This window comes from Bacteroidota bacterium, assembly GCA_016720935.1.
GTDB lineage: Bacteria > Bacteroidota > Bacteroidia > AKYH767-A > 2013-40CM-41-45 > JADKJP01.
In genome coordinates, this window is the sequence record JADKJP010000006.1 from 346,028 (window position 1) to 461,370 (window position 115,343).

At 41.9% G+C, this 115,343-nt stretch carries 101 protein-coding genes, 3 tRNA genes and 1 pseudogene (2 of these 105 running past the window's edge); 71 read left to right on the forward strand and 34 right to left on the reverse strand.

Features of this window, described 5'->3' with window-relative positions:
• Window positions 1-946, forward strand: partial view of a S46 family peptidase gene (locus tag IPP86_09750; protein ID MBL0138799.1) — the 3' end only. Its footprint begins 1,217 nt before the window's first position; the window shows 946 of its 2,163 coding nt (coding positions 1,218-2,163); its start codon lies beyond the left edge, outside the window; its stop codon occupies window positions 944-946.
• A gap of 20 nt (window positions 947-966) precedes the next feature.
• Here IPP86_09750 and rfaD read toward each other — a convergent pair whose 3' ends face one another.
• From rfaD to mqnB, 3 genes are all read right to left on the reverse strand, one after another.
• Window positions 967-1,932, reverse strand: coding sequence for an ADP-glyceromanno-heptose 6-epimerase (gene rfaD / locus IPP86_09755; GenBank protein MBL0138800.1), 966 nt, complete (start codon window positions 1,930-1,932; stop codon window positions 967-969).
• Between the two features lie 74 nt (window positions 1,933-2,006).
• Window positions 2,007-2,903: a 1,4-dihydroxy-6-naphthoate synthase gene (locus tag IPP86_09760; protein ID MBL0138801.1), complete on the reverse strand. Its 897-nt coding sequence runs from the start codon at window positions 2,901-2,903 to the stop codon at window positions 2,007-2,009.
• The gene (gene mqnB, locus IPP86_09765; protein MBL0138802.1) at window positions 2,869-3,486 is read right to left on the reverse strand and encodes a futalosine hydrolase; all 618 of its coding nucleotides are present in this window, start codon (window positions 3,484-3,486) and stop codon (window positions 2,869-2,871) included. The genes IPP86_09760 and mqnB overlap by 35 nt, the downstream gene beginning before the upstream one ends.
• A 73-nt stretch (window positions 3,487-3,559) precedes the next feature.
• On the opposite strand from mqnB, the gene IPP86_09770 reads away from it, so the two are divergent.
• From IPP86_09770 to IPP86_09800, 7 genes are all read left to right on the forward strand, one after another.
• Window positions 3,560-3,973 carry a 6-carboxytetrahydropterin synthase gene (locus IPP86_09770; GenBank protein ID MBL0138803.1) on the forward strand — a complete coding sequence of 138 codons (414 nt, stop codon included), beginning with the start codon at window positions 3,560-3,562 and terminating at the stop codon, window positions 3,971-3,973.
• Between the two features lie 32 nt (window positions 3,974-4,005).
• Window positions 4,006-4,623, forward strand: coding sequence for a GTP cyclohydrolase I FolE (folE, locus tag IPP86_09775; protein ID MBL0138804.1), 618 nt, complete (start codon window positions 4,006-4,008; stop codon window positions 4,621-4,623).
• A gap of 126 nt (window positions 4,624-4,749) precedes the next feature.
• On the forward strand, window positions 4,750-5,490 hold the full coding sequence (locus tag IPP86_09780; GenBank protein MBL0138805.1) for a Bax inhibitor-1/YccA family protein: 741 nt from the start codon (window positions 4,750-4,752) through the stop codon (window positions 5,488-5,490).
• Between the two features lie 165 nt (window positions 5,491-5,655).
• The gene (fabD, locus tag IPP86_09785) at window positions 5,656-6,543 is read left to right on the forward strand and encodes an ACP S-malonyltransferase (protein MBL0138806.1); all 888 of its coding nucleotides are present in this window, start codon (window positions 5,656-5,658) and stop codon (window positions 6,541-6,543) included.
• Between the two features lie 45 nt (window positions 6,544-6,588).
• Window positions 6,589-8,124, forward strand: a complete 1,536-nt coding sequence (locus IPP86_09790; GenBank protein ID MBL0138807.1) for a GH3 auxin-responsive promoter family protein — start codon at window positions 6,589-6,591, stop codon at window positions 8,122-8,124.
• Window positions 8,121-8,909 (forward strand): hypothetical protein, encoded by a 789-nt coding sequence (locus IPP86_09795; GenBank protein MBL0138808.1) that lies wholly within the window; start codon window positions 8,121-8,123, stop codon window positions 8,907-8,909. Before IPP86_09790 ends, IPP86_09795 begins: the two co-directional genes overlap by 4 nt.
• 181 nt (window positions 8,910-9,090) lie before the next feature.
• Entirely contained in the window at window positions 9,091-9,705 is a 615-nt protein-coding gene (locus IPP86_09800; GenBank protein ID MBL0138809.1) for a deoxynucleoside kinase, read from the forward strand.
• 153 nt (window positions 9,706-9,858) lie between these two features.
• Here IPP86_09800 and IPP86_09805 read toward each other — a convergent pair whose 3' ends face one another.
• Both IPP86_09805 and IPP86_09810 read right to left on the reverse strand, forming a co-directional pair.
• Window positions 9,859-10,221 (reverse strand): hypothetical protein, encoded by a 363-nt coding sequence (locus tag IPP86_09805; protein MBL0138810.1) that lies wholly within the window; start codon window positions 10,219-10,221, stop codon window positions 9,859-9,861.
• 45 nt (window positions 10,222-10,266) lie between these two features.
• Window positions 10,267-11,169, reverse strand: coding sequence for a flavin reductase family protein (locus tag IPP86_09810; protein MBL0138811.1), 903 nt, complete (start codon window positions 11,167-11,169; stop codon window positions 10,267-10,269).
• Window positions 11,170-11,371: 202 nt separating this feature from the next.
• Here IPP86_09810 and IPP86_09815 point away from each other — a divergent pair, with 202 nt between their 5' ends.
• Window positions 11,372-14,437: a T9SS type A sorting domain-containing protein gene (locus IPP86_09815; protein MBL0138812.1), complete on the forward strand. Its 3,066-nt coding sequence runs from the start codon at window positions 11,372-11,374 to the stop codon at window positions 14,435-14,437.
• A gap of 38 nt (window positions 14,438-14,475) precedes the next feature.
• Here IPP86_09815 and IPP86_09820 read toward each other — a convergent pair whose 3' ends face one another.
• Window positions 14,476-14,817 (reverse strand): hypothetical protein, encoded by a 342-nt coding sequence (locus tag IPP86_09820; GenBank protein MBL0138813.1) that lies wholly within the window; start codon window positions 14,815-14,817, stop codon window positions 14,476-14,478.
• Complete coding sequence (locus IPP86_09825; GenBank protein ID MBL0138814.1) at window positions 14,804-15,379, reverse strand: sigma-70 family RNA polymerase sigma factor; 576 nt, start codon at window positions 15,377-15,379, stop codon at window positions 14,804-14,806. The genes IPP86_09820 and IPP86_09825 overlap by 14 nt, the downstream gene beginning before the upstream one ends.
• 176 nt (window positions 15,380-15,555) lie before the next feature.
• Between IPP86_09825 and IPP86_09830 the strand changes: the two genes are divergently transcribed.
• The 39 genes from IPP86_09830 to carA all read left to right on the forward strand — a co-directional run bounded on the left by IPP86_09830 (window position 15,556) and on the right by carA (window position 41,179).
• Window positions 15,556-15,637 (forward strand) — tRNA-Leu (locus IPP86_09830).
• A gap of 104 nt (window positions 15,638-15,741) precedes the next feature.
• On the forward strand, window positions 15,742-17,118 hold the full coding sequence (tig, locus tag IPP86_09835; GenBank protein ID MBL0138815.1) for a trigger factor: 1,377 nt from the start codon (window positions 15,742-15,744) through the stop codon (window positions 17,116-17,118).
• Window positions 17,119-17,415: 297 nt separating this feature from the next.
• On the forward strand, window positions 17,416-18,369 hold the full coding sequence (locus tag IPP86_09840; GenBank protein MBL0138816.1) for a hypothetical protein: 954 nt from the start codon (window positions 17,416-17,418) through the stop codon (window positions 18,367-18,369).
• A 232-nt stretch (window positions 18,370-18,601) separates the two neighbouring features.
• Window positions 18,602-19,279 (forward strand): ATP-dependent Clp endopeptidase proteolytic subunit ClpP, encoded by a 678-nt coding sequence (gene clpP, locus IPP86_09845; GenBank protein ID MBL0138817.1) that lies wholly within the window; start codon window positions 18,602-18,604, stop codon window positions 19,277-19,279.
• A gap of 117 nt (window positions 19,280-19,396) precedes the next feature.
• Window positions 19,397-20,638, forward strand: coding sequence for an ATP-dependent Clp protease ATP-binding subunit ClpX (gene clpX, locus IPP86_09850; GenBank protein ID MBL0138818.1), 1,242 nt, complete (start codon window positions 19,397-19,399; stop codon window positions 20,636-20,638).
• A gap of 345 nt (window positions 20,639-20,983) precedes the next feature.
• Window positions 20,984-21,379 (forward strand): 30S ribosomal protein S12, encoded by a 396-nt coding sequence (locus tag IPP86_09855; protein ID MBL0138819.1) that lies wholly within the window; start codon window positions 20,984-20,986, stop codon window positions 21,377-21,379.
• A gap of 47 nt (window positions 21,380-21,426) precedes the next feature.
• A complete protein-coding gene (rpsG, locus tag IPP86_09860; protein ID MBL0138820.1) occupies window positions 21,427-21,894 on the forward strand; it encodes a 30S ribosomal protein S7 in 468 nt (155 codons plus the stop codon).
• Window positions 21,895-22,148: 254 nt separating this feature from the next.
• Complete coding sequence (fusA, locus tag IPP86_09865) at window positions 22,149-24,275, forward strand: elongation factor G (GenBank protein ID MBL0138821.1); 2,127 nt, start codon at window positions 22,149-22,151, stop codon at window positions 24,273-24,275.
• 44 nt (window positions 24,276-24,319) lie between these two features.
• Entirely contained in the window at window positions 24,320-24,628 is a 309-nt protein-coding gene (gene rpsJ, locus IPP86_09870; GenBank protein MBL0138822.1) for a 30S ribosomal protein S10, read from the forward strand.
• A gap of 71 nt (window positions 24,629-24,699) precedes the next feature.
• Complete coding sequence (rplC, locus tag IPP86_09875) at window positions 24,700-25,317, forward strand: 50S ribosomal protein L3 (GenBank protein ID MBL0138823.1); 618 nt, start codon at window positions 24,700-24,702, stop codon at window positions 25,315-25,317.
• A 1-nt stretch (window position 25,318) separates the two neighbouring features.
• Window positions 25,319-25,951, forward strand: coding sequence for a 50S ribosomal protein L4 (gene rplD, locus IPP86_09880; GenBank protein MBL0138824.1), 633 nt, complete (start codon window positions 25,319-25,321; stop codon window positions 25,949-25,951).
• On the forward strand, window positions 25,948-26,238 hold the full coding sequence (rplW, locus tag IPP86_09885) for a 50S ribosomal protein L23 (GenBank protein MBL0138825.1): 291 nt from the start codon (window positions 25,948-25,950) through the stop codon (window positions 26,236-26,238). Before rplD ends, rplW begins: the two co-directional genes overlap by 4 nt.
• An 18-nt stretch (window positions 26,239-26,256) precedes the next feature.
• On the forward strand, window positions 26,257-27,078 hold the full coding sequence (gene rplB, locus IPP86_09890; protein MBL0138826.1) for a 50S ribosomal protein L2: 822 nt from the start codon (window positions 26,257-26,259) through the stop codon (window positions 27,076-27,078).
• Window positions 27,079-27,146: 68 nt separating this feature from the next.
• A complete protein-coding gene (gene rpsS / locus IPP86_09895; GenBank protein MBL0138827.1) occupies window positions 27,147-27,416 on the forward strand; it encodes a 30S ribosomal protein S19 in 270 nt (89 codons plus the stop codon).
• A gap of 29 nt (window positions 27,417-27,445) precedes the next feature.
• Complete coding sequence (gene rplV / locus IPP86_09900; protein ID MBL0138828.1) at window positions 27,446-27,889, forward strand: 50S ribosomal protein L22; 444 nt, start codon at window positions 27,446-27,448, stop codon at window positions 27,887-27,889.
• Between the two features lie 53 nt (window positions 27,890-27,942).
• Window positions 27,943-28,752: a 30S ribosomal protein S3 gene (rpsC, locus tag IPP86_09905; GenBank protein ID MBL0138829.1), complete on the forward strand. Its 810-nt coding sequence runs from the start codon at window positions 27,943-27,945 to the stop codon at window positions 28,750-28,752.
• 39 nt (window positions 28,753-28,791) lie between these two features.
• The gene (gene rplP, locus IPP86_09910; GenBank protein MBL0138830.1) at window positions 28,792-29,217 is read left to right on the forward strand and encodes a 50S ribosomal protein L16; all 426 of its coding nucleotides are present in this window, start codon (window positions 28,792-28,794) and stop codon (window positions 29,215-29,217) included.
• Between the two features lie 27 nt (window positions 29,218-29,244).
• Entirely contained in the window at window positions 29,245-29,451 is a 207-nt protein-coding gene (gene rpmC, locus IPP86_09915) for a 50S ribosomal protein L29 (GenBank protein MBL0138831.1), read from the forward strand.
• A 15-nt stretch (window positions 29,452-29,466) separates the two neighbouring features.
• Window positions 29,467-29,739, forward strand: a complete 273-nt coding sequence (rpsQ, locus tag IPP86_09920) for a 30S ribosomal protein S17 (GenBank protein ID MBL0138832.1) — start codon at window positions 29,467-29,469, stop codon at window positions 29,737-29,739.
• Between the two features lie 87 nt (window positions 29,740-29,826).
• Window positions 29,827-30,195 carry a 50S ribosomal protein L14 gene (gene rplN / locus IPP86_09925; protein ID MBL0138833.1) on the forward strand — a complete coding sequence of 123 codons (369 nt, stop codon included), beginning with the start codon at window positions 29,827-29,829 and terminating at the stop codon, window positions 30,193-30,195.
• Window positions 30,196-30,250: 55 nt separating this feature from the next.
• On the forward strand, window positions 30,251-30,556 hold the full coding sequence (rplX, locus tag IPP86_09930) for a 50S ribosomal protein L24 (GenBank protein MBL0138834.1): 306 nt from the start codon (window positions 30,251-30,253) through the stop codon (window positions 30,554-30,556).
• Window positions 30,556-31,107, forward strand: a complete 552-nt coding sequence (gene rplE / locus IPP86_09935) for a 50S ribosomal protein L5 (protein MBL0138835.1) — start codon at window positions 30,556-30,558, stop codon at window positions 31,105-31,107. Before rplX ends, rplE begins: the two co-directional genes overlap by 1 nt.
• 28 nt (window positions 31,108-31,135) lie before the next feature.
• Window positions 31,136-31,405, forward strand: coding sequence for a 30S ribosomal protein S14 (rpsN, locus tag IPP86_09940; protein ID MBL0138836.1), 270 nt, complete (start codon window positions 31,136-31,138; stop codon window positions 31,403-31,405).
• 40 nt (window positions 31,406-31,445) lie between these two features.
• Entirely contained in the window at window positions 31,446-31,841 is a 396-nt protein-coding gene (gene rpsH / locus IPP86_09945; GenBank protein ID MBL0138837.1) for a 30S ribosomal protein S8, read from the forward strand.
• A gap of 20 nt (window positions 31,842-31,861) precedes the next feature.
• A complete protein-coding gene (gene rplF / locus IPP86_09950; GenBank protein ID MBL0138838.1) occupies window positions 31,862-32,416 on the forward strand; it encodes a 50S ribosomal protein L6 in 555 nt (184 codons plus the stop codon).
• Window positions 32,417-32,423: 7 nt separating this feature from the next.
• Window positions 32,424-32,777 carry a 50S ribosomal protein L18 gene (rplR, locus tag IPP86_09955; GenBank protein MBL0138839.1) on the forward strand — a complete coding sequence of 118 codons (354 nt, stop codon included), beginning with the start codon at window positions 32,424-32,426 and terminating at the stop codon, window positions 32,775-32,777.
• A 31-nt stretch (window positions 32,778-32,808) separates the two neighbouring features.
• On the forward strand, window positions 32,809-33,327 hold the full coding sequence (gene rpsE / locus IPP86_09960; protein MBL0138840.1) for a 30S ribosomal protein S5: 519 nt from the start codon (window positions 32,809-32,811) through the stop codon (window positions 33,325-33,327).
• 35 nt (window positions 33,328-33,362) lie between these two features.
• Window positions 33,363-33,542 (forward strand): 50S ribosomal protein L30, encoded by a 180-nt coding sequence (gene rpmD / locus IPP86_09965; protein MBL0138841.1) that lies wholly within the window; start codon window positions 33,363-33,365, stop codon window positions 33,540-33,542.
• A 44-nt stretch (window positions 33,543-33,586) separates the two neighbouring features.
• On the forward strand, window positions 33,587-34,033 hold the full coding sequence (rplO, locus tag IPP86_09970) for a 50S ribosomal protein L15 (protein ID MBL0138842.1): 447 nt from the start codon (window positions 33,587-33,589) through the stop codon (window positions 34,031-34,033).
• 2 nt (window positions 34,034-34,035) lie between these two features.
• Complete coding sequence (secY, locus tag IPP86_09975) at window positions 34,036-35,397, forward strand: preprotein translocase subunit SecY (GenBank protein ID MBL0138843.1); 1,362 nt, start codon at window positions 34,036-34,038, stop codon at window positions 35,395-35,397.
• Between the two features lie 78 nt (window positions 35,398-35,475).
• Window positions 35,476-36,258 carry a type I methionyl aminopeptidase gene (map, locus tag IPP86_09980; GenBank protein MBL0138844.1) on the forward strand — a complete coding sequence of 261 codons (783 nt, stop codon included), beginning with the start codon at window positions 35,476-35,478 and terminating at the stop codon, window positions 36,256-36,258.
• 15 nt (window positions 36,259-36,273) lie between these two features.
• On the forward strand, window positions 36,274-36,492 hold the full coding sequence (gene infA, locus IPP86_09985) for a translation initiation factor IF-1 (protein ID MBL0138845.1): 219 nt from the start codon (window positions 36,274-36,276) through the stop codon (window positions 36,490-36,492).
• A gap of 71 nt (window positions 36,493-36,563) precedes the next feature.
• Window positions 36,564-36,680, forward strand: coding sequence for a 50S ribosomal protein L36 (gene rpmJ / locus IPP86_09990; protein MBL0138846.1), 117 nt, complete (start codon window positions 36,564-36,566; stop codon window positions 36,678-36,680).
• Between the two features lie 46 nt (window positions 36,681-36,726).
• On the forward strand, window positions 36,727-37,104 hold the full coding sequence (gene rpsM, locus IPP86_09995; GenBank protein MBL0138847.1) for a 30S ribosomal protein S13: 378 nt from the start codon (window positions 36,727-36,729) through the stop codon (window positions 37,102-37,104).
• A gap of 9 nt (window positions 37,105-37,113) precedes the next feature.
• Window positions 37,114-37,527 (forward strand): 30S ribosomal protein S11, encoded by a 414-nt coding sequence (gene rpsK, locus IPP86_10000; GenBank protein ID MBL0138848.1) that lies wholly within the window; start codon window positions 37,114-37,116, stop codon window positions 37,525-37,527.
• Between the two features lie 45 nt (window positions 37,528-37,572).
• Entirely contained in the window at window positions 37,573-38,178 is a 606-nt protein-coding gene (rpsD, locus tag IPP86_10005; GenBank protein MBL0138849.1) for a 30S ribosomal protein S4, read from the forward strand.
• 89 nt (window positions 38,179-38,267) lie between these two features.
• Window positions 38,268-39,257: a DNA-directed RNA polymerase subunit alpha gene (locus IPP86_10010; GenBank protein MBL0138850.1), complete on the forward strand. Its 990-nt coding sequence runs from the start codon at window positions 38,268-38,270 to the stop codon at window positions 39,255-39,257.
• Window positions 39,258-39,335: 78 nt separating this feature from the next.
• Window positions 39,336-39,920, forward strand: coding sequence for a 50S ribosomal protein L17 (gene rplQ / locus IPP86_10015; GenBank protein MBL0138851.1), 585 nt, complete (start codon window positions 39,336-39,338; stop codon window positions 39,918-39,920).
• A 140-nt stretch (window positions 39,921-40,060) separates the two neighbouring features.
• On the forward strand, window positions 40,061-41,179 hold the full coding sequence (carA, locus tag IPP86_10020) for a glutamine-hydrolyzing carbamoyl-phosphate synthase small subunit (GenBank protein MBL0138852.1): 1,119 nt from the start codon (window positions 40,061-40,063) through the stop codon (window positions 41,177-41,179).
• A 39-nt stretch (window positions 41,180-41,218) separates the two neighbouring features.
• Here carA and IPP86_10025 read toward each other — a convergent pair whose 3' ends face one another.
• From IPP86_10025 to IPP86_10070, 10 genes are all read right to left on the reverse strand, one after another.
• Entirely contained in the window at window positions 41,219-41,899 is a 681-nt protein-coding gene (locus IPP86_10025) for a capsular biosynthesis protein (GenBank protein ID MBL0138853.1), read from the reverse strand.
• A 74-nt stretch (window positions 41,900-41,973) separates the two neighbouring features.
• Complete coding sequence (locus IPP86_10030; GenBank protein ID MBL0138854.1) at window positions 41,974-42,975, reverse strand: SDR family oxidoreductase; 1,002 nt, start codon at window positions 42,973-42,975, stop codon at window positions 41,974-41,976.
• A 39-nt stretch (window positions 42,976-43,014) separates the two neighbouring features.
• Complete coding sequence (gene rfbB, locus IPP86_10035; GenBank protein MBL0138855.1) at window positions 43,015-44,097, reverse strand: dTDP-glucose 4,6-dehydratase; 1,083 nt, start codon at window positions 44,095-44,097, stop codon at window positions 43,015-43,017.
• Window positions 44,098-44,112: 15 nt separating this feature from the next.
• Window positions 44,113-45,141 (reverse strand): UDP-glucose 4-epimerase GalE, encoded by a 1,029-nt coding sequence (galE, locus tag IPP86_10040; protein ID MBL0138856.1) that lies wholly within the window; start codon window positions 45,139-45,141, stop codon window positions 44,113-44,115.
• A gap of 3 nt (window positions 45,142-45,144) precedes the next feature.
• Window positions 45,145-46,434, reverse strand: a complete 1,290-nt coding sequence (locus tag IPP86_10045) for a nucleotide sugar dehydrogenase (protein MBL0138857.1) — start codon at window positions 46,432-46,434, stop codon at window positions 45,145-45,147.
• 21 nt (window positions 46,435-46,455) lie between these two features.
• A complete protein-coding gene (locus IPP86_10050) occupies window positions 46,456-47,496 on the reverse strand; it encodes a Gfo/Idh/MocA family oxidoreductase (protein MBL0138858.1) in 1,041 nt (346 codons plus the stop codon).
• A 5-nt stretch (window positions 47,497-47,501) separates the two neighbouring features.
• On the reverse strand, window positions 47,502-48,080 hold the full coding sequence (locus tag IPP86_10055) for an N-acetyltransferase (GenBank protein MBL0138859.1): 579 nt from the start codon (window positions 48,078-48,080) through the stop codon (window positions 47,502-47,504).
• A gap of 96 nt (window positions 48,081-48,176) precedes the next feature.
• Window positions 48,177-49,145, reverse strand: a complete 969-nt coding sequence (locus IPP86_10060) for an SDR family oxidoreductase (protein MBL0138860.1) — start codon at window positions 49,143-49,145, stop codon at window positions 48,177-48,179.
• 40 nt (window positions 49,146-49,185) lie between these two features.
• Window positions 49,186-50,496, reverse strand: coding sequence for a UDP-glucose/GDP-mannose dehydrogenase family protein (locus tag IPP86_10065; GenBank protein ID MBL0138861.1), 1,311 nt, complete (start codon window positions 50,494-50,496; stop codon window positions 49,186-49,188).
• A 49-nt stretch (window positions 50,497-50,545) separates the two neighbouring features.
• Window positions 50,546-51,673, reverse strand: a complete 1,128-nt coding sequence (locus tag IPP86_10070; GenBank protein MBL0138862.1) for a DegT/DnrJ/EryC1/StrS family aminotransferase — start codon at window positions 51,671-51,673, stop codon at window positions 50,546-50,548.
• A gap of 204 nt (window positions 51,674-51,877) precedes the next feature.
• Here IPP86_10070 and pdhA point away from each other — a divergent pair, with 204 nt between their 5' ends.
• The gene (gene pdhA, locus IPP86_10075; protein ID MBL0138863.1) at window positions 51,878-52,873 is read left to right on the forward strand and encodes a pyruvate dehydrogenase (acetyl-transferring) E1 component subunit alpha; all 996 of its coding nucleotides are present in this window, start codon (window positions 51,878-51,880) and stop codon (window positions 52,871-52,873) included.
• A 54-nt stretch (window positions 52,874-52,927) separates the two neighbouring features.
• A complete protein-coding gene (locus IPP86_10080; GenBank protein ID MBL0138864.1) occupies window positions 52,928-54,211 on the forward strand; it encodes a pyruvate dehydrogenase complex dihydrolipoamide acetyltransferase in 1,284 nt (427 codons plus the stop codon).
• A 74-nt stretch (window positions 54,212-54,285) separates the two neighbouring features.
• On the opposite strand, the gene IPP86_10085 is transcribed toward IPP86_10080, so the two are convergent.
• From IPP86_10085 to IPP86_10095, 3 genes are all read right to left on the reverse strand, one after another.
• Window positions 54,286-55,683, reverse strand: coding sequence for a hypothetical protein (locus tag IPP86_10085; protein MBL0138865.1), 1,398 nt, complete (start codon window positions 55,681-55,683; stop codon window positions 54,286-54,288).
• A gap of 84 nt (window positions 55,684-55,767) precedes the next feature.
• Window positions 55,768-59,307, reverse strand: coding sequence for a T9SS type A sorting domain-containing protein (locus IPP86_10090; GenBank protein MBL0138866.1), 3,540 nt, complete (start codon window positions 59,305-59,307; stop codon window positions 55,768-55,770).
• 135 nt (window positions 59,308-59,442) lie between these two features.
• A complete protein-coding gene (locus IPP86_10095; protein ID MBL0138867.1) occupies window positions 59,443-60,225 on the reverse strand; it encodes a rhomboid family intramembrane serine protease in 783 nt (260 codons plus the stop codon).
• Between the two features lie 126 nt (window positions 60,226-60,351).
• Between IPP86_10095 and recG the strand changes: the two genes are divergently transcribed.
• Together recG and IPP86_10105 are read left to right on the forward strand one after the other, a co-directional pair.
• On the forward strand, window positions 60,352-62,457 hold the full coding sequence (gene recG, locus IPP86_10100) for an ATP-dependent DNA helicase RecG (protein MBL0138868.1): 2,106 nt from the start codon (window positions 60,352-60,354) through the stop codon (window positions 62,455-62,457).
• Between the two features lie 71 nt (window positions 62,458-62,528).
• The gene (locus tag IPP86_10105) at window positions 62,529-64,979 is read left to right on the forward strand and encodes a phenylalanine--tRNA ligase subunit beta (protein MBL0138869.1); all 2,451 of its coding nucleotides are present in this window, start codon (window positions 62,529-62,531) and stop codon (window positions 64,977-64,979) included.
• A gap of 47 nt (window positions 64,980-65,026) precedes the next feature.
• On the opposite strand, the gene IPP86_10110 is transcribed toward IPP86_10105, so the two are convergent.
• On the reverse strand, window positions 65,027-65,515 hold the full coding sequence (locus IPP86_10110; GenBank protein ID MBL0138870.1) for a YajQ family cyclic di-GMP-binding protein: 489 nt from the start codon (window positions 65,513-65,515) through the stop codon (window positions 65,027-65,029).
• A 195-nt stretch (window positions 65,516-65,710) separates the two neighbouring features.
• Between IPP86_10110 and IPP86_10115 the strand changes: the two genes are divergently transcribed.
• Window positions 65,711-67,975 carry a T9SS type A sorting domain-containing protein gene (locus IPP86_10115; protein MBL0138871.1) on the forward strand — a complete coding sequence of 755 codons (2,265 nt, stop codon included), beginning with the start codon at window positions 65,711-65,713 and terminating at the stop codon, window positions 67,973-67,975.
• A gap of 5 nt (window positions 67,976-67,980) precedes the next feature.
• Here IPP86_10115 and IPP86_10120 read toward each other — a convergent pair whose 3' ends face one another.
• Both IPP86_10120 and IPP86_10125 read right to left on the reverse strand, forming a co-directional pair.
• Window positions 67,981-69,396: an FAD/NAD(P)-binding protein gene (locus IPP86_10120; GenBank protein ID MBL0138872.1), complete on the reverse strand. Its 1,416-nt coding sequence runs from the start codon at window positions 69,394-69,396 to the stop codon at window positions 67,981-67,983.
• A gap of 283 nt (window positions 69,397-69,679) precedes the next feature.
• Window positions 69,680-71,947 (reverse strand): aconitate hydratase, encoded by a 2,268-nt coding sequence (locus IPP86_10125; GenBank protein ID MBL0138873.1) that lies wholly within the window; start codon window positions 71,945-71,947, stop codon window positions 69,680-69,682.
• A 1,001-nt stretch (window positions 71,948-72,948) separates the two neighbouring features.
• Between IPP86_10125 and secDF the strand changes: the two genes are divergently transcribed.
• Window positions 72,949-75,960 carry a protein translocase subunit SecDF gene (secDF, locus tag IPP86_10130; GenBank protein MBL0138874.1) on the forward strand — a complete coding sequence of 1,004 codons (3,012 nt, stop codon included), beginning with the start codon at window positions 72,949-72,951 and terminating at the stop codon, window positions 75,958-75,960.
• 204 nt (window positions 75,961-76,164) lie between these two features.
• A complete protein-coding gene (locus IPP86_10135; GenBank protein MBL0138875.1) occupies window positions 76,165-76,422 on the forward strand; it encodes a twin-arginine translocase TatA/TatE family subunit in 258 nt (85 codons plus the stop codon).
• 49 nt (window positions 76,423-76,471) lie between these two features.
• On the opposite strand, the gene IPP86_10140 is transcribed toward IPP86_10135, so the two are convergent.
• Both IPP86_10140 and sppA read right to left on the reverse strand, forming a co-directional pair.
• Window positions 76,472-78,157 carry a DNA polymerase/3'-5' exonuclease PolX gene (locus IPP86_10140; GenBank protein ID MBL0138876.1) on the reverse strand — a complete coding sequence of 562 codons (1,686 nt, stop codon included), beginning with the start codon at window positions 78,155-78,157 and terminating at the stop codon, window positions 76,472-76,474.
• Between the two features lie 66 nt (window positions 78,158-78,223).
• The gene (gene sppA, locus IPP86_10145) at window positions 78,224-79,996 is read right to left on the reverse strand and encodes a signal peptide peptidase SppA (protein MBL0138877.1); all 1,773 of its coding nucleotides are present in this window, start codon (window positions 79,994-79,996) and stop codon (window positions 78,224-78,226) included.
• Window positions 79,997-80,362: 366 nt separating this feature from the next.
• Between sppA and folK the strand changes: the two genes are divergently transcribed.
• The 3 genes from folK to IPP86_10160 all read left to right on the forward strand — a co-directional run bounded on the left by folK (window position 80,363) and on the right by IPP86_10160 (window position 83,157).
• A complete protein-coding gene (folK, locus tag IPP86_10150) occupies window positions 80,363-80,842 on the forward strand; it encodes a 2-amino-4-hydroxy-6-hydroxymethyldihydropteridine diphosphokinase (GenBank protein ID MBL0138878.1) in 480 nt (159 codons plus the stop codon).
• Window positions 80,843-80,927: 85 nt separating this feature from the next.
• Entirely contained in the window at window positions 80,928-81,566 is a 639-nt protein-coding gene (locus tag IPP86_10155) for a deoxynucleoside kinase (protein ID MBL0138879.1), read from the forward strand.
• Window positions 81,567-81,687: 121 nt separating this feature from the next.
• Window positions 81,688-83,157: an OmpA family protein gene (locus IPP86_10160; GenBank protein MBL0138880.1), complete on the forward strand. Its 1,470-nt coding sequence runs from the start codon at window positions 81,688-81,690 to the stop codon at window positions 83,155-83,157.
• Window positions 83,158-83,294: 137 nt separating this feature from the next.
• On the opposite strand, the gene IPP86_10165 is transcribed toward IPP86_10160, so the two are convergent.
• On the reverse strand, window positions 83,295-83,819 hold the full coding sequence (locus IPP86_10165; GenBank protein MBL0138881.1) for an RNA methyltransferase: 525 nt from the start codon (window positions 83,817-83,819) through the stop codon (window positions 83,295-83,297).
• A gap of 82 nt (window positions 83,820-83,901) precedes the next feature.
• Here IPP86_10165 and mutS point away from each other — a divergent pair, with 82 nt between their 5' ends.
• The 4 genes from mutS to IPP86_10185 all read left to right on the forward strand — a co-directional run bounded on the left by mutS (window position 83,902) and on the right by IPP86_10185 (window position 88,685).
• Window positions 83,902-86,475, forward strand: a complete 2,574-nt coding sequence (gene mutS / locus IPP86_10170) for a DNA mismatch repair protein MutS (protein MBL0138882.1) — start codon at window positions 83,902-83,904, stop codon at window positions 86,473-86,475.
• Between the two features lie 154 nt (window positions 86,476-86,629).
• Window positions 86,630-88,129, forward strand: coding sequence for a DNRLRE domain-containing protein (locus IPP86_10175; protein MBL0138883.1), 1,500 nt, complete (start codon window positions 86,630-86,632; stop codon window positions 88,127-88,129).
• Between the two features lie 137 nt (window positions 88,130-88,266).
• A tRNA-Gly gene (locus tag IPP86_10180) sits at window positions 88,267-88,339 on the forward strand.
• Window positions 88,340-88,600: 261 nt separating this feature from the next.
• A tRNA-Leu gene (locus tag IPP86_10185) sits at window positions 88,601-88,685 on the forward strand.
• 534 nt (window positions 88,686-89,219) lie between these two features.
• Here IPP86_10185 and IPP86_10190 read toward each other — a convergent pair.
• The 6 genes from IPP86_10190 to IPP86_10215 form a co-directional block, all read right to left on the reverse strand.
• The gene (locus IPP86_10190) at window positions 89,220-89,651 is read right to left on the reverse strand and encodes a response regulator (GenBank protein MBL0138884.1); all 432 of its coding nucleotides are present in this window, start codon (window positions 89,649-89,651) and stop codon (window positions 89,220-89,222) included.
• Complete coding sequence (locus IPP86_10195; protein ID MBL0138885.1) at window positions 89,648-91,996, reverse strand: PAS domain S-box protein; 2,349 nt, start codon at window positions 91,994-91,996, stop codon at window positions 89,648-89,650. The genes IPP86_10190 and IPP86_10195 overlap by 4 nt, the downstream gene beginning before the upstream one ends.
• A gap of 7 nt (window positions 91,997-92,003) precedes the next feature.
• On the reverse strand, window positions 92,004-92,597 hold the full coding sequence (locus IPP86_10200; GenBank protein ID MBL0138886.1) for a helix-turn-helix transcriptional regulator: 594 nt from the start codon (window positions 92,595-92,597) through the stop codon (window positions 92,004-92,006).
• A gap of 432 nt (window positions 92,598-93,029) precedes the next feature.
• The gene (locus tag IPP86_10205; GenBank protein ID MBL0138887.1) at window positions 93,030-94,880 is read right to left on the reverse strand and encodes a T9SS type A sorting domain-containing protein; all 1,851 of its coding nucleotides are present in this window, start codon (window positions 94,878-94,880) and stop codon (window positions 93,030-93,032) included.
• Window positions 94,881-95,085: 205 nt separating this feature from the next.
• On the reverse strand, window positions 95,086-98,313 hold the full coding sequence (locus tag IPP86_10210) for a PKD domain-containing protein (protein MBL0138888.1): 3,228 nt from the start codon (window positions 98,311-98,313) through the stop codon (window positions 95,086-95,088).
• A 277-nt stretch (window positions 98,314-98,590) separates the two neighbouring features.
• The gene (locus tag IPP86_10215; protein MBL0138889.1) at window positions 98,591-100,984 is read right to left on the reverse strand and encodes a PQQ-dependent sugar dehydrogenase; all 2,394 of its coding nucleotides are present in this window, start codon (window positions 100,982-100,984) and stop codon (window positions 98,591-98,593) included.
• Window positions 100,985-101,318: 334 nt separating this feature from the next.
• Here IPP86_10215 and IPP86_10220 point away from each other — a divergent pair, with 334 nt between their 5' ends.
• The 3 genes from IPP86_10220 (at window position 101,319) to IPP86_10230 (ending at window position 105,598) form a co-directional block, all read left to right on the forward strand.
• The gene (locus tag IPP86_10220) at window positions 101,319-102,443 is read left to right on the forward strand and encodes a hypothetical protein (protein MBL0138890.1); all 1,125 of its coding nucleotides are present in this window, start codon (window positions 101,319-101,321) and stop codon (window positions 102,441-102,443) included.
• 131 nt (window positions 102,444-102,574) lie between these two features.
• Window positions 102,575-103,738, forward strand: a complete 1,164-nt coding sequence (locus IPP86_10225; GenBank protein ID MBL0138891.1) for a 2-oxoacid:acceptor oxidoreductase family protein — start codon at window positions 102,575-102,577, stop codon at window positions 103,736-103,738.
• 255 nt (window positions 103,739-103,993) lie between these two features.
• Window positions 103,994-105,598 carry a T9SS type A sorting domain-containing protein gene (locus IPP86_10230; GenBank protein ID MBL0138892.1) on the forward strand — a complete coding sequence of 535 codons (1,605 nt, stop codon included), beginning with the start codon at window positions 103,994-103,996 and terminating at the stop codon, window positions 105,596-105,598.
• 82 nt (window positions 105,599-105,680) lie between these two features.
• On the opposite strand, the gene IPP86_10235 is transcribed toward IPP86_10230, so the two are convergent.
• Both IPP86_10235 and IPP86_10240 read right to left on the reverse strand, forming a co-directional pair.
• Window positions 105,681-109,178 (reverse strand): hypothetical protein, encoded by a 3,498-nt coding sequence (locus IPP86_10235; protein MBL0138893.1) that lies wholly within the window; start codon window positions 109,176-109,178, stop codon window positions 105,681-105,683.
• Window positions 109,178-109,456: a hypothetical protein gene (locus IPP86_10240; GenBank protein ID MBL0138894.1), complete on the reverse strand. Its 279-nt coding sequence runs from the start codon at window positions 109,454-109,456 to the stop codon at window positions 109,178-109,180. Before IPP86_10240 ends, IPP86_10235 begins: the two co-directional genes overlap by 1 nt.
• A gap of 631 nt (window positions 109,457-110,087) precedes the next feature.
• Between IPP86_10240 and IPP86_10245 the strand changes: the two genes are divergently transcribed.
• The 6 genes and pseudogenes from IPP86_10245 to IPP86_10270 all read left to right on the forward strand — a co-directional run.
• Window positions 110,088-112,169, forward strand: coding sequence for a hypothetical protein (locus tag IPP86_10245; protein ID MBL0138895.1), 2,082 nt, complete (start codon window positions 110,088-110,090; stop codon window positions 112,167-112,169).
• A gap of 195 nt (window positions 112,170-112,364) precedes the next feature.
• Window positions 112,365-112,478, forward strand: coding sequence for a histidine kinase (locus IPP86_10250; protein MBL0138896.1), 114 nt, complete (start codon window positions 112,365-112,367; stop codon window positions 112,476-112,478).
• A pseudogene (locus tag IPP86_10255) lies at window positions 112,442-112,987 on the forward strand (histidine kinase). The gene IPP86_10250 and the pseudogene IPP86_10255 overlap by 37 nt, the downstream one beginning before the upstream one ends.
• Window positions 112,988-113,061: 74 nt before the next feature.
• Window positions 113,062-113,811 carry a response regulator transcription factor gene (locus tag IPP86_10260; GenBank protein ID MBL0138897.1) on the forward strand — a complete coding sequence of 250 codons (750 nt, stop codon included), beginning with the start codon at window positions 113,062-113,064 and terminating at the stop codon, window positions 113,809-113,811.
• A 263-nt stretch (window positions 113,812-114,074) separates the two neighbouring features.
• A complete protein-coding gene (locus IPP86_10265; GenBank protein MBL0138898.1) occupies window positions 114,075-114,260 on the forward strand; it encodes a transposase in 186 nt (61 codons plus the stop codon).
• Between the two features lie 83 nt (window positions 114,261-114,343).
• On the forward strand, window positions 114,344-115,343 hold the 5' portion of the coding sequence (locus tag IPP86_10270; GenBank protein ID MBL0138899.1) for a PKD domain-containing protein. The gene runs 10,373 nt beyond the window's last position; 1,000 of the gene's 11,373 nt are visible here — the first part of the coding sequence; its start codon is at window positions 114,344-114,346; its stop codon lies off the right edge, out of view.

Here is a 115,343-nt window from a genome sequence, read left to right on the forward strand (position 1 = left end):
TGTAAATACTTTTCGCGGGCTTATTGAAGGCAATTTCAGAGACAGTTTGGGTCTTCAAAAAGTAAATATGCTGGCGGAAAAATTGAAAAAAGGAATTTCTGGCTCCTTTAAAAATTATGCTCCCGCCCTTGATGAAAAGATGTGTGCGGCAATGCTTGAATTGTGCTGGAAAAATCTGCCGGACACATCTCGTCCCGCAATTTTTGATAAAATCAAGCAAGAGTATTCTCTGGATTTTAAGCGCTATGCTCATGATGTATATTCAACATCAATTTTTCTACAGCGGAGTAAGCTGGCGGATGTGCTCGAAAATTTTGATTCCACAAAAGCCATTTTACTCAGCAAAGATCCAGCGTGGATACTTTCCGCTGATATTTTGAGTTATCAGAAAATGAAAGTTCAGCCGGGCTATGACTTATACATGGAAGAGTCTTCTGCTATCCAACGGAAATTTATGAAAGGAATTCTGGAGATGAAAAAGGGAGAGAAATTATCTCCGGATGCAAATTCCACATTGAGGCTTTCCTACGGAACAGTGCAGGGTTTTACAAAATCAAAGAAGTATAAAACATACCTGACGACCCTTGATGATATACTTAAAAATGAAGGGAAGAATGCTACGGAATATCATGTTTCAGATCAATTGAAAGCGCTCATTTCAAAAAAAGATTTCGGACGATATGCCTTTCATGGAACTGTACCGGTGAATTTTCTTTCATCCAATCATACTACCAATGGAAACTCTGGGAGTCCGGTATTGAATGCAAAAGGAGAATTAATTGGTGTCAATTTTGACCGGGCATCAGAAGGAATGGTTAGTGACCTGATGTATGATGAAAATTCCGGGAGAAATATCTCTGTGGATATCCGTTATGTTTTATTTCTGATAGAAAAAGTTGGCAAACTTGATCGCCTGATTTCAGAAATGAAAATTGTCAACGATTGAGGGTCGGAAAGAACGATTTTCTAGAGATAACGATTCGGTTCCAGATAATTCACAACGTAGTCACGAATTCCTTCTTCAAGAGTGTAAAATGGTTTTTCGTACCCAATGCTGATTAATTTTCGCATATCGGCTTCAGTGTAATATTGGTATTTATCACGGATGTCGGCTGGCGTATCGATGAATTCAATATTCTCCTCTTTTCCCATCGCGGCAAATGTGTTTTTGGCAAGGGAAAGAAATGTTCTGGCCTTTCCTGAACCCAGATTATAAATGCCGGAATTTTTTCGGTGGTTGAGAAGAAAAAGGCAAACACTGCAAACATCTTTGACATACACGAAATCTCTGAGTTGTTCTCCATCCCGGTATTCAGATTTGTGAGAACGGAAGAGTTTCATTTTTCCATTTTTCAGAATTTGCTGAAAGGCATGAAAAATTACTGAAGCCATTCGGCCTTTGTGATATTCATTTGGTCCGTATACATTGAAAAATTTCAGTCCGGCCCAGAAAAATGGTTTCTTTTCCTGCTTCAGCGCCCATTTGTCAAAATCGTTTTTAGAATCTCCATAGGGATTCAAGGGCACGAGTTTTTCTATGATGTCGTGATCGTCTTTGTAACCAAATTCTCCGTTTCCATATGTTGCGGCAGACGAAGCATACACCAATGGCAATCCGAATTCCACACAGGCATTCCAGACTTCTTTTGAATAATTAAGATTGAGCTCATCGAAAATTGCTTTGTTGAACTCGGTTGTATCCGTTCTGGCGCCGATGTGAAAAATCATTTGAACAAAGCGGTGATTGTTTTTTAGCCAGGAATGAAATTCCGACCGTTCAACTATAGCAGAAACTTTTTTATTGGAAAGATTGGCGTCCTTTTCGTGTTTGCTGAAATCGTCAACAATGACAATGTCATTATAACCTTCTTCTAAAAGACGTCCTACAAGACAACTGCCGATAAAACCTGCTGCTCCGGTAACGATGATCATAACTGAATTTTATTATTCGTTCGCAAGGTAAGCACAATGTAGTATTTCCCCAATAAAGCGTGCTGCTAAATCGATCAGCTTACAAAGAGGTCCTTCAATTCAGCTTTCAGCATTCCTGTTTCTTTCCCTTTGCTGAAGAGAAGACGGATAGCATCTTTTCCTTTTTCACCCAGGTCGATGGAATATTGATTTACATACAAGTCAATGTGTTTTTGTCTCACCGAAGGATCCATTTCCTGCGCATGGGCGCAAACGTAATCCACGCTTTCGTCAGGATGTTTGAATGCGAATTCAACACTTTCTTTCACGAGTTGATTGATCTGAGATTTTATTTCTGAAGGAAAATTTCTTCTCACAGCTATTCCGCCAAGGGGAATTGCCTGTCCGGTTGATTTTTCCCAGAGCTCACCCAGATCCGCGATTTTCACCAGACCTTTTTGCTCATAGGTAAATCTGTTTTCGTGGATGATCACTCCCGCATCAGTTTCTCCGGAAATGACAGCATTTTCAATCGCGGAAAAAATCATCTCCTTCTTTACTTTAACATTAGGATAGAAGATACTAAAAAGAAAATTCGCTGTCGTATTTTTTCCCGGTATCGCGACTGATGTAAAATCCAATTCAGGATGTGAGCTGCTCTGTCTTGCAATGAACAAAGGACCGACACCATTTCCAAGAGCGCTACCGGCGGTGAGCAATTGATAGTCGCTGTTCACCTGTGCATAGGCATGGAAGCTAAGTTTGGTTACATCCAGTTCATTGCGGAAAGCCATCTGGTTGAGTTTTTCCACATCTTCAAGGACAGGTTCAAATTGAAAACCACGGGTATCAATCTTGTTATGTACAAGTGCATCGAAAATGAACGTGTCATTCGGGCAAGGGGAGTACCCGATTTTTATTATTTTTTCTTTGGACAAAATCCGGTTCCTTTTCAGTTTAAATTTTTTCCAGTAATTCCGCGACAGTGGCATTTAGTTTACCGAGAGCCAGCGGAATATCCCATGCATCTTTATTTCTCTTTTCAACATAATTCGAAATTGATCGAAGTTGCAGAGCCGGGATATTTTCTTTTCCGCAAACATAAAAGAATGCGGCACCTTCCATTGTTTCAATTTGTGGATGCAATCGTTTGCAGATGTTTGCAATAGAATTTTCATTCCCATGCACAGTATTTACTGTGATTGCCCTGACTTTCCGGAATGAGCTAAATAAGGGATTTTCATTTTCATCAAGATTTATGAAAATATCGATTCCTTCCAGGCCCATTTCTTTCAGGCTAAGAAAATGGTTGTCATCTTCAGCGCCAAGTTCTGAGAACAAGTCTTCTGTCACCCGAACGATTTCGCCAATCTGAATGCCGCGGTCAAAACTGCCGGCCAGGCCAATATTGATAGCAAGGTCGTAGGTTTTGTCCTGTAATTTTCGTGTTAATGCATGCGTGGTGGCAACCATTCCTACACCGGTGATAAGGGTATCCACCTGGTTTTTTCGAAACCAGGTCGTTTCCAGGGAGCCCATTTCATTTTCGGTGGCAGAAACCAGCAAAATTTTCATATTGCAAAGATAGGACACACTTTTCCGATCCTGTGTATTGAAAATGTATCTTTGTAAACATTTTACACATTCGATGGTTTATATAACTAGAAAAGAATCTTTTAGCGCGGCACATAAACTGGCGCGTCCCGACTGGAGTGTTGAGAAAAACGAAGACGTTTTTGGCAAATGTTCGAACCCAAACTGGCATGGTCACAATTATCAGTTATGGGTTACTGTTAAGGGTGAAGTGAATCCTGAAACAGGGTTTGTCGCCAATCTTGCAGAGATCAGTGTGCTTTTGAAAAAATATGTCCTTGACAAAGTGGATCATAAAAATCTGAATATTGATGTTGATTTCATGCAGGGAAAACTAAGTTCCACAGAGGTCCTTGCTATCGAAATCTGGAAACAGCTTGAACAACCCATCAATGCTCTGGGATGTGCTTTACATTGTATCAAGGTACAGGAGACGGATAAAAATTATGTGGAGTATTTTGGAAATTAAAACCCCTATCACTTATGGCAATAGACAAAAATATGCTTGAAGAAAATGAGATGGACGGTTACGCGAAGATTGATCAATACAATCCCCAGCTCGTTGAAAAAATTTCAAAAAATTACGCATCAACGATTGAGTTAATAGGGGAGGATGTTAGTCGTGATGGTTTGATGAAAACACCAGAGCGCGCCGCTAAAGCAATCCAGTTTCTCACTCACGGTTACGATCTGGATCCTGCCGGAATATTGAAATCCGCGCTTTTTCATGACGATTATAAGCAAATGGTCATTGTGAAAGATATCGAGATTTATTCCATGTGTGAACATCATCTTCTGCCATTTTTCGGCAAGGCTCATGTAGCTTATATACCGAATGGTTGCATAGTTGGTTTGAGCAAAATTCCCAGGATTGTTGACGCTTTTGCGCGTCGTTTACAGGTTCAGGAAAGGCTGACTACTGAAATCAGGGATTGCATTCAGGATACGCTGAAACCCCTCGGTGTTGCTGTCGTTATAGAGGCGAAACATTTGTGCATGTTGATGCGAGGGATTCAGAAGCAGAATTCTGTCGCAACGACCTCCGCTTTTACCGGTGAATTTGAAAATGAAAAGACCAGGGCAGAGTTTATCCGTCTGATTTCTGCCAATCTTTCATGAATTGACAAAAGGCAGGGTTTTTGAGTAAAAAGCCTGACAAAATCATTTAAAAATTGCATTAAAAACCGGAATGAAGTTTCCGGACTGAAATCAGTATATTTGTATTCTCAAAATCAAAATTGAAATATGGAAAACAACAATAGTAATTGGAATTTTAACACTGTACAGCAAACTCAGGTTGGACAACAACCGATTGCGAAAACCTTTATGGCCAGTGTATTTTCCTGGATGGGCATCGCGCTTGCGATTTCGGCGATTACATCTTATGTTTTTGGTACGAATGAAAGTTACATGAGCTACCTCATCAGCGCTGAAGGAAGAGGTCTTTCAGGTTTAGGTTATGTGGTTATGTTTGCGCCACTTGGTTTTGTGCTGTTGATGGGTCTTGGTTTTAACCGCATGTCATCCACTGCGCTCACAGGAGTGTTCCTGATTTATTCGGTAATCATGGGAATCAGTCTTAGCTTTATATTCCTTGCTTATACTCACGGAATGATATTCCAGGTCTTTTTTATTAGTGCCGCAATGTTTGGTACAATGGCAGTTCTGGGATATACTACCAAAACTGATCTCACCAAACTTGGAAACATTCTAATCATGGCTTTGATTGGAATTGTAATTGCCGGTCTGGTAAATATGTTCATGAGAAGTGATGCATTGGGATATGCGATTAGTTTTATCGCGGTGATTGTATTCACAGGACTGACAGCTTATGATGTTCAAAAGCTTAAGAATATCGGAGCGAATGTTGAAAGCGGATCAGAAAGTGCTGCGAAACTGAGCATTCTTGGAGCATTAACTTTGTATCTTGATTTCATCAACCTGTTTCTTGCTCTGCTCCGAATTTTCGGTGGTAGAAGAAATTAAAATAACATTTATCTGATTATCAGGCTCCGGATTATTCCGGAGCTTTTTTTTTCTCCTGCAATGGAATTTGGTTATTTTTGAAAAGGAACTTTTACTTATATTGGTGAAAAATAGATCAACATTAAGCATCCATAAATAATTCATTAAAAATTATCTTATACCTGTATGAAGCGCGCATATCTTTTTCCGGGCCAGGGCTCACAATTTGTGGGGATGGGCAAAGACTTATACGATTCCGGCAATGAAGCCATGGAGATGTTTGAGCAAGCCAACGAAATCCTCGGTTTTCGAATCACAGATTTAATGTTTTCCGGAACTGATGAGGACCTGAAGCAGACCCGTGTGACACAACCATCGATATTTTTACATTCTGTTATTCTTTCCCGGAGTATGGGAAATACATTTTTGCCTGACATGGTTGCCGGTCATTCCCTTGGAGAGTTTTCGTCACTTGTTGCAAACAGAGCATTAACATTTGAAGACGGACTTCGCCTTGTGAAGGCTCGTGCTTTCGCGATGCAGAAGGCTTGTGAGGTACAGCCATCCACTATGGCAGCGATCCTGAATCTTGATGATAAAGTTGTAGAAGATATTTGCGCTGAAATTTCCGCAGGAGGACATGTTGTTGTTGCCGCGAATTACAATTGTCCGGGGCAATTGGTCATTTCCGGTTCTATTGAAGGTGTCAACATTGCTTGTGAAAAGATGAAAGCTGCCGGAGCAAAACGAGCTTTGGTTTTACCTGTTGGGGGAGCTTTTCACTCGCCTCTGATGGAACCCGCGCGCGCCGAACTTGCGGAAGCAATTCGCAGCACACATTTTTCAAGTCCGATTTGTCCGGTTTATCAAAATGTGAATGCCATGCCTGTGACAAATCCGGATGAAATTCGCAGCAATCTTGTGGCGCAACTAACCGGTCCGGTTCGTTGGACTCAAACCATCCAGAATATGATTGTGGATGGTGCTACCCATTTTGTAGAGGTTGGGCCGGGAAAAGTTTTACAGGGACTCGTAAAGAAAATCAATAAGGATATGGATGCTGTTTCAGCCTGAAAAGTAAATTTCATTCCCTGTAAGAATTGACAAATAAACCATCGCATGCCCATTTTAAATTCCATACTTAGCTGGTTGATGAAACAACGGATCCATCAGATCGAGTTGTTCATGAAGTATCCTCACGAGGTACAGCAAGACTGGTTTAATAAACTAATCGAATCCGCCAGAAATACGGAATGGGGGCTTAGTTTTGATTACAAATCCATTCGTACTATATCCGATTTTAAAAATCGAGTACCTGTTCAGAACTACGAAACACTAAATCCTTTCATTCAACGTTTAATGAAAGGCGAGCAGAATATTCTCTGGCCCACGGATGTGAAATGGTTTGCGAAATCTTCAGGTACAACAGCCGGGAAGAGCAAATTTATTCCTGTAAGCCAGGAAGCGATGGAGGAATGTCATTTCAAGGGTGGAAAAGATTTACTCGCGATTTATTGCAACAATAATCCTGAGACATTGATGTTTTCAGGCAAGGGACTTGCATTGGGAGGAAGTCACCAATTAAACATTGACAGGAACGATTCCTTTCATGGTGATATTTCCGCCATCCTTTTGCAGAACCTTCCATTCTGGGTACAATGGATCAGAACTCCTGATTTATCCATTGCATTAATGGATAATTGGGAAGAAAAGATTGAAAAGATGGTGAAGGCAACCTTGCCTGAGAATGTGACCAATATCAGTGGAGTACCAACCTGGACTCTCGTTCTCGCCAGAAGGATTCTTGAAGTGACCGGTAAGAAAAATTTGCTGGAAGTGTGGCCCAATCTTGAATTGTTTGTTCATGGTGCCGTGAGTTTTACTCCTTACAAGGATCAGTTTCAGCAATTGATTCCATCCGGTACATTTAATTATTTGGAAACATATAATGCATCAGAAGGTTTTTTTGGAATTCAGGATCGATTGCGTTCTGATGAAATGCTCCTGATGCTGGATTATGGCGTATTCTATGAATTCATGCCTTTGTCGGAATATGGTAAGGAGGATCCAATTACAATTCAACTTGACGAAGTCGAATTGAACAAGAATTACGCTGTGGTAATTTCAACCAATGCAGGTTTGTGGAGATATATTATCGGTGACACGATTAAATTCACATGTAAAGATCCTTATCGAATAAAGATCACCGGTAGAACAAAATTATTCATCAATGCTTTTGGGGAAGAGGTGATTATTGAAAATTCTGACAATGCAATCCGTGTGGCTTGTGAAAAAACGGGAGCGCTTGTGAGAGATTATACTGTTGCACCGGTTTATTTTTCGGATGGTGAAAATGGCGCTCACGAATGGATGATTGAATTTGAAAAAGCTCCGCTGAGCCTGGAGTACTTTGTAGATGTTTTGGATACTGCATTGAAATCGCTGAATTCCGATTATGAAGCGAAGCGTTACAAGGATATGGCTTTGAGGTTCCCGATTGTTCATCAGGTACCTCAGGGGACATTTTACAATTGGCTAAAATTCAAAGGAAAGCTTGGTGGTCAGCATAAAGTTCCACGATTGTGCAATGACCGTGTGTTCATTGATGAAATCGCGGAAGTTATGCGACAGATGAAATCTGTACACAACTCATGAAGCAATTCATTCTCATTATTTATTTATTCTTTGCTGCTTCCCGGACTTCCGAAGATTATGTCCTGATACATCAGATTCCATTCGAGCATGTAAAATGCATTACTACGGATAATCTTGGGAATGCATTTGTAATTGTAGGCAATCAGTTGCTGCAATTTGATGGGGGAGGAAAGCCGAAAGCAAATTTCATGGAGAAAAATCTTGGAGAGTTGCGTTCAGTGGATGCTTCGAACCCAATGAAAATAGAACTTTTTTATCCTGATTTCGGACAAATTATTTTATTAAACTCCAATCTGGCTGTTCAATCTACGATCAATTTACGAAATCTGGGAATTATTCAGCCCGTACTTTCTTGTCATTCAATGGTTGATGGTTACTGGATTTTTGATTTGCAGGATTATCAATTGAAGAAAGTCAGCCTGGATCTGCAAGTATCGTTTCAGAGTGGAGATATCCGGAAATGGGGGCAAGGCAAGATGTCTCCAAACTTTATGCTGGAAGCGGAGGGATTTGTTTATTTGAACGATCCCTTGAATGGAATCTTAGTATTCGACCGATATGGAACGTTTTATAAAACCATCCCGATTCCCGGTTTAAAATCATTTCAGATAATTGAAAACGAACTGCTCTATCTGAAAGAAGGACGTTGTAACGCGTTTCATCTGAAAAAACTTGAAGATCGGCCGATACTATTGCCAGCAGCTGATTCGGTACTGAGCGTAAGAATTGAACAGCGGGAACTTTATTTATTAACAAGTGACTCTTTGAGTTTTTATTCTTTTTAGATTCGCATCAATTGTATCAACAAATAAAATTACATAAAAAGACATGGCTTCAAAACCCGTCACCCTTAAGAAAAGCGCTTCAAAATCTACTGTGAAAGCTACGGATAAAACTCCCGCACCAAAAACCACCACGGTGAAGTCCACTGAAAAATATTCGCCAACGAAAAAACAACTGGCACCGTTGCACATCGCGATTGCCGGAAACATTGGCGCAGGCAAAACTACACTGGCAACTTTGCTTGCAAAGAATTTGAAATGGGAACCCCATTATGAAGATGTGGATGACAATCCTTATCTGAACGATTTTTATGATGACATGCAACGCTGGTCATTCAACCTTCAGATTTACTTCCTCAATTCCCGTTTTGAACAAATCACAAAAATTCGTCAAAGCGGAAAAACAGTTATCCAGGATCGTACTATTTACGAGGATGCTAACATATTTGCACCAAACCTGCATGCTATGGGTTTGATGACAACAAGGGATTTCAATAACTATCAGAGTTTGTTCAATCTGATGAATAAGTTTGTTTCACCTCCGGATTTATTGATCTATCTGCGAGGCAGTGTTCCGACACTGGTTAATCAAATTGCCCGTCGCGGCCGTGATTATGAGAATTCTATCCGTATTGACTACTTGAAAAGACTCAACGAGCGTTACGAAGCATGGATTTCTACTTATGACCAGGGTAAGTTATTGGTGATTGATATTGATGATCTGAACTTTGCTGATAATCCGGAAGATCTGGGAAAAATCATCAACCGGATCAATGCAGAAATTAACGGTCTGTTTTAAACGATTATAAAAAATTAAAAAAATCCTCCGATACCGGGGGATTTTTTTTTGGATGATTGCCTGATGCGGAATTTCGGGGTCTTGAATATTGCTCTGAATTTACCTGCAGAAACAGATCCGTGGTAAGGGCTTGAGTTGTTCAGCAGGTGAAACTTAAATCGGAGGAAGCACTGCCCACAAGGCTACGGCAGAAAGCACATTTCCTAATGCCAGAGGGATGAATGATTTTTTTACTTCGATCCTGAAGATAGCGCTTGTCAGAAAAACCTCGGTAAGTGTAGAACCAATCAGAACAAACATCATTAAAAAGGATATGCTTACCGTTGTAAACGCGGAACTTAGAATGAGTGTTGATACAAGGGCGATGATATTTCCTACAAGCGAAATCAGGAATGCTTTAGAGAAGGAAAAGTGAAGGAAGAATCGGATCATGATCCATTCCAGTAAGAAAACGGTGAAAGGAATGTACCAGTGCTGCTGGAGAACGGTAGCGATAATTTTGGGCGCGAAACTCATTCGGAGGATTGGTTGTTTTCAGTGTTGGCCAAATATACAAATATATTATTCCAAATTAAGTCCGGCTAACAGCACCTTCCAGGCTTCTTCTACATGACCCTTGTCAAGTAAAGTTTTCGCAAGTTCATGAATCTTCAAAATGAATATTTCCGGATGGTGTCCAAATCTTTGTTTTAGTTCTTTCATGAAATCCCTGTGAGAGAATTCAATGATTGATTCTTTGTCAGGCAGTTGATGAACATTGCCAAGTTGCCCGAGATTGTTTCCGGTGAGAATTGTACTCAGTCGAATGGATTCCGGTATTTGATCTACGCCGATTCCCAGAGCACTGTTCGGTTTTGCCACTTCGAAAATGGAAGAGCCGGAAGCCCTGCAATAGTAGTCGCCACCCATTCGTGCAACCAGATCAATTTTATGGATATCGATTTTATTTTCCGGTGTAAGTACACTTTCGGAAATGTGCATTCTCAGAATTTCACAAATGATCAGGTTTGCCGCGCCACCTTCATTACCTGTTTCTTTTACTTCCAATACTTTGCATTCCATCTGCACAGGAGATTCTTTCACCCTGAAAGGACGTATCAACTCTGATGGGATCGGTGTAAATCCGGATTTAACGAATTCATTTACACCTTTCGGATATTCAGTACTGGAAAGAGACATTTGCTGGACCATGGCATAGTTGACCACATTGATCACCACCTCCATGGTCTCATAGATATTTTCAAGGGTGTGTTTGATGGTATTGTCACGAACCCGACGTGCAGGTGAAAAAACAATCACAGGTGGATTGCTTCCAAATGCATTGAAAAAACTAAAGGGGGATAAATTGGGGACTCCATTTTTATCTACTGTACTGGCAAAAGCAATTGGCCTTGGGGCAATTGCTCCCAGCATGTAACTATGAAAAATACTGGTCTTTATTTCTTTTGGATTGATCGTCAGCATGGCTCAGATTCTGTCCGGCAAATGTAACAATCTGTATTTGCATTACAGGAGCTTATATTCATCTATGCTTTTTTATGATTTGCCAAAAAAAATGAATAATTCCTTGTCCGGCTGATCTTTTCAGGTCGAAGCAATACATATTTATATAAATTTATACTCAGGTTGCAATTGCTTTCCTTGTTGTTCTTCTCAATATAAACCAATGAAAAAAGACTTCCTTTCCTTAGTGTTGATGATGTTCTGGATTTACTCGTCCGCTCAAATTAATCCTGCCTTATTATCCAGACAAGTATATCATCCACAGGTTTCCCAGGTTAGGTTACTGGGTTTGACAAAACCTTTACGTGACACAAAACCGGTTCTCAGCAATCCTTCCGGAAATAAATTGAAACAGGCGAAGGAGGTTTTTAATGAGAAAGAATACAATCCGACTTTAAATCCTCAGGCGCTGCCAAAAGGTGCGGATCCATTACTGGATCGAAGGGTACATCGTACAGCGTCGGATATAGATACTATTTTTACAATTGAAGGTCTCAGTGATCCTAATATCTATCCACCGGATCCTTGTGGTGAAATTGGTAAAAACGAATTCATACAAATGACCAATGGAGGGAATGGTACCCTTTTTCAAATCTTCGATAAACAAGGTGCTTCCATATATGGCCCTGCATTTTGCAATACATTCTGGACTCAGTTTGGAACAACCGGATTGGGAGATCCGATTGTTATGTATGATCAGGCAGCGGATCGATGGATGCTTTCGGAACTCTCGAATTCATTTTCTGATGTTTTGATTGCAATTTCTCAAACCAGTGATCCTCTGGGATCTTATTACGTGTATGATTTTCAAACACCGGGGCTGCCGGATTATCCTAAATATTTCATTTGGAATGATGGTTATTATTTTTGTTCAAATGAAGGAAGTGGCGGATCACCTATATATGCCTTGAATCGTAATGATATGATCAATGGAGTGCAGTCTACTCAATTGCTCAGATGGACAGTTCCCGGTTTTAGTGCAATAGGTTTCCAACTTGCATCCGGCGCTGATTGGGATGGTTCAAATCCACCACCTATCGGCAGTCCTGCTTATGTACTCAGAGTTTATGACGATGCATGGGGTGGGGGAACAGATCATCTTGAAGTTTGGGAACTTGCTGTGAACTGGAGCAGTCCCGGGAGTTCAACACTTACCGGACCGACTGATTTGAATGTTACTTCATTCGACAGTGAACTTTGTCCGGGATTTGGGTATTGTGTTACTCAACCTTCAGGAGGTAATCTGGATGTATTGCAACAAGTTTTAATGCATAGAGTTCAATACCGGAATTTCGGTTCCTATGAAAGCATGCTTTGCAATCATGTAGTCGATGTCGACGGAACAGGAAATACATCCGGTGTGAGATGGTATGAGTTGCGCAAGTCAGGTGCAAATCCATGGAGTTTGTACCAGGAAGGAACTGTTAGTCCTGATGCGGAACATCGGTTTATGGGTAGTATAGCTCAGGATGCTTTCGGGAACATAGCTCTGGGTTATAGTGTTTCGAGTACAACAACTAATCCATCACTGCGAATCATTGCACGAAGTGCGGGTGACCCTCCCGGTCAAATGACATTTAATGAAATGCAAATTGCAAGTGGTCAGGGAAGTTTCCAAGGCGGGCGTTGGGGAGATTATTCCGAAATGTCGGTTGATCCTATTGAGAATGGCACATTCTGGTTTACCGGTGAATACATGGGGAACAATGACTGGACAACCAGGATTGTAAAATTTGTTCTCGCAAAGGATTCAAATGATTTGGCGGTAACATCTTTGCTCACGCCTGTCACTGCCGGAGGACTTGGCAATTCTGAAATAGTAAAAATAAATGTTCGTAATACAGGTATTGTAGCACAATCCAATTTCCAGGTGCATTACCAGGTGGATCAGGGAACCATAGTAACCGAAACTTATACAGGAACATTGCTTCCGGATAGTTCTGTCGATTATTCCTTTGCAGCAAGCACTGATCTTTCTGTTATAGGTCAATCCTACAATTTTACTGTGTATACATCTTTGGCCAATGATGCAAACCGCAACAACGATACTCTTCGTGCTGAGGTAACGCATCTTGTAGATCTTGATGTTAATTTGCTTGGGCTCAGAGGCGTGTCCGGGCTGGCTTGTGGCAGTTCACGTGATGCAGGCTACATCATCAGAAATGACGGAGCGAGCCCATTAAGTTCTGTTGTATTAAATTATATTTTGAATGGCAATCCGGTTGTCAGTTCTGTTGCAAACGTTTCTTTGAGCGCCGGACAACAGGATACTTTATATGTAAGCATAACAGGATTGTTGAATGGATCCAATTCCGTGATGTGTTATGTTTCATCCCCCAATGGACAACCGGATCAAAATACAAGCAATGATACTCTGCAGGCTGTATTTACCAACGTCATGCCCGGAATCGATGTGACACTGGAATTGAAGACTGACGATTTTCCGGAAGAAACTTCATGGGATTTGTATGATTCACACGGAAACCTAATGTTTAGCGGCGGAAATTATACTCAGTCGCAAACTGTTACTACACAGGTTTTTTGCCTGGAGGATTCCTGTTATGAATTTGTGATTCGCGACAGTTATGGCGACGGATTTGATTTTGGTGTTCCCGGTTATTTCAGACTGGTACGATGGGATGGAGTAGTGCTCACTACTAATACACTAACAAACTTCGGTTATTCCGAGTCGCATACATTCTGCGCGGATTACCAATGTTCACTTGGATTGAGCTCAACAATTACTGACGCGACAAGCTCAGTTGCAACTAATGGTGTAATTCTCGTAAGTGTGAATGGAGGTTCCGGACCTTATACATTTAGTCTGAATGGAGGGCCTGTACAGAACAATGGATTGTTTACATCCTTGTCAGCCGGCAACTACACAATTGTGGTAACAGACATCAATCAATGCAGTGACACGATACTCGCAACAGTTGGTATTCAAGTGGGTCTCGCTGAAATTTCTTCGAATGACGTTCAGGTTTCTTTGCAGCCTAATCCCGTCAATGAATTTCTGCATCTTGAAATTAAAGGGTTAAAAGGGCCATCTTACCTGGAAATTCAAGTTTACAATGTTGCCGGGAAGGTTGTCCGTCATGCAAAAATTCCTGCTTACGGAGATGTATATACAGGTACCGTTATTTTTGCAGACCAACCTGCCGGTATATATTTTATCAGGGTTATAAACGCGAATTACAAAAAGCTGATCAGAGTTGTGAAAAGCTGATTTAAAATTCAACACAAGAAAATCTATTTGGTTTGAATCTATGGTTTGTTGAAGTAATACAAACCGATAAATACAATCAGCATCAGCATCATCAAAATCAGGATGATCGAAATTAACTGAACGTGAGGGATAATCCTTTTGCGTTCAGTTTTTTTTCTGAGGTTACTGGCTTGTAATTCGTGTGTAATTCTCACCAGTTTCAGAGGGTCATTCATTTGCGACACACCTTTCAGTGCATCCGCGCAAAGTTGGCAATGCGTAAGATGCAAATCGATCCTGTGCCTTTCCGCTAGGATCAATCTGCCGCTGGTGTAATCCTGCAGATCTTCGAGGCTCAGATGTTTGTCGGCCTCAGTGATATGGGAATTATATTTTCTCATTAGATCTTTTCTCCAGGTAAATTTTCAGGTTTCTTTTTCCGTTTTGAATAAAGGTTTTAACCTGATTGTAGTCGTATCCGGTAAGCTCACTGATTTCGCGATAACTTTTTTCTTCCAAAAAGAATAAATGTATGCAAGTTCTTTGTTCCGTGTTCAGATTCTTCAGGGCTTCCGGTAAGTATGTTAAATGTACTTCTGTTGAGTCGTCCTTTTCGTTTTCCGGCTCATCAGCCATGATTTTATCTTCTCCGGAAAGACGGATTTTTGTTTTTTTGATTTTTTCTTCCTTCAGACAATAATTGCGGGTCACCGTATGCAGCCATGCGGAGAATTTCCGTATGTGATAGTGTTGAAGATCTGACGCCAGTTTTTCAAAGATAGCCAGAACAGCATCTTTGCTTTCTTCTTCATTTTTCAAATAATTCATGCTTACAGCGAAAACAAGGTGGCTGTAACGTTCAAAAAGTATGGCGAGGAGGTCCGGATTAGCCTCATGTCGGTATGATTCGATGATTTCTTCATCCGACAGGTGGACTTTTCGATTCGACCTTAAAAAACGCATATCTTAACGGGAAACGTACATCCATGATCCTGAATTGTATGAAATTCCATAATCTGTCCTTTGGGCAGCAGGGAAATTTATACTATCTTCGCACTCCCAAAAATTGATTCGTTCTTTGATTTTTGGAAATTGAAGGGTATTTTCTGAAAATGAGCATATTCTTCATCCGTTAATAAGCGCATGTGGCGTAATTGGCAGCCGCGCCAGACTTAGGATCTGGTGCCGAAAGGCGTGGGGGTTCGAGTCCCTCCATGCGCACTTATTTTAACCCGGAAATTTCAGGTCAGCTGTATTTGCAGACCTGAAACATCACGAGTACTTCTTCCGGGCAATTCAATCAGAACTATTTTAGAGAAATTGCTATGAATATCACGAAACAACAGTTGGATGATTTGAATGCGGTTGTAAAGATCGAGTTACAGCCGGCGGATTATCAGGACCGCGTAAGCCAGGTAATACGTCAGTATCAAAAAACAGCGAGTGTACCGGGATTTCGTCCTGGTAAAGTCCCTGCCGGAATTATTAAAAAAATGTATGGTAAAGCGGTTCTGGTTGACGAGTTGAATAAACTTCTTTCGGAATCACTGGGCAAATACATCTATGAAAATAAACTCGATGTAATCGGAACACCATTGCCAAAGCAAAGTGAGAAAGAACAGGCTTTTGAAGAAGGAAAAGAATTCGAATTCATGTATGAATTGGGAATCGCTCCGGCAATTGAAGTAAGTATGCCGAAGAAAAAAGTTCCTTATTACCTGGTAAAGATTGACGAGAAGATGATTGAAGACGATATCGCGGATATTCGTCGTCGTTATGGTAAATTCTCGAATCCGGAAGTATCTGAAGAAACAAATATCCTCTACGGAGAATTTAACGAGTTGGATGAAGAAGGAAATCTTCGTGAAGGTGGAAATAAAACCACAACTACGCTTTCTATTGAGATGATTAAAGATGTTCAGGAAAGAAAGCAATTCGTGGGTTTGAAGAAAGCTGATATCGTTCGATTCAATCCCCGTAAAGTAATTTCCAGCGAAGCGGAACTCACTGCTCTTTTAAAACTGGAAAAAGGTTCACCTTCACTTGAATCGGATTATCAGTTCACAGTGATGACGATCAACCAGATTGAGAAAGCTGAAATGAACCAGGAGCTTTTTGATAAAGTTTATGGCGAAGGAATTGTAACTACTGAAGAAGAATTCCGAGCTAAAATTAAAGAGGGAATCGCGGGCTATTTTGAACGTGAAAGTGACCGTAAGCTGAAAAAAGATTTACGCAATGTATTTCTGGAAGAAATGAATATTCCATTGCCGGATGCTTTCCTGAAGCGTATGCTGAAAGCAAACCAGGAGAAGGCAATGGATGAACATTCATTTGAACATGAATATTTTCATGTTTCAGAAGATCTTCGCTGGAATCTTGTTCAAAGCAAGTTCGCCGCGATAAACAACATTGAAGTTACTGAAGATGAAGTTAAAGATTTGTCGCGCCAGGTTATCCGTCAGCAATTTGCTCAATATGGATATTATGAAATGGAACCGGAACGTCTGGAAGACATTGCAACAAGATATCTGAACGAAGAAGGAAATTATGATAAGCTCGAAAGATCCATTCGTGAAAATAAAGTGTTTGATGTTTTGAAAAAAGAAGTGAAGCTCGATATGATTGAGCTTCCTTATGCTGACTTTGTAACTAAGCTGAATGAGAAAACAACTCACGAGCTGGAGCATCATCACGACTAAAAACCACTCCGTACTAAGTCCGGAATTTTATGAAAATAATAATAAGCCAGTCAATCAGACTGGCTTTTTTATTTATAACGTTTCCTGGAATTTTAGACTAGACTTTACTGCTATTGAGTTGTTGTATGAATGAAGTCGGAGTGAGGGCATAAGTTAAAAGATCTTCCGATTTTTAATTACCTTGTTGTTGCTTTAGTAGATTTTTTACCAATGAATCATTCAAAAATTTTCATTTTAATATTGCTGATGATATTGCCCTGCCGCAGTTATTGTCAGGATATTTCACAGGATAATTCAGTGCCGTCCCTAAGATTACCGGGTTGCCATACACCGGCACCATTCTACCCTTACATTTCACCTCCGCTTGGTTGGCTTGGTGACATTGCATTCGTAGGTCAGGATATATGGGTTGGCGGGAGTACCGGATGGATTTATAAAATAAAATCCCAAACAGGTCAGTTGCTGGATTCCATGGATACTCATCTCAATGTAGCTATTGATGGAATTACCTATGGAAATAATTCTTTGTGGGTTGCACAAAGTTATAATGGCAATTCCATTCTCAAGATTGACCCGGTTACTAAAACCATCCTTCAAACATTAACAAACCCCGTTGCTTCCCAGTTTACCCATGGGATGTTGTTCCATAATAATCAGTTATGGATAAATATGTTTTGGTCCGGCACTACGGATACAACTTTTGTGCTCGATACACTCTGCCACATTGTAACCAGGTTTCCGAACCATGCATACTACAGTCATGGTATTGCCTTTGACGGAACCAATTTCTGGATCACGGTGAATCAACAGCCTCCCAACCAGGACGAATATTTATTCAAGTATGATCAAAATTTTCAATTGCTTGACTCAATGCCGATTCCGGGAGGAGAATTCCCCAATGGGCTGGCTTATTATGGAGGTTGTCTCTGGCTTGCAAATGCGGATTCTCTTAATATCTATATCATGTGCGAAATAACATCGGGTATTTCTCATTCAGCATCAACAAAGGAGACGGTGGATATTTTCCCGGTTCCTGTTAAAGGTGAAATGAATGTTCGTTTTTCAGATCCTGAGGAAGTAAAGAGAGTGGAATTTTTTAATCCGTCAGGATATTTATTGTTGTGTAAGGAAAATGATGGCAGGGATGTGATCACGATACCTGCCTCTAATTTCAATTGCTCTTTTCTATTGGTTCGAATAGTCAGAAGGGATGAAAGCTATGATATTCGGAAAGTTATCGTAATGCAATGAGTTGATGTTCCGGATTCCCCAAAAATTACCTGTACATAATTGAACCTTTCGACCATTAATTTCGTTGAGGTTGTGGAATTGCTTTAAATGGATTGGTTTTCGTTGTTGAAAACTATTTCCAGTGGAAGGAAGTCCGGTGCAGGAGGGGAGTAATTTTGGTATGCTGAAAATATTTTTCGGCATGATGCGTCTACTAGTACAATAATATACCTCATAAACTTTAAGGAGAACTATGAATTATTCAGATGAATTTAGAAAGTATGCTGTGAAACACCGTGGAATCAGCAGCTTATCGGTCGACTCATTTGTTTCGGCTGTAAGAGCTGATTACATATCACCAACAATTATTGAAGAACGTCAGCTCAATATCGCGACCATGGATGTGTTTTCCCGTCTGATGATGGACCGGATTATCTTCCTCGGCGTAGGTATTAATGACTATGTATCCAATATCATCCAGGCTCAATTGCTGTTTCTTGAATCGGTGGATGCAAAGAAGGATATTCAGATTTACATGAATAGTCCGGGCGGATCAGTGTATGCCGGTTTGGGCATTTACGATACGATGCAATTTGTTCAACCCGCGATCGCTACGATTTGTACAGGCATGGCGGCTTCCATGGCAGCTGTGCTGATGTGCGCGGGAACAAAAGGCAAGCGGGCAGCTTTGAAACATGCCCGTATCATGATACACCAGCCAATGGGTGGAGCAGAGGGACAAGCTTCCGATATTGAAATCACAGCTCGTGAAATTCAAAAATTGAAGAAAGAACTGTACGAAATCATTGCCACTCATTCCGGACAGGAATACGATAGGGTTTGGAAAGATTCAGATCGTGATTACTGGATGACTGCGGAGGAATCCAAGGCCTATGGAATGATCGATGAAATTCTTACCAGGAAGAAATAAGAAAGAGCATTTCTTACGATTTTGATTTAAAACGCAAGCTTGAAGACCAAATAGTTTAAGAATTTGAACTATTTTCTTTAGCTTGCGTTTAAATTTTCTAATCCTTCGCTGTTTTTTATGAAAAATCAGAAAGAAATCAAGTGTTCATTTTGCGGACGTGATAAAAGCGAGACTTACGTATTAATCGCCGGTATCACAGGTCATATCTGTGATCAGTGTATTCAGCAAGCACAAAACATTCTCAATGATGAGATGAACAGTAAGCTGAAAAACACCATAAACGGACACCTGACCCTTTTAAAACCTACAGAAATCAAGAAATTTCTGGATCAATATGTAATTGGTCAGGATGAAGCTAAGAAAGTACTCGCTGTTGCGGTTTACAATCATTACAAAAGGATTTCCTCGAAAATTAAGAAGCAGGATGAGGTTGAAATTGAAAAATCGAACATCATCCTTGTAGGTGAAACGGGTACAGGAAAAACGCTGCTGGCACGTACCATTGCGAAGATGCTGAATGTTCCATTTTGCATTGCTGATGCAACAGTTCTCACTGAGGCAGGATATGTTGGGGAAGATGTAGAAAGCATTCTTACCCGTTTGTTACAGTCGGCTGATTACGATGTAGCCTCTGCGGAAAGAGGTATCGTTTATATTGACGAAATTGATAAAATCGCCCGTAAGAGTGATAATCCATCTATCACGCGTGATGTTAGTGGAGAAGGCGTACAGCAAGCATTACTCAAATTGCTAGAGGGTTCCATGGTTAATGTTCCTCCTCAAGGGGGAAGGAAGCATCCGGAACAAAAGATGATCACCATGGATACTCAGAATATCCTGTTCATTTGTGGTGGGGCGTTTGACGGAATCGATAAAAAGATCGCGAAACGTCTACAGGCGAATGCGATTGGATTCAAAGCCGGCAAGGATAATGACCAGATTGATAAGGCGAATTATTTACAATACATCTCACCAGTTGATTTGAAAGCTTTTGGAATCATTCCCGAGCTGATAGGCAGATTGCCGGTCTTGGCACATTTGGATCCGCTTGACAAGGTAACTTTAAGGGCTATTTTGTCTGAGCCGAAGAATGCATTGATGAAACAATACGAGAAATTGTTCCAAATTGAGGGAATTACCCTGAATGTAGACAAGGCAGTATTGGATTTCATTGTAGAAAAGGCTTTTGAATTCAAACTTGGAGCCAGGGGATTGAGATCCATCTGTGAGGCTATTCTATTAGATGCCATGTTTGAACTCCCGACCAGTAAGCAGGGGATTAAGGACTTTCATGTTACGCTGAGTTATGCCAAAGAGAAATTCGCGAAATCGAATGTTAATAAACTGAAAGTAGCCTGATCGAGGCTTTTCAAAATAATCCGTGCTGCCATCTTTATTGATGGCAGCTTTTTTTGTGCCATTTTATGAATTGAACAGCCTGAAGGCAAATATTTTAGGATACTTCGATTTTAGAATAAAATTCAGGAATTCTGTTCATAAAATTTTAATTTACTAATTTTTAATAATCATTTATCCCTGCTTTCCGGCCTTTTCCTTCTTTCGTCCAGATTTTCAGTCGATTTGTTGAAAATATTTTATCAACAGGATTTGGTAAATAAAAAAGATCGTGTACCTTTGCATTCCCTAAAAATAGGGTAAAAACGCATAATTACCTGAATCTTAACCCGAAAGAAACGATTAAGAATGCCTACAATACAGCAGTTAGTTCGCAAGGGACGTGAAAAATTGATTGATAAGAGCAAATCACCGGCTCTTGCATCTTGTCCTCAGCGTCGTGGTGTTTGTACACGTGTGTACACGACAACTCCAAAGAAGCCGAATTCGGCGATGCGTAAGGTTGCCCGTGTACGTTTGACCAACAAATACGAGGTTACAGCATACATTCCGGGTGAAGGGCACAATCTTCAGGAGCACTCTATCGTGATGATTCGTGGAGGCCGGGTAAAAGATCTTCCGGGAGTACGTTACCACATCATTCGTGGAACACTCGATACAGCCGGAGTTGAGGGTCGTAAACAACAACGTAGTAAATACGGCACAAAGCGTCCAAAAGCGGGTGCTCCAGCTGCTAAGAAATAATTAAAAAATTAAGAACGAAAGTTCGCAATCAACAGGACTGAAATACGATGCGTAAGTCGAAACCAAAAAAGAGAATTCTGTTACCAGATCCGAAATTCAACGATACACTGGTTACCCGTTTTGTGAATAACCTGATGTACGGCGGAAACAAGAGTACCGCTTATGGTATTTTTTACGATGCTGTTACACGTGTTGAAGAAAAGACCAAAGAAAATGGTCTGGATATGTGGAAAAAAGCAATGACCAACGTGATGCCAACCGTAGAGGTAAAGAGCCGTCGTGTAGGTGGAGCGACTTTCCAGATTCCGAGTGAAATTCGTCCGGATCGCAGAATTGCATTGACAATAAAATGGTTGATTTCATATTCACGCAGTCGTAATGAGAAATCAATGGCAGAACGTCTGGCTGGTGAAATCATCGCAGCTTCAAAAGGTGAAGGTGCTGCAGTAAAGAAAAAAGAAGATACGCACAGGATGGCAGAGGCGAACAAAGCGTTCTCTCACTTCAAAGCATAAATAAAAGAGTGCAGCACGAGACTATAGAAAGGGTCGCTTGCTGAAAATTGAATAAACGACGAGCAATCGTCACCCATAATAAGTAGTTCTTTCTTTTCAGGATAACCACTGACTTGCCGCAGAAAACGAGCAAGGGAAACTACAGGATAACTGAGTCGGACGCTGGAAACAGCGGAAGAGAATACCGGTTCAAAGTGTCCCGTTATCGCGAAAAAAGAAATAACTATCGTTATGATTAACGGATAACTAATCAGATGAGCAAAGAATTATCACATACTCGCAACATTGGGATCTCTGCACACATTGATGCAGGAAAGACGACCACGACCGAACGTGTCCTTTACTATACTGGTAAGGTTCATAAAATCGGTGAAGTACACGAAGGTGCTGCTACCATGGACTGGATGGTTCAGGAGCAGGAGCGTGGAATCACCATTACATCGGCGGCTACAACTACTTATTGGAATTACCTCAACGAAGTTTATAAAATTAACATCATTGATACTCCGGGACACGTTGACTTCACTGTAGAAGTTGAGCGTTCACTGCGTGTACTCGATGGTGCTGTCGCGCTTTTCTGTGCGGTTGGTGGTGTTGAACCTCAATCTGAAACAGTATGGCGTCAGATGAACAAATATCACGTTCCGCGTATAGGTTTTGTCAACAAGATGGACCGTGCCGGAGCGAACTTTTTGAATGTTGTTCAGCAGGTAAAAGAGCGTCTTCACGGAAATCCGGTTCCACTTCAGCTTCCTATTGGTGCTGAGGATATGTTCAAAGGTGTTGTTGATTTGATTTCAAACAAAGCCATTATCTGGCATGATGAAACGAAAGGAGCAACCTTTGATGAAGTTCCTATTCCGATCGATATGCAGGCAGAAGTGAATCACTGGCGTGCAAACCTGGTGGAAGCTGTTGCTGAATTTGACGATCACCTGATGGAGAAATTTTTCGAGAACCCGAATTCCATCACTGAAGATGAATTGCGTATTGCTATCCGTAAGGCTACTATCGCGATGAAGATTACTCCTTTGATGTGTGGTTCAGCCTTCAAGAACAAAGGTGTTCAGGCGATGCTTGACGGAGTGATCCAGTATCTTCCTGCACCAACAGATGTTGCTGCAGTAAAAGGAATCAATCCTGAGACAGATAAAGAAGAAGAACGCAGACCTGATCCAAAAGATAAATTTGCTGCTCTTGCATTTAAAATCATGACGGATCCTTTCGTGGGTCGTCTGGCTTTCTTCCGTGTATATTCCGGAAGACTGGATGCAGGTAGTTATGTGCTCAATGCACGTTCCAATAAGAATGAGCGTATCTCACGTATCATCCGTATGCACGCGAACAAACAAAGTCCGATCGACTTTATTGAAGCGGGTGACATCGGTGCTGCAGTTGGTTTCAAAGAAATCAAAACAGGAGATACACTTTGTGATCCAAACAATCCAATTGTACTTGAGTCCATGAGCTTCCCGGTACCGGTTATCGGTCTTGCGGTTGAGCCAAAGACTCAGGCGGACATGGACAAAATGGGTATGGCTCTCGCGAAACTCGCGGAAGAGGATCCTACATTCCGTGTACATACTGATGAAGAAACAGGACAAACTGTAATCTCCGGAATGGGAGAGTTGCACCTTGAGATCATCGTGGATCGTCTGAAGCGTGAATTTAAAGTTGAATGTAACCAGGGTGCTCCTCAGGTTAACTATAAAGAAGCTCTTACAGCAGGCACCAATCACCGTGAAGTTTACAAAAAGCAAACCGGTGGTCGTGGTAAATTCGCTGACATTCAGTTCGAGATTTCTCCTGCTGATAAAGAGTGGCTGGAAAAAGGTCATACCGGTCTTCAGTTTGTGAATGAAATTACCGGTGGTAATATCCCACGTGAATTCGTTCCTTCTGTTCAGAAAGGTTTTGAGCAGGCAATGAACAATGGTCCATTGGCCGGTTATCACCTCGACAGTATGAAAGTTCGTCTGTTCGACGGTTCTTACCACAGTGTTGACTCTGATGCTTTGTCATTCGAAATCTGTGCCAAGATCGGTTTCCGTGAAGCGGCAAGCAAAGCGAAGCCGGTGTTGATGGAGCCTATCATGAAGGTAGAAGTAGTTACTCCTGATCTGTACATGGGAGACGTAATGGGTGATTTGAACAAACGTCGTGGTCACCTTGAAGGTATGGACACACGTGCGGGAGCTCAGGTTATCAAAGCAAAAGTTCCGCTGTCTGAAATGTTTGGTTATGTAACTTCTTTGCGTACCATCACTTCCGGTCGCGCTTCTTCTACAATGGAATTCTCTCACTACGCTGAATGCCCACGCAGCCTTGCTGAAGAAGTAATTGCAAAAGCAAAAGGTAAAGCGAAAGCTGAAAAAGTATAATTGTAAAAATATTAGTACCGAATCTATATAAACGTTCTTTCATCATGTCTCAGCGAATCCGCATCAAATTAAAATCCTACGATCACAACCTGGTTGACAAATCAGCAGAGAAGATCGTGAAAACTGTGAAGATCACAGGTGCTGTAGTGAACGGACCAATTCCGTTACCAACAGACAAAAAGATCTTTACTGTTCTCCGTTCCCCTCACGTGAACAAGAAGGCACGTGAACAATTCCAATTGTGTTCATACAAGCGTCTTCTCGACATCTACAATTCCTCAGCGAAAACAGTGGATGCCTTAATGAAACTGGAGTTGCCGAGTGGTGTGGAAGTAGAAATCAAAGCGAGTTAATCAATTACAATAAATAAAATGGCGAATGTTTGAAGCAAAACTTCAAACCGCTGGCCCAAAAACGAAAAACCATGTCTGGAATTATCGGAAAGAAAATCGGAATGACAAGTGTCTTCGGAGCTGAGGGGAAATACATCCCCTGCACCGTGATTCTTGCCGGACCGTGTGTTGTTACGCAAGTGCGGACAAAAGAAAACGACGGTTATGAAGCTGTGCAGCTTGCTTTCGAAGACAAGAAGGACAAGCACACAACCAATGCAATGAAAGGTCATTTCAAAAAGACCAACACAACTCCAAAACGCAAAGTCATCGAGTTTCGTGAATTTCCGGAGCAACCGGCTCTGGGTTCAGAAGTGAAAGTGGATTTGTTTGTTGAAGGAGAATATGTGAATGTAGTAGGTACAAGCAAGGGAAAAGGTTTCCAGGGTGTTGTTCGCCGTCACCACTTTAGTGGTGTGGGTGGTCAGACTCACGGACAGCACAACCGTTTGCGTGCGCCGGGTTCATTGGGTGCCTCCTCAGATCCTTCCCGTGTAATGAAGGGTATGCGTGCTGCCGGTCACATGGGCGCGGCTCGCATTAAAATTCAAAATCTTGAAGTATTAAAAGTAATCCCTGAGCAAAATTTGTTGATCATTAAAGGAGCGGTCCCGGGGCATAAAGGTTCATATGTAATCGTTGAGAAATAACATGGAATTAGCAGTTGTCAATACATCCGGTAAAGAGACCGGCAAAAAGGTAAAGCTCAGTGACCAGATTTTCGGTATCGAGCCAAACGACCACGCGATTTATCTTGACGTGAAGCAGTTTCTGGCTAACCAGCGCCAGGGTACGCACAAATCCAAGGAGCGTGCTGAAATTGCACGCACAACCAAGAAACTGAAGCGTCAGAAAGGTACAGGCGGAGCCCGTGCAGGTTCAATGAAATCTCCTTTGTTCGTTGGTGGTGGCCGTGTATTTGGTCCTCGTCCGCGTGATTATTCTTTTAAGCTGAACAAGAAACTCAAGCACCTTGCTTGTCTTTCAGCGCTCACTTATAAGGCAAAAGAAAACGGCATTGCTGTACTTGAAAATTTCAAGTTGGATGCACCAAAAACAAAGGGCTATACTGAGATCATGAAAAATCTCAATCTGTCTAAGAAAAAGACTCTTGTTGTATTGGCACAATACGACTCGAACATTTACCTGTCGTCAAGAAATTTACAAAGAAACAAAGTCACTACAGCGGCTGAATTGAATACATACGATGTGATGAATGCGCAAACTATCGTATTGGTTGAAGGTTCTGTTCCTGTATTGGAAAATAGATTTTTAGCAAAATGAGCATCCTGAAGAAGCCCCTCATCACTGAGAAGATGACCAAAGCAGGTGAAAAGCTGGGTCAATACGGATTTGTTGTGAATATTAAAGCAAACAAAATCCAGATTAAACAGGCCATCGAAAAGATGTATAACGTGACTGTTGAAGATGTCAACACGATGCGTTATGCAGGAAAACGTAAAACACGTTATTCCAAAACCGGTGTGCAGGTTGGAAATACAGGTTCATTCAAGAAAGCTGTGGTTACCCTGAAGAAGGGTGAGACCATTGACTTCTACAGCAACATTTAATTTTAGGAGAGAAGCAAAATGGCAGTTAGAAAACTTCGCCCCACAACACCGAGCAACCGTCATACAACGGTTGACTCCTATGACGATATCACCGCATCAAGTCCTGAACCAACTCTTGTTGTCCGCATCAAGAGTCATGGTGGCCGTAATGCTGATGGTAAAATGACGATGCGTTACATTGGTGGAGGACACCGTAAGATGTACCGTATGGTTGATTTCAAACGTGAGAAGCACGGTGTTGAAGGTCTTGTAAAAACAGTAGAATACGATCCAAACCGTACTGCACGAATTGCATTGGTGCATTACAAAGACGGAGAGAAGCGATACATCATTGCACCGAACGGGATAAAAGTCGGTCAAAAGATCATGTCTGGTCCTGAGGCAACTCCGGAAATCGGAAACGCGATGTTTTTGAAAGACATTCCACTGGGTACGTTGATTCACAACATTGAATTACGTCCTGGTCAGGGTGGTGAAATTGCCCGTAGCGCCGGTACCTATGCACAGCTTGCTGCGCGTGATGGTAAATACGCTGTATTGAAAATGCCTTCCGGTGAGACCCGCATGATTTTGACTGCATGTCTTGCTACTATTGGAACAGTATCCAATGCAGATCACATCCAGGAAAGTCTTGGTAAAGCCGGTCGTTCCCGTTGGATGGGCCGTCGCCCACGAGTTCGTGGTGTTGCGATGAACCCGGTTGATCACCCGATGGGTGGAGGTGAAGGTCGTGCATCCGGAGGACATCCGCGTTCACGTAAGGGATTACTTGCAAAAGGTTACAAGACCCGCAAGAATAAGACCACTGACAAATACATCATCGAGAAACGCAAAAAGTAATCAATGGATGAACTAAAGGATGAATGCTTAAAACAGTTCACCGGAAGTTCTAAAATCAAATAAGAAAAATGGCTCGTTCACTTAAAAAAGGTCCGTATATCGCCCATCATCTTGAGCAGAAAGTTGTGAAGATGAATGAAAGCAAAAAGAAGACCGTGATCAAAACATGGTCCCGTGCTTCGATGATCGCTCCGGAATTCGTTGGTCATACCTTTGCAGTTCATAACGGAAATAAATTCATCCCTGTATATATTACGGAAAACATGGTAGGTCACAAACTCGGAGAATTTGCACCGACACGTACGTTCCGTGGCCACAGTGGTAACCGTAATGCATAATTAAAATTCAATTAATCATTTAATCCATCATGGGAGTCAGAAAGAGATTAGCTGCTGAAAAGCGCAAAGAAGACTTGAAGTCGACCTCTATCGCAAAGTTGGTTAACGTACCCACATCACCACGTAAGATGCGTGTTGTTGCTGACCTGGTGCGCGGTAAGGAAGTGATGCAGGCACTCAATATTTTGAAATATAATGCCAAAGCACCTGCTGCTCGTCTGGAGAAGTTGTTGCAATCGGCTATCGTGAACTGGGAAACCAAGAGCGGTGATAAAATTGACGAAGGCAAAGTGTATGTAAAGCTGATCCAGGTGGACAGCGCGCGTATGTTAAAGCGTCTTCGTCCGGCACCACAAGGTCGTGGTTACCGTGTACGTAAGCGTTCCAATCACGTGACTATTGTGTTGGACAGCGTAGCCAACAAACCACAATCGGCGAAAGCAGAACCAGCAGCAACCGAAGAAGCAAAATAATTAATCAACCAGAAACCCGATTCAACCCTCAGGGGTGAAAATAAAAAGATACAATGGGACAAAAAGCAAACCCGATAGGTAACCGACTGGGAATTATCAGAGGATGGGATTCCAACTGGTATGGTGGCAAAAATTATGCTGACAAACTGGTGGAAGATGAGAAGATCCGCAAATACCTTCTTGCCCGTCTTGCAAAGGGCGGCGTAGCGAAGATTGTGATCGAGCGCACCATGAAACTGATTACTGTAACGATTCACACTGCTCGTCCGGGCATTGTTATCGGAAAAGGTGGTCAGGAAGTAGATAAACTGAAAGAGGAGTTGAAGAAACTCACCCACAAGGATGTTCAGATAAATATTTACGAAATCAAACGTCCGGAACTGGATGCTCAATTGGTGGCTGACGGTGTTGCCCGCCAGATTGAAGCTCGTATTTCTTTCCGTCGCGCAGCGAAGATGTCTATCGCTTCGACAATGAGAATGGGAGCTGAAGGAATTCGTATCAAAGTTGGTGGTCGTTTGGGCGGAGCAGAAATTGCACGTTCCGAGCAGTACAAAGAAGGACGTATTCCACTGCACACTTTGCGTGCGGATATTGATTTCGCGATTGCAGAAGCTCAAACCTCTTATGGTAAAATTGGAGTGAAAGTTTGGATTTGCAAAGGTGAGATTTACGGTAAGCGTGATTTGTCTCCGAACATTGGAGCGAGCGCAACCGGCACAGCAGCGAAGACAATGGGTGGCGGAGAACGTCGTGAGCGTGGAGATCGTGGTGGTGACCGTGGCGGCCGTGGTGGTCGTGGTGGAAACCGTGGCGGTGGAAACCGTGGTGGTGGCGGCGGACGCGGACCGAAAAAAGACTAATTATTGCGATTAATATAACTGATTAAACTTCTTTGAAGCATGTTACAGCCGAAGAAAACGAAATTTAGAAAGCAGCATAAAATGAAAGCAAAGGGTAATGCCACTCGTGGACATTCCCTGGCGTTTGGATCGTTCGGAATCAAATCTCTGGAGACCGGCTGGTTGCCCAGTAAGCAGATCGAAGCAGCCCGTGTGGCTGTGACACGTTATATGAAGCGTGAAGGACAAATCTGGTGCCGTATTTTCCCTGACAAGCCAATTACCCGCAAACCCGCGGAGGTGCGTATGGGTAAAGGAAAAGGTAACCCTGAATTCTGGGTTGCTGTTGTGAAGCCGGGTACCATCATTTTCGAAGCTGAAGGAGTTCCGGAAGCTACAGCACGTGAGGCTTTACGTCTTGCAGCACAGAAGTTGTCTGTGAACACCAAGTTTATTATGCGCCGTGATTACGATCAGGCTTCATAAAATAGAGAATTACAAACCTGAAGCGAAATGAAACAAGAGGATATCAAAGAATTAACAACAGACGAGCTTCGTCTTCGATTGGCAGAAGAGAAAGCGCTGTATACAAAAATGAAAATGAATCATGCCGTATCGCCCATCGAGAATCCGATGAAGATCCGTACGATCCGTCGCGGTATTGCCATGATCAACACGGAGCTGACCAAGCGCGTGATAGCTGAAAAAAACAACTCATAACCTGGAGTCCCAACCATGGAAAATACAACGATTGAAAAGCGAGGCTTACGGAAAGAACGGATTGGCGTTGTGGTAAGCAACAAAATGAACAAGAGTATTGTGGTCGCAGTAGAGCGTAAAGTAAAGCATGCGAAATACGGAAAGTTCATCAAGATGACGACCAAATTTATGGCGCATGATGAGAAGAACGAAAGTGGTGTTGGCGATCTTGTGAAGATCTCTGAAACACGTCCGATGAGCAAGAACAAATGCTGGCGCCTGACCCAGATCCTCGAGAAAGCAAAATAAATAAGCCGGCTGATTTCGAAATTCCGGGGTATCCCGGTCGAAGCTCAGTCAATAAAAATAGTGCAAACGTTTAATTACCGATAAACGATGATACAGCAAGAATCCAGATGTGTGGTAGCCGACAACAGCGGGGCGAAAGAAGTCCTTTGTATCCGCGTGTTGGGTGGAACCCGTAAGAAATATGCCAGCCTGGGCGACAAGATCGTTGTGACTGTGAAGCATGCATTGCCATCAGGGAACATCAAAAAAGGCACCGTGACGAAAGCCGTAGTGGTTCGTACGAAGAAAGAAGTGAAGCGTGCAGACGGTTCCTACATTCGCTTTGACGACAATGCCGTAGTATTACTGAATGCCCAGGATGAACTCCGTGGCACACGTATCTTCGGACCGGTTGCCCGTGAGCTTCGTGAGAAGCAGTTCATGAAAATTGTTTCACTGGCTCCTGAAGTTCTTTAATCAACAGTAAAAAGTTCCTATTCCCATGGAAAGAAAATATAATAAGCAGCCAAAACTGCACATCCGCAAGGGTGACATTGTGAAAGTGATTGCCGGAGATTCCAAAGGATCTCAGGGTCGTGTGCTGGAAGTGCTCAGCGCTACGCGGAAGGTATTGGTTGAAGGGGTGAACCTGGTGAGCAAGCACACCAAGCCGAACGCGAAGAACACCCAGGGCGGCATCATTAAAAAAGAAGCTCCGATTCATTTGTCCAATGTGATGTTGGTAGATGGCAAAGGCAACGCTACACGTGTTGGCCGTAAAGAGGAGAACGGAAAATTAGTTCGTTATTCTAAAAAATCAGGGGAGGTAATCAAGTAATGTCTTACGTACCACGTTTAAAAGAGAAGTACAAGAAAGAAATTGTACCGGCTCTCACAAAGAAATTTGAATACAAGAGCGTCATGCAGGTTCCACGCCTGACAAAAATCTGCGTGAACCAGGGTGTTGGCGATGCGGTGAGCGATAAAAAGCTGATCGAATACGCGATCACTGAAATGACCAATGTAACCGGTCAGAAAGCTGTTCCGACGAAATCGAAAAAGGATATTTCCAATTTCAAACTTCGTGTGAATGTCGCGATCGGTGTACGTGTCACGTTGCGTGATGTCAACATGTACGAATTTCTGGATCGTCTGGTATCGGTATCTCTGCCGCGTATCCGTGACTTCCGCGGAATCAATCCAAAGGGTTTTGACGGCAATGGTAACTTCACTCTTGGAGTTACTGAGCAGATCATTTTCCCTGAAATTGATATCGACAAAGTGAATAAAATCACCGGGATGGATATCACCTTCGTAACTACGGCTCAAACCGATGAAGAAGCGATGGAACTATTGAAAGAATTTGGAATTCCTTTCCGTACCAATTAATTCATTTCCGAAATCGAAAGAAAATATCATGGCAAAAGAATCAATGAAGGCAAGAGAAGTGAAGCGCGCAAGGCTTTCCGCACGTTACGCGGCGAAGCGTGAAGCGTTGAAAGCATCAGGCGATTACCTGGCACTCGATAAACTTCCGAAAAATGCCTCCCCCGTGCGCAAGCACAACCGCTGTAAACTCACCGGTCGTCCGCGTGGTTATATGCGGACCTTCGGAATCTCCCGGAACGTTTTCCGTAAGATGGCTCTTGAAGGAAAGATACCAGGTGTTACAAAAGCCAGCTGGTAATTAAGAAATAGTATTTAAGAAACGCAACAACGTTATACCAATGACAGATCCTATTGCAGACTTCATTACCCGGATTCGTAATGCAGTGAAAGCGAACCACCGCATTGTGCAGGTGCCTGCATCGAATCTCAAGAAAGAGATGACCAAGATCCTGAAGGAAAAAGGTTACATCCTTGATTACAAATTCGATGAAGACGATAAGCAAGGCCTTATCAAGATCGCGTTGAAATATCATCCGGTTACGAAAGCTCCGGCGATCCGCAACCTGACGCGTATTTCAAAACCTGGTCTTCGTAAGTACTCGGGTGTGGATACCATGCCGCGTGTATTGAACGGGCTTGGCATCGCTATCCTTTCTACTTCGAAAGGGGTAATGACCGATAAAGAAGCGAAGAAAGAAAAAGTAGGCGGAGAAGTTCTTTGCTATGTATATTAATCGATAAAGAAAAACGAACAATGTCACGTATTGGAAAATTGCCGATCACAATCCCTGCGAAAGTAGAGATCAAGATCTCCGATGATACAGTCCAGGTGAAAGGACCGAAAGGGGAACTCAAGCAAAAGCTTGCAGGAGGAATTTCAGTCAACATCGACGAAAGCACACTCACAGTAGTGCGTGCAACGGATGGAAAACAACACCGCGCATTGCACGGTTTGTACCGCTCCCTGATCAACAACATGATCATCGGAGTATCCCAGGGCTTCACAAAACAACAAGAACTGATTGGTGTCGGTTACAAAGCGAGTACACAAGGACAATTGCTTGACCTGGTACTTGGGTATTCCCACCACTTCATTTTTGAAATACCTGCAGAGGTAAAAGTTAGCGCGAAGCAGGACAAAGGTCAGCCGCCGATGATAATGCTTGAGAGTGCCGACAAGCAATTGCTTGGCGCGGTAGCCGCGAAGATTCGTTCGCTCCGTGTTCCTGAGCCATACAAAGGCAAGGGTATTAAATTCACCAATGAAGTACTGAGAAGAAAAGCTGGTAAATCAGCTGCTAAAAAATAATTAAGTCATGTTACGTAAACAGCTTAGAAGAAACAGCATTCGTACCCGTATCCGCAGAACGGTGAAAGGTACAGCAGAACGTCCGCGTCTTTCGGTGTTCCGCAGCAACAAGCAGATCTCTGCTCAGTTGATTGATGATATTGCAGGAGTGACGCTGGTAGCAGCATCCTCTGCAGCAAAAGATATGCAAGGCGTCAAAGCCAAGAAAGTGGATCTGGCAAAAGAAGTAGGCAAAGCGCTTGCGGTAAAGGCACAGAGCAGTGGTATCAAATCGGTTGTATTCGACCGTGGAGGTTACCTCTACCATGGACGGGTGAAAGCCCTTGCCGAAGGAGCTCGTGAAGGAGGCCTCGAATTTTAATTCAACACAAACATTCTGATCGAAGATTACTATGTCAGCAACAAATGTAAAGCGCGTTAAGTCGAGCGAAATTGAACTGAAGGACCGTTTGGTCACAGTCAACCGGGTTACCAAAGTTACCAAAGGTGGACGTGCATTCCGTTTCGCCGCCATCGTTGTGGTAGGTGATGAATCCGGTGTAGTCGGTCATGGACTTGGTAAAGCCAAGGAAGTAACAGACGCGGTTCAAAAAGGAATTGACGATGCAAAGAAAAACCTCGTGAAAGTACCGGTTCTGAAAGGAACGGTTCCTCATGAATCATACGGTAAATTCGGTGGTGCACTTGTGTATCTCAAACCGGCAGCTCCCGGAACCGGTGTTATCGCGGGTGGTGCGATGCGTGCTGTGCTTGAGAGCGTAGGTATTCACGATGTATTGGCAAAATCAAAAGGAAGCTCGAATCCGCACAACGTGGTAAAGGCAACGATTGATGCATTGCTTCAGATGCGTGATCCTGCGACTGTGGCTCAACAGCGTGGCATTAAAATGACCAAAGTATTTAACGGATAATTTGCTTAATCAGGCAATCAACACAAACAAAGACCATGGCAAAAGTGAAAATCACACTCGTGAAGAGCGGAATTGATCGCCCGGAGCGCCAGAAACGCACACTGGTGGCACTTGGACTTACCAAGATGAACCGTAGTGTGGAAGTGGAAGCCACTCCGCAAATCAAAGGAATGATCCACAAGGTGCAACACCTTGTAGAGACTCAGGACATTTAATTTATTCAGCAATTCGTGCAATAACAAATAAGAACGATTAACCCATGAATTTATCCTCACTCAAACCAGCGAAGGGTTCAGTAAAAACCAACAAGCGCCTTGGCCGTGGTACCGGTTCCGGTGCAGGTGGCACAGCTTCCCGTGGACACAAAGGTGCTCAGTCGCGTTCCGGTTACAGTTCGAAGCGTGGTTTTGAAGGTGGCCAGATGCCCCTTCAGCGTCGTGTTCCGAAATTCGGATTCACTAACCTTTTCCGTGTGGAGTACCATGGAATCAACCTGGATACCATTCAGGCACTCGTGGATTCAAAAAAGATCAATTCAATTGATAAAGATATTTTAGTAGCAAACGGATTGGCATCAAAGCATGATCGCATTAAAATCCTTGGCCGTGGTGAACTGAAGGCTAAGATTGAAGTAAAAGCACATGCATTTTCTGCAACAGCAAAAGCAGCTATTGAAGCACAAGGCGGAACCACAGCTATCCTCTAAGTATGAAAAATCTGATCCAGACAATTAGAAACATCTTCAAGATTGAAGACCTGAGAGTTCGAATTCTCAATACACTCTTCTTTCTTTTGATTTACCGTCTCGGTACCCACATTGTGCTTCCTGGTGTTGATCCGCAACAATTGGCGAATCTTCAAAACCAGACTGCCGGTGGAGTATTGGGTCTGTTGGATATGTTCTCCGGTGGAGCATTCTCTCACTCCTCAATTTTTGCGTTGGGAATCATGCCTTACATCTCTGCATCCATCGTGATTCAGTTGATGAGTATCGCGATTCCTTACTTCCAAAAATTGCAGAAGGAAGGCGAAAGCGGTCGTAAGCGTATCAATCAGATCACCCGTTTCCTGACAGTTGCCATCACCGCGCTGCAGGCTCCAGGTTATATTGTTAACCTTCGTTCACAGGTTCCAAGCGCGATTATTTCAGTAACGAATCCTGAAATCGTTTCTCCGTTCCAGTTTTGGTTTACTTCGATTGTTATCCTCGTAGCCGGAACATTGTTTGTTATGTGGCTCGGTGAAAAAATCACGGACAAAGGAATTGGTAATGGTATTTCTCTCATCATCATGATTGGAATTATCGCCCGACTCCCCGCAGCCTTCAAGGATGAATTGATGAGCCGTATGAACCAGGGTGGAGGTTTGGTGGTATTGTTGATTGAACTCGTCGCACTGGCTGCAGTGATCGCATTCGTGATTCTGCTTGTTCAGGGAACACGAAGAATCCCTGTCAACTTCGCTAAAAAGATTGTTGGAAATAAACAGTACGGTGGAGTACGTCAGTACATTCCGTTGAAAGTAAACGCTGCAGGTGTAATGCCAATCATCTTTGCTCAGGCAATCATGTTCATCCCTGCAACAATTGCTCAGTTCTTTCCTGAATCCAATGCTTCACAGGGAATTCTCACCACGTTTGGAAACTATACTTCCTTCTGGTACAACTTTGTATTCGCTACGTTGATTATTTTGTTCACATACTTCTATACCGCGATCGCGGTGAATCCGAATCAAATGGCGGATGATATGAAACGGAACAATGGATTTATTCCAGGTGTAAAGCCAGGACGTAGTACAGCTGAATTTATTGATGATGTGATGTCAAGGATTACTTTGCCGGGAGCTATTTTCCTCGCATTGATTGCGATCCTTCCGACCTTCGCGTTACTCCTGAATATTAACAACAACTTCGCGCATTTCTACGGTGGAACTTCCCTGTTGATTATGGTCGGTGTTGTGTTGGATACGTTGCAACAGATAGAAAGTCATTTGTTGATGCGTCATTACGATGGACTGATGAAGAGTGGCAGAATTAAAGGAAGAGCCACTCAGGTCGCATCTGCTGTGTAAGTAAGATTCAGGATGCTTTAAATGAATTTGCGGAATTAACTATTAACAAGCATACTGAATCGCCAAAGTCCTGAACGGATGTTGTATTACAAAACACAGGAAGAAATAGAGTTAATCCGCGAGAGTTCTTTACTTGTTGCGAAAACCCTGGCTGAAGTAGCCAAATCGATCCGTCCCGGGATTAGTACACTGGAACTGGACCGGTTGGCTGAAACCTTCATCCGAGATCATGGTGCAGTACCTGCATTTCTGAATTACAATGGATTTCCAAATTCATTGTGTATTTCAGTTAACTCGCAGGTTGTGCACGGGATCCCGAACAAAAGCGAGTTGCAGGACGGAGACATCTGTTCTGTAGATTGTGGAGTTCTGAAGAATGGTTTTTACGGTGATTCCGCGTATACTTTCGCCATCGGTGAGGTAGATGATGAAACAGTGCAACTCCTTCGTATCACGAAAGAAAGTTTGTACAAAGGCATCGAAAAAGCGGTGGCCGGAAATCGATTGGGGGATGTGAGTCATGCCATTCAAGAGCATGCTGAAACATCCGGCTATTCGGTAGTCAGGGAATTGGTTGGTCATGGTATCGGAAGACATCTTCATGAGAAGCCGGAAGTTCCGAATTACGGCAAACGTGGTTCAGGACTGGTACTCCGGGAAGGATTGGTGATAGCGATTGAACCGATGATCAACATGGGAGGAAAGGCAGTGGTTCATGAGAGAGATGGATGGACGATTCGAACAGCTGATAACAAACCTTCCACTCACTTCGAACACACAGTAGCGATCCGGAAAGGCGCTCCGGATATTCTGAGTTCGTTCAAGTTCATTGAAGAATTACAAAAGGAAACAATTAAATAATAGTGAATTCAAGACGTGTCTAAACAGGCGAATATAGAACAGGACGGAGTAATCACAGAAGCATTGTCAAATGCGATGTTCCGTGTTGAATTGGAAAATGGTCACGAGATCATTGCCCATATCTCCGGTAAAATGCGGATGAATTACATTAAGATTCTACCCGGCGACAAAGTAAAAGTTGAAATGTCACCATACGATTTAACAAAAGGAAGAATAACATACAGATATAAATAAGTTACGGGTTTGGCGTTTGACGAATTGTCAAAAAGCAAACGTCAAGCTAAAACCTAAAACTGGCACCGGTTATGAAAGTAAAACCCGCTATCAAAAAAAGAAGTGTTGACTGCAAAATTGTCCGCAGAAAAGGACGTCTCTATGTCATCAACAAAAAGAATCCTCGTTTTAAACAACGTCAGGGTTAATTCTGAATTAATTGAAAAAAAGCTAACGCATAAATAAGCATCATAAATGGCTCGTATTGCTGGTATTGACCTACCTAAACACAAAAGAGGCGTCATCGGACTGACCTACATCTTCGGTATCGGACCGTCGACTGCTGCGCGTATTCTCACTGAGTCTGGTGTTGATTTCGACACCAAGGTTGAAGAGTGGAACGACGATCAGCTGAATAAAATCCGTAGCATCATTAACGAACTACGTGTAGAAGGATCTCTTCGTTCGGAGGTTCAGTTGAACATCAAGCGCCTGGTTGACATCAATTGTTACCGTGGAATGCGTCACCGGAATGGACTTCCTGTACGCGGACAGCGCACGAAGACGAACACTCGTACACGAAAAGGTAAACGTAAAACTGTTGCCAACAAGAAGAAGGCAACCAAAATGTAATTGATCATCATGGCAACGCAACAACAAGCTTCTGGTAAAGGAGGAACTAAGGCCGCTAAGAAAAAAGTGGTTAAGGTTGACGCACAAGGTAAAGCCTTCATCAATGCGACCTTTAACAACATCATCATTTCACTGACTAACGATGCAGGACAAGTAATTTCCTGGGCATCTGCAGGAAAAATGGGATTCAAAGGTTCGAAGAAAAACACTCCATATGCCGCTCAGTTGGCAGCTGGTGACTGCGCGAAAGTGGCTCATGATATGGGTCTTCGCAAAGTAAAAGTGTTTGTAAAAGGACCTGGCGCCGGTCGTGAATCTGCTATCCGTACCCTTCACCAAAGCGGTATCGAGGTTTCTGAAATCATCGATCTTACTCCGATTCCACACAATGGATGTCGTCCTCCGGGCAAACGCAGAGTTTAATCCTACCTGCATTCATTCTATTCATTCTAAAGAAATACATTACCCATGGCAAGATATATTGGCCCTTCTACAAAAATTGCACGAAAGTTCCGTGAGCCTATTTTCGGACCCGACAAGTCGTTCGAACGTAAGACTTATCCTCCGGGACAGCATGGCCAGACCAAGAAACGCGCGAAGCAGTCTGAATATTCCATTCAGCTTCAGGAAAAGCAAAAAGTGAAATACATGTACGGTATTCTTGAGCGTCAGTTCGCCAAGATTTTCGACCGCGCATCCCGTCGTACCGGTATCACCGGTGAAAACCTGCTTCAGTTGATTGAAGCTCGTCTCGACAATATCGTTTACCGTCTTGGAATTGCTCCGACACGTATGGCTGCCCGCCAGCTCGTTGGTCACCGTCACATCACAGTAAATGGAAAAGTAGTGAACATCTCGTCCTACACTTGCAAAGCAGGTGATGTGATTGGTGTTCGTGAACGTTCAAAAGCTCTGGAAGTAATTACCGGCGCTGTTACAGGTCACTCTAACAAACACGCATGGTTGGAATGGGACAAATCTTCCCTCACAGGAAAGATACTGAACCTTCCTGCACGTGATCAGATTCCTGAGAATATCAAGGAACAACTGATTGTCGAATTGTACTCTAAGTAATCCCTGAGTGCATTTGAAGAGGTGAGTGTGTCCTCTGTTTCAACACACACTATAGCATTAAATATAACCCTTAAACAACAAACGATACAATGGCCATCCTAGCATTTCAGCGTCCGGACAAAGTGATCATGATCAGCTCAGACGACAAACATGGAGTCTTTGAGTTCCGTCCCCTTGAGCCTGGATACGGAATCACAATCGGGAATGCCCTTCGCAGAATTCTGCTTTCTTCTTTGGAAGGACACGCGATTACTTCTGTAAAGATTGCAAGTGTGGATCACGAATTTTCCACAATCAAAGGTGTTGCAGAAGATGTAACTGAGATCATTCTGAACCTGAAACAAGTTCGTTTCAAACAGCAGATCCAGGGTACTGATTCTGAAAAAGTAACAGTTAACGTTAGTGGTAAAACACAATTTACTGCAGGTGATATCAGCAAATTTACTACAGCATTCCAGGTGTTAAATCCTGATATGGTAATTTGCAACATGGAGCCTTCTGTGAAATTATCACTCGATATCCATATTGATAAAGGTCGCGGATATGTTCCTTCTGAAGAGAACAAATCGAATAGCGCGCCAATCGGCACCATCGCTGTTGATTCTATTTTCACACCCATTCGCAACGTGAAATATTCTGTTGAGAATTACCGTGTGGAACAGAAGACTGACTATGAGAAACTGGTAATGGAAATTTCCAGTGACGGATCGATTCATCCAAAAGAAGCTTTGAAGGAAGCTGCTGAAATCCTGATCCACCATTTCATGCTGTTCTCTGATGAGAAGATCACTCTTGAAACCAAAGAGAAAACTCCGACTGAAGAACTGGATGAAAATACACTTCACATGCGTCAGTTGCTGAACACTAAACTCGTGGATATGGATCTTTCCGTTCGCGCGTTGAACTGTCTCAAAGCTGCGGATGTGGAAACACTTGGTGACCTGGTTTCTTACAACAAGGCTGACCTGTTGAAGTTCCGTAACTTCGGTAAGAAATCCCTGACTGAACTTGAAGAGTTGGTACGTTCGAAAAACCTGACATTCGGAATGAATGTGTCGAAATACCTCGATAAAAAATAATTAGAAGGATTCAATAAAACCCCGGCGATCTGTATAGAAAGATAAAGACAGAAGGTCCGGTACAAGCGAATTAATCAAATGAGACACGGTAAGAAAATTAATCACCTCGGAAGAACATACAGCCATCGCCAGGCTCTTCTATCCAACATGGCTTCATCCCTGATTTTGCACAAGCGTATCAATACTACACTTGCCAAAGCAAAAGCACTGCGGAAATATGTAGAGCCTATCATCACACGTTCAAAGGATGACAGTACGCATTCCCGTCGTATGGTGTTCAGCTACCTGCAAAACAAAGAAGCGGTTGTTGAATTGTTCCGCGAAGTTGGCCCAAGAGTAGGGGATCGTCCGGGTGGATATACACGGATCATTAAAATGGGCAATCGTCCGGGCGATAACGCTGAAGTGTGTATGATGGAACTTGTTGACTTCAATACGCTCATGGGTGGTGGATCTGCAGGTAAAGAAGCTCCGGCTAAGAAAGCTGCTAAGACTACCCGTCGTGGTGGTAAGAAGAAAGCTGCAGAGGGCGAAGAAACTGCCGCTGAGCCAAAAGCGAAAGCAGAAAAGAAAACAACTGCTAAAGCTGAAAAAGGTGAAGCTGCTCCGAAAAAGCCTGCTGCCCGTAAAAAGAAGTCTGACGATAAAGAAAAAGGAGAATAATGTTCCTTATGAACATATCAAAAAAGGATAAAACGAACGTTTTATCCTTTTTTTTTGGCCTCTGGGTTGTTGAAAACCCCAAAGTTTTAAACAGTGGAAGACGAAAAAAATGAAAACCGTACCTTTGATTTCCGGCATCCATGAAATACACTGAAAAGAAACCAGCAATACTTTTATTAGCAGATGGTACCGTTTTCCACGGGAAAGCTGCAGGAGCTATCGGCACCACTTCCGGGGAAATTTGTTTTAATACCGGAATGACAGGCTACCAGGAAATTTTTACTGATCCGTCCTATTTCGGGCAAATCCTTGTGGCAACTCATGTTCACATCGGAAATTATGGAATTCATTCGGATGAAATTGAGAGCGAAAATATCAAGATTGCCGGTCTGGTTTGCAGGTCTTTCAATGTGCAATATTCCAGAAAGAGTGCGGCATCTTCAATCCAGGATTACTTCATTCAGCAAAATAAAGTAGCGATTGATGACATCGATACCCGGGCTGTGGTAAGACATATCCGTAACAAGGGTGCCATGAATTGCATTGTGTCTTCTGAAATTTCAGACATCGCAGAACTGAAAAAACTGTTGGATAAAGTTCCTTCCATGGAAGGGCTGGAGTTGTCATCAAAAGTAAGTACAGAGAAAGCTTATTTCCTTGGAAACCCATCCGCCCGAAAGAAAGTAGCGGTAATCGATTTCGGAGTAAAGAAAAATATCCTACGCAATCTCATCAATCGGGATTGTTATCTCAGGGTATTTCCTTTCAATACTCAATTTGAAGAGATCAAAGCCTGGAATCCTGATGGCATTTTATTATCCAATGGACCTGGTGATCCTTCCGTAATGCCTGAAGCGGTACAGACAATCAAAAATATTCTGAGTGATCATATTCCGGTTTTTGGTATTTGTTTGGGACATCAGCTATTAGCGGAAGCCTGCGGTATAAGTACCTATAAAATGTTTAATGGTCACAGAGGAATAAATCATCCGGTGAAAAACCTGATTACAGGAAGATGTGAAATCACTTCTCAAAATCACGGCTTCGCGATTAAAGCTGAAGATGTCAAAAACTCCGATCGTGTACAGATCACACACGTGAATTTAAACGATGGAACGATTGAAGGAATCAGGGTAAAAGACGCTGTTGCCTTTAGCGTACAGTATCATCCTGAATCCGCACCGGGACCTCATGATAGCGTGTATTTGTTTGATGATTTTATCGCCTCACTTAATTCTGTGGAAGTAAGCAGTATTTAAAACAGAGTTTTTTCCCGGAATTGAAAAGATCTGGCGAAATCAGATTGCTGAATTCATGACACCCTGAGAAACCAGCTTTGCAAGATATTTTTCTTTCACTGTTTTTTGCAATGCATCCAAATGTCTCTCACCGTGTAAGTCGCTACCAATAAAATCGATCATGTGTTCATCGATCATTCGTTCAGCTATTTTTTTTGCTCCGAGTCCGTAATATCCTACCAATGAATTTGTGTTCAATTGAAAAAGAGCGCCGGATTCTTTTAGTTTATAATACTCTTCAAACTTTGAATAATAAAAAGGATAACGTTCAGGATGAGCAAGGATGGGTTTGTATCCCTTGATGTTCAATTCAAAAATTACATTGTATAAATTATCGGGTGGATTCACATAGGAAATTTCAAACAAGACATATTTGTTCCCAATGGTGAGGAGTTTTTCCGTCTGAATTTTTTTCATCAGCACTTCATCGAGATAATATTCAGCAGCGGCATCAATCGTGATAGGAATCCCTTCCGCAAGAATCGCTTCACGAACCGTATCAAGACCACCTAGAATTATATCAGGGGTGTTCCTGTAAAAATCACTCATGATGTGTGGGGTAGTGACCAGCTTTTTAAAACCAAGCGCCGAGAATCCGCGAATCATCGCAAGTGATTCTTCGAGAGTCTTTACACCATCATCGATGCCGGGAATAAGATGAGAATGGATATCCGTAATGATTCCTGAATAGTCGGGAAGGAGTGGGAAATCCGGTTCCTTAGGTTTTCCTGAAAACAGGTTTCCGAAAAGTCCCATTATCCTTTGGAGTTTATTCCTGATGTCCTGAACCAGTCAAAAGTAATCTTCAATCCTTCTCCAATACGAACTGTAGGATTGTATCCAATCAATTCTTTTGCTTTTGAAATATCCGCCAGTGAATCACGAATATCACCCGCTCTGGTTTCACGATAGGTTGGTTTCAGATCGGAGTTGGTGAGCTTTGCGATCAGACTGAACAATTCATTTACAGATGCTTTTTCTCCAACAGCGACATTGTAAACCTGATTCATCGCATTTTTGTTGGTGCTGAGCATCGCGCAAATATTTGCCTGAACAGCATTTTCCACAAAAGTAAAATCGCGGGTTTGTTCACCGTCACCATCAATAAAAGGTGATTTGTGATCGAGTACGGCTTGCATGAACAGAGGAATCACAGCAGCATATGGACCTTCAGGGCTCTGATTGGGCCCGAAGACATTGAAATACCTGAGCCCCGCGATTTCCATGTTGTAAGTAGTCGCAAAAACTTTCGCGTACAATTCGTTTGTCTTTTTACTTACCGCGTAAGGTGACAATGGATTTCCGGTCTCGTTTTCCTTTTTAGGTAGTACGGGATGATCACCATACACAGAAGATGAGCTGGCATATACAAAACGTTTCACACCGGCATCACGCGCTGCAACAAGCATGTTGAGAAAACCTGTTGAGTTGATGGAATGTGTTGCCTGAGGATCCTTTACAGAACGTGGAACTGAACCCAGAGCTGCCTGGTGTGAAACAAGATCAATGCCCTTGCAGGCTTTTTCACATGTCGCGGTATCCCTGATATCTCCTTCGATAAATTCAAAATTTGGTAAGCCCAGAAAGGGTTTAATATTTTCAATGGAACTGGTCAGGAGGTTGTCGAGCACTCTGACTTTTCCGGCATTGTATTTTAAAAGATAAGTTACCAGATTGGAACCAATAAAGCCGGAACCACCTGTAACCAAAAAGGAGAATTTACTCAGATCCTGTGAATGAAAAGGGGTTTCGTACATTTTCGGTAATGGAATGGTTAGAAGTACAAATCAAAAGGTTCAACGATGTGTATACTGATTTTCGTAATAATGCAGGTATTCGCCTGAAGTCAGTCGTTTCAGCCAGTCTTCATTCGAAAGATACCAGTCAACAGTTTTTTCAAGACCTTCTTCAAACTGTAATGATGGTGCCCAGCCGAGTTCGCGTTTTATTTTGGATGCATCAATAGCATAACGCAGATCATGCCCGGCCCTGTCTTTCACGAAGGTGATTAGTTTCGCGGAAGTTCCTTCTTGTCGGTTTAATTTCTTATCCATGATTTTGCAAAGAGCATGAATGAGGTCAATATTTTTCCATTCGTTATGGCCACCGATATTATAAGTGGAACCGGTTTTTGCTTTATGGAAAATAACATCAATTGCTGTTGCATGATCTTCAACGAATAACCAGTCGCGTATATTTTCACCTTTTCCATAAACCGGAACGGAACGCATATTCCGGATATTATTTATTGCAAGTGGAATTAATTTTTCTGGAAACTGGAAGGATCCGTAATTATTGGAACAATTGGAAATGACGGAAGGAAGTCCATAAGTATCAAAATAAGATCTGACCATGTGGTCTGAACTCGCTTTGGAAGCAGAGTAGGGGCTATGCGGATCATAAGGAGTTTCTTCGGTAAATAATCCGGTCTCTCCCAAAGTTCCGTAAACTTCATCCGTAGAAACATGGTAGAATAAATTATTTCCGGGCGCATTATTCTTTTCACTATTCGTGATCCAATGTTTTTTTGCCGCATTTAAAAGATTGACTGTGCCAATTACATTCGTCATCACGAATTCCATTGGATTGGAGATACTTCTGTCGACATGTGATTCAGCTGCAAGGTGTATGACCGCGTCAATCCTGATTTGATCAAAAAGCTGATGAATGAACTCTCCGTCAACAATATCTCCTTTGATGAATTCATAATTCGGGAGATGCTCAATGTCTTTGAGGTTTTCAAGGTTACCGGCATAAGTCAGCTTATCCAGATTAATGATTCTGTATTCAGGATATTTTGTGACGAACAATCTCACCACATGGGATCCGATAAATCCTGCTCCGCCGGTAATAAGAATGGTTTTATTATTGACTGTCATGGTTTAAGTTAAAAATCAGGGATGAGATGGTACATTTTCGGAGAGATGTAATTCCCAATTCCAGGCTGATTTCATGATCGATTCTAGAGTATTTTCCGGTACCCAGCCCAATTCTTTTGTGGCAAAAGATATATCTGCCCAAACTTTCTCAACATCTCCCGCTCTTCTTGGTCCGAGTAAATAGTTTAATTTTTTTCCGGATGCTTTTTCAAAGGTCTGAATGGCCTCTAAAACGGAATGACCTTTTCCAGAGCCGAGATTAATGATTGTGAGTGGTTGTTTGTATTTCTTCTGCGCGAGATAGTCAATAGCTGCTACGTGGGCTCTCGCGATATCTACTACATGAACATAGTCGCGAATACATGTTCCGTCAGGTGTAGTATAGTCGTGGCCAAAAACGGTCATTGATTCTCTTTTGCCGATTGCTGTTTGCGTGATCACCGGTACCAGGTTGTTCGGTGGTTGAAGAGGATATTCGCCGATCAGTCCACTTTCATGCGCACCTGCAGGGTTAAAATATCGCAACGCAATGGCGTGAAAGTTATTTGCTTTCAATACATCTGAAAGGATCTCTTCGCCAATTTGTTTGGTGTTTCCATAGGGAGACTCAGCTTTTTGCAGAGTTGTATTTTCTGTTACAGGCTGAATTTCCGCTTGACCATAGACTGAACAGGAGGATGAGAAAACAAAATTGTCGAGTTTTTTCTCCTGGTAAATTTCCAGCAGGTTAATGAGTGAAAGCAGGTTGTTTCGATAATATTTTAATGGATCGCCTACGGATTCTCCTACAGCTTTGTATGCAGCGAAATGAATCGTCGCGTCAATCTTGTAGACAGAAAAGAATTTTTCCAGTGTTTTTTTTCGGCAAAGATCAATATTGAAAAAGTCAACTCTCTTGCCTGTAATTTCTTCAATGGATTGAATTACATCCTCTCTTGAATTGCTGAGATTATCTATCAGGATGGGATTATATCCTTTGTTCAGTAACTCTACGACTGTGTGGGAACCAATGTATCCGGTTCCGCCGGTTACGAGTACGTTCATGATTTAGAGGCTCCAGTAAGCAATGTCTTTGATTTTACCTTTGTAGACACCTTTGATATCGACAATCAATCCATCCTTGCTCAGGATTTTTTTGAACCAGGCTTCGTCAAGGTTTTTATATTCTGCATGATTCACAGCGATGATCACTGCATCATAATCAGTTCCGGTTTCTTTTACTAATTCAAAACCGTATTCGTGTTTAAGTTCAGCGGAATTCGCTTTTGGGTCAGTCACCTCTACAGTAACACCATAGGAACTGAGTTCCTTTACAACATCAGCGACTTTTGAGTTCCGGATATCTTCCACGTTCTCTTTGAAAGTAGCGCCCATCACCAGTACCTTGGATTTAGAAACGTCCTTTCCTGCCGCGATAATTTTCTTTACGGTCTGTTTTGAAACATAAAAGCCCATACTGTCATTCACATATCTCCCGCTGTTGATCACTTGTGCATGATAACCCAATTCCTGTGCTTTATATGTGAGATAGTAAGGATCTACGCCAATGCAGTGTCCACCAACAAGACCGGGTTGGAACTTGATAAAATTCCATTTTGTACCAGCGGCTTCAAGGACATCATACGTATTGATGCCCATCTTATTGAAGATAATCGACAATTCATTCATGAGCGCGATGTTTACATCACGCTGTGTATTTTCAATAATCTTAGCAGCTTCTGCTACTTTGATGGAACTTGCTTTGTATACACCAGCCTTAACAATGATTTCGTAGGTCTTCGCGATCTCTTCGAGAGATTCAGCATCACATCCGGAAACTACTTTCAGGATTTTAGAAATGGTATGTTCTTTATCTCCGGGATTGATTCGTTCCGGTGAATAGCCGACTTTAAAATCAGTCTTAAATTTTAAACCTGAGAGTTCTTCCAGAATTGGAATGCAATCTTCTTCAGTACATCCGGGATAGACAGTTGATTCGTACACAACATAATCCCCTTTTTTCAGTGCCTTTCCGATAAATTTGGTTGCACCGAGAATAGGTTTCAAATCCGGAAGATTGTGCTCGTCGATAGGAGTAGGGACGGTAACAATAAAAAAATTGGCTTCTTTCAGTTTGTCAACGGAAGAAGTGAATTCGATATCACAGCCAAAGAAAGAAGCAGTATCAAGTTCTCCACTGGGATCTTCTCCTTCCTTCATTTTCTGAAGCCGCTCCTCATTAATGTCGAAGCCAATGACTTTAATTTTTTTCGCGAATTCAAGTGCGATCGGAAGTCCTACGTACCCGAGTCCCAACACCGCAAGTTTTTTCTTTTTATCAATCAACTCCTGCTGCATAGTGCTTTTCTTCAGAATAATTTAACTTTTTAATTTTTTTAATTTCCGGAGGGCGTAAATACGTTCGATGATATCCACCACTTTTAATCCTTCCAGCGCGTTTGTTGTTGCAATTGTCCGGCCCTTTAATGTATCGATTACATTTTCGATGATGAAGTGATGATTGGCCGCCGAGCCCTTGTAGTGGCCGTAATCGTTTGCAGGGTTAGCGGGTGGCAGTACCGGCATTGTATAATTCTGAATGTGGCAATATTCTACTTCATTCATGTATTGCCCGCCGATTTTAATGCTGCCTTTTTCCCCGATGATGGTAATACTGCTTTCAAGATTTTTATCCCAGACACTTGTAGAATAATTAATGGAACCCATTCCTCCGTTAACAAAACTGAAGTTAACGAATCCGGAATCTTCAAAGGCAGTTAATTTTTCGTGATTAAAATCATTGAATTGTCCCTGAATGTTGGTGATATCTCCGAACAACCAGTACATAATATCAATGAAGTGCGAGAATTGTGTAAACAAAGTTCCGCCGTCGAGATCCGCGCTTCCTTTCCAGTTTTTTCCGTTGTAATATCTTTCATCACGGTTCCAGTAGCAATTCAACTGGACCATGTAAATATTTCCAAGAAGATTTCTTTCCACGACATCCTTGATCCAGACAGAAGGGGGAGAGTACCGGTTTTGCATCACGCAGAAAGCCTGTCGTGATACTTGTAGTGCCTTGAAGATTACTTTTTCGCAATCGGCAACGGTAAGTCCCATCGGCTTTTCGATAACGACATGTTTTTTGTGGTCGAGAGCAACCAGTGTGTGTTCGGCGTGCAAGCCATTTGGAGAGCACACATTCACTACATCGAATTCCAACCCGGCCTGAAATAATTCTTCGATGGAATTGAAAAACGGAACTTCGAGATCGTTCAGACCCAAATCAGCTTTAGGTTTAATATCACACATCGCAACAAGTTCCGCTTCCGAATTGCGCCGGATCATTTCAGCATGCCTTTTTCCTATGTGACCACTACCAACAACCGCGAATTTTATTTTTCTTTTTTCTTCCATCATAAGATTTACTTAATGCGGCGGACTTTATTTCCTTCCAGTTTGTATTCTTGTTTGCTTTCCGGGCAGATTGCGACATTGTTCGCGTCAAATTTCAGACGGTGTCCATATTCGCTCATCCAACCCAAATGCTTTGCAGGGTTTCCTACAACCAGGGCGTAAGCAGGGACATTTTTTGTAACTACAGCGCCGGCGCCAATGAATGCATATTCGCCAATATTGTGCCCGCAAACAATAGTCGCGTTCGCTCCAATGGTAGCACCTTTGCCAACATGTGTACGCAGATATTGATTTTTACGGACAATTGCACTCCGGGGATTGTTCACATTTGTAAACACCATAGATGGTCCGAGGAAAACATCATCATCACAGATGACACCTGTGAAGATGGAAACGTTGTTCTGAACTTTTACGTTTTTACCCAGCACAACATCCGGTGAGATCACAACATTTTGCCCGATATTACAATTTTCGCCAATAGAACAGCCTGACATGATATGCGAAAAATGCCAGATTTTCGTCCCCTTTCCGATCTGAGCACCGTCATCGATGATGGCAGAATCGTGTACAAAATATTCCTTTTCCATTTGAACTTCTTTTTTTAGGTCGAACAAAGATACGAATTGCTTTCCTCTGCCATCTAATATACTGGCTGTTAATTAGTTGAACAGCTACAACCAGCTTTAATTAAATCGATGTGCTGTATTATACAGCTCTTCGGGAGAAAGGTTTTTAAAATATTCATAGGTTCTTTTCAATCCTTCCGCACGGTTAATTTTAGGCTCCCATTTAAGAATGGCTTTTGCGCGGGTGATATCGGGCTGACGTTGTTTCGGATCGTCTGTAGGCAGCGGGTGAAATGCTATTTTTTGTTTTGTACCCGTAAGTTTGATGATTTCTTCCGCGAATTCTTTAATGGTTATTTCGTCGGGGTTTCCAATGTTCACAGGTAAATGATAGTCACTCAGGAGCAGGCGATAAATCCCTTCGATCAGATCGTCCACATAACAGAATGAGCGTGTCTGGTTTCCATTCCCGAAGACACTCAGATCTTCTCCGCGGAGTGCCTGTCCGATGAATGCAGGTAATACTCTTCCGTCATTCAGTCGCATTCTTGGTCCATAGGTATTAAAAATTCTCACGATCCTTGTTTCTACCTGGTGGATGTTGTGGTAGGCCATTGTAATTGCTTCCTGGAAGCGTTTTGCTTCATCATAAACACCTCTCGGTCCGATCGGATTTACATGTCCCCAGTAATCTTCATTTTGTGGATGAACAAGAGGATCTCCGTATACTTCGGAAGTAGAAGCCACGAGTATTCTCGCTTTTTTAGCGCGCGCAAGCCCAAGCAGGTTATGTGTTCCGAGTGATCCGACTTTCAAAGTCTGGATAGGAATTTTCAGATAATCTATCGGGCTGGCCGGAGAAGCAAAATGCAGAATGTAGTCGAGTTCACCAGGGACGAAGACAAATTTTGAAACATCGTGGTGATAAAATTCAAATTCCTTTTTGCTAAAAAGATGTTCGATGTTTTTGAGATCACCGGTAATCAGGTTATCCATGCCGATGACATTGTATCCTTCACTGATAAAACGATCGCATAAGTGTGACCCGAGAAAGCCGGCAGCGCCGGTAATAAGAATACGTTTCATATTTTCATTCCTTATAAACGGAAATCCGAAGACGTCCGGATTAATTCACTTTACTTCTGCCTACGCTGTAGTATGTGAAACCAAGTTCTTTCATTTGGTTGAGGTCATACAAATTTCTTCCATCAAAGATGAGTTTACTCTTCATCAGAGAGGCGATCCTGTCGAATTCAGGAGTTCTGAAAACAGACCATTCCGTAGCAATGATCAATGCATCCGCATCTTTCAGAATATCGTATTCATCATTTCCAAAATAGATTTTATTGTCGAGCAGTGCTTTAACATTGTTCATCGCTTCAGGATCATACGCGCTGATCTGGCTTCCTTCTTTGAGAAGGGTGTTGATGATTTCAACTGCAGGAGCTTCACGGATATCGTCTGTGTCAGGTTTAAACGCAAGCCCCCAAAAAGCGATTTTCTTTCCTTTCAGATCATTTCCAAAATGCTTTTTCATTTTTTCAACGATTGTCACTTTCTGGGCGGCATTCACTTTCATTACCGATTCCAGAATCTTGAAATCGTAATTAAAATCTTTGGAAGTTTTTGCTAGTGCAGCTACGTCTTTCGGAAAACAACTGCCGCCATATCCAATTCCGGCGAAGAGAAAACGCTTTCCGATTCTGTCGTCCGATCCGATTCCGATTCTTACTGCATCTACATTCGCGCCGGCTCTTTCGCAGAGGTTGGCAATCTCATTCATGAAAGAAATTTTTGTTGCCAGAAACGCATTGGCCGCATACTTGGTCAATTCAGCGCTCCTTTCATCCATGAAATAGATAGGATTCCCTTGTCTGACGAATGGTGCATACAATTCGTTCATGATTTTTTTAGCACGTTCAGAATGGGTGCCGATTACAACTCTGTCGGGTTTCATGAAATCATCCACAGCAAATCCTTCCCGTAAAAATTCCGGATTTGAAATGACATCAAATTCTGTTTTGCAGTTTTCTGCAACCACTTGTCTGACCCGTTCTGCCGTACCAACCGGAACGGTACTTTTGTTGACAATGATTTTATAATCCTTGATCAGGTGACCCAGTTGTCCGGCAACCTGCAATACATATTTTAAATCCGCGGAGCCATCTTCTCCCGGAGGAGTTGGCAAAGCGAGAAAGATGATTTGCGCTTCCTCGATACCTTTCGCAAGATCTGTTGTGAACAACAATCGGCCTTGCTTGATGTTGCGTTCAAAAAGCACATCCAGGTGAGGTTCGTATATTGGAATTTCGCCATTCTTAAGACGTTCCACTTTTTTGGCGTCAATATCCACACAGAGAACATGATTACCTGTTTCCGCAAAACAAGTTCCGGTTACTAGCCCTACATAACCGGTACCTACTACAGCAATTTTCATTTATGATAATTTTGGTGCATGAAAATATTCTCGAACTATTGAATTCGCTTTACTTCAGGAATTCAAGCACTTTGGAAGTGATTAATCGCAGCACTTCTTCCGATAGTTCTGTATGAATTGGCAGGGAGATTACATTGGCGCAAAGCCATTCTGTAACAGGAAAACTTCCTTCCTTGTAACGTGGGTCACGATATGCTTTTTGGAGATGCAAAGGAACAGGATAATAAATCATTGATGGGATTTCCAGTTCCGCGAGAAATTCACGGAGCTTGTTTCTGTCGGCTCCTTTAAGTACGAGAGTATATTGATGGAACACATGTTCAGAAGAGGCGAATCTGACTGGTGTTACAATTTTTGGATGATTCGCGAATGCTTTGTCATAATAGTCCGCGACCTTTTGTCTCGCGGCAGCATATTCATCAAGGTGACGTAATTTAATTCTGAGGATAGCAGCCTGAATGCTGTCCAGTCGTGAATTCACGCCAATCTCATCATGATAATACTGTACGCTTTGACCATGATTGGCCATCATGCGGATTTTTTTCGCGAGAATATCGTCGTTTGTGTACAAGGCACCACCATCGCCATAGCATCCCAGATTTTTTGATGGAAAAAAGGAAGTACATCCAACAGTACCGATCGTCCCTGCTTTTTTAACCTCACCGGATTTCAGTCTGTAATTGGCGCCAATTGCCTGCGCGGTATCTTCGAGTACAAATAATTTGTGACGGGTGGCTATGTCCATGATTGCATCCATATCGGCACACTGACCGAATAAATGCACCGGAACAATCGCTTTTGTTTTAGGTGTGATCGCGGCTTCAATTGCTTTTGGATCGATGGTGAATGTTTCAGGATTCACGTCTACCAACACCGGTTTTAATTTCAACAAAGCAATTACTTCTGCAGTCGCTACGTAGGTAAAATCAGCAGTGATGACTTCATCACCGGGTTGGAAATCCAGTGCCATCATCGCGATTTGCAGCGCATCTGTGCCATTTGCACAAGGGATCACATGTTTTACACCGAGATATTTTTCGAGTTCTGCCTGGAAAGATTTCACTTCAGGGCCATTGATAAAAGCAGCGGAATGGATGACATCTAAAACTGCTTTGTCGATTTCCGGCTGTATTTTCTGATATTGACCGATCAGGTCAACCATTTGAATTTTTCTCATTCCTTAGATTTGAAAGCATGCGAAGATAGGTATTTATTTGGCTCCTTTGGGGCACATTTCAAGGGGAATTTTGAAAAATTCAGCTCTATAATATGTTGATAAAAAGGATTTTACGTTGATTCGCTTCAGGGCTCTTTAGTCCCTCCCATCAGACCCAATATCTTTGAACAGAAAGGCTATCTTTGTCAACTTTAAAGATTGTATATGGCCAAAACAAAATTTACAAAACAGCATTATCTGAAATGGTACGAAGACATGTTGCTCATGCGAAAATTTGAGGAACGTGCAGGGCAGTTGTATGGTATGCAAAAAATTAAAGGGTTTTGTCATTTGTATATCGGACAAGAAGCACTGGTAGCCGGTGCAATGACTGTTTTGAAACCCGAAGACAACATGATTACTGCTTATCGTGATCATGCTCATGCTTTAGGGAAAGGCACGTCAGCACGGGCAGTCATGGCGGAATTATATGGTAAAGCTACAGGTTGTTCCAAAGGCAAAGGCGGCTCGATGCATATGTTTGATAGTAAGAACAGATTTTTCGGCGGACATGGGATTGTTGGCGGACAAATTCCACTTGGTGCAGGTATTGCATTTGCTGAAAAATACCTCGGAACAAAAAGTGTAACGCTTTGTTACATGGGCGATGGTGCCACTCGTCAGGGTGCATTGCACGAAACATTCAACATGGCCATGACCTGGCAGATTCCTGTTATTTTTATTATTGAAAATAACAACTATGCAATGGGAACATCTGTGGAACGCACCAGTAATGTTACGGACCTTTATAAACTCGGATTATCCTATGATATGCCATCCGAACCGGTAGACGGGATGAGTGTGGAAGCAGTGCATGAAGCGGTTGAAAAAGCTGCTGAACATGTTCGATCAGGAAAAGGACCATATTTACTTGAAATGAATACCTATCGTTACAAAGGACATTCCATGAGTGATCCCGCGAAGTATCGTACCAAGGAAGAAGTGGAAGCTTACAAAGCGAAAGATCCTGTTGAAATGGTTTTGAAAACTATTTTGGAAAAGAAATATGCAACAGCTCAGGAGTTGGAAGCTATTCAAAACAGAGTAAAAGATATTGTTGAAGACTCTGTAAAATTTTCTGAAGAATCTCCTTATCCGGATCCAAGTGAATTGTTCCAGGATGTTTATGTACAATCGGATTATCCGTATATTCTAGAATAGAAATCAAGATCATCAGCAATTATTTAAATTTTAAATTTAAAAAAAAACAGAAGAATGGCTGAAATTGTCAGGATGCCAAAAATGAGCGATACAATGACCGAAGGTGTTGTCGCGAAATGGCATAAGAAAGTTGGAGATAATATTAAAAGTGGTGAGTTGGTCGCTGAGATTGAAACCGACAAAGCCACAATGGAATTTGAATCTTACCAGGAAGGTGTTTTGCTATATCGTGGTGTTGAGGAAGGCAAATCAGCTCCTGTAGATGGCATTCTGGCCATTCTTGGAAAAGCCGGTGAAGATTTCAAAGCGCTTCTCAGCGCTGAGCAAAGTAAACCTGCAGCAAAGCCTGCGGAACCTGCTGCTTCAACTCCAGCACCCAAAGCAGCACCTGCACCTGTGGTTGCGCCTGTCGTAGCGGAGAAACCTAAGCCTGCACCTGCGCCTGCTCCTGTTGTGAACACGGATGGCAGAATGAAGGCATCTCCTCTGGCCAAGAAACTTGCAAATGAAAAAGGCATCGACATCACACAAGTGATGGGCAGTGGAGAAAAGGGAAGAATTGTAAAACGTGATATCGACTGGTTCAAGCCTGGAATGATTTCAGCGTCTTCCGGAAGTTATGTTCCTGCCGCAGCGGTGACAACTGAAAGTTTTGATGAGATTCCGGTTTCTCAAATGCGTAAAACCATCGCGAAACGTTTGAGTGAAAGTAAATTCAGTGCTCCACATTTTTATCTGACCATGGAGCTCGATATGGACAGCGCTATCTCCGCAAGGGAATCCATCAATGCTGTAACCGGGTCAAAGATATCGTTCAACGATTTGGTGATAAAAGCCGCGGCATCCGCATTGCGTCAGCATCCGAAAGTGAATTCTTCCTGGTTGGGGGATAAGATCCGTACGAATCATCACATTCATATTGGTGTTGCTGTTTCTGTTGAAGAAGGTCTTCTCGTTCCGGTAGTTAAATTTGCTGATTCAAAAACACTTCGTCAGATCAATGCTGAAGTGAAAACATACGCGCAAAAAGCGAAGGATAAGAAACTCCAACCCTCAGATTGGGAAGGAAATACTTTTACAATTTCTAACCTGGGTATGTTTGGTATTGATGAATTTACTGCCATTATTAATCCACCGGATGCATGTATTCTTGCGGTGGGAGGTATTCAGCAAAAACCTGTTGTTAAAAACGGACAAGTTGTTCCCGGAAATGTGATGAAGGTAACATTGAGCTGTGACCATAGAGTGGTGGATGGTGTCGCCGGGTCTGAATTTTTACGAACGTTCAAAGGATTGCTGGAGAATCCGGTCATCTTGCTTGGTGAATCGTCTATTTGAAATAACACTAATGATATACAAAAGAAAAGGCCGGACATTCCGGCCTTTTCTTTTGTATATCATTAGTATAAATTTCAATGCGTGTAATTTACTTTGAGTGTAAAATTATATTCTTCAGACACACCTTTGATAATGTAGATTCCATTTGAACAACCGGACAATACTATTTTTTCAATCTCTCCCGGGATTAAGTTCAGAGGTAGACTTAGTATGATTCTTCCTGCTACATCATACATGCTTATGTTACCTGAAAAGGCTTTTGAACTATTCAAATACAATGATTCTCCTCTGATAAATCCAAAAATTTTATCCTGAGAATGATTGACATTGACGATCGAAGTCGTATTGTCCGGGCCATAAACAACAATCTCTTCTGTCTGAAAAGTATTGCCCTGATATGCTGCAACAAATCCCTTTCCATTTTGATCAATGATCAATTGCCCGTTATAAATATCCTGAGTGCTTAACAATGTGCCGGCATTCCATCCTGAATTCTCATCAGAATAGATCAGATTACCGGTATAAAAATTTCCGCTTACTTCATTTAAAACACAAGACGCGTTATTGTTTGAAATGAATAAGCTTCCTACTTCGGCACTGAAACCATTTGCGACATCCATAGCATTGCCAAAGGCGATTGCGCCCGGTGCTTTTTCCAGGTAATAAGCATGCACAGGAAATCCAAAGCCATCGTTACCGGAAACAAGCAGATGTACCGTAGAATCCGGAGTAACCACCATACTCGAAGAAAGGTCCTCTGCATTTGGAGAGCTTGGAAAATCAAAATTCCAATTTGAGCCTCCAAGACTGTCGTTGTACGCATGGTGAATTCGATAAGAACCAAAATTTCCTCCACGATAGACAATGTGTGCTACACCACCCGGTTGGATTGCGATTTGGGGAGCGGCGCCACTACCGAATGGTCCCAGCTGACTATTCACCAGTGTTTGAATATTCCAGGTTCCATTCCTGTTGTTCGCGTAATTAATTTTGTAGGTCCCGGCAGGATCTTCCAGGATCCAGGCCAGGTGAACGAATCCGACCTCGTCTAATGCTATTGATGGACTGAAATCATTTGTGAGGTTGTTGGTCACCTGTTCACGTGTCCAGCTGGTTCCGGTTTTGTGATAGAGAATGATTTCATTAATGGAATCTTCTGAGCAGGCGATGTAAGGAATTCCGTCCTGACCGGAAACAGCAAGGGTTGGTTCCGCGCTTGGGCCGATGCTGGCAGTGTCTTCAACTGACCAGGAACCATTTGCGGGATGTTTGAAATACAAAATCATCCATCCTGAAACGCTTTCCCGGACAGAAATCAAATGAATGTTATTCCCCGCGTCGATTGCAAATGACTGTCGGGAAATTTCATCACGTTCAACATTGTGTGTCAAAGTGTCCATTCTTGCACCGGACCATTGTGCGGAGCAAGTAATAGTAAATAGTAATAGTGCGAGGAGTAAACTTTTTTTCATGGGGTTGATTTAGGGGTGTATCAAAGTTATAAAAAAAAATCCCGCTACCGAAGCAGCGGGATTTTTCAAATCAATCCAGTAATATTAATCAACAATAAATCGGTGCATGCTTGTTCCGGATTCAGAACTCAAACGCATGAAATAAACACCTTTCGCGAAATGTGTTAAATCATAGCTGCGTTGTTGAATTCCGTTCACATTGCGAAGCATGTCGGTCTTCAGGATACGTCCTTGTGCATCCATGAATTCCAGGTTTACATTCGTTGAACGAGAAGCTGAAAGTTCAACAGAAACTTTGTTGTGAACAGGATTCGGGAAGATACTCACGTGATCAACCGCGGATACCGGGTTAATTCCAACATTGATAGTCACGTTAATAGTATCGGAATTAAAACAGCCATTCGCATCCTGAACAGTAACGAAATACACACCGTTTGCTGTAACAGTAATTGTTTGTGTGGTTTGTCCGTTGGGACCCCATGCATACAATACAAAACCTGCGCCGGCATCAAGTGTAGTGGAATCAGACGCAACTACATCCGGACCAAGATCTACGATCGGAAGGTCAGCAATAGCTGCTACTACCGGAGTACGTGTCTGACCTGTACAAACGTTTCCTGTTTGAGCATAGTAAGTAGTGGTCACAGAAAGGAATGGAATGCTGAATGTATTTCCAACAAACAGAAGATTTCCTCCACTTGCTGCATCAAACCAATAGATAGTATCGCTGCCAACCGCGCTGATAACAATTGGTCCGGGACCGCAACGCTGTCCGCCCAAACCGGATGGCGGGTTGGGTACGATGATGATATCATCGGAAGCGTTTATTGTATCATTATTGTTGTCGAGGTCGGCGCTGTAACCTGTGTATGCACTGATATTCAATGTTCCACCACCGAGAGTGTTTATAGTACCAAGAACGATAGTAACAGAACCACCAACAGGAATTGCAGATTGGATTGTATCCGTGAAAGTGTTGGTGATCATGCCGCTCAATTCAACTGTTACCGGAATGACGCTTGCAGGATTTGATCCATAATTTGTCACTTCAATCTCTACCTGTGCGGTTGCATTCTCGCAATCACCGTCATTTGGAGTGATGATCGCAGAAACGCCAACATCAAAAGGCTGGATGATTGAAAGACAAACTTCATCCGAAGCTGAGCAACCGAAAGTATTGGTTACTGTGACTGTAAAACAACCGGCAGTATCGGATGTGAATGTTTGTGTTGTGGTGTTTCCCGGAGTCCATAAATAAGAGCTAAAACCACTTCCCGCATCGAATGTGTAGGAGTCGCCCAAAACAACTGCTGTGTCATTTCCAAGACTCACTACAGGAACAGGAAGAACTGTTGCAACAGCAGCTGATCTTGATCCTTCGCAATTTCCTTTTGCAGAAACATAGTAAGTTGTTGTGCTGTTCAAAACAGGAGTGATAAATGGATTTCCGGTTCCAAGCAAAGTTCCGCCCGTTGCGGCATCATACCACTGAAGAGTATCAGAAGATACTGCAGAAAGACTTGCGGTTCCACCGGCGCAAATACTATCACCTGTCGCAACCGGTGCTGCAGGAATTGCCAACTGTACAATGGAAACATTGAGAGTGTCATTTGAATGAATGTCGTCAGTACTCAATGAAGTGTAGGATTTGAAGTTGTAAACACCACCTGCAGTTGTATTTAATGTAAATGTATAGGTGAGGGTATCGTTTGCGCCTGACTGAATAGTATCTGTATACTGCTGAGTAAAGCTGGTTGTAGCAGCTCCGGTGACTTCAGTAACAATATCGAAATGTGTTTCAGAATTGTCTCCAATGTTGTTAATGATCACGGTAACCTGAACGCTATCCGCACCACAAGCACCGTCAACCGGTGAAAGAATTGAAGCAACCAGCAAGTCGTGTCCGATTCCAATGTATTCATCAGCGCCGATATCCGGTGTTGTGCCATTGCGGGCTTCGCCATCGATATCATCTGTAACGGATGCAAGTGGAGTTCCATGATTATCCATTGCGACAGAGGAGGAGTGCAGATCGCTTGGAGAAAGGAAATTTGGATTCACACTCAATGAGTGTGTGTCTTTGGAAAATGCTGCGATCCAGTTTGACAACAATGCTTTAGATGCTCCATTGAATGATCCGACATTACTACCAGTAGTATAAAGGTTGTTGTAATCGGAAGCAGTAATCATGAAGGAAGCAGAGTCCGCAATCACATAGGCGAAACCACCACCTGTATTTGCAAGAATATTATTTTTTACGATCATTCCTGTACCGGCACCGTGCACAGATAAAGCAGTAGAAACAGAATTTGTTCCAGTCATGTTTAAGCTGTTATTCACGATATCATTGTAATCCATGTTAATGATGGAAATACAAGCGGAATCAGAAACCTGGATAAAGTTGTTGGATACGATACCATGAACTCCTGCCAGACCAGTACAGTCAATCATGTAAATACCTGTACCCGGTACGCCTGAAATCCTGTTTTTAGTGATCAACTGATTGCGTTGGCAACGATCAAGGTATATCGCCGAGTAACCAAGATAAGCAGTGGAGGATAAGAAAGTGTTTGCTTCAATATGCAAAACACCCTGATTGCTCATCTGGATACCTTTTGAATATTGATTCACAAATGAGTTGTTACTGATATTCAATCCATGCTCGAGGGAAACGGTATTGATTCCGTTCATGTAAATTCCAAGTGAACCATTTTTGATTACGTTATACGTGAAAGTATTCAGTGAATCATTGGTAGGGGAACTTGTGGTTGAATATACAATAGCCGACAAACTATTGGTTTGTGTATTTGCAGGACCTTCGAGAACACAATTGCTGATGGTATTGTTTGTTGCAGTATTGATGAATTCAATAACACGGCCGTAGGGCTGAATTCCACTTCTGCTCATAGTCAATTGACGGAAGGTGATATAATCAGCCCCGTTTAAACGGATCAGGTAATTGGTAGTTGTAAATGCAGGTTGGGAAGGATAAACCAGGGTGACAGCGGAACTATCACCGGATTCGGACTGGAATACAATGGTGTTAATGTCGCTGGCGCCATACACTTCGTCGATGACCGCCTGAGTAGTGTCAATACCATCGCGGATATTGAAGACCACCGGACCGCAAACACCGAACGAATTAAGAGCAGTGACTGCATCTGCAAAGTTTGCGAAATCAGGACTGGTTCCTCCAATGGTGTAGGTTCCACTGAGTTGAACACTCAATCCTCCATTCAGTGTAGAGTCATTGCTTGCGTCAGCATCAGCAGCTCCGTTAGGATCAGCAGTGTAAGCCTGCAAATCATAGGTATTTCCGGAAAGGAAAGTAAATGATCCAAGGTCTACAGTGTCAATGGCAGCGCTCAAAAGTGTGTCAGAGTAAGTAACAGATGCCTGGGCACTGCCATTCACTTTCCAGCCAACAGTGACCGAAAAAATGGTATCGGAACCATAATTCTGGATGACGGCTCTGACATTTTGAGAGCCGGGGCAAATCGGGCTGGTAGGTGTCGGGATTGAAATGGCACCGGCATCAGCTTGCGCGAATACAGATGGTCCCGAAAACAATCCCGCGACAATCATCAGGAAGGAGATTGCCTTGGAGGTAAAACGTTTTCTCATAGGTTATTTTTTTGGTTGATTTATTACTTGGATATAGAAAAAGCAAAGGTACACCACAAGCATACCTTACTCCCTTAAAAAACGGTAAAACTTATCAGGAAAGGAATGTTGAAAAACCTCTATGAAAAGTGAGTGTCAGGAAGGTCTGGAATCCTTTTCTGCTCCTGCATTTTGTTCCTTTTCTTTGTATTCATAGGTGATTTTCAAAGGCGGATTCTCAGTTTGCGACGGCAAATTTGTATTCTCAAAAGGACCATATTCAGGTTCATCCGCTTTTCCGTTTTCTTCATCAATTTCCCACTGAGATTTGGGACGTTGAGGACCTTCTTTACGATAATAAATTGCAGTGAACAATCCGGCAACGGAACCAAAGAAATGTGATTCCCAGGAAATACTCTGATCTATTGGTAAAATTCCCCAAACCATACTGCCGTATAGAAATGTTACCAGCATCGAAATTGCCATGAGTCTTGTGTCTCTTCGAAGTAAACCACTGAAAAAAAGAAATACCACAAAGCCGTAAATTAATCCACTGGCACCAATATGAGGTTCCGGTCTGGCTCCCAACCAAACCCAGAATCCCGTGAACAGCCAGATCATAACAATTACCCTTTGGGCAATACTACGATAGAAATACAATAATCCGGTGCCTACTACGATCAAGGGTAAGGAGTTGCTGAGCAAATGGTCTACACCGGCATGAATAAAGGGTGCTGTGAAAATACCCAGAAGTCCGTCGAATGTCCTCGGTATAATTCCCAATTCCACCGGTCTGAATTTAAAATAAGTTTCAAGTCCTTCAAGTAGCCACAGAAAGGCGACAAAAAGCAAAGGAAACAAAATGGCATGTCGGGTTGTAGTGCCTTTTGAATGATCCTCCATTACAGGAGTGAGGGGAATATTTTCCGGTATGTTCAAGTGAATGGTTTCTGTTTGTCAGTTTACCCTCGTTTGAAAAATATCAAAGATATTCAATCGCGGGGTTCATTTTCCTGCTTTCGTGCAGTTCTGGCATTGGATCACAAAGTGTATTTTTGTCAGCAAATGCATTCGGATTTCCTCGATACTTCCATTGAATTCCTCAAAGGAGTAGGTCCTCAAAGGGCTGAAGCACTCAAAAAGGAATTGGGCATCTTCACTTTTGGTGATTTGCTCCAGCATTTTCCTTTTCGATACGTCGACCGTACCAAGTTTTATACCGTCAGGGAAGTATCTGCCGAATTGCCATACATTCAGCTGAAAGGACAGATTAAAAGTCTCCTGATGAAGGGTGATAAACGAAGAAAATATCTCACCGGAAAATTCGAAGACGGAACAGGAAGTATTGAACTCAAATGGTTCCAGGGGGCAAAATGGATACTTTCTTCGGTAAAGTTGAATACGGATTATATCCTTTTTGGAAAGCCTTCTGAATTTAACGGACAATTCAACATCATTCATCCTGAGTTGGAATTAGCTTCTGAAGCCGCAACATCTGTCGCGTCTACTTTACAGGCTGTATATAATTCTACTGAAAAGCTAAAAGCAAAAGGACTTGACAGTAAAGCCATTCTTCGGTTGCAAAAAAACCTTCAGCTCATGTTTCCAAGCACTTTGCCTGAAACATTATCAGCAGATATTTTGCATCATCATCATTTGATGAGTCGAAAGGATGCCTATTCAAACATTCATTTTCCCGGAAATACTCAACTACAAAAAAAGGCGGAAGTCAGAATAAAATTTGAAGAATTGTTTTATCTGCAGTTGAAATTGCTCTCTCAGAAATTATTGCGAACAGAAAAATACAAAGGTTTTTCATTCGGAACAGTTGGCGACTATTTTAATAAATTTTATAAAGAATTGCTTCCATTTCCTCTTACTGAGGCGCAAAAGAGAGTGATCCGTGAAATACGACAGGATTGTGGCACTGGCAAGCAAATGAACCGATTGCTTCAGGGTGATGTAGGTTCGGGAAAAACAATGGTTGCACTCATGTGCATGCTCATCGCCATCGACAACGGCTACCAGGCGAGTCTCATGGCTCCGACAGAAATCCTTGCCAACCAGCATGCCGAAAGTCTTTCCTCGCTTTTGGGAGAATTGGGCATTCAGATCGCCTTACTTACCGGGTCCACAAAAACGGCTCAAAGAAGAAAAATTCATGAGCAGTTAAAAAACGGTACCATTCAGATTCTGATCGGCACACATGCGCTCATTGAAGATCAGGTCCAATTCAAAAAACTTGGATTCGTGGTTATCGATGAGCAGCATCGTTTTGGAGTAGAACAAAGATCCCGATTATGGACAAAAAGTCATCAGCCACCGCATGTTTTGGTGATGACAGCGACTCCCATTCCTCGTACACTTGCAATGACCCTTTATGGCGACCTCGATGTTTCTGTGATCGATGAAATGCCACCCGGAAGAAAACCAGTAAAAACGGTTCATCGTACGGACTCCCACCGTTTGCAGGTCTGGGGATTTTTGAAAAAGGAAATCGAAATGGGCCGACAAGTCTATGTCGTTTATCCATTGATTGAAGAATCGGAAAAGATGGATCTGAAAAATCTGCAGGATGGATACGATGCTATTTGCAAAGATTTTCCTGCACCGAAATACAGGGTCAGTATTGTCCATGGAAAAATGAAAGCTGCCGATAAGGATTTTGAAATGCAGCGCTTTCTCCGAAAGGAAACACATATCATGGTTGCTACTTCCGTAATCGAAGTTGGCGTAAATGTTCCAAATGCTTCGGTCATGGTAATCGAAAATGCAGAACGATTCGGGCTCTCACAACTTCATCAATTGCGTGGCCGCGTCGGGAGAGGAGCTGATCAATCCTATTGTATTCTAATGACCGGAAATAAACTGGGAAATGATGGCCGTCTCCGGATCAAAACCATGTGTGACACCAATGACGGTTTCAAAATTGCCGAAACGGATTTGCAGCTTCGGGGACCCGGCGATACTGAAGGTACCCGACAGAGCGGTATGCTGGATCTGAAACTTGCGGATATCTCAAAAGACCAGCAGATTGTAATGATGGCAAGGGATGCCGGAATCCAATTACTAAAAGAAGACCCTCATTTTCAGGCTCCCGGAAACCAGATGATTAGGGAAAAGCTGCATATGATCATGAAACGCTCCGGCAATTGGAGCCGCATCAGCTGATTCATTCGGGTTCTGTTATTTCATTCATAACTCTATCTTTGTGCCGGCCGCAGACCGGCTGCTGAATTTCTATGAAAATATCCTATAACTGGCTTAAAGAATATCTTCCGGTTACAAATTCCGTTGAAGAAACTTCTTATTTGTTGACACATTGCGGACTCGAAGTGGAGAATGTCGAGGCATTTCAATCCATGAAAGGCGGATTGGAAGGACTTTTTGTTGGTGAAGTTAAAACTTGCACTAAGCACCCCAATGCGGATAAACTCAGCCTGACTACTGTTGATACCGGTGACGGTGTTTTGCTGCCGATTGTTTGTGGCGCTCCAAACATCGCATCCGGACAGAAAGTGATTGTTGCAAAAGTAGGAGCAAAGCTTTTTCCTGTCAGCAGTGAACCGTTTGAAATAAAAAAGTCAAAAATCCGAGGAGAAGTTTCAGAAGGAATGATTTGTGCCGAAGATGAAATCGGTCTCGGAACTTCACATGCAGGTGTAATGGTCTTACCTGAAAACACCAGAGTTGGTATGACTGCAGCTGAGTTTTTCAAGGTGGAAAATGATCTTGTTCTGGAAATCGGACTTACTCCCAATCGCGCGGATGCTGCTTCACATTTTGGTGTTGCACGCGATCTGCATGCTGTGTTAATGAATAAGGCGATTGATACGAAACAAAGTGTTCCGGATATCATACGTCCTACTGTTAATCAATTTTCGATCGACAATAAAAATCTTCCCATCGCTGTTGAAGTCGCGGATGCGGAGGCTTGCCCGCGTTATTCCGGAATCACCATTAGTGGCGTGAAGGTGCAGGAAAGTCCTGACTGGCTAAAGAACAGATTAAAGTCAATAGGTGTTGGTCCGATCAACAACATCGTGGACATCACAAATTATGTGCTACACGAATGCGGGCAACCATTGCACGCATTTGATGCTGCTGAAATCAAAGGAGGAAAAGTAATTGTTCGTTCCGCAAAGGAAGGGGAGAAGTTTGTTACCCTTGATAACGTGGAACGAACTCTTGTTCCGGGAAACCTGATGATATGTAATGCTGAAAATGCAATGTGTATTGCCGGTGTGTTCGGAGGAATCGGTTCGGGTATCAAAGAGTCTACCACTTCGGTGTTTCTTGAAAGTGCGTATTTCAATCCTGCATCGGTGAGAAAAACAAGCAAGCATCATGGTTTGAAAACCGATGCTTCTTTCCGTTTTGAACGAGGTACTGATCCGGAAATAACCATTTATGCATTGAAACGTGCAGCCTTATTAATCAAAGAAATTGCCGGTGGAAAGATCAGTTCTGATATCGTGGATATTTACCCGACTCCGGTGAAGCCACATGAAATTAATCTCAACCTGGATTATCTGGATCGTTTTTCCGGTGATTCATTGGACAAGAGCAGAGTGAAAAAAATACTTACTGCTTTGGGTCTTGAGATTATTTCTGAAAATGAAAAGGAATTGTTGCTTCGTGTTCCAACTTACAAAGTGGATGTCACCAGACCTGTAGATGTAGTGGAAGAGATTCTCCGAGTGTACGGATACAACAACATTCCAATTCCTTCCAAGCTCAACATGTCTCTCCCGGCAATCGTCGATTTTGATCGCGACAGACTGATAAATAAAGTCAGCGATTACCTTGCCGGAAATGGTTTTAATGAAATTCTTTCCAATTCGCTTTCAAAATCACGCTACACGGAATTAGCAGGATGGAATCATGAGGAAAATGTAAAAATCATGAACCCGCTCAGTCAGGATCTTGAAATTCTGAGAAGGAACATGCTGTATACCGGTCTTGAAGCCATCGAATACAATCGTAACCGTAAGCATGCGGATTTGCAGTTGTTTGAATTCGGCAAATCGTATTCCAAAACGGAGACCGGATATTCCGAAACTTATCATCTCTCCTTATTTGCCACAGGTAAAAAAACTGAAGAAAGATGGAATGGAACTAATACGGCGCTGAGCTTTTATTTCCTTAAAGCTTATGTTGAAAATATTCTGGCTATCTGTGGAATTAAAGAGGGCAATCTGACTTCAGAGTTGTATTCAGATTCATTCTTGTCAAGCGGACTTACTTTCAGATCCGGAAATAAAACACTTGTTACTTTCGGTTCAATCCGGAAAAATCAGCTTAAGCCTTTCGATATTTCCAACGAAGTATTTTACGCTGATTTTGACTGGGATCGTTTGGTGAAACTAGCCGCGAAAAAACCGGTACAGTACACGGAGGTTTCAAAATTCCCTGTAGTCAGAAGAGATTTGTCAATGCTCATAGACAGACAAATGACGTATGCGCAGATTGAAGCCATAGCTTACAAAACCGAAAGAAAACTGCTGCGCGAGCTTCGTTTGTTCGACGTTTATCAGGGAGATAAAATCGAAGCCGGAAAGAAATCTTATGCCGTGACTTTTTTATTGAATGATGATGAACAGACGCTTACCGAAAAACAAATCGATAAGACGATGGAGAAATTGATGTCTGCTTTGGAAAAAGAAGCGGGAGCGATTATACGCAAGGCGTGATAAAATGAATTTGGTAGTTTCTTTGAATATATCTTTTATAAAATATTTCATCGATAATTATCAAACTGCAAAGGAATTCCCACAGGGGATTTCTCCATCAGCGCGATGACCTCCTGTAAATCGTCGATCTTTTTTCCGGTTACACGCACCTGTTCATCCATGATGGACGCCTGAACTTTTTTTCCGCTGTCTTTGATGATTTTTACGATCTTCTTTGCTGTGTCTTTATCGATACCCTGTTTTACCTTGATATCTTTTTTTACCATGTTGCCCGAGGCATAGATCTCTTTTCCGAAATCCAATGCCTGCGTATCCAAGCCTTGCTTCACCATGCGCGCGATGATAATGCCTTCGACTGTTTTCATGCGCATATCATTTTCTGTCAGCACATGAATCATCATTGTTTTTTTGTCCAGCTCAATGGTTGTTTTGCTATGATTAAAATCAAAACGTGTGGTTATTTCCTTGCTGGCAACATTAATTGCATTGTCGAGTTTTTGAACATCCGTTTTACTGACGATATCGAAGGAGGGCATTGTTGTAGAGTTTAGAGTTTAGAATTTAGAATTTAGAATAGCCTTCTGTGTGGACGAGTATGATTTTGTAAAGCTAATGTAAAATATTTTTCAGGAAGGAGAGTGGATCGTTTGGACTGAAAAATTAAATAATTCAGTGAGACTCATGGTCAGTTGTGTAAGGATTAATCTATTCAAATTCATTATCTTTGAAGTATGAAAAAAGTCTTACTGTTTCTCCTTGCATTTACTGCCGGATTTTTGCAATTATCGGCACAGTATCGTTTTGACAGGAATGATTCAATTCCGGTTCGGGTTGGGTCGTCACAGTTATTAAATCCCTGGACTGGTGGTATCAATTTTCCTTTGATGAGTGAAATTGATTTAAACGGAGATGGATTGCATGATATCTTCATGTATGAGCGAGACAATAATCGCGTTCTCACATACCTGAATAATGGTGATACATCGGTTGCAGCCTGGATTTATGCTCCTCAGTATGCAAAACAATTTCCTCCTATTAATAAGTGGGCTTTTTTATACGACTACAACTGCGACGGCAAAGCTGATTTGATGACTTTGTCTTCCGTATTGCCTTCGGGAATTGCTGTTTATCGGAATGATTTTACCATAGGCACCGGTTTGCAATGGACACTTGTGGATCCGTTTTTGGAGGAGCAGTTCGGGAGTATTACAACGAATGTATTTGCAAGTGGTGTGTCGTTACCTGCATTTTCTGATCTTGACAACGATGGGGATATGGACATTCTCGGGTACAATTCTGTACCTGATGGAAGAATCGTCTACCATCAGAATATGTCCATGGAGACCTATGGGAATTGTGATTCACTCAAATTTGTTTATGGATCAGGATGCTGGGGTAATTTCGCTTTGTTGATTGGCGGAACAAATTCTGTCGGTTGTTTTCATTGTCCCTGCCGTACTGCCGGTCCTCATGTTGAACCGGATGGCGCTGATCCGCTGGAATACAATCCTTCCGATGCGGCAAGAAGGGACGATACTATTTCCAGTATATTTCCGATAGATCTTGATGGTGACGGTGACAAGGAGTTGCTTGTAGGAGACATCTCTTCGCAGAACACTTTGATGGTTCATAACGGAGGAACACCATCCTCAGCCGAGATGGATACAGAGGATATTGATTTTCCCTCAACAGATGTATCTGCATTTTTTAACGGCTTTCATTTTCACGCTTACATTGATCTGAACAATGATGGTAAAAAAGATTTAATCGTTATGCCTGATGAATATGAAAATCTTCACGGCTTGTGGTGGTACAAAAATTCAGGAACAAATTCAAGTCCTGTTTTTCATTTTCAGGGCGCTTCGTTTTTGCAGGACAATACCATCGATGTAGGTGAGAATGCAAGTCCTGTATTGGTTGATTACGATAATGATGGATTGTTGGACATTGTCATGGGCTCCAGTGCGTATGAGAATACATCGCTCTCTTATAAAACAAGTTTGTATTTGTATAAAAATTCAGGAACAACTACGCACCCTTCTTTCGATTTGATTACAAATGATGTGGCGAACATCAGCTCCCTGAATTATACCGCTCCATTGTATCCGGCATTCGGTGATTTGGATAATGATGGCGACAAGGACATGATACTTGGAACAGATGACGGAAAACTGCAGTACTTCAACAATGCCGGTGGTGCAGGCAATCCTTCTAATTTCCAGTTGGCCGTTCCAAACTATATGGGAATTGATGTCGGTGGTTCAAGTACGCCGCAAATTGTCGATCTCGACCGCGACGGAAAACTTGATCTCGTTATAGGAGAGAAAAATGGTTTCGTCAATTATTATCAGAATATTGGTACAATTACCAGCGCGTTTTTTTCAAACCTACCCACCAACGATACATTGGGATGTATCATTCGCCAGGCTTCAGGTTTCCCGGATGGGTATACTACGCCATATGTTTATGATACTTCCGGAAAGTACAGACTCATGGTTTCCAACATGGCAGGGAATGTATATATGTATGGAAACATTGACAATAATCTCAATGGTTGTTTTACACTTCTTGATTCAGTATATCATCCGGCAGAATCCAACCGGATCAAATACAACCTCACAGTGAGTGGAGGAGATCTCAACGGTGATAACCTTTCCGATCTGATTATCGGTCATGCCACCGGCGGAGCACATGTTTTCTATATGCACGATCCGTTTGTTTCTGTTCAGGAAGTAAAAAATGTTCGTCCATCATTCGAGGTATTTCCAAACCCGGCTACTTCTGAAATACGTTTGCGGTTTTATCACCTCAATCCTGATGAGAATTCAAGTGTTCGAATTTTCAATAGTCTTGGAAAAGAAGTTTATTTCTCCAGTGCGCTCAATGGAGATCTTGTTGTGGAAATTTCTTCCTGGTCGGCAGGAATGTATCTGCTCCAACTGAACAGTAAGGACGCGAGTATCAGCAGGAAATTGTTTGTGACAGGAAACCGGTAAGCAGTTTAGTTTTCGCTGAGAAGAATAGCGGCTAGATTTTTCGACTGTTTGCGCAATTCAGGTACAGCTGTGCTTTCCCACAATTTTCCTTTTAACAAAGAACCAAGCACGAACAACTGTGATGACGGAGTATTGTCTTTTTGAATGATCTGACCCTCTGAAGTTGCGTGTACGCCGAGAAACATTTCATCAGGAGAAATGATTTCCTTTTTCAGAAGATTTTTGAAAAGTTGTGAATCAAATTTGCGGATATCCGTTTGAGGTCCGGTGCAATTGATGACACGCGCGACACGAAGCGTTTCTTCTGTCTGGCTCTTTCTGCGTTTTATTTTAATAGCGAGCTGGTTGTTTTCATCATACACTTCCAGAATCCTTCCTGCGATAATTTCCAATCGTCCTTCTTTGATCAGATCCTGGACCTGGTTATGAATATGTCCGGGTAAACGGTGACGCGCGACGCCCCAAAGATGGCGTACATGGGACATGAAGCGTTGTTTATCTTTCAGGTCTAATGATTGCCAGATCTCCTGCGTTTTTGAACGAACAGCATCCACAACAGTTTCTCCGCTTTCTCCGTGTTTCCAGGCTTTGCGTACATATTTGCGAAACAGTTGTACGAGTTTTTCAAGTTCATAGGGTGGGGCGAGTTCATCCAGGATTTCACGCTGAGGATGATGCGGACGATGAGCAAGGATATTAAATCCCTTCGGTGAAAGCGCGTAAATTTTATTACTGAATTTTTTTTCCTGCAATCCAATCACAACGTCCACCATAGTGAGACCTGTTCCGATAATGAAAACAGGTGCGGAACCATCCAGACCAAGAACAGCATTTTCCGTCCAGGGGTTTGGAAAATACTTTGGATTCGAAACAATGGTTTTGTCGTTCAACGCGCTGTGACCGGGCAAGTGGTTACCTGTTGCAATCACAACTTTGTGCGCAAGTACAGAAGTTCCGTCGCTGCAAAAAATCCGGTAATGATCACCTTCTTTTTGCATGTCCGTCGCTTCCGCGTGAGTGAAATATAAATTTACCTGATTCGGAATGTGCAGTAAAGCATCATGATACACCTGCGATAGATATTTGCCATAAATATTCCTTGGCAGATACAGAAATGGAAGCTGCTCTTTTGGATAGGAGGAACAGAGATCGGATTGTTTGCACCAGTTGACAAAATGATCAGGCTCATCCGGAAAAGCACTCATATTCCTTGCTTCTACATTCAGTACATGCTCGTCGGAATAAGTATCGTATGCAATTCCTTTGGCGAGCAGATCCGTATGATGGACCAGTGTGATGTGTAAAGGAGATCTGGCTGTTTTTAATAAATGAATCAATGTCATTACACCGCAGAAGCCTCCGCCGATAATCGCGACGTGAAGTGCATGGTGTGCCGGGTTTTGGTTTGTTGAAGGGCTCATAAGCTCAAAAAAAATCGGTAAAATGTCCTTTAATTATTTTTTTTACTTTTTGGCCTTTTTACCGTTGGGTTGAGTGATGACGAATGTACTAATTTATTGTGGGGCGCTTATTTTTTTTCCATTAAATTTAATGATATGCAACCTGAAGAATCACTTCATTTGACAATGAGAAAAATCAGTTTCCTGAAATAAAAACTGAATTCTGAATTAATCGTGTAGAAATCAAATAAAAAGTTCAAAAAAAAAGCTGCCTGTAAGGGCAGCTTTTTTACAATTCAAATTATTATGCATTTACCTGCGAACGGATGATATTCAATGCTCCTCCTGCTTTGAACCATTCGATCTGGTTTTCATTGTAGGTGTGATTCACATTGAATTGTTCACTCGTTCCGTCTTTGTGATTCAAACGGATGCTTAATTGTTTTCCGGGAGCGAAAGAAGTGAGGCCAACAATATCGATGCTATCGTCTTCGCGGATTTTATCATAATCAGATTTGTCAGCGAAGGTAAGCGCGAGCATACCTTGTTTCTTTAGATTTGTTTCGTGAATCCGGGCAAATGATTTTACGAGGATTGCACGTACACCGAGATGTCGCGGTTCCATGGCAGCATGTTCACGTGAAGAACCTTCGCCATAGTTTTCATCTCCGACAACGATAGTTCCGATACCGGCTGCTTTGTACGCACGTTGAACAGCAGGAACCGAACCATACTCTCCGGACAGTTGATTTTTAACTGAATCTGTTTTTTCATTAAAGGAATTCATCGCTCCGATCAACATATTGTTGGAGATGTTGTCGAGGTGACCGCGGAATTTCAACCATGGTCCTGCCATGGAGATATGATCTGTAGTACACTTTCCTTTTACTTTTATCAGAAGCTTTAATCCGTTCAGGTCCGTTCCTTCCCATGGACGGAAAGCGTCCAGTAATTGCAAACGTTCAGAAGTAGGGGAGACCAGCACCTGAACTTTACTTCCGTCGCGTGCGGGTTCCTGATAACCGGCATCTTCAACCGCATAACCATTGGCAGGAGCTTCCAAACCTTCAGGAGCTTTCAGTTTTATTTTTTCTCCCTTTGCATTTGTAAGTGAATCGGTCATCGGATTGAAAGTAAGATCTCCGGCGATCGCGAGTGCGGTGACAATTTCAGGGGAAGCAACAAAGGCATGTGTATTCGCATTTCCATCATTACGTTTTGCAAAATTCCTGTTGAAGGAAGTGATGATGGAATTTTTTCTGTTCGGATCAGAAGTATGTCGTGCCCATTGTCCGATGCATGGACCACATGCATTTGCAAGTACAACACCACCCATTTTTTCAAACGTTCCGAGGAAACCATCGCGCTCAACAGTAAATCGTACCTGTTCGGAGCCCGGTGTAATGGTGAATTCCGATTTTGCTTTGATACCCGCGTCAACTGCCTGCTTTGCAAGTGAAGCTGCACGCATGATGTCTTCGTAGGATGAATTCGTGCAAGAACCAATAAGACCAACTTCAAGGGTAGCAGGCCATCCGTTGTCTCTCACTGCCTGCGCGAATTTTGAAAGCGGCCAGGCCAGATCGGGAGTAAATGGACCATTGATATGCGGTTCGAGTTCATCGAGATTTATTTCAATGACTTCATCAAAATATTTTTCCGGATTTTCATAAACTTCTTTATCCCCGCGAAGATGTTCGGCCACAGCGTTTGCAGCAGTTGCGATTTCAGCTCTTCCTGTTCCGCTGAGATAATCAGCCATTTTTTTATCGTAACAGAAAATGGAAGTAGTCGCTCCGATTTCAGCACCCATGTTGCAAATAGTTCCTTTTCCTGTACAGGAAAGACTGTCGGCACCCGGACCAAAATATTCAAGGATTTTATCGGTACCACCTTTTACAGTGAGTACACCGGCTACTTTCAGAATAACATCTTTCGCGGAAGCCCATCCGTTCAATTTGCCTGTGAGTTTTACTCCGATCAATTTAGGAAATTTCAATTCCCATGGAAGTCCTGCCATCACGTCGCATGCATCCGCACCACCAACTCCGATCGCGATCATTCCAAGCCCACCCGCGTTCACGGTGTGAGAATCAGTTCCGATCATCATTCCACCCGGGAAAGCATAATTTTCGAGGATTACCTGGTGTATAATTCCTGCACCCGGTTTCCAGAATCCGATTCCGTATTTATTCGAAACGGAAGCGAGAAAATCATAGACTTCCTTATTCTTGTCAAGAGCTGTATTTAAATCTTCAACGGCACCGGTTTTAGCCTGAATGAGGTGATCGCAGTGCACCGTGGAAGGTACAGCGACTTTCATTCTTCCGGCTTGCATAAATTGTAACAAAGCCATTTGAGCGGTTGCATCCTGCATGGCAACACGATCAGGGTTAAAATCAACGTATGATTTACCGCGTTCAAACGGTTTGGCTGGCATCCCTTCAGAAAGATGGGAGTAGAGAATTTTTTCGGTCAGCGTCAAAGGACGTCCTGTCAATTTTCTTGCTGCTGCGATGCGCTCACCCAGGTGAGCATATACAGCTTTTACCATGTCAACATCAAAAGCCATTTTTTTCTTGTTTTTATGGCTGCAAGTTACAAAATATGGAAGGGATTAGACTGATTATTTTATCGGGAAATTTTGTGTCGGTAAATGTGGAGGAATTAACTCATTGATTTTCCATCGTTCCAAATAACCTTCCGGCTTTGTTTTAATAAAATCTTTCGATCTGTTTTGTAAGGAATCGTTTCATATTTCAAACCAAATCTTTCCTGGCAGACTAATTTTGTATTGTTCATGAAGGAAGATCCGATGCCACAACGATACTTAAGGAAATACTATCAAATGCGCGGAAAGGTTTTCACGGTTACTTTCCTCTTGTTCCAGCTGGTATTTTGCTCTATTCTGCTTTACTATATTCTTAAAAAACAGCAAGTGAATCTTGACTTCCTTGGTCAGATTTTCAATTAATTACTGAAAATATCTGCATTCAGGCATTTCGGAATAATATCCAGAAACTTACAGTTTCCTTTGTAGCCAATTTAGCCGACAAAGCCGTTTTATGTTCAATTTGACCCTGTTTTTCCTGATGTTGAATAAACAAATTCACCGGTTCTTACTTCTGCAACAAAAGAGAACATCTTGAGGGATCGTCCAAATCGGATGAAACGTATCCAAGAGAAAATATTTTCATGCAAGAAAATTACTCTTCCTCTTCTTTTTTTCAGGAAAAACCCCGCAAAATATTCGGGATCCCGGAAAAAACTGTTTACCGTATCGGTGTATTCGTTTTTTATATCCTGTTGTTTTTTGCAATCAGCTTATTCTCAAAGAAAGTGCAATTGCCACAAAATGAGCCTTATAGCACTAGCCTGAGTACGGATAAACACTGATTTTTTGGTTTTTCGAGGTTTTTAAAGGACGGTAGAAAATACCGTCAACCCTTTTTATAGGCAATTTTAGACCCTAAATGCGTTTTTAGCTTAAATTGGAAATTACGCTGCTTATTCTATCTTTGCACGCTCAAAAAAATTACCTGTTTACTTATTAATTAAACTACTTCATTATCCATGCAAAGCAAAGGCGCTGTAAAGTTATTTGCGATTCTTCTGGCTCTGGTCTGTTTGTACCAGCTTTCGTTCACGTTTATTACACGGGGAGTTGAGAATGACGCAAGAGAATACGCAAACGGAGATCCGGCGAAGGAAAAAGCCTACCTCGATTCGATCAACACCCAGCCGGTGTACCCGCTACTCGGTCTCACTTACAAGAAATGTAAGGAAAACGAAATCAACCTCGGTCTTGACCTGAAGGGTGGTATGAACGTAACGATGGAAGTTTCCCTCGTTGACCTCATCCGTTCAATGGCCAACAACAGCAATGACGGTACTTTCAACAAAGCACTCGCGAATGCTCAGGCCGCTCAGGCGAATAGTCAAAAAGATTTCGTGTCCTTGTTTGTGGATGAATTTCAGAAACTCGATCCGAACGGAAAACTTGCCGCCATCTTCGCGACAAAAGAACTTCAGGATCGTATCAATTTCAATTCGACAAATGCTGAGGTAAAAGCAGTGATTCAGAAAGAAGCTAACGCCGCTTTCGATCGTACTTACCAGATCCTCAAAACACGTATCGATAAATTCGGTGTAACACAACCGAACGTACAAAAACTTGGCAATGGACGTATCCTCGTCGAATTGCCTGGTATCAAAGAACCGGATCGTGTACGTAAACTTCTTCAGGGAACAGCGAAACTTGAATTCTGGGAAACATACGACAACCGTGATTTGTATCCGATACTGGAGCAGGCGAACAATGCGCTCAAAGCAATTGTAAGCGCTGATTCGGCTTCCCTCGCCAACGCTAAACCAATTATCACTGATTCACTGAATCTGAACACAGATACATTGAAATCAGCTAGTCTTACCAACGATACCGCAGCAGCTGATACAACGAAAAAAGATCTGATGTCGCAGCTTTCTGCTGACAAAAAAGATTCTGCTTCGCAGGACACAACTAAGGCCGGACAATCATTTGAACAGTTCGCTAAAGACAACCCTCTGTTTGCTGTTCTTTCTCCTGCGGTTCAGCCGAACGAAAAAAATCAGAACGAATTACGCAAAGGTCCGGTTATCGGTTCCTCTTTTGTAAAAGATACTGCTACCGTGAATCACTATCTCCAGATGGAGCAGGTGCGTTCTAAATTCCCTCGTGAATTTAAAGCGCTTTGGTCAGTTAAGCCAATCGATAAAGAAGGCAAGGTTGTTCAGTTGGTTGCGATCCGCATGCCCACCCGTGATTTCCAGGCTCCACTCGACGGTTCTGCTGTTGTGGATGCACGTAAACAAAAAGGTCAGTTCACCGACAACTGGGAAATCAGTATGACGATGAATGCGGAAGGTGCACGTGTGTGGAAGCGTTTGACGCATGACAACGTAAATAAATCCATCGCGATCGTTCTTGATGAATATGTATATTCATTCCCGAATGTAATCCAGGAAATCGCCGGAGGTAGTTCAAGTATTACCGGAAACTTTACACTGGAAGAAGCGGATGACTTATCGAATATTCTGAAAGTAGGTAAACTGCCTGCACCTGCACGTATAGTAGAGGACACTGTTGTTGGACCGACTCTCGGACAGGAAGCGATTAATTCAGGATTGTTATCCTTCGTGATCGCCCTCATCCTTGTGTTGCTGTTCATGGTATCTTATTACAGCAATGCGGGTCTTATCGCCGACGTAGCACTTTTCGCCAACGTATTCTTCATCATGGGTATCCTTGCTTCACTCGGAGCGGTACTCACACTGCCGGGTATCGCGGGTATTGTACTTACGATCGGTCTCTCCGTGGATGCGAACATCCTGATCTTTGAACGTGTTCGGGAAGAGCTTGCACTTGGTAAGGGTATCCGACTCGCGATCAGCGACGGATTCAAACACGCGTATTCTTCCATCATCGACTCCAACATCACAACACTTATCCTTGGTATTATCCTTTACGTATTTGGTACAGGTCCGATCCAGGGATTCGCAACGACGTTGATTGTAGGTATCCTTACCTCACTTTTCAGTGCGATCTTTATCAGCCGTCTGATCTTTGACTGGATGCTTGGAAGAAACAAAGAAGTTCGTTTCTGGAACAACGCGACAAAAGGTGCTTTCAAAAACATCCACATCAATTTCGTTGAAAAGAGAAAGATTTATTATGTGATTTCAAGTTCTATCATCATTCTCGGTATCGTAGCCTTCATGATGAAGGGTCTCAATTTCGGGGTGGATTTCCAGGGAGGTCGTACTTATGTGGTGCGTTTCGATAAGGAAATTCCTACTGTACAGGTGATCGACGCTTTGAAAGGACCACTGGCAAAATCACCGGAAGTGAAAACATTCGGTGCATCCAGCCAGGTGAAAATCACCACTACTTATCTGATCGATGATCAATCTATTGATGCTGAACAAAAAGTAAGTGATAAACTCAATGAAGGACTGAAGGCCATTCCGGGTTATACCTACAAGATTCTGAGTTCTCAGAAAGTAGGACCAACAATTGCCGATGATATCAAGTCTTCCGCGGTGTGGGCCATACTCGTAGCATCTATCCTTATGTTTATCTACATCCGGATCCGGTTCAAAAAATGGCAATATGGTTTGGGTGCGGTAGTCGCTCTCTTGCATGATGCGATTGTGGTACTGTCCTTCTTCGCTATTTTCAATGGAGTTCTTCCATTCTCACTCGAAATAGACCAGGCATTCATCGCCGCGATTCTGACGGTAATGGGGTATTCCATGACAGATACTGTCGTGGTGTTTGACCGGATACGAGAATTCGTAGGTGTACACCACCATGCGGCCGATCAGAAGAAAGTCATCAATGATGCCTTGAACGCAACCCTCAGCCGTACTATCAATACTTCCCTTACGATCTTCTTCGTACTGCTTGCGATCTTCATTTTTGGTGGAGAAGTAATCAGAGGATTTACCTTTGCATTGTTGATCGGTATCGTCATCGGAACTTATTCCTCTATTTGCATTGCGACTCCGATTGTGGTTGATTTCAGCAAGAAAGAGCCCAAGGCTTAATCAATAAAATTCGATAATACCTGAGGCCCGTAAGCGTAAGCATACGGGCCTCATTGTTTTTAAGGAGGTTTCTGAGGGTAATTGTTAAAGGTTTTTAGAAATCATTGATTTCTCAGCCGAATCACGAATTATCCCCTTTTAAATTCATTCTGAAAACATCCTTGCTTCATCATTTTGAAATATCTTTGTACAAAATAAAAAGCCATGACACTCTTATTCCTCAACCTCGGCGGTGGTGAAATTTTCGTAATCCTGCTGGTAGTCCTTTTGTTTTTTGGATCCAAGAGAATTCCTGAACTGGCAAAAGGTCTTGGAAAAGGGATGCGTGAATTCAAAGACGCTATGAGCGGAATTGAAAGTGAAGTGAGAAATGCTGCCAATGATGCGCCTCCTGCAAAAACTCCTGCTGTTACTCCACCTGCAACGACTACACCGGAAGAACCTAAGAAAATTCAGGAATAAAATTTCCCTGTACTGATTCTTCCTATCGTAAAGAAAATTGTTTGTATTCTTATCTGCTTCCTTTTTTTGCGAGGAAGCGCTTTTCGATTTCTTCCAATGAAAAAGCGTTAAATGTAGAGGACTTTGTCAAGCCTCCTTTTCTTGCCACGCAAACACCATAATGCATATCGTGGTAACCTTCAGTACGGTGTGCATCCGGATTAATAGAAATCATGACATTCTTATCTAATGCATAAGGAATGTATCTCCAGTCAAGATCCAATCGATAGGGGTTTGCGTTCAATTCAATGATAACTCCATTGGCTGCGCAAGCATCAATGATCTTCTGATGATCGATTGGATAACCTTCCCGCGCGAGTAACAAACGTCCGGTGGGATGACCCAGAATGGTGGTGTAAGGATTTTCAATTGCTTTTAACAGGCGCTGCGTCGCTTTTTCCTTATCCATTCTTAATCCTGAATGAATGGAAGCGACAATGAAATCAAAACTATTTAAAATTTCATCAGGATAATCCAGTGAGCCATCGTTCAGGATATCGGATTCAATTCCTTTGAAAATTTTGAATGGACCAAGTTTTGAATTCAGGACATCAATTTCTTCTTGTTGCTTTAAAATCCGTTCAGGCTGCAAACCATTCGCGTAAAATGCGCTTTTGCTGTGATCACAAATACCGAGATACTGGTAACCCAGTCCTTTGCAATACACCGCCATTTCTTCCAGCGTATGAGCTCCATCGCTATAAGTAGTATGGTTATGCAGAATTCCTTTCAGATCTTTTTCCTCAATGAGTGTAGGCAGCTTTCCATTTTCAATCAATGAAAATTCTGAGCGTCCTTCACGCAATTCCGGTTCAAAGTAGGGGAGGTTTGCAAGGGCATAAATATCATTTTCCGATTCAGAAATTTCCGGAATCGTTAGTTTGTATTTTTCCAGGAGCAGTTCAAGATGTTCCGGATTTGCTGTTGTCCGAAAGAGGAGGGAAGCATAATGGTCATGATCAGAGATGAAAATAATCAAAGGTAATTTCCCTGCAATCACAGCGGCAATTTCAATTTCATTAGACCTGATGGAATCTTTATCAATAAGTGGATGAGAGGAAATGAAATCCAATACAGCAGAAATTTCTTTTGGGACCAGTACAAGCTCGATCTTTTCCTGTATTTCCAGTTTTCTTCTGAATTCACCGGTATAGGAGCATTCTTCAGCGATTCCGCTATTGCGGATGTCCTGCAAGATTTGCTGAGCGATTGGTTCAATGACAGCGAAAAGATATTTTCCCTGGTTCGCTTCCATGTATTCAATTGCCTGTTTGATTTGCAACTGAGTTTTGGATCCGAAACCTTTCAATTCAACCAACCTGTTCTCATTACAGGCATAAAGTAGTTCGCCTGTAGATTCAATACCCAGTTCTTTCCAGAGTGTTCTTACTTTTTTGGGCCCGATACCTTTGATGGAAAGCATGTCAATCACTCCTTTGGGAGTGAGTTTGAGCATTTCATCCATTTCAGGAAAGGAATTTTTTGTCAGTAAATCAGTGATTTTTGTTTGAATACTTTTTCCAACTCCTTCAATACTTCCAATTTCATTTGGATCCAAAGTTTCTATAGGAACAGGATGACGTTCCAGCTTGAATGCAGCATTCTGAATCGACCGGATCTTGAAAGGATTCTCGTCATGCAGCTCCATCAGCTGTGCTGTGAGCTTAAATGCTTTGGCGAGTTCTTTGTTTGACATAATCAATGAAATTCTAGGGGTGAAATTTCTTTAAATCGAAAAATATCAGAGCATGTTTAGTTCACTTTATTCGATCTCCAACCCAACCTGCATCCTGGCCATGATGCCATTCTGGCGAACAAGGTCTTTCAGATTATTGTAATAGCGATAGCTGTCGCCCAGTTCTTCTTTCACTATTCCACTTCGTACCTCTGTATTCATGTCTTCCAGAAGTTTGTCAAGGAATTCCTTTTGTTCAGGTAAAGCGATCGTCCTGTAATTATCCAGGTGTGCTTTTTTTGCCGCGATGTTGATCGCCGTTTCAATTCCACCTATAACATCAACCAGACCGAGACGTTTTGCATCGGTGCCGCTCCAAACGCGACCCTGGCCAATACTGTCCACTTGCGCTTTGCTGATTTTTCTACCTTCAGAAACGTGAGTAATAAAGTCGTCATAAATGTTTTCTACCTGATCCTGAATAATGCTTCGTTCATCATCGCGCATTGCACGGGTACCCGATCCGATGTCAGCGAAACGAGCTGTTTTTATTGTATCAAAAGTGATTCCCAGTTTGTTGTTGAATAATTTCTGTGCATTAAACATCAGTCCGAATACACCGATAGATCCGGTAATCGTATTGGACTCGGCCACGATGGTGTCAGCGGCGCAGGAGATGTAATAGCCTCCGGAAGCGGCGTAATCACCCATCGAAACTATAAATGGTTTCACTTTTTTGGCAAGTACTGTTTCTCTCCAGATTACATCAGAAGCGAGCGCGCTTCCTCCGGGTGAATTCACACGCAGGACAATTGCCTTGATCGAAGAATCTTCTCTTGCTTTACGGATGGCATCGGCGAGACGCTCTGAACCTATTTCATCTTCCTGTCCTTTTCCACTCACAATATCACCGGCTGCGTAAATGACCGCGATTTTTTGGTTGGACCATTCTTTATCGGATTTTACAAATGCTTTGTTGTATTTGCGCAGGGTGATGAATCTTTCTTTTTCTTTTTCACCGCGACCGGAAGCTTTTTTCAAATCACTCAGCACTTCGTCGTAATAAGCGATCTTATCAATCATGCCTGCAGCCAAAGCGCCTTTAGCGGAACGACTTGAAAACTGATCCGCGATTTCCTGGAGTTGATCGGTACTCATTTTACGTGCGACAGCAAGATTGGTCAGAACATCAGACCATATTGAGGTCATTAATGCGTCAATTTGTTCCCTGTTTTCCGGGCTCATTTTATCAAGGAGAAATGGTTCAACCGCGCTTTTGAATTTTCCATGCCGTATAATCTGCGGTTCGATTTCCAGTTTTTCCAATGCACCTTTAAAAAACATCAGCTCCGCATGTAATCCTTTGAAGTCGACACTTCCTTGCGGGTTGAGGTAAATGCGATCAGCGACGGAAGCAATGTAATAAGCTCCCTGGCTGAGTTCTTCACCATAGGCGTAAATGAATTTTTTGCTCTCCTTGAATTCAAGGAGCACATTACGGATTTCTTCTACTGTGGCGAGACCGGTCTGAACGCCGGAGAGGTTTAGAAAGATCCCTTTGATCTTCGGATCATTTTTTGCTTTACGGATGTTTTTTAATACATCGTCAAGACCCATATCGCGCTCCGGAATTAAATTTCCGAAGCTAAATCCTTCGAATGGATTGTTAGCGGATCGTTCCCGTATCGGATAGTTGAGGGTAATTTCCAGAATAGAATTGTCGTCGATGGAAATTTCAGTATCGCTTTTTACTGCGGATAATATGCCTGCGATCAAAAACAGTGAGATCACGAAGATCACCATGATTGAAAGAAAAAAACCAAGCATTGAAGCAAACATGAATTTGAAGAACTCTTTCATCTTTTGTATTTTAGTTTGGATTACATTTTTCCTTTAAAACCGGACCGGGAATGAAAATTATTTTCACACTACTTTCGAAATTGTTGTGATTTTAAATTCGAGTGAAAGTTTTACCTTTTGTTGACGCTTACAAGTTACGTAAAATGTCTGTTTGGAACATCTTTAGGGCAACTGATAATTTGCAATTGTTCAGTTTATGAGCCTGAGTCAATAAAATATTCAATTGAATAAAGGCTCTTGTTCGGGATTTCCGATTTCTTTTCTCTCTGGTTCAAAAAATAACTGTAAGGGAATCAAAGGCTTCTGTTTATAGGAGAAAAACGGTTGGCAGATCCTGAGAATTCCTTAGGTTTGAAGCCAAATCTCATGCACAAGACGTTGCTCTTATTGGGGACCAATTTAGGCGACAGGAATTTAAACCTGGATACAGCCATGCGGATGATTTCGCGGGAAATCGGTCTGTTAGAGCAGAAATCTTCAGTGTATGAAACACAAGCCTGGGGAAAGGAAGATCAGGGACCTTATCTGAACCAGGTTTTGTTGGTTTCGACATCTCTATCGGCAGAAGTATTGATGCGAAAGATTCTTGAGGTTGAATCGGATATGGGACGTGTAAGAGCAGGAAAATGGGAGCCCAGAATTATTGACATTGATATTTTGTTCTTCGACAATGACGTGATTCATGTTCCCGGATTGGATGTTCCGCATCCACATTTGCATGAACGAAAATTTACCCTGGTGCCTTTGGCAGAACTGATCCCTCATTATATTCACCCGGAAATCGGAAAAAGTGTGGGACAACTTTTGCGTGAGGTGGATGATCCACTGGATGTTCATCAGAAATAAATCGGGGGAAGAATTAATTGAAAATAACAGAGTCTGAAATTGAGATTTTTATTCAAGGAAATATTTTAATCCATTGCAAGAGCGTCTGAAATACGATTACATCGTAATCGAGGGAAATATTGGAACGGGTAAAACTTCACTGGCGACAAAAATCGCAGGGCAATTTAATACCCGCCTGATTCTGGAGCGTTTTGCCGACAATCCATTTCTTCCTTTGTTTTATGAAAATTCGCAGCGTTATGCTTTTCCATTGGAATTGTCTTTTCTCGCGGATCGGTATCAGCAACTAAATGATGAATTGGCTCCTCAGGAATTGTTCAGACAGCAGACTATTTCGGATTATATACTGAGCAAGTCCCTGATTTTTGCAAATATTACCCTAAAGGATGATGAGTACCAGTTGTATCAACGTCTTTTTCACATCATCAATCCACATCTTCCAAAGCCTGATTTGCTCGTTTATTTGCACAAGGATGTCTCGAATTTGAAGGCAAATATCCGTAAGAGAGGACGCGATTATGAGCAAAATATTGCCGATGATTACCTTTTTAGCTTAGAAAAGGGGTATTGGGAGTTTTTCAAGCAACAAACCGGAATCCGGATACTTGTACTCGATACAAATGAGGTTGATTTTGTTGGAAATCCGATTGATTATCAGGAAATTCTGAATTTAATCAATGCTGATTACAGCCCCGGAATTCACCGTGTAATCCTCCGTTCCTGACTCTCGGAATCCCGCTACCATAGCCATTTTTAGCTTGTTTTGTAAGGTAGAAATGATAATTTTGCAACATGTGTCTCGCTCTAACCGTAAGGATGCATACTGGTATCTAAAAAATTCAAATATGAGAATCTTTACACGCTTGTGGATGCTTGTTGTATGCCTTGTATTGAGCAAGCATACACTCGCACAAACTGTTCATAGCGACAGCATTCGCGTTGACATTAAAAGTGGCAAAATGCCGCGTTCCCGTGATTTCAATACATGGGACCTTACCCTTCACGGAGGTATTTGTATTCCAAACACGGATATTGCTTCCAGCGATATCAACGGTAGCAATACAAAACAACATCTGGGCTACGGAGTAAGTGTGACGAAATTCTTTTCACACACCTTCGCTTTACAAGCTCAATTTATCCGTGCTAAACTCGAAGGGGAAGACAGCAATAAACCATTGTATCGTTTCAATACTGACATTGATTATGATGTTACCCTGAACGCATTGTTTCAATTTGGTAACGTTGCTTTCCTTAAGCGTACTCCGAATCTGGCTATTTACGGTTATGTAGGTATCGGTATGATTAAATTCTCTCCGACTACTTCAAAAGATGGAGGTTTGACTTACGGTAATTACTATGTTCAGGACGGCCGTCTGGATAATGTCGATTATAAAAATACTTCCGAAGTTGTCATTCCGGTGGGTGTTGGTTTGAAATACAGACTCACCAAGAGCTTCTCTATGCATGCTGAATACAGTCTGCGTACAACCAATTCCGACAAGCTTGACGGTTGGTACCGTTTGTTATCAGAAAATGATAATTACAACTATTTCAATCTGGGATTGACTTATCATTTCGGTGCGAAAGAAAAAGTGATCGAATGGGTGAACCCGCTCTCTACTATTTATGCTGATCTCTACGACATGAAAGATCGTGTGGATATGCTGAGTGGTGATAAGGATAAAGACGGTGTAGCCGATATGTTCGACCGCGAACCCGATACTCCGGAAGGAGCAAAAGTATATGGTGATGGTACATCAGTGGATACAGATGGTGATGGAGTTCCGGATGTAAACGACACTGAACCATTCTCTGCTAAAGGAGCCAAAGTTGATGCCAACGGTCACGAAATTGATACTGATGGTGACGGTATTCCTGACAGTCATGACATGGAACCTTCTACTGCAAAAGGCAGTCTGGTTACAAACACAGGTGTGACTATTCCTACCGGCCCTGCTAACAAAGGCGGAGCATCTTCAGTACTTGCGGCTAATGGTTACCTGCCTTCAATCTTCTTTGATCTAAACAGCGCGATCATAGCTCCGAAATACAATGAAACACTTGCTTCCATTGCTCTCGTAATGCGCAATAACCCGGATATCAAATTTGAAATCAGTGGTAACTGCGACTCACGTGCAAGTGATGATTACAACGTGAAACTCGGTAAACGCCGTGCTGAAGCCGTGAAGAGTCACCTCGTGAAAAAATATGGTATCGACGCAAGCCGTCTGACCATCATGTCTCTTGGTAAAAAAGACCCAATCACCAAAGATCATCCGATGAATCGTCGTGTTGATTTTAAGGTGGGCGAGTAAGATCTTTATGCTATTAAAAAGAATGGGAGTCTCTTTTAGGGGCTCCCATTTTATTTTGGGTTTCGGTATAAGGTATAAAGTATAAAGTATAAGGTACTGCCCTCGTACTTTATACTTTATACCTTCTACTTTATACTTTATACCTTCAAAACAAAGTCCCACACCACAATCCCAGCACAAACGGCAACGTTAATTGAGTGCTTCGTGCCTTGCTGTGGTATTTCCAGAGCCAGGTCACAGATAGCGAGCGCTTTTTCACTGACTCCGTTTACTTCATGACCCAGCACATAAGCGTATTTCTTTTTCGCTTCAGGTTGAAATTCTTTGAGGGAAATTCCGCCTTCCGCCTGTTCGATTGCCACGATTGTGAATCCGTTTGATTTCAAATCCTTTAAAGCATCCGCGCAATTTTCAAAGTACTTCCAGTTCACGGAATCCTCAGCGCCCAGAGCGGTTTTATGGATTTCCCTGTGCGGTGGACATGCTGTAATACCACAGAGGTATACAGCTTCACACAGGAAGGCATCAGCGGTTCTCAGAATGGAGCCGATATTGTTCAGGCTGCGTACATCGTCGAGAACCAGGATTAGGGGGCGTTTTGGAGCTTGTTTGAATTCCTCAACAGACTTACGTCCCAGCTCATCATTTCGTATCTTGCGCATTCTTTTTTAAATTAACCGGCTACAAAGAAGCAAAATCTTGTTGAAGGAAGAAACTAAATCCGGCGTGGTGGAGACACCTTTAATGAAACAGTATTTCACCATTAAGGCGAAATATCCTGATGCTGTATTGCTTTTTCGCGTGGGTGACTTTTATGAAACCTTCGGGGAGGATGCAATTAAAGCAGCGGGAATACTCGGTATAGTATTAACAAGAAGGGCGAATGGTGCCGCGTCTTTTGTTGAATTGGCGGGCTTTCCTCACCATTCTCTGGATACATATTTGCCAAAACTTGTCCGTGCGGGACTGCGTGTCGCTATTTGTGATCAGCTGGAAGATCCGAAACTCACGAAGAAAATAGTGAAAAGGGGAGTGACAGAACTCGTTACTCCGGGAGTTTCTTACAACGATAAAATTCTTGAACACAAGAAAAATAATTTTCTGGCAGCATACCATACCGATGGTAAAATCGCGGGTGTTGCTTTCATCGATATTTCAACCGGAGAATTTCTTGTAGGGCAGGGAAATCTTGCTTATGCGGAAAAACTACTTCAGAATTTCAATCCATCTGAAGTAGTGTATTCACGATCCAGGAAAAAAGAATTCATGGATCAGTACGGTCCGCGTTTTTATACCTATGGATTGGAAGAATGGGTTTTTCAAGGCGACTATTCCAGTGAAATTCTTTTGCGTCACTTTGGAACCAAGTCTTTAAAAGGTTTCGGTATTGAAGAAATGTCTGCCGCTATTGTCGCCGCCGGTGCTGCCTTGCATTATGTTTCCGATACACGTCAGGAGCAACTAAAACACATCAGCGGGATTTCAAGGATCGAAGAGGATAAATATGTATGGCTGGACAAATTCACCGTTCGCAATCTTGAACTGGTGGGTTCTTCCAATGAACAGGCAGTGACCCTTCTCGACGTACTTGATCATACACTCACCCCGATGGGTGGTCGTCTGCTCAAACGATGGGTGATGTTACCACTGAAAGACATTGCCGCGATAGAAGAGCGGCAGGAAGCGGTAAATTATTTTCTGCACCATCCTGAGTTTTCTTCCATCATCGCCGGTCATCTGAAGCAGGTAGGAGACCTCGAGCGACTGATTTCAAAAGTAGCGCTTGGAAAAATATCTCCCCGTGAAGTGGTGCAGTTGAAACGATCTCTCGACATGGTGCAGCTGATTAAAGACAGCTGTGCCCACACCGATAATCCAGCCATCCGCGTTATTGCTGATCAGCTAAATCCTTGTACCCTGATCAACACAAGGATCTCCAATGAACTTCATCCGGAAGCGCCTGCCATGGTGAATAAGGGAGGCGCCATTCGCGAAGGAGTAAATGCGGAGCTTGATGAATTGCGAAGTATCGCCTATCACGGAAAAGATTATTTATTGAAAATTCAGCAACGTGAAGCCGAAAGAACCGGAATCACATCACTCAAAGTTGGTTTCAACAATGTCTTTGGATATTACATCGAAGTCACGCATACTCACAAAGACAAAGTACCTGCTGATTGGACACGTAAACAAACGCTCACAAATGCTGAGAGATACATTACAGAAGAGCTAAAACAATACGAAGAAAAAATTCTTGGAGCGGAGGAAAAGATTCTCGCACTGGAATCGCGACTGTTTACAGAACTCGTTCAGTCCGTTGTTGAGTACATTCGGCCAATTCAACTCAATGCGGGATTGATTGGCCGACTGGATGTGCTGATGTCCTTTTCAGATGTCGCTTTGAAGAATGAATATGTTCGCCCCGTAGTGAATGACTCAACCATCATCGACATCAAAAACGGTCGTCATCCGGTGATCGAAAAACAATTGCCTCAGGGTGAAAAATTTATTGCCAACGATATTTACCTCGATAACGATACACAGCAAATTCTGATGATTACCGGTCCGAATATGTCCGGTAAATCAGCTTTGTTGCGTCAAACGGCATTGATCACATTGCTGGCACAGACAGGCAGTTTTGTCCCCGCTGCTTCAGCGACTATTGGTGTAGTCGATAAAATTTTTACAAGAGTAGGAGCTTCGGATAATATTTCCTCAGGCGAATCTACTTTCATGGTGGAGATGAATGAGACCGCAAGTATTCTTCACAATTTATCAAACCGCAGTTTAATTTTACTTGATGAAATTGGCAGGGGGACTGCTACCTATGATGGTGTAAGTATTGCCTGGGCAATCGCGGAATACCTCCACAATCATCCAACAGCTCGCGCAAAAACTCTTTTCGCGACACATTATCATGAAATGAATGAAATGGCGGAATCACTTCCGCGTATTCGTAATTTTCATGTATCGGTAAAAGAATTGGAAAATAAAGTTCTCTTTTTACGCAAACTCGTTCCCGGTGGAAGTGAACACAGTTTTGGTATTCACGTCGCGAGAATGGCGGGTATACCAGCGAAGGTTGTCAGCCGTGCGGATGAAATCCTGAGTCAGCTCGAACGCAGTCGCGGTGGCACAGGAATGGGGAAGAAGGAGGGAAAGAAAAACGCGGATGAAATGCAATTGAGTTTTTTTCAGCTCGATGATCCTGTTCTTGAACAGATCCGCGAAGAGATTCTCCGTGTAGATATCAATAACCTCACTCCAATGGAAGCGTTGAATAAGTTGAATGATATCAAGAAGCTTCTTGGGAAGTAGATTTTAGTTTTTAGTGGTTAGAGCTTAGTGGTTAGTGCTTAGTACGATGTATTAATTGAAATGAAAGTTCGCGATTAACATCGTACAATCTACAATCTACAATCTAAAATCTACAATCTAAAATCTACAATCTACCTTATACCCCTTTCACAAAATGACAAAATACTTTCTATTCCTCTACTTATTCATTCCTTTCAAATTATTCTCCTCGGGAAAACTATTTCTGCAACCTGATTCTGTTTGTGGTAAGGATGCGACGGTGTGGAATGCTCCGGGTTTCCCGAATGGGATGACAAATTACGGTTCCGGGGATTTTCTTGGTGCTCATTCCTGGACAAATAGCGGTACGCCCGATACAAGTCGTTCGCTCATTGAATTTGATCTTGATCAGATTGCGTCAGGTTCTCACATCGTATCCGCTTATCTTTCCTTGTATAATAATCCAACTACCAACTTTGCAGGCGGGGAACATTCAACTTTGAGTGGACTGAACTCGGCTTACATCCGGCGAATTGTAGAGCCATGGGATGAAAGCACAGTCAATTGGTTTACACAACCGGCTGTAACGAATTTACATCAAACCAGTATTCCTGCAAGTAGCGGCCCTCACGATGATTATATCAATATCGATGTAACGCAGCTTGTGCAGGACATGGTCGATAGCGCTGTAACGAGTTTTGGTTTTGAAATCAGTCTTGTGAGAGAGCAATATTATCGTGCGCTTGTTTTTGCATCGAGTGATTGTGCAGATCCGAATTTACGGCCGCGATTGATTATTTCTTATGATGAACCCCTTTCAGGTTGCTGGACATTGCAGCCTCACGATGGTTGCGGAAAAGATGCATTGGTATGGAATGCTCCGGGGTTTTCAAACGGTACGACCAACTATGGTTCCAGTGATGCAATAGGTGCGCACGCCTGGACAAATACCGGGATCCCGGATACAGGAAGAACACTGCTGGAATTTGATCTTGGTTTTATTCCTTCCAATGCTGCAGTTACTGCCGCATATTTGTCATTCTGGAGTAACCCAAGTAGTGCTTATGCTGGTGGACAAAGTTCTTCTTTAAGCGGCCCGAATAATAGTATACTAAACAGGATTACCTCTCCTTGGGATGAGTCGACTGTCACCTGGTTTACGAGACCATCGGTAACAACACAGAACCAGGTCAGTATTCCGATGACTCCAGGAGTATATTCCGACATGTTGAATATCGATGTAACTACATTGGTGCAGGACATGCTTCAAAATCCTGCTAACAGTTATGGTTTCGAGTTGCAACTTGCGAATGAAGCGTATTATCGTTCCCTTGTTTTCAGCTCGAGTGACGTGGATGATGAAACCAGGACACCAAGATTGGAGATCTGTTATTCTACGACAACAGGTATTACCTCTTTGAATGGTTCGGCTTTGCATATTTTCCCAAATCCAACATCAAATCTTGTATCAATACAGGCAAAGTTGCCAATTAATGAACCAATTCAACTCCTGATTAGAGATGCATTGGGGCATATCGTTCTTGCCAAATCATACTCAATTTCAGGGTACGGGATTCAGGAGAATATCGATGTATCCGGTTGGTCGGCAGGGGTGTACTTTATTGAATTACACGGGAAAGCCGCTTCCCTCACCGGTAAATTGGTTAAATATTGAGAATAAGGCCTTTAATGAGCCGATTTTTTTCATTGAAAAAGACACATTTTTTTTCATTTTCCCTAGATTTTTTCAAAAAATCCTTATTTTTGCGATCCCAAAGAAAGCCAGTAGATTTTCTGGTGTTTTTTGGAAAGGCGGAAGTAGCTCATTTGGTAGAGCACGACCTTGCCAAGGTCGGGGTGGCCGGTTCGAGCCCGGTCTTCCGCTCAAACGGAAAGTCCCTCTAAATGGAGGGATTTTTTTTTGCATGCAGGAGTTGATTACTTTAGCAGCATTAATAGAGTGAAGAATCAGAAATCAGGTAGAGTGAAATCTATCCAGAGTTCATGATTCATTGAACGGAATTGTATAGTGGGGTAAATTGTGTTAGTGGAAGAGTAAGAGTAAGTGTAAGAGTAAGTTGAAAGATTACTCTCAACAAAGGGTCCAACCCGAAACACGGAACTCGGAACCCGAAACACAAAAAATGCCCGGGTGGTGGAATTGGTAGACACGCAGGACTTAAAATCCTGTGGTCATTGCGACCGTGCGGGTTCGATTCCCGCCCCGGGTACTTTACAGAGGAAGTGGAAGTGTAAGAGTAAGTTTTAAGATCTTAAAACTTACTCTTACACTTCCACTTCCTCTTTTTTGGGCATTAGTCATTTCTCAAGTTAATAGGTTTTTTTTCACCATAGAATACAGCTTTAATTTCAAGATTTTTTATCCTTGTTAGAAGCTAAAACAAATCTATGTTCGATTTTTTAAAATTATTGGTGTACAAGAAAACAACAATTTTCAAATCAAAAATTTATACTTTTCTTTTTAGCGACTATAGCAATAGGTTCAGCTTTCGCGTGCGTTGCAATCCTTGATCAGTTGAAAGAAATCAACTTATTGTCAGATCAGGTTCATAAGGAATTGTATTCTATCGCTCTTGAAATGTCAAAAATGTTGTTTGGATTGGAAAAAGCTTTAAGTTGAAATCTCGACTGCTTGAAACCTTCGCAATTTATTTGAAGTGTAACGCAAGAAGTTTTGCATAAAATTCCTGTTAGTTTGCCATGGAATTATTTTGCCATGAAGAAATATTCATTGCTCCCCTCCATCACATCCTCTGCATATACCAATTCAATTCTTTCTCCATTTTTTTGTAATGTAAGAAAGTTGTAATGTTTTTTTTGAGGCGGATGAAGGCAGTTTCGCTTTTGACTACGTAGTCAAATGCTTTGTGATGCATACAACTAACCGCGACTTCGATGCTGTCTTGCGAAGAAAGCATCACAACGGCAACATCATCTTTGATGGCCTTAATTTTGTCTAGTGTTTCAATGCCATTCATGGCATCTTTTTCAATTCCATTCAAATGGTAGTCGAGAATAATCACATCGGGGTTATTTCCTAAGTTTTCAATACACAACTCTCCTGTAGCATAAGTCTCCACATTGAAATCGGGATGATGCATAAATTCAATTTCAAGCGCTTTTAAAAATACGGCATCGTCATCAACCAGAAAAAGTTTGATTTTTTCGTTTGTCATTTTGGGAAGTTTTTTAGCCTGGTGTATTCTTCTTCGAGCTCCTTGCAAGCTTGTATGCAAACATTCTCAAGTTTGAGCACCATATCTGAGATATCTTCCGACTCTTTTTGTATGGAAGCATGTTCCTGGATTTTTTTGGCCATATTTTCAAAATCTACACTCATTCCCATAATTGCAAAGGAAGGAATGATTTTGTGTGCGCTTGAATAAAGGGATTCCCAATCCTGGTTGTGCAAGCTTTGCTTCATGACCTGAATCAAAGGCGGGGTTTGTTTCAGATAAATGGAAATCATTTCCATCATTAGGTTCCTGTCCGATTTGGTCCGGTTCATCAAATAGCCCAGATCCACGCATTTGAATAATTTTGTTTCTGCCTCTTTGAATATTTTCTTTTGATTTTTGGTTGCACTCAGATTTACAAAATCAATTATTTTGTTATACAATATCTTTTCATCAACAGGCTTCGCGATGTAATCATTCATGCCTACGGATTTGCACTTTGCTAAATCTACAGTGGTCACATCCGCCGTAAGGGCAATAATTGGGAGAGTTAAATGCAGCGTGTTTCTTATGTATTCAGTTGCTTCAAAACCATTCATTTCCGGCATTTGCAAATCCATCAGGATGATGTCGTAAGTTTTGGTTTTAAGTTTTTCAATGGCGATTTTTCCGTTTGCAACGATATCTTGTTTGAATCCAAAGTCGTCCAATAACGTTTTCATCAGGAGTTGATTGAGGGCAATATCTTCTACAACCAATACGCTGATGTTATTGATATCTTTATTCACTTCAATAGTTTCCGTGACACTTTCCGCTTCTGTGGTAGTTTTTTGAAATGTCAAAATAAAACTAAAAGTAGAGCCGACATCTGTTTTACTCTTAACGGTAATGTTTCCACCCTGCGATTCCACAAGTTTTTTTACTATAGCTAGTCCCAGTCCTGTTCCTCCATATAACCTGGATGTAACACTTGAAGCTTGTTGGAAATTTTCAAAAATCTTATCTAATTTTGATTCAGTGATTCCAATTCCTGTATCACTTATAGCGAATTCAATGGTTGCATTTTCATCGTCTTCAGAGAGCAGGCGTGTGCTCATTTTGATGGTTCCACTGGTTGTGAATTTGACAGCATTGCTGACCAAATTGAGGATGATCTGGTGCAGCCTTACCGGGTCTCCTAATAAGGTACGAGGTATTTTTGCATCATATTCTTTGATCAGACTTAAGTTTTTCTCCTGAATCTTCGTTTCGAAGAGATGTAACATCGCCGAAATAGAAGCTTGCATTTTGAATGGAGTATTTTCAAAAGTCATTTTTCCGGCATCCACTTTCGCGAGATCAAGAATGTCGTTGATCAAAACGATAAGTGAATCACCGCTCATTTTGATAGCGGTCAGATATTCTTTTTGTTTTGCAGTGAGATCGGTTTTGAGAAGCACTTTTGTAAATCCGATGATGGCATTCATTGGAGTACGGATTTCATGACTCATATTCGATAAAAACTGTTGTTTAGCCCTTACCGCGTCTTCCGCAATTTTTGTCGCGCTTTCAGCCTTGATTTTCGCTGCTTCGGCTATAGTGGTTGCCAGTTCTGCGAAAATCATCGATTCTGTAAGTTCTTTTTCTATTCTTTTTTGTTCAGTAATTACCCGCGCTACGACAACTGCTCCAATGACATTTCCCCGCTCATCTTTGTACACAGAACCATTGAATAAAACGTCAGTCAATTTTCCGTCCTTCATGGTGAGTGGATAATCTTCCACAAAACCATTTTCAAAAACACGCTGATAGCCTTCCCTTGCTTTTTCGGGTTCAGTGAAGTAATTATAAAAATCGGACCCGATCAGTAGTTCTCTTGAGACTTCGGTGATTTTAACTGAGGCATTGTTTGTGTCGGTTATTTTACCTGCAGGGCTGATGGTGAATAATGGATCCCGGCTTGCTTCGATGAGGCTCAGTGAATAATTGGATAGAAGTTTCTGAGCGGTTATATCACGTGCTACAATAACTACTCCTACAACATTGCCCGTAGTATCTTTGAAAGCGGAACCATTAAATAGTACATCCGTTAATTTGCCTGTTTTATTTCTGAGTGTGAGTTGTGAGTCAATAACAAATCCTTTAGAAAAACCTTCCCTGTAAACTTCGCTTGCTTTTATTGGATCTGTGAAATAATCAATAAAGTTCGTACCGTTTAGTTCAGGGCGCGACAAACCTGTAATTTTAACAGTTGCTTCATTGATGTCTGTAATTTTCCCATCATGATCAATAACCAAAAGCGGATCCGGACTTGCTTCCAGTAAACTGCTGGCATATTGAGGCTCGTGTGTTCTGCTTCTTTCCATGATAATTTTATGCAGGAATAGATTTCTCCTTACTGACGATAGTAGTATTCATTGGTTGAACACCAATTTCTTCCGCTTGTTGATCTCTTTTGTTTCGCATTTTTATAAAATGCGACGGACTTAATCCCGTAATTTTTTTAAATTGATTCGAAAGATGAGCTGTGCTACTATAGTTTAATTTTATCGCGATTTCGGAGATCTTTAATTCCTGATAGATCAGCATTTCTTTCGCTCGTTCAATTTTTTGAGTGATGATATATTTCTCAATCGTTATTCCTTGAATATCAGAAAAGTGATGCGATAAGATGGTGTAATCCAGATTGAGTTGAGCACTCAGGTATTCTGTAAATGAAAATTTATTGTTTTCATCAATTTGCCATACCATTTCTAAAATAGTGGTTTTTATTTTATTCGTTAGTTCTCCCTTTTTATCATCAATTAATTCCAGGCCGGAATTTTGCAAACCTTGTTTAAGTTGCAGGCGCTGGGATTGACTTAATTCTTCCATTATTTCAACCTCCCCTAAATCAACAATGATGAAATGTAAGCCCAGCGCTTTTAACTCAGCCTTCACTGCGAGTTTGCAGCGATTGCTGAGCATGTATTTGATATATAATTTCAGAAGAGTCGTGCTTTGGATTCAGTTTATACAAAGATGATGAATATCGACCCCTGAAATGTTACACAACTTTGTTGAAAAGTTACACAATTCACGTATTCTGACTTCATTTCTTTTGATATTTGAATTAAATCCAATAAAATGAAAAAGATGAGAATGCCTTGATGAAAGGATGCGCATCTCATTTGCGTCACTTGAATCACCACTCCCAATTTCTGAAATTGTTCTGCACAGCTCAATTTGGAAATTTAAAGTGCAAATTTCTTTAGAGGTATACTATAGGAAAGATTGAGCTTTTATACTTAAAAATAAAAGAAGGCGGATTTATTCAAGCCCTGGATAAATTATATTATTTGTACAAAAAGTATTTGTGGACAAGGTAATTCAACTACTTGTTTGAAATCGGCAGCAAAATTACAATTTGATAAATTTTCCTCCGATTATGTTGTCTTTCATTTTGATAGAATAAAAGTAAATTCCTTTTTTCAGAGAGCAAAGATCAATAGGATATCGATGGGTTCCGTTAAGTCCTTTCGTTTTTAATTCCTGAATAACATTATTTCCTAATGCATCCCAAATATTTAAAAGCATATCTGAATTGTCCTTTAGCTGAATTTCTAATACGGAGTTTTCAGAAATGGGATTTGGAAAGATGAATGATGAAGAATTGTTACTCTCCGTGCTACTTTTTATTCCTACCGGGACTTGCACCTGTGCGAAGACTATCTCGTTGGGCTTTTTTATAGGATGACAAATAAAATTACTTACTACAGTTCCGGGTAGTGAATCTCTTTGATAAAGTATGGATGGACCTTCTGAGGCTATTACTTTTCTTGCCATACTTCCGTATGCGGCATCCTGATATTCTCCTGAACCTCCTGCTGAATTTCCCGGAACTATGTCTATAGGACTGGTCCATGTTTGACCTTCATCAGATGACCCAATTACAAAAACATGAGTGTGCAATTCATGCCACAAGGTTGTATCGGCGAAATTGCCTTCCACCAGGGACATGTAGGAAACATAAATAGAATTATTTTCATCCACACCGGCTGACGGTCGGGTTGTCATTCCAAAACTATCACCATAATCTCCCCATGGATAATTGCATTGAGCCGCGGGATAATCAATTTGTCCGTTTCCATTCAGATCCTGAATCTGTGCAATCAATTTTGAAGAGTCGGTTGGCATATTTTCATTCCAATAATACAAGCCATCGGATAAATAGACGAAAGGTCGGTAAAAACCCGGTGCAGTTGAGCTATCTCTTGTCCAGCGACAGGTTCCATACCATACATGACAAAGCCCGTTGTTATCTATGAGCAATGTCGCGTCTCCGTAATTCGAAAGCATCGTATCCAAAGCGGGACCGGTACCGGGCAGGTATGTGAAATCATTGTGAAAATCGAACCTTGGAATCGGAAAGGTTTTTACAATCGTTTTGGTCCAGGTATTTCCGTAATCATAAGATTTCAAAATTCCCAGATCAGTAATCAAATTGCCAAATACAATGGCAACAATGCTGTCTTTTGCATCAATAAAGTAATTTCCGGGGCCAAAACCATTGTACTGACTTGAATCGATAAGTGCCAAAGACTGGCGTAAAACCGGCCATGTTTGACCTGCATCATCCGAACGTGAGAATAATATTGGACCATCTTGTCCATACAGGCTGGTTCCTGTATTTCCTGTACCATGGGCTAATACGTACACAGTGTTACCAGCAGAACAAGCTTTGGCCCAGGTATCATCGTTAGCCGAGGTTCCTAGTGCATTTGGTTGCTGTATCCATGGTGAACCTGGGCCTTTTGTAGCACGCCAGTTTAAAAACAAACGGTTTGTGCCCAGACTTGTGCAATTTGCAATGGTCATTTCAGAACCATTGTCTGTGACGACAATATTTGTAAAACCAGTTCTGTAATTTCCTTCTGTTCTGGCAGATGGATAAACTCCTGCAACGCCATCAGGATGATAATACCATTTTGAAATTGTTGTTGCACCCGGATCGTAGTAATTGTATGCGGTTCCACGATTAGGATATTGAGATTGTGAATCAGGAGAGTATGTCCACGCTGCTGAAAACGAACCATCCTGATTTCTTACCAGATTCATCCCTACGGACCCTTCTGACTGAATATCATAATATGTGTAGCCAATGATTGATTCAGTTATGACTGATTGTGATTGGATAAAAAAAGAATTTGTCTGGCCGATAGAAGAAATTAAAGGAAGTAAAAATAAGGCGAGTGTAAAGTTTATTTTCATCTTTTTTGTTTTTAAAATCAAATCAAATGATATCCGGTTTGATGATGAATTGAAAAATGAAAAACTGTATTTCAAAATTCTAAGAAACTGAAAAACGAAATGAGAAACAAATTTAAAGGTGAGTTCCTTTGTCTAAATTATACAATTAAGTCAAGAATTGTTCTAAACCTGTGAAAAATTACAAAATCATTACAGACAAAAGAATTTAGGGATGCAGTACTAAATACCCAAAATTGTTTTCAACCAAACTGTAATCAACGGCTTCAACGACCAGATCACCATTGAGATCCGTTGCCAAGTATCCTGTAGAAAATAGAGCAGCTTTTGTTTCAATAGCACTGAGGTCAGTTGTATTGATAGCTCCATTTTTATCGACATCGCCTGAGATCATTCCGTAAATTCCTGTAGACAGCAATTTTTGGTTACTTCCAAATGCTTTGTTGATGGCGTCAGAAAAATTATAAATGATAGTTGCGGCATTCATCAAAACCGGTGATGCGCTCCAGGTGTCAAGTGAATTTCGATGTTTGACAACAATGTAATATGAATAGGCTCGTGCCGTTGGAAATGAAAAACTGCCGTTTCCGTTGATGTCAATTGTTTTCTTGTCACTGAAAAGTAATCCGAACGGGCTTACAGTTGAATGCAATTCCACAGTTATAGTGTCACATATAGTTGGAAATGATGTAGGATTAGCAACGGCAGCCATCGTCGTGCCGGATTTGTAAAAACCTTCAATGTAAACTTTTAAACTTAGTGTTACCGGACAGGATTCGTCAATCAGACCGTTACAATTATCGTCAATTCCATTGCCACAAATTTCTGTCGCAGGTATATGATACACACCTGTCAGAGGATCACATCCGTCAATAGTACATGGGTTTCCGTCATTTACATTGACGGCAGTATGAGTGACAGTTCCTGTAAGTAAATTTACTGAATCGGTCGTGCACAAACTATTATCGCTCGCGTTCACAAGAATCAATGTAGTAACAATACTGCTGTCACAACCCGCTGTTGTCAACAAGGAAGTAGTGTAAGTGCCTGCGGTTGTCACAGTCTGACCATTTGGTAGTGTATAACCGGAACCCTGGGCAATATATCTGGTGAGAGGAATATTGTAAACAGGATTCACACTTACAGAAACGGGACCTGCAGAAGCGGTACATCCAATTGCATTGGTCAGAATCACAGAATAGTTGCCGGAATTAACTGCAGTAACAGATTGTGTGGTTTCTCCATTCGACCAGAGGTATGATGCTGCGTTTGTGGAAGTGAGAGAGACATTTCCGCCCTGACAAAAAGTTGTGTTTCCTACAACGGATATTGAAGGTGAAGTTACGTGTTCAACAAGAAGCAGATCATCAATTCGGAACTGAACACTTGAAGAAGTTTGAGTAAATTTCAGTCTGAGATTTGCAGTTGCCGGTATACTTCCTGTTGTGGTGATATAGGTCCATGCATTTGCTGTAGTAGGAGACGAGTAAGTCAGATTAGTGAAATTGGTTCCATCTGTACTTACCTGAATCGATAATTCATTTTGTGCAGTCACTGTGGATTTCAACATTCCCAGATACAATTGAAGATTACTGTAACCCATTGTATTGATTCCTGAAATAAGAAAGAAACGACCACTTGTATTGGTAAAGAAAACATTGGCGCCACCAGATGAGGTTGAGTAAGTTGAAGATGGTACAGTTAACCTCACATCCGCTGTACCGGACATGGTAAGATTTACATTCGCAAATCCGTTATTGGTTTCATGAACAGGAATGGTAGTTGTGGCTGATACAATTCCAATATCTTCACTCAAAACAGCGATATCGGACTGAAACCCCGGTCCAATATTTATGGTGTCTGCAACCATCGCATTATTTGTTGAAAGGGCATCGCCGGTCATGGAAGTGGATGCATTGAAAATATAATCGCCTGAAAGCAACATGTTGTAAACGGAGGAAAAGGTAACATCCACTGTGGATCCTGCAGTAAAGGTGCCACTATTCATGATTTGTGTAAATGTTTCTGTAACAGCAGAAGGATTTTTTGCAGTAAGAGTAATCGTTATTGGCGTACTCGTCAGATTGATATTTGAAGTACCATAATTTTTTACCTGCACCTGTATTGGCACAGCGGATGCCGGACAATTCATGGAAGCCGGACTCAGTAAGGCAAGTACTCCTGCATCAGTAGTTGCGCAGGATCCGCTGACATTAATGTAATCTGTTCGCGTCATGGTGTTGGATCCATTTGAATTCGAAACTGTCAGTGTAACAGTTTTTAATCCGGAAGTGGAATAGGAAACAGTATGCGGACCGGCAGTTGTGGCAGAAGAAGGAGTTGCACCGCTGCCAAAATTCCAGGCATATGAATTCACCGTTCCGGAGGAGGTGTTTGTAAAAATGGTTGATTGACCCGGACACAAACTTGTATTGCTCGCATTGAACCCTGCAACCGGAACTGATGTCCCACTTGTTGTAGCGAGCCAGATCACCATGTTCATCAGTAATTTTTTGTGATTGCCGGAGGCATCGCCTGTATAACCGTTAAAGAGTACATCATTCGGATCTCCGGTACCATCATCGCATGGCGAGCTGTCGCCAATTGCCGCGACTTTTCCGTTCCCAAACCGTGCATAAGCAGCCATCACATTCGTATTTCCAAATGATGATCCGGTTTTGTAAATCACACCCTTCACCGTGGAGTTAGCCGTTGGGTTGAGCGTCATGGATGTACCATTACTCCATTGTGCCTGAGTTACCGTTCCCGCGGGTCCCTGTAAAATTGAATCCGATGGGAGTGAAGGAATATTGCTCGTTGTTTGAGAAAAATCAACCAGATCGAATGTGATTCCAAATGGATTTGCCTGAACGGTATTGTTGCTCATCAGGTCATTCCAGATAAATGGAGAATCTTCTCCGTCATTATTACGATCTGAAATCGTATGATCTGAAATCATCATCAATCCGCCTCCATTGAGAACAAAATTCAGAATCGCGGTTTTTTCAGAAGCCGAAAAAAGAATATTGGGCTCGCAAACTACAAATACTTTGTAGTTGGACAGATCCTGTGTATTGGAGGAATTCCCATACGTAATTTGTCCATTGTATGGAAGAGATTCAACAATGTAATTCCGCTTTGCGCAATCTATTGCCCAATAAGAAAGCGCGCCCGACCAGAAGGTTTCAGATGTAGATGCCGTTACTCCCGATTGATTTGAGGTAGGAATTTTCTGAGCATTTGATTCTGTTCCGTTGTTTAATATAGCCGGACCTGAAGAATAACCCAGGTTATGTGCATCCGCATCCACAATCCAGTCGGCATTTCCGGCTGCTTCCGCTTTGGAAGCATCAAAAAGAATTTTTACTGTCTGCCCAAAAGTGAGTGAAGTAAAAAATGTAAGAAGAAGAATAAGGGTGATGTAAACTCTTTGCATACAATAACAGTATGCGCATCGTTGTGCTGTCTTAATGGATGTTATTTCTGAGCAAGTAAACAAATTAAGTCTACTTACATTAATCATCAGTCAAGACGCAGAATAGATATTTCCGGAAGCGCAGGAATTTTCATTCAAATATAGTCCAAACCTCCAAAAGGGGCAACCATGGCTGCTTTTCAATAGAAATCCAAAGCCTCATTTTCGCTAACAATTGAGGCATATTCTGTACTTAAAATGAATCTTCGGGAGGGCGCAGGCTATATTTTAATCAGGATCATTTGGCTACAACAATATGCTTCCGTCCTAATTCCTGATTGTTTCCGGACCTGAGTACCACAACATAGGATCCCGGTGAAAGTTTTAATTTCTTCGTTTCATGAGCAGGAACAGAAGTTTTATCAATGATAATATGCCCACTGATATCGTAAACGTAAACCTGGTAAGCAACCTTTTGACCTGCTATGGAAATTTCATTGACTCCGGGATTCGGGTAAATATTGATGGAGTTATATTTTTCTTCAGCAATTCCTGTGCATGTTTCAAAAATTACCATGATGGTATCGTTTCCTGTAAGTCCATTCGCGTTTCTCACAGTCACCCCAATATAAATTGTATCGGGAGAGTTTGACTGAAGGGAAACAGTAGGATTGTTTGATCCATCAGACCAGGCATAACTTGAATAATTTGAACCTGCATCGAGATTCAGTGTATTTCCTGTACACAGGACTGTATCGTTACCCAAAGAGTAGTTCAATTGAATTGAATCATAAATCGCAGTGAAAATAGTATCATTCACAGGGATAGTGAATGTTTGTGAATTGGTTCCACCATTACTCCATGCTGTAAAAACAAGCGGAGTTGATCCGTAGGATTGTGATACAGGTGCATCAATCATTCTGTACATTCCTTCCACGCTCAATACTGTATGTGGAGTTGTGAATGGCTGGCCATCGAGATTAATAGTTAAACCAGAAGGCTGGGAGGTGATAGTAAGTGTTGACACTCTTGGGTATAAATCCACATAAGCGGAATCAACCATGCCGTTTGAATCGTGCACGATCAGGTACAATCGGTAAAATACATTGGTTGATTTTTCGCCAACGTTACCAATGGTGAATGTTCCGGAACTTACACCGCTCATCGCTGTTGGGCCCGGATGCACATGTGTATCGTGATGAAAAACTACAACCCATTCCAACATACTATCCGGAACGGTCCCATCTTCCGGGTCAGTAGCACTGCCATGGTAATGAATGATGTCACCAGCAGTATAGAAACTTGCAGTTGCAGGTGTGTCAATCACCGCTTGTGGTGGTTGGTTGGAAGTGATGGTCAGGTACGCATCGTTGCTCACAGTATTCCCGAATGAATTGGTTACAGTAACATGATAGTAACCTGAGTCACTGAACGCGGTAACAGGAATTGTATAGCTGCTCCCGATTGCTCCCTGGATATGCGTAGTGTCTTTGTACCACTGATAAGCCAATGTAGGCGCACCACTTGCGGTAACAGACATCGTTGCAGGATAACCCACAGAAACCATCTGGCTCAAGGGTTGATTTACAACTATCGGTGTGTTGGTAGAAGAGTAGGTGATTTTATATAAAGCTTCATTGTTTCTTGACAGAAAATACAAATTTCCATCATGTCCCGTGAGCATCCCAACTGCATAATTCGCGATACCTGTTCCGAAGTTCGACCAAACAGGGGTACTGTCCAGTGTGATCATGTCTATCCAATTTCCACAGTAATCAATAAAAAAGTACTTGTCGAGATATGATGCCGGATAATTCGTGGTGTCAGGGTTAAAGAATGTTCCACCTGTAATTGCACATCCTGTACCCAATGTTACTCCATGCAAATAAGTATATACAGGATTAACAAATGCCGGGTTGGTGCTGTTACCTTCAGCTGCAGGCCAACCATAATTTCCACCACCAAGAGTGGCTTCATTGATTTCTTCATAGGTTACTTCGCCTACATCGTTGATAAACATGCGGCCTGTTCCGGGTTGAAATGAAAATGTGAATGGGTTACGAAAGCCGCATGCCCATACCCTTTGTCTTTTTGCAGGTCCGGGAAAAGGATTATCAACAGGAGTACTACCATCCGGATTTATGCGCAGGATTTTACCAAGATAACTATCCAGGTCCTGAGAAAAATTAGGTCTTCCATTTTCTCCTGTAGCGATATATAATTTTCCATCCGGACCAAAATCCAGATGTCCACCACCATGATAATTCGCGATCAGTGTATCCAGGTCAAGAATTACCACTTCGCTGCCGGGAACTACTGTGTCACCACTCGCGGTGAATCGACTGACTCTGTTGAAGAGCCCGCTTGAAACAGTATAGCAGAGGTAGATATAGTGATTCGTAAGATACAGAGGATCTATGGCAACTCCCAGCAGTCCGCGCTCGCCGTCGATGTTTACATTCAGACTGATGAAAGGCTGGTTTAGTAAAGTGTCATTTTTTACAACGCGTAACTGCCCGTATTGTTGAGCAATGAAAAATCTCCCGTCTGGAGCCAGAGCCATGGTTGTCGGAGCGGAAATGCCGGGTGCAACAAGAACCTGGTTAAAACCGGTAGGGAAGGATTGGGCATTGATGAGATTTGATAGCGCCAGGAATAATATCGCAGTAACTCCTAATTGTTTGATTCGCATAGAGATTTTTAATACAGCCTGCAAATTTAGGAGCGATTACTGGAGCGATTATGAGTTTATATGCACTAAAATCTAAAACGAAGCTAAAAAATACGGTTAATTTAGTTTATGTGAAATTGTAATTTTGACTCTTTTTTTGGATCTCGGGGTAGTTAAAATTTTGAAACTGGAAATTTCTTTTATGGTGCTTCTCGGCTATTTTGGTGTTTTCAAGTCAGAATTTCAATCAGGGGTAAAATGATATATGTCATTCTTTAATCCGGAACATAAAAATACTTTTATAGGAATATGCTGAAATGGAATTTGAATCGGTCAATCTTTAGAATTTTAAAATATGCTTACTGAGCAGGTTGAAAAACAACTGATCATGGATGGGTCAGAGCTGATTGTTGAATCCTTGGCCCGGTCGGGTGCGGATGTGTTTATTGGCTATCCCATCACTCCGGCGAATTTATTGTATGTGTATTCACACGAACGATTTCCCTCTTTCTTCGCTGCGCCGGATGAAATCTCCACATTGCAATGGATGTGTGGTTTTGCGTGTACAGGAAAATTTCCTGTTACCGCATCAGCATTTCCGGGATTCGCGTTGATGCTGGAATCTGTGAACATGGCTTACATGATGGAGTTGCCAATGCTCATCATTCTTGTACAAAGGCTTGGTCCGGCGACAGGTACTGCCACCTGTGGCGCTCAGGGAGATCTTGCTTTGTTGCATGGTGCGATATCCGGTGGATATACATTGCCTGTAATCGGTTTGAGCAGTATGAAAGATTGCTGGGAGATTTCCCACAAGGCAATGCAAATGGCAATCGAACTCAGAACTCCTGTGGTATTGCTCACTTCGAAAGAAGAAATCATGACCTTGTCGACTTTCGCGATTGATCATTTGCCCGAGATTTTGCCTATCGTTCGCAAACGCTATTCAGGGGAATCCACTTATGTTCCATATAAGACCGATGAAACATTGGTGCCGGAATTTTTAGAAGTTGGAAATCCAAAACATCAGGTACGCTTTACCGCGTCTACGCACGATCAGAAAGGAATAATTCAAAATACTTCAAAGGAAGCAATTGACAATACCAAAAGACTGGAATACAAACACCATTTGAATCCGGAGCGTTATATGTTTTATGATTATGATGAACAATCCGGTGCTGATGTTCTTTTAGTATCCTATGGAATTACTGCTTCTGCATGCAGGGAAGCGGTGAAGAGTCTGCGGAAATCAGGACAAAAAGTTTCGCTCTTTGTTCCCAAAACATTATTACCTGTGCCTCCGAAATATTTTGAAATCATGAATAAATATGAACGGGTCATTATCGCTGAAGAGAATTTAAACGGGCAATACCGGCAGATACTTTTTGGCGATGCAGGTAACGAAAAAGTCAGTGGTGTAAACGGGATTGCGGAAATGATCACACCTGACCGCATTATTGAAGCTGTAAATAAAATTTAAAATTCAAATCAAAGAAATATTATGATGAAGGATTTTTTAGCTGATGCGCCATTGCCATTCTGTAAAGGATGTGGACATAATCATGTCGCGGTGAATACAGAAAAGCTTTCCAGCTTCTGAACTATGATCCGATGGATGTGATCCTGGTTACTGATATCGGTTGCCATGGAATAATTGACAAATCTTTTCTGACTCATACTGTACATGGATTGCATGGCCGCTCAATTGCTCTGGCGACAGGTATTTCAGCTGCTCTGAATAATCCTTCAAAAAAAGTGATTGTGTTTATAGGAGATGGTGGAGCAACAATAGGGATGCAACATCTGATTGATGCCGCGCACAACCGTTTCAACATGACGGTAGTAATTCACAACAACATGCTTTATGGTATGACAGGCGGTCAGCCAAGCGAGTTTACTCCTTATGGTTTCAAAACACCTACACTTCCGGAAGGCGGACAAAAGACCGGTTATGATATTTGCAAACTGATTTCTTCGATTGATGGAGTTTCTTATGTGGCACGCTTGGAAGGTGTTTCGGATTTTTCTGAGCAACTGGCAGAAGCATTTTCAAAAAAAGGATTTTCAATGATTGAAGTAATGGAGATTTGTCCGAGCTATGGGGTAAAAGCGAATCCGGGAATGAAGCTTTCGAAGATTGTTGAAAGCGCTGGATTGTCGATAAAGAAGTTTGTAGATAATGAGACGGAAGGATACCATACGGTAGTTCATGCGGATCGGAAATCATTGTTTAGCAATGATGACGCGATCCAGCCAGGATTTTCTTCCACGCTGAACGAACCCTTGCGTTTGATGTTTTGTGGATCAGCCGGAGAAGGTGTTCAGGCAGCAGCTGAATTTTTATTGAAAGCTGGTGTTAATTCCGGATTGCATGGAACAAAAAAAGGAAGCTACCCGGTAACAGTCGGTGTTGGTTTTTCCGCGGCGGAAGTGATACTTTCTCCTGAAGAAATTTTATACACCGGTTCGCCGAATCCGGATGTAATTTGCGTGACTTCGGCGGATGGATTGCAATACGCGAAGAAAACACTTGCAGGAATGAAGGGTGGAAAATTATTTATTGACAGTTCACTCGACGTTCCAGAAACAAAAGCTGAAATTTTCAGATTTCCATTCAGAGAGCAGGGTGGAGCAAAAAATTCATCTCTCTATAGCTTGTTTTATTTCTTGAAGGTTACTGAAATCCTTCCTATGGATGCCTTGCTTAGTGTCTTTAATGAAAATAAAATCGCGAAGAAATTTGATTTGGATAAGATGTTCCTTGCATTTGCCTGATTATTTTCGAAGGTTCTTACGTTGTTTTGAATCGTTGTTTAACTTGATGCGAATCTTGTTTGAATAACCATCTTTATTTTTCAACGACATAGGTATTTTCCTCAAGTGTATCTTTGGGATGAATTATCGTGTTTGAAGAGGAATTAATTTTTACTGGATTAATTTCTCCCTTTTACATCCAAAATTCATATGTTCGCATAAATCCGGTATTAGCGGATTTCTTATTCAATACTTTCGAAGTCTAAATTAGCTGCTATGAAAAAGTTCTTGAACCTTTGTTTTATTTTATTGATGCTGTTTATTGTTTCTGGAAAAGTCGGTGCTCAGGTTGTAAGTAATGTAGTCGCATATGATAGTACCAATTCTAAATTCACGGCATTGGATTTTGATGGTCAGGGTAATATTTATTTTAGCGGTTATATCCGGCCAACTACTACTTCGAATCAATTTGGAAACCTGTCTTACCAGGGATATTGGTATGAAGACGGACTTTCCTGCAAATCCAACGCTTCGGGTTTGCTTGACTGGATGACAGTTTCTGGTAATTCAAATGGATTGGAAGATTCAAAAGCAATCAAGGTATTTGGCACTTCTGTTTATTCGATTGGGAAATTTATCTCGAATACAACTTCCATATTTGTAAATCAGGCTACTTATCCTTATCCTTATGGATGTTGTCATGGCGGTTATGTTTTAAAACAATCGACAACCGGTGCATTCGAATGGATTTTTCCACTGCCTGCTTATGCTCTGGATATGACTGTGGATAATGTCGGAAATTGTTATGTTATAACTGAAAATCAAATGAAGAAAATTTCACCTCTTGGTGTTGAGATCTGGAATGTTGACATAGGTGATTTGATTGAATCAAAGCTTTTGTTGAATCAGGATACCTTATGTGTGAGTGCAACTTTTCAAAGTGCTTTGGTCCTGAATGGGAATGTTCTTGAGCCTTATGGCCCCGCAAATGATGTTGATGGATTGCTTGCCAGATTTACATCTTCCGGAAATTTAATTTCCGTTACTCAGATTGGCAGCCCTGGTTACGACCGCATCCATGATATAACATCAGATCAAAATGGACAATTGTGGATTTCCGGTCAGTGTGCTGACAGTGCTTTTTTTGGGAATCAGGCCTTGTGTGACAGCGGAAACCGGATCTATTTTCTCAGATTAAATTCATTTCTGCAGATTGAACATTGCGATGTAATTCCTTTCGATACAATTATTCACTGGCCGGATATTACCGGCGAAGTAGTTTTTGTTGCAGGAAATGAACGTGTAGCTGCATTGAATATCAGCAATGATTTGATAATTTTTGGTGACACCTTGCATGTGAACATCGCTGGAGGATATGAAGGGACCTGCATTCTTGTTAAATGGGATGCAAATGGAAATATCGTTTGGTACAGATATCTGGCTGAATCGGTTTCATCACCGGGAAGTGCTGCATGGGTAAGTGCTCACTTGAAAAAGGGTCTGAATGGTAACCTTGTCCTGGCAGGTCAAATGCGTGAACCTTGTCTTATCAATGGGATCGTTTACAATCCCGGACATTATTACAATGCATTTTTTGCAAACCTCTCGGATACTACTTTTTCAACTGCGATCGCTGATAATGGACCTGACGTTGGTGTGGAATACGAAAACCCTGTTTCAACCTCGGTTAATTTTCATTTTAATGAACAAGCTGATACCGAATTAGAATTGTATGATTTGTCAGGACGAAAAGTCTTATTTATAAGGCAAAAGAACTGTTCCGGTATTTTTGTGGATTTGAATTCATATTCGAATGGACTTTATTTGTTTCATTTAAAAATTGGAAAGAAAAATTTTACAGGTAAGCTAATAAAAATGTAAACCACGCGAATTTCTTTTCAGAAAATTGCGTGGCTTAGTATGTTTTAGAAGAATGCTCTGTTTCTTTTGTTTGTTCTCCAAATTAAGGTTTGGAAAGAATGAGGAATAAATTGTAATTATTTTCAATCAGCGAGTAATCCGCTCCTTCAACGATTCCATCACCTGTAAGATCATTGGTGAGATATCCATACAAGAACAATTGAGAACTGCTCTCGATACTGTTAAAGTCGAAGCTGTCAATAATTCCATTTTGGTTTACATCACCGCTCCATACCGCGAAATTTCCATCTCCCAGATCATGTAAATTGTTCCCATAAGCCTTTGAAAGGAGATTGCTAAAATCGTAACTAACGCTGCTACTGTTACACAACAAAGGACTGCTGCTCCAGGTTTCCAATCCGTTTCTGTGTTTGATTACAATATAGTAGGATGTTCCCTGTGGCGCGGTTGGGAATGAAAATGATCCATTTCCCGAAGGGGAAATTGTTTTCTTGTCGGAGTACAAAATTGAATAAGGCGTAGTAGCCGAGGCCAGTTGGATGGTCACAGTATCAGTAACTGCTGGCGATATCACTCCGATCATCGTACCGCTTCCCAGATAGAAACCTTCAATGAACATTTTTACGTTAAGTGTAAACCCGGTTGCCGCATAGGAGAAATTTCCAGCGCTTACAGTATTTCCACAGGTTGAAGTAACAACCGTAATAGGTCCATTACCTGAAGCCGGGGCGACAGCGGTAATTTGAGTTGGGCTGTTCACGGTAAATGAAGTGGCCGCTACTCCATTGAAAAGAACATTTGTTACAGAAGCAAAATCTGTTCCTGTTATTACTACTGATGTTCCGGCACTTCCGGATATTGGGGTGAAGGAAGAGATGCCCGGTGCTGCAACAACCGAAACGGTAAGTACATTGGAAGTCGCATTTCCTGAAGAACTATTTCTTCCGATTTTCATATTTGGTCTTCTTGAACCGCTTGCTGTTGCGGTAGTTTGGGTACAAGCTCCGGCTCCACCTGAGGCATCCGCCTGGTAGTAGGCTGTAGAAACAAATGAAGATGTTGTATATGTATTTTGATAGCCTGTAACTCCGACTACCTGGTTCGAGAAGCAAATATCAATAACAATGTTAGAACTTCCATTCCAGGAGAAAGGTGTCGTAAACGTATGTGTGTTCAGCGCGTTTGTAGTAGGAGTGTAGTTGAGCGGTCCATAAACAGTTGTAAACGTCGCAGTATTAAATGTTGTGCTAAGTGTTGTTGAGGCTGTGGCTCCGAATTTAATAGTGTAGCCATTAAGTGTAACAGGATCTCCGACTGTTGCATTGGTTGTAAATCCAAGTGAGTTAATTGTACCCGCTGTAAATCCTAGAGCTGTTAATTCCGAAGCACGAATAAGATATTGTTGTCTTCCGTTACCATAATATGTAGGGTATGCGGAAGCTAATCCACTTGTAGTTGAACTCACACTTGTACCGGTTCCAAGAGTTACAACTGTGGTCAGCGGACATGTCGGTGTTGCAATGACGGAACAAGAAACTGTTTGTCCGCTCGTCAATGAAGAAGTTGAAAATGTCGGACTATTGGAGCCTGCGTTACTACCATCGACTAACCATTGGTAGGTCGGGCTGCTGCCTCCAACAAGTGTTGCGGTAAAAGTTGCATTAGCCCCTGAGCAAATTGGATTCGTACCACCTGTCTGTGCAATAGAAACTGTTGGATTTCCCTGCGGTAAGATGGACATAGTGATGCCATTTGAAGTAGCAGTCGGAATTGCAAGACATGTGGCATTCGAGGTCATCACACAGGTAATAATTTGCCCGTCTGTAATAGTGGTACTGGTGAAGGAAGCACTATTCGTTCCTGAATTTGTACCGTTCACTTTCCATTGATAAGATGGTGCTGCGCCACCGTTCACCGGAGTCGCAGTGAAAGTTACTGCTGATCCGGAGCAGGAAGGATTGCTTCCGCCCGTTAAAGCAATTGAAACAGCAGGTGTCAAATTCGGGCTGACAGTAATCGTTATGGTGTTAGAAGTTGCGGGGTTCGCGGTTACACCCGGCATATTGGATGTCATTACACAAGTAACAAGATCCCCGTTGTTCAAAGTGGATGATGTGTAAGTATTGCTATTGGTGCCTACATTTATTCCGTTAACTTTCCACTGATAGGCAGGGGTTGTTCCTCCATTGGTAGGAAGAGCCGTGAATGTTGCAGATCCACCAGGACACAGTGGAACTGTTCCACTTGTTTGAGAAATAAGAACCGATGCATCGCTGGTACAAACAGGAATCTGAAAGGAGAAAATCTGCGTCTTTGCAGCAGATCCTCCGGTTGTTCCGCCCATGTATTCACCGGTGAACCAGAATGTAACTCCATCCGGATCGAGTACTAACTGTGCATAGTCTCCATTACGGTTTGAGGTTGTTTGTGAACCTGTGCCCGCAACAACCTGTGTTTCTGCGATTGTAAAGGTACCCGGCGGGTCGCAACTTCTTCTTCCGGTATAATAGAGTCCCGGAAAGATGGATGTGGCATCTGATTTTAAATATACGAGCCCAATCGAACCATTGTTATCCATCGCAATACTTCCCATCCAGCGCGTGGCTGCATCGGGAGTGTAAATTCCTTCCTGGTATACACTCCAGGTTCCGGTTGTTTGGTCTTGTCGAAGTTCACACCATTTTATACTTCTTTGCGTCGCACTGATTTTTACTCCCCAGTTAAGAATAACAGTGTTGTAACCAGCCCATGTTTTCCATTGTGAACGATACATACAAACTCCACCGATACCATCAAGTTTTTGAGTGGTGCCAGGTTGTGATACGTCGTTCCAGCTGGGATCATAGGAGGCATCAAAAGTTGCCATCGGTACGTTTGCTGCCAGAGTAATGGCAGCAGTGGGCGTTGTTGGCACCCAATTCACGGCCATGTGGTAAATATTTACTGCATCCGAAAATCCTGCACCCCAACCATTGTCTGAATAGGAGAAGATAGGGCAGGGAGTTCCAGTCGGTGGAAGAACACCATCGGATGCATCACCCGGAAGAGGGCAGAAAAATCCTGTACTTTGAGGTGGAGAGAAACTGGTGTAAATCGCACGGGAAGCAGGATCACCAATCAACATTGCTGCTCTGTCAAACGCGAAAACTTTTTGTGCCTGGTTTGATGTCATGTAATAGCCATCTGACCAAACAGAGAATTTCAAATAATCCGGAAACGCAGGTGAAGTAAATGTGTAAGTATAATAAGCTCCTAAGGGGTCATTAGTCTGGGAAATGGCAATGTACATTTGTTTGTTTGTCGAATTACCAAACTGCGCGAGAAACCACCGGCCAGCGGCTTTATCATAGAGTACAATCGGGTCTCCATTGTTTCCGGTCGCAGGTGACCAGAGATTTCCCAATGTCGCAGTCAATGAAACAACACCCGTGACTTTATTGTACACTTTGAATGTTGTTGAGTTGATCATCTGAATGTAATACGTATCATTCGCTGCACCGGACGGATCGAATGGCCTAAAACCGGTAGCTGTTTGTCCTGGCCAGTTAGTGATCGGTGCTCTGCCTGGAACTGTTCCCATCAAGGTTTGAAGTGATGCAGGGTCATTACCGTATTCCGGACCATCCTTAACTGTTTTTGGAAACTTTTGTGGTTTTCTCCTTCCCTGTCTTCCGATTCAGACTTTTCATAAACAAAATTTTCATCTACCGGAAATTCTTTGGCAATTTCAGAAAGCGGTCTTGTGATGTGAAAATCTGAACAAGGGATGACAACTGTCTTACCCAAATCTTTGTTTGATTGCGCGAATGCAAAATTCGCAATGAGTAAGAAGGTAAACAGAAAGGAAACTTTTTTCATTCTAAGATTATTATGGTTGATATTTTAATTGTCTGTCTGAGGATACGCAAATATTATTTTTCTCATGATTTCTCATGAAATGAAAATCCAAAGGAAGCCAGAAATAAAATTGATGGGGGAGGCAATTCAATATCCGGTGATCGCAGGTTATTAAATCAATTACCGGAGGTAAGAAATTGATTTAAGAGAGTTATAAAAATAGCGATTTATCGATGAAAATCAAATCTTTTTGCCAATATTCTTCCAATTCTGCGATCAAATCCAGAATGTTAATGATTTTAGTTAAAAATGGGAATAATCCTGTTTTTTAAGAGATTCCGTAGCTTCAATTTTGTAGCAGATAAATTGAAAAACACATGGGTTTCTGTCTAAATCCACCCCGCTTATCAATAATATTTGGGTCAAAATCCGGTGCCAAAGTATGGTTCAAATCAGATTCCTTTAGAACCCGAAATTGAAAAATTTTCTTTTCAACGAAATAGGAAACAACAGCTTTTTGTATAAAAATGAAAATCAATTGATATTCTTTTCAATGTTCTCCCATGGGTGAATGAAACATTGCGCATATACCTTATTAAACCTATTTTTGAATAATTCGCCTGGAGAAAAAAACAATGACTGACCAAATAAAATGTTTCACTTTATTTCTGTTTTATGGGTCGGTGCCGGTATTTTAAACTTATATGGTCAGGAACCCAGTCCTTTGTTTCATCATTATACAACTGCGGATGGACTGGCAAGCAGCGAGGTCTACCATATCATTCAGGATGATAAAGGTGCGTTGTGGTTCGGAACAGATAAAGGGTTAGCCCGCTACAACGGTTATGAGTTTCATACTTACACTTCTAAAAATGGATTGTCTGACAATACTGTTTTCAAATTGCAGGAAGATGCAAAAGGTAGAATTTGGATGCAGACATATTCCGGACGTCTTTTCTATGTTGAAGGTGGAGTAATCCTGGGTTATAAATACAATGAAATATTGCTGGATAGTACCAAGAGCAGGGTTCCAACCGGTTTTTTTGTAGACAGCTTAGAGAATGTAATCGTTTCCATACAAGGTATAGGCGAAATGGGAATCGACAACAAAGGAAATGTTGAATGGAAATACAGTGAATCAAATTGTCCCGGAACGACTTTTTTAATTCATGAATACCAGTCAGGAGAATTGTTGCCCACATTGATGAATTCCGTGAAGAGACCATCTCCTTTTCAAAGTTTACACATAGGAAATGGAAATCATCAAAATTTCTCAGTGGATGTTCCCTTTGCTAACCGGTTCAATGCGATCAAGCTGAAGAATTCAAATATTTTATTTGCAGTCGGGAGGTATTTGTATGAAACTTCAGGTGAAACAATTCAATTGCGGCAAACTTTTTATGATCATGTGATTTCATTGTATGAAGACAGCAAACAGGTTTTGTGGATCGGTACGGAAGACGGGGTATTCCTTTACGATGAAAATAAACCGGATCAACCTGCCAGACATTATCTGAAAGGGAATTACATCACCGGAATTCTGGAAGATGATGAAGGAGGATATTGGTTTTCAACTTTGAAGAGTGGCGTATTTTATACTCCGGGATATGGAGTGTATGGTATTCAATACTCGGATGAAGCAAGGATACGTCCCTTGAGTCTTGCAAGTGATATGGATTCCACATTGTATGTTGGATTTTGGTCGGGAGCAATGATGATTCGTAAAGGAAATACAAGTAAGGTAATTCTGGATCCAACCCGTTATGTCATGGATCAACCAATGAATCGCATCACTACTTTTCCGGATGAAGGAAAAATATTTTTAAGTTGTTTTAAGCCGGGATATTTTCAGGAAGGGAAAATGCATTTCCTGAAGTCGAAATACATTCTTGGTATCAAAACCAACTACGTTCGCTCTCGTACAGGAGATTATTTTACTGCAGGCTCCGGAACAATATTTAAGTTTACGAATGATACACTTACCGCTGCATTTCCAACGGATCAGCGTATCAATTGTCTGGGTTTGTCATATCAAGGCGATGTTCTTATTGGAAGTAACAGAGGTGTCTTTCAACTGAATGAAAATACCGGGAAACTTGAATCCTTTCATTCAGGTCTTGATGATATCAGGGTTGATGATATCTGTTTGAGAAGAGACGTTTTGGTATTTGCTACAAAAGGTAGAGGAGTTTTATTCCTGAGTAAGGATACGATTCTTGAGATTGATGAGTCGAAAGGACTTTGCAGTGATCTTGTTAATAAAGTGATAGTTGATGGTAATGATGTTTGGTGCGCGACCAACAAGGGGATTGGTCACATTCGTTTTAATGGAGAAAGTATCTTAAGTTTCGGTGTCAGAAATATTCAGAATAATAATGGACTGATGAGTGATGAGATTAGTGATCTTGCCTTCATCAACGATACATTGTACGCCGCAGTGAACATGGGGATTTCATTTTTTAGTACAAAATCGGATTTTGAAAATTCAACAGTTCCGCCTGTTCATATTTCAGAATTCCGGGTGAACAATACTGTCAAATCAATTCCCGGCGAATTAAAATTCAGACACACCGAAAATACCATACAAATAAATTTTACCGGAATTTCATACAGGAGCATGGGTAAGTTGGGTTATCGCTATAAACTTATCAATGGAAAAGATACGCTGTCAGCTTACACCACCAACAGGGAAGTGCAGTTTTTGCTCTGCCTCCCGGTAAATACTCATTCGTAGTGTCCGCTGTGAATTCATCTGGAACATGGAGCAGCATACCTGCATTTTTATCCTTTACCATATTACCTGCATGGTGGCAAACAAAGTGGTTCGCCATAGTTGTCGCTTTATTGATCACTCTCTTTATCTTTTTCTCTATTATAACAGGATGCAAAAATCAGGGCGAAATTTGAGATCGAGCAACGTCAGGCCTCCTTGCAACTGACCGCAATCCGGGCACAGATGAATCCACATTTTATTTTCAATGTCATGAATTCTATCCGGAATTATATGCAAAGAATGATTCGCGTTCCGCGGAGAAATACCTAACCTCGTTTTCAAAACTTGTTCGATACACTTTGGATCATTCCGAAGCACAGGAAGTATCGCTCGAAGAAGAGTTGAGTGCATTGAAAAGTTATACTGAACTGGAAATGCAGCGTTTTGAAAATGGCTTTGAATTTGTTGTGAATGTGGAACAGGGACTGCCTTTGGATGATTATCTGATTCCTTCTTTACTGTTGCAGCCATTTGTTGAAAATTCTATCAAACATGGAATAGGAAGAATGGAAAAAGGTGGAAAAATATCACTTCATGTTTCCAGATACAATTCTGGTCTGAGGATCATCATTGAAGACAATGGAATAGGGATGGGAGCCGCGGCCGAGTGGAACAGTAAAAACAGGGGAAATCATTTATCTTTTGGAACCTCATTGACTTTTGAAAGGATACAGGCTTATAACAAAGCTTATAATAAGCATATCCAGGCTACACTTTCGGATGTGACTGATGAGGATGGCAAAATACAGGGCGCGAGGGTGGAAATTTTGATTTCCTGATGTCCCAATACACAAAATTCGACAATTCGGAAAAAAGTATTATATTGGGTAAGGAATTAAATTCCTTTCAAACCATGATTTCCGCACTGATTGTTGATGATGAAAAACAGAACCGTGAGTCACTGTTAACACTCCTGACGGAATATTGTCCGGACGTGAATGTAATAGGAGAGGCTTCGTCTGTCGAAGCTGCCATTCAGTTTTTAAGTAAACAAAAACCGGATCTTGTTTTTCTGGATGTTGAAATGCCTCAGGGTAGTGGTTTTGATCTTTTACGTCAAAGTCACGGTGCTGATTTCAAAGTGATTTTTGTGACAGCCCATTCGCATTACGCCATAAAGGCGATTCGTTTTTCAGCACTGGATTATCTCCTTAAACCTGTGGATACCGACGATCTGATTGAAGCCGTCAGGAAAGCAGTTGAACAACCTTCGCGCAATCATTCTCAACAGTACAATTCATTGATTGAAAATTTGAGTAATGCCGGATTGAGCAAACTGGCAATTCCGATCAAAGATGGATTCGCTTTTCTTGAACCTGAAGAAATAATCCGGCTGGAAGCTGATGGTACTTATACTCACATATATACGAGAGATCAGAAATATACAGGGACAAAGAACATCAAAGAGTATGAACTGATGCTTCAGGATCACAATTTTTTCAGATCCCATCATTCCCACCTCATTAATCTTCGACATGTGAAGAAATTCAGCCGGCTGGATGGATATTTTGTTCAGATGTCTGACGGTTCCGAAGTGGAGATTTCACGAAGGAAAAAAGACAACTTTCTCGAAGTGGTGAGTCTTACGGGAGTCAAATCCTGATTTATTCCCTTTCAGGCCCTTTTCGCCGCCTATTAACTTCCTTTTACCACGGGTTGCTAATTCCTGCCGTTTATTAAGTAGGTAAGGAAATCATTTATTTTCTTGACACCTTTCCCAAGGGGACTTCGGGATAACTTAATTCTGCAAAAAAAACCTGGTTTGATTCAAAGAATGTGAGGGCAATACGAATGTCTATCCGGGAAACGCAGATTGAATCCCCTTCATTTTACCCATGGCATCAATTTTCTTCTGTATTGAATTCTATGAAAAGAAAATTCTCAGACAGTTTCAAATTGCTGGTTGTTTTGGAATCCTATTCCAGTAAAACTGAATTGAAAACACTGGCAGAAAAATATGAAATAGAACTCCGCTTGCTGAAAGCCTGGAGAAAATCATATAAAGATCTCGCTGTTTCACTAGCTGAAGAACGGCATTCTCTTTCAGATTGAATTAAACAGCTTTGATCAAACTGCCAGAATGATTATATTTTGCTCCAGATTCTCCTATTTGCCTAAATGAAACACAAACGAACATGAAACACAAACTACTTCGCTTCGCGGTCATCAGATTCTTCAACGGGTCATTCCAGAGCTTTCAGCTTTTTGCCTGGATCCGACTCTTGGTGTTCTTCCTTGTTTTGGATGGCTCGCTCTCCCTGGTAACCGGGGAAGCGCACGCTCAAACGATTCGCTGTGTGCTTCATTGTCGCGACACATCTATTTGTTTCAATATTCCGGATTCTATGGTGCAGTTAACTCCACCTACGTATACTTTCCCCGGTGGTCCCAACGGTGGAACAGGAGGTGCCGGAACCGATTGTCAGTATGATTCTATCTGGAACAATGCTCCCTTGGTTTTTCCTGTAGGTACTACGGTAGTGACATGGTATGTTTGGGCTCCTCCCGGAATACTGGATTCTTGTACATCTAACGTTACAAGGAATCCTCCTTCTTCATACACAATCAGTTTCAACACTTCTCCGCCAATTGTAGGCGGGGTCATCAATATTTGTAATGGACAGTCCATCACCTTTAATGACAACTCCACCGGTATAAACGGTCTGTTGTGGAATTTTGGAAATGGTTATTACTCAAGTAATGCGACACATACAGAACCGGCATGGCACTATCCTCCGGGGACATACTACGATACACTTACTGTTTACGATGATTGTGGTACGCCTCATGATACTGCATTCATGGTTGTTGTAGATTCTGCTTCCGGTCCTGATATTTTCTGTATTTCTGTTGTCTGTCCCGGTGATACTGTAACCTATCACACCAGTGCTGTTTGTTCGAATTATACCTGGGGAGTTACCGGTGGAACTTTTCTGACACCACCTCCACCCACCTCTGACTCATGCACCATTGTATGGGGACCCGGACCATCCGGAACAATAACCCTAAGTGTTGCAGGATGTGCTCCACCATTAAATTGTCCGAATCCAACAATTAAAACAGTCAATATTGTCCCTGCAACATTACCCATTGCAGGTGATACTATTGTTTGTTCCGGTTCAACTTCTACTTATT

Bases quoted from the DNA above. Each gene is read 5' to 3' on its own strand.
- folE (MBL0138804.1), top strand. From the start codon at position 4,006: ATGCTTGAAGAAAATGAGATGGACGGTTACGCGAAGATTGATCAATAC.
- IPP86_10085 (MBL0138865.1), bottom strand. From the start codon at position 55,683: ATGAAAAAAAGTTTACTCCTCGCACTATTACTATTTACTATTACTTGC.
- IPP86_10205 (MBL0138887.1), bottom strand. From the start codon at position 94,880: ATGAAAATAAACTTTACACTCGCCTTATTTTTACTTCCTTTAATTTCT.
- rpsJ (MBL0138822.1), top strand. From the start codon at position 24,320: ATGTCTCAGCGAATCCGCATCAAATTAAAATCCTACGATCACAACCTG.
- rpsN (MBL0138836.1), top strand. From the start codon at position 31,136: ATGGCAAAAGAATCAATGAAGGCAAGAGAAGTGAAGCGCGCAAGGCTT.
- IPP86_10265 (MBL0138898.1), top strand. From the start codon at position 114,075: ATGAAAAGAAAATTCTCAGACAGTTTCAAATTGCTGGTTGTTTTGGAA.
- IPP86_10195 (MBL0138885.1), bottom strand. From the start codon at position 91,996: ATGGAAAGAAGCAGAACACACGAGCCTCAATATGCCAGCAGTTTACTG.
- IPP86_10120 (MBL0138872.1), bottom strand. From the start codon at position 69,396: ATGAGCCCTTCAACAAACCAAAACCCGGCACACCATGCACTTCACGTC.
- IPP86_09855 (MBL0138819.1), top strand. From the start codon at position 20,984: ATGCCTACAATACAGCAGTTAGTTCGCAAGGGACGTGAAAAATTGATT.
- mutS (MBL0138882.1), top strand. From the start codon at position 83,902: ATGAAACAGTATTTCACCATTAAGGCGAAATATCCTGATGCTGTATTG.
- IPP86_10010 (MBL0138850.1), top strand. From the start codon at position 38,268: ATGGCCATCCTAGCATTTCAGCGTCCGGACAAAGTGATCATGATCAGC.
- fabD (MBL0138806.1), top strand. From the start codon at position 5,656: ATGAAGCGCGCATATCTTTTTCCGGGCCAGGGCTCACAATTTGTGGGG.
- carA (MBL0138852.1), top strand. From the start codon at position 40,061: ATGAAATACACTGAAAAGAAACCAGCAATACTTTTATTAGCAGATGGT.
- IPP86_09810 (MBL0138811.1), bottom strand. From the start codon at position 11,169: ATGCTGACGATCAATCCAAAAGAAATAAAGACCAGTATTTTTCATAGT.
- rplC (MBL0138823.1), top strand. From the start codon at position 24,700: ATGTCTGGAATTATCGGAAAGAAAATCGGAATGACAAGTGTCTTCGGA.
- IPP86_10210 (MBL0138888.1), bottom strand. From the start codon at position 98,313: ATGCAAAGAGTTTACATCACCCTTATTCTTCTTCTTACATTTTTTACT.
- rpmD (MBL0138841.1), top strand. From the start codon at position 33,363: ATGGCAAAAGTGAAAATCACACTCGTGAAGAGCGGAATTGATCGCCCG.
- IPP86_09760 (MBL0138801.1), bottom strand. From the start codon at position 2,903: ATGCCACTGTCGCGGAATTACTGGAAAAAATTTAAACTGAAAAGGAAC.
- clpP (MBL0138817.1), top strand. From the start codon at position 18,602: ATGAATTATTCAGATGAATTTAGAAAGTATGCTGTGAAACACCGTGGA.
- mqnB (MBL0138802.1), bottom strand. From the start codon at position 3,486: ATGAAAATTTTGCTGGTTTCTGCCACCGAAAATGAAATGGGCTCCCTG.
- IPP86_10045 (MBL0138857.1), bottom strand. From the start codon at position 46,434: ATGCAGCAGGAGTTGATTGATAAAAAGAAAAAACTTGCGGTGTTGGGA.
- IPP86_10140 (MBL0138876.1), bottom strand. From the start codon at position 78,157: ATGTCAAACAAAGAACTCGCCAAAGCATTTAAGCTCACAGCACAGCTG.
- rplV (MBL0138828.1), top strand. From the start codon at position 27,446: ATGGGAGTCAGAAAGAGATTAGCTGCTGAAAAGCGCAAAGAAGACTTG.
- IPP86_10215 (MBL0138889.1), bottom strand. From the start codon at position 100,984: ATGCGAATCAAACAATTAGGAGTTACTGCGATATTATTCCTGGCGCTA.
- IPP86_10050 (MBL0138858.1), bottom strand. From the start codon at position 47,496: ATGATGGAAGAAAAAAGAAAAATAAAATTCGCGGTTGTTGGTAGTGGT.
- rpsE (MBL0138840.1), top strand. From the start codon at position 32,809: ATGTCAGCAACAAATGTAAAGCGCGTTAAGTCGAGCGAAATTGAACTG.
- IPP86_10115 (MBL0138871.1), top strand. From the start codon at position 65,711: ATGAAAAAAGTCTTACTGTTTCTCCTTGCATTTACTGCCGGATTTTTG.
- IPP86_10175 (MBL0138883.1), top strand. From the start codon at position 86,630: ATGACAAAATACTTTCTATTCCTCTACTTATTCATTCCTTTCAAATTA.
- pdhA (MBL0138863.1), top strand. From the start codon at position 51,878: ATGGCCAAAACAAAATTTACAAAACAGCATTATCTGAAATGGTACGAA.
- rplF (MBL0138838.1), top strand. From the start codon at position 31,862: ATGTCACGTATTGGAAAATTGCCGATCACAATCCCTGCGAAAGTAGAG.
- rfaD (MBL0138800.1), bottom strand. From the start codon at position 1,932: ATGATCATCGTTACCGGAGCAGCAGGTTTTATCGGCAGTTGTCTTGTA.
- rplR (MBL0138839.1), top strand. From the start codon at position 32,424: ATGTTACGTAAACAGCTTAGAAGAAACAGCATTCGTACCCGTATCCGC.
- rplW (MBL0138825.1), top strand. From the start codon at position 25,948: ATGAGCATCCTGAAGAAGCCCCTCATCACTGAGAAGATGACCAAAGCA.
- rplO (MBL0138842.1), top strand. From the start codon at position 33,587: ATGAATTTATCCTCACTCAAACCAGCGAAGGGTTCAGTAAAAACCAAC.
- IPP86_10190 (MBL0138884.1), bottom strand. From the start codon at position 89,651: ATGACAAACGAAAAAATCAAACTTTTTCTGGTTGATGACGATGCCGTA.
- rpsG (MBL0138820.1), top strand. From the start codon at position 21,427: ATGCGTAAGTCGAAACCAAAAAAGAGAATTCTGTTACCAGATCCGAAA.
- IPP86_10055 (MBL0138859.1), bottom strand. From the start codon at position 48,080: ATGGAAAAGGAATATTTTGTACACGATTCTGCCATCATCGATGACGGT.
- folK (MBL0138878.1), top strand. From the start codon at position 80,363: ATGCACAAGACGTTGCTCTTATTGGGGACCAATTTAGGCGACAGGAAT.
- secDF (MBL0138874.1), top strand. From the start codon at position 72,949: ATGCAAAGCAAAGGCGCTGTAAAGTTATTTGCGATTCTTCTGGCTCTG.
- IPP86_10160 (MBL0138880.1), top strand. From the start codon at position 81,688: ATGAGAATCTTTACACGCTTGTGGATGCTTGTTGTATGCCTTGTATTG.
- rpmC (MBL0138831.1), top strand. From the start codon at position 29,245: ATGAAACAAGAGGATATCAAAGAATTAACAACAGACGAGCTTCGTCTT.
- fusA (MBL0138821.1), top strand. From the start codon at position 22,149: ATGAGCAAAGAATTATCACATACTCGCAACATTGGGATCTCTGCACAC.
- rplB (MBL0138826.1), top strand. From the start codon at position 26,257: ATGGCAGTTAGAAAACTTCGCCCCACAACACCGAGCAACCGTCATACA.
- IPP86_09795 (MBL0138808.1), top strand. From the start codon at position 8,121: ATGAAGCAATTCATTCTCATTATTTATTTATTCTTTGCTGCTTCCCGG.
- rpsK (MBL0138848.1), top strand. From the start codon at position 37,114: ATGGCAACGCAACAACAAGCTTCTGGTAAAGGAGGAACTAAGGCCGCT.
- IPP86_09780 (MBL0138805.1), top strand. From the start codon at position 4,750: ATGGAAAACAACAATAGTAATTGGAATTTTAACACTGTACAGCAAACT.
- IPP86_10105 (MBL0138869.1), top strand. From the start codon at position 62,529: ATGAAAATATCCTATAACTGGCTTAAAGAATATCTTCCGGTTACAAAT.
- IPP86_10070 (MBL0138862.1), bottom strand. From the start codon at position 51,673: ATGAGAAAAATTCAAATGGTTGACCTGATCGGTCAATATCAGAAAATA.
- IPP86_09805 (MBL0138810.1), bottom strand. From the start codon at position 10,221: ATGAGTTTCGCGCCCAAAATTATCGCTACCGTTCTCCAGCAGCACTGG.
- IPP86_10230 (MBL0138892.1), top strand. From the start codon at position 103,994: ATGAAAAAGTTCTTGAACCTTTGTTTTATTTTATTGATGCTGTTTATT.
- IPP86_10030 (MBL0138854.1), bottom strand. From the start codon at position 42,975: ATGTACGAAACCCCTTTTCATTCACAGGATCTGAGTAAATTCTCCTTT.
- rplQ (MBL0138851.1), top strand. From the start codon at position 39,336: ATGAGACACGGTAAGAAAATTAATCACCTCGGAAGAACATACAGCCAT.
- rpsQ (MBL0138832.1), top strand. From the start codon at position 29,467: ATGGAAAATACAACGATTGAAAAGCGAGGCTTACGGAAAGAACGGATT.
- sppA (MBL0138877.1), bottom strand. From the start codon at position 79,996: ATGAAAGAGTTCTTCAAATTCATGTTTGCTTCAATGCTTGGTTTTTTT.
- rfbB (MBL0138855.1), bottom strand. From the start codon at position 44,097: ATGACAGTCAATAATAAAACCATTCTTATTACCGGCGGAGCAGGATTT.
- IPP86_10125 (MBL0138873.1), bottom strand. From the start codon at position 71,947: ATGGCTTTTGATGTTGACATGGTAAAAGCTGTATATGCTCACCTGGGT.
- IPP86_10260 (MBL0138897.1), top strand. From the start codon at position 113,062: ATGATTTCCGCACTGATTGTTGATGATGAAAAACAGAACCGTGAGTCA.
- rpsM (MBL0138847.1), top strand. From the start codon at position 36,727: ATGGCTCGTATTGCTGGTATTGACCTACCTAAACACAAAAGAGGCGTC.
- galE (MBL0138856.1), bottom strand. From the start codon at position 45,141: ATGAACGTACTCGTAACCGGCGGAACCGGATACATTGGTTCCCACACA.
- rpmJ (MBL0138846.1), top strand. From the start codon at position 36,564: ATGAAAGTAAAACCCGCTATCAAAAAAAGAAGTGTTGACTGCAAAATT.
- IPP86_09815 (MBL0138812.1), top strand. From the start codon at position 11,372: ATGAAAAAAGACTTCCTTTCCTTAGTGTTGATGATGTTCTGGATTTAC.
- secY (MBL0138843.1), top strand. From the start codon at position 34,036: ATGAAAAATCTGATCCAGACAATTAGAAACATCTTCAAGATTGAAGAC.
- IPP86_09770 (MBL0138803.1), top strand. From the start codon at position 3,560: ATGGTTTATATAACTAGAAAAGAATCTTTTAGCGCGGCACATAAACTG.
- tig (MBL0138815.1), top strand. From the start codon at position 15,742: ATGAATATCACGAAACAACAGTTGGATGATTTGAATGCGGTTGTAAAG.
- rplN (MBL0138833.1), top strand. From the start codon at position 29,827: ATGATACAGCAAGAATCCAGATGTGTGGTAGCCGACAACAGCGGGGCG.
- IPP86_10110 (MBL0138870.1), bottom strand. From the start codon at position 65,515: ATGCCCTCCTTCGATATCGTCAGTAAAACGGATGTTCAAAAACTCGAC.
- rpsS (MBL0138827.1), top strand. From the start codon at position 27,147: ATGGCTCGTTCACTTAAAAAAGGTCCGTATATCGCCCATCATCTTGAG.
- IPP86_10220 (MBL0138890.1), top strand. From the start codon at position 101,319: ATGCTTACTGAGCAGGTTGAAAAACAACTGATCATGGATGGGTCAGAG.
- IPP86_09790 (MBL0138807.1), top strand. From the start codon at position 6,589: ATGCCCATTTTAAATTCCATACTTAGCTGGTTGATGAAACAACGGATC.
- rpsC (MBL0138829.1), top strand. From the start codon at position 27,943: ATGGGACAAAAAGCAAACCCGATAGGTAACCGACTGGGAATTATCAGA.
- IPP86_10245 (MBL0138895.1), top strand. From the start codon at position 110,088: ATGTTTCACTTTATTTCTGTTTTATGGGTCGGTGCCGGTATTTTAAAC.
- IPP86_10060 (MBL0138860.1), bottom strand. From the start codon at position 49,145: ATGAAACGTATTCTTATTACCGGCGCTGCCGGCTTTCTCGGGTCACAC.
- recG (MBL0138868.1), top strand. From the start codon at position 60,352: ATGCATTCGGATTTCCTCGATACTTCCATTGAATTCCTCAAAGGAGTA.
- IPP86_09820 (MBL0138813.1), bottom strand. From the start codon at position 14,817: ATGAGAAAATATAATTCCCATATCACTGAGGCCGACAAACATCTGAGC.
- rplD (MBL0138824.1), top strand. From the start codon at position 25,319: ATGGAATTAGCAGTTGTCAATACATCCGGTAAAGAGACCGGCAAAAAG.
- clpX (MBL0138818.1), top strand. From the start codon at position 19,397: ATGAAAAATCAGAAAGAAATCAAGTGTTCATTTTGCGGACGTGATAAA.
- IPP86_09825 (MBL0138814.1), bottom strand. From the start codon at position 15,379: ATGCGTTTTTTAAGGTCGAATCGAAAAGTCCACCTGTCGGATGAAGAA.
- IPP86_10165 (MBL0138881.1), bottom strand. From the start codon at position 83,819: ATGCGCAAGATACGAAATGATGAGCTGGGACGTAAGTCTGTTGAGGAA.
- IPP86_10225 (MBL0138891.1), top strand. From the start codon at position 102,575: ATGGATGTGATCCTGGTTACTGATATCGGTTGCCATGGAATAATTGAC.
- IPP86_10090 (MBL0138866.1), bottom strand. From the start codon at position 59,307: ATGAGAAAACGTTTTACCTCCAAGGCAATCTCCTTCCTGATGATTGTC.
- rplE (MBL0138835.1), top strand. From the start codon at position 30,556: ATGTCTTACGTACCACGTTTAAAAGAGAAGTACAAGAAAGAAATTGTA.
- rpsH (MBL0138837.1), top strand. From the start codon at position 31,446: ATGACAGATCCTATTGCAGACTTCATTACCCGGATTCGTAATGCAGTG.
- map (MBL0138844.1), top strand. From the start codon at position 35,476: ATGTTGTATTACAAAACACAGGAAGAAATAGAGTTAATCCGCGAGAGT.
- rpsD (MBL0138849.1), top strand. From the start codon at position 37,573: ATGGCAAGATATATTGGCCCTTCTACAAAAATTGCACGAAAGTTCCGT.
- IPP86_10240 (MBL0138894.1), bottom strand. From the start codon at position 109,456: ATGAAAAAAGTTTCCTTTCTGTTTACCTTCTTACTCATTGCGAATTTT.
- IPP86_10135 (MBL0138875.1), top strand. From the start codon at position 76,165: ATGACACTCTTATTCCTCAACCTCGGCGGTGGTGAAATTTTCGTAATC.
- IPP86_10200 (MBL0138886.1), bottom strand. From the start codon at position 92,597: ATGCTCAGCAATCGCTGCAAACTCGCAGTGAAGGCTGAGTTAAAAGCG.
- IPP86_10065 (MBL0138861.1), bottom strand. From the start codon at position 50,496: ATGAAAATTGCTGTAGTAGGTACCGGTTATGTAGGGCTAGTAACCGGA.
- IPP86_10235 (MBL0138893.1), bottom strand. From the start codon at position 109,178: ATGGGAACAGTTCCAGGCAGAGCACCGATCACTAACTGGCCAGGACAA.
- rplP (MBL0138830.1), top strand. From the start codon at position 28,792: ATGTTACAGCCGAAGAAAACGAAATTTAGAAAGCAGCATAAAATGAAA.
- IPP86_10080 (MBL0138864.1), top strand. From the start codon at position 52,928: ATGGCTGAAATTGTCAGGATGCCAAAAATGAGCGATACAATGACCGAA.